The organism is Agrobacterium sp. AGB01 (assembly GCF_014851585.1).
Lineage (GTDB): Bacteria > Pseudomonadota > Alphaproteobacteria > Rhizobiales > Rhizobiaceae > Agrobacterium.
The window spans coordinates 1-115343 of sequence record NZ_JACVAB010000007.1; the positions used below are offsets into that span (position 1 = coordinate 1).

Annotated in this window: 99 protein-coding genes (1 of these 99 running past the window's edge); 48 read left to right on the forward strand and 51 right to left on the reverse strand. The window is 54.5% G+C overall.

Features of this window, described 5'->3' with window-relative positions; translation table 11 throughout:
• The 9 genes from IB237_RS20895 to IB237_RS20935 form a co-directional block, all read right to left on the reverse strand.
• The coding region (locus tag IB237_RS20895) for an iron chelate uptake ABC transporter family permease subunit (protein WP_192490663.1) at window positions 1-967 on the reverse strand (967 nt) is incomplete at its 3' end.
• Window positions 964-1956, reverse strand: coding sequence for an iron ABC transporter permease (locus IB237_RS20900; RefSeq protein WP_192490664.1), 993 nt, complete (start codon window positions 1954-1956; stop codon window positions 964-966). The genes IB237_RS20895 and IB237_RS20900, both read right to left, overlap by 4 nt.
• Window positions 1957-2018: 62 nt before the next feature.
• Complete coding sequence (locus IB237_RS20905; protein WP_192490665.1) at window positions 2019-2852, reverse strand: siderophore-interacting protein; 834 nt, start codon at window positions 2850-2852, stop codon at window positions 2019-2021.
• A gap of 4 nt (window positions 2853-2856) precedes the next feature.
• On the reverse strand, window positions 2857-3783 hold the full coding sequence (locus tag IB237_RS20910) for an iron-siderophore ABC transporter substrate-binding protein (RefSeq protein WP_192490666.1): 927 nt from the start codon (window positions 3781-3783) through the stop codon (window positions 2857-2859).
• Between the two features lie 136 nt (window positions 3784-3919).
• A complete protein-coding gene (locus tag IB237_RS20915) occupies window positions 3920-6406 on the reverse strand; it encodes a TonB-dependent receptor (RefSeq protein WP_192490667.1) in 2487 nt (828 codons plus the stop codon).
• Window positions 6407-6566: 160 nt separating this feature from the next.
• A complete protein-coding gene (locus IB237_RS20920; protein ID WP_192490668.1) occupies window positions 6567-7577 on the reverse strand; it encodes a FecR domain-containing protein in 1011 nt (336 codons plus the stop codon).
• A 137-nt stretch (window positions 7578-7714) separates the two neighbouring features.
• Window positions 7715-8230, reverse strand: coding sequence for an RNA polymerase sigma factor (locus tag IB237_RS20925; protein ID WP_192490669.1), 516 nt, complete (start codon window positions 8228-8230; stop codon window positions 7715-7717).
• A gap of 267 nt (window positions 8231-8497) precedes the next feature.
• On the reverse strand, window positions 8498-8791 hold the full coding sequence (locus IB237_RS20930; protein WP_192490670.1) for a type II toxin-antitoxin system RelE/ParE family toxin: 294 nt from the start codon (window positions 8789-8791) through the stop codon (window positions 8498-8500).
• Complete coding sequence (locus IB237_RS20935; RefSeq protein WP_192490671.1) at window positions 8788-9096, reverse strand: type II toxin-antitoxin system RelB/DinJ family antitoxin; 309 nt, start codon at window positions 9094-9096, stop codon at window positions 8788-8790. Before IB237_RS20935 ends, IB237_RS20930 begins: the two co-directional genes overlap by 4 nt.
• A gap of 666 nt (window positions 9097-9762) precedes the next feature.
• On the opposite strand from IB237_RS20935, the gene IB237_RS20940 reads away from it, so the two are divergent.
• The 8 genes from IB237_RS20940 (at window position 9763) to IB237_RS20970 (ending at window position 21055) form a co-directional block, all read left to right on the forward strand.
• A complete protein-coding gene (locus IB237_RS20940; protein WP_192490672.1) occupies window positions 9763-10593 on the forward strand; it encodes a hypothetical protein in 831 nt (276 codons plus the stop codon).
• A gap of 337 nt (window positions 10594-10930) precedes the next feature.
• The gene (locus tag IB237_RS20945; RefSeq protein WP_145167293.1) at window positions 10931-12118 is read left to right on the forward strand and encodes an SIR2 family protein; all 1188 of its coding nucleotides are present in this window, start codon (window positions 10931-10933) and stop codon (window positions 12116-12118) included.
• Window positions 12119-12242: 124 nt separating this feature from the next.
• On the forward strand, window positions 12243-14768 hold the full coding sequence (locus tag IB237_RS20950; protein ID WP_192490673.1) for a hypothetical protein: 2526 nt from the start codon (window positions 12243-12245) through the stop codon (window positions 14766-14768).
• 323 nt (window positions 14769-15091) lie between these two features.
• Window positions 15092-16483 (forward strand): hypothetical protein, encoded by a 1392-nt coding sequence (locus tag IB237_RS20955; protein WP_192490674.1) that lies wholly within the window; start codon window positions 15092-15094, stop codon window positions 16481-16483.
• Between the two features lie 51 nt (window positions 16484-16534).
• Window positions 16535-17656, forward strand: coding sequence for an ATP-dependent endonuclease (locus tag IB237_RS26220; protein ID WP_210324049.1), 1122 nt, complete (start codon window positions 16535-16537; stop codon window positions 17654-17656).
• A gap of 54 nt (window positions 17657-17710) precedes the next feature.
• A complete protein-coding gene (locus IB237_RS26225; RefSeq protein ID WP_210324050.1) occupies window positions 17711-18265 on the forward strand; it encodes a hypothetical protein in 555 nt (184 codons plus the stop codon).
• On the forward strand, window positions 18258-19670 hold the full coding sequence (locus IB237_RS20965; RefSeq protein WP_192490675.1) for a UvrD-helicase domain-containing protein: 1413 nt from the start codon (window positions 18258-18260) through the stop codon (window positions 19668-19670). The genes IB237_RS26225 and IB237_RS20965 overlap by 8 nt, the downstream gene beginning before the upstream one ends.
• A 71-nt stretch (window positions 19671-19741) precedes the next feature.
• Entirely contained in the window at window positions 19742-21055 is a 1314-nt protein-coding gene (locus IB237_RS20970; protein ID WP_192490676.1) for a hypothetical protein, read from the forward strand.
• An 87-nt stretch (window positions 21056-21142) separates the two neighbouring features.
• Here the strand turns inward: IB237_RS20970 and IB237_RS20975 are convergent, their stop codons facing one another.
• The gene (locus IB237_RS20975; protein WP_192490677.1) at window positions 21143-22273 is read right to left on the reverse strand and encodes an RHE_PE00001 family protein; all 1131 of its coding nucleotides are present in this window, start codon (window positions 22271-22273) and stop codon (window positions 21143-21145) included.
• Window positions 22274-23732: 1459 nt separating this feature from the next.
• Here IB237_RS20975 and IB237_RS20980 point away from each other — a divergent pair.
• Together IB237_RS20980 and IB237_RS20985 are read left to right on the forward strand one after the other, a co-directional pair.
• Complete coding sequence (locus IB237_RS20980; protein ID WP_192490678.1) at window positions 23733-24509, forward strand: D-alanyl-D-alanine carboxypeptidase family protein; 777 nt, start codon at window positions 23733-23735, stop codon at window positions 24507-24509.
• A gap of 450 nt (window positions 24510-24959) precedes the next feature.
• Window positions 24960-26102: a site-specific integrase gene (locus IB237_RS20985; protein ID WP_192490679.1), complete on the forward strand. Its 1143-nt coding sequence runs from the start codon at window positions 24960-24962 to the stop codon at window positions 26100-26102.
• Between the two features lie 19 nt (window positions 26103-26121).
• Here IB237_RS20985 and IB237_RS20990 read toward each other — a convergent pair whose 3' ends face one another.
• Window positions 26122-26541 (reverse strand): hypothetical protein, encoded by a 420-nt coding sequence (locus IB237_RS20990; protein WP_192490680.1) that lies wholly within the window; start codon window positions 26539-26541, stop codon window positions 26122-26124.
• 75 nt (window positions 26542-26616) lie between these two features.
• On the opposite strand from IB237_RS20990, the gene IB237_RS20995 reads away from it, so the two are divergent.
• Window positions 26617-27165, forward strand: coding sequence for an NADPH-dependent FMN reductase (locus IB237_RS20995; RefSeq protein ID WP_192490681.1), 549 nt, complete (start codon window positions 26617-26619; stop codon window positions 27163-27165).
• A 147-nt stretch (window positions 27166-27312) separates the two neighbouring features.
• On the opposite strand, the gene IB237_RS21000 is transcribed toward IB237_RS20995, so the two are convergent.
• The 4 genes from IB237_RS21000 to repA all read right to left on the reverse strand — a co-directional run bounded on the left by IB237_RS21000 (window position 27313) and on the right by repA (window position 35059).
• Window positions 27313-30165 carry a M16 family metallopeptidase gene (locus tag IB237_RS21000; RefSeq protein ID WP_210324051.1) on the reverse strand — a complete coding sequence of 951 codons (2853 nt, stop codon included), beginning with the start codon at window positions 30163-30165 and terminating at the stop codon, window positions 27313-27315.
• 1135 nt (window positions 30166-31300) lie between these two features.
• Entirely contained in the window at window positions 31301-32569 is a 1269-nt protein-coding gene (repC, locus tag IB237_RS21005; RefSeq protein WP_192490682.1) for a plasmid replication protein RepC, read from the reverse strand.
• Between the two features lie 232 nt (window positions 32570-32801).
• Entirely contained in the window at window positions 32802-33848 is a 1047-nt protein-coding gene (gene repB / locus IB237_RS21010; RefSeq protein WP_192490683.1) for a plasmid partitioning protein RepB, read from the reverse strand.
• A complete protein-coding gene (gene repA, locus IB237_RS21015) occupies window positions 33848-35059 on the reverse strand; it encodes a plasmid partitioning protein RepA (protein ID WP_192490684.1) in 1212 nt (403 codons plus the stop codon). The genes repB and repA overlap by 1 nt, the downstream gene beginning before the upstream one ends.
• Before the next feature lie 502 nt (window positions 35060-35561).
• Between repA and IB237_RS21020 the strand changes: the two genes are divergently transcribed.
• Entirely contained in the window at window positions 35562-35813 is a 252-nt protein-coding gene (locus IB237_RS21020) for a WGR domain-containing protein (RefSeq protein ID WP_192490918.1), read from the forward strand.
• Window positions 35814-35961: 148 nt separating this feature from the next.
• On the opposite strand, the gene IB237_RS21025 is transcribed toward IB237_RS21020, so the two are convergent.
• Window positions 35962-36984 (reverse strand): LLM class flavin-dependent oxidoreductase, encoded by a 1023-nt coding sequence (locus IB237_RS21025; protein ID WP_192490685.1) that lies wholly within the window; start codon window positions 36982-36984, stop codon window positions 35962-35964.
• Between the two features lie 285 nt (window positions 36985-37269).
• Here IB237_RS21025 and IB237_RS21030 point away from each other — a divergent pair, with 285 nt between their 5' ends.
• Window positions 37270-38475 (forward strand): DUF3422 domain-containing protein, encoded by a 1206-nt coding sequence (locus IB237_RS21030; RefSeq protein WP_192490686.1) that lies wholly within the window; start codon window positions 37270-37272, stop codon window positions 38473-38475.
• A gap of 58 nt (window positions 38476-38533) precedes the next feature.
• Here the strand turns inward: IB237_RS21030 and IB237_RS21035 are convergent, their stop codons facing one another.
• The gene (locus IB237_RS21035) at window positions 38534-38899 is read right to left on the reverse strand and encodes a hypothetical protein (protein ID WP_192490687.1); all 366 of its coding nucleotides are present in this window, start codon (window positions 38897-38899) and stop codon (window positions 38534-38536) included.
• 366 nt (window positions 38900-39265) lie between these two features.
• On the opposite strand from IB237_RS21035, the gene yghX reads away from it, so the two are divergent.
• Window positions 39266-40165 (forward strand): YghX family hydrolase, encoded by a 900-nt coding sequence (gene yghX, locus IB237_RS21040; protein ID WP_192490688.1) that lies wholly within the window; start codon window positions 39266-39268, stop codon window positions 40163-40165.
• An 81-nt stretch (window positions 40166-40246) separates the two neighbouring features.
• Here the strand turns inward: yghX and IB237_RS21045 are convergent, their stop codons facing one another.
• Complete coding sequence (locus IB237_RS21045) at window positions 40247-40930, reverse strand: helix-turn-helix transcriptional regulator (RefSeq protein WP_192490689.1); 684 nt, start codon at window positions 40928-40930, stop codon at window positions 40247-40249.
• A 590-nt stretch (window positions 40931-41520) separates the two neighbouring features.
• Here IB237_RS21045 and IB237_RS21050 point away from each other — a divergent pair.
• The 6 genes from IB237_RS21050 (at window position 41521) to IB237_RS21075 (ending at window position 47542) form a co-directional block, all read left to right on the forward strand.
• Complete coding sequence (locus tag IB237_RS21050; RefSeq protein WP_192490690.1) at window positions 41521-41910, forward strand: hypothetical protein; 390 nt, start codon at window positions 41521-41523, stop codon at window positions 41908-41910.
• Between the two features lie 44 nt (window positions 41911-41954).
• Window positions 41955-43865, forward strand: a complete 1911-nt coding sequence (locus tag IB237_RS21055; RefSeq protein ID WP_192490691.1) for a hypothetical protein — start codon at window positions 41955-41957, stop codon at window positions 43863-43865.
• Window positions 43866-43944: 79 nt separating this feature from the next.
• Complete coding sequence (locus tag IB237_RS21060) at window positions 43945-44883, forward strand: hypothetical protein (RefSeq protein WP_192490692.1); 939 nt, start codon at window positions 43945-43947, stop codon at window positions 44881-44883.
• 197 nt (window positions 44884-45080) lie between these two features.
• Window positions 45081-45914, forward strand: coding sequence for a DUF4886 domain-containing protein (locus IB237_RS21065; RefSeq protein ID WP_192490693.1), 834 nt, complete (start codon window positions 45081-45083; stop codon window positions 45912-45914).
• A gap of 119 nt (window positions 45915-46033) precedes the next feature.
• Window positions 46034-47191, forward strand: coding sequence for an acyltransferase family protein (locus IB237_RS21070; protein WP_192490694.1), 1158 nt, complete (start codon window positions 46034-46036; stop codon window positions 47189-47191).
• Window positions 47192-47329: 138 nt separating this feature from the next.
• Window positions 47330-47542, forward strand: coding sequence for a DUF2945 domain-containing protein (locus IB237_RS21075; RefSeq protein WP_192490919.1), 213 nt, complete (start codon window positions 47330-47332; stop codon window positions 47540-47542).
• Between the two features lie 51 nt (window positions 47543-47593).
• Here the strand turns inward: IB237_RS21075 and IB237_RS21080 are convergent, their stop codons facing one another.
• Complete coding sequence (locus IB237_RS21080; RefSeq protein ID WP_192490695.1) at window positions 47594-48028, reverse strand: pyridoxamine 5'-phosphate oxidase family protein; 435 nt, start codon at window positions 48026-48028, stop codon at window positions 47594-47596.
• A 32-nt stretch (window positions 48029-48060) separates the two neighbouring features.
• On the opposite strand from IB237_RS21080, the gene IB237_RS21085 reads away from it, so the two are divergent.
• Both IB237_RS21085 and IB237_RS21090 read left to right on the forward strand, forming a co-directional pair.
• Window positions 48061-48741: a ribonuclease H gene (locus IB237_RS21085; protein ID WP_371815375.1), complete on the forward strand. Its 681-nt coding sequence runs from the start codon at window positions 48061-48063 to the stop codon at window positions 48739-48741.
• Window positions 48742-48787: 46 nt separating this feature from the next.
• Window positions 48788-49054: a hypothetical protein gene (locus tag IB237_RS21090; protein WP_192490696.1), complete on the forward strand. Its 267-nt coding sequence runs from the start codon at window positions 48788-48790 to the stop codon at window positions 49052-49054.
• 16 nt (window positions 49055-49070) lie between these two features.
• Here the strand turns inward: IB237_RS21090 and IB237_RS21095 are convergent, their stop codons facing one another.
• Both IB237_RS21095 and IB237_RS21100 read right to left on the reverse strand, forming a co-directional pair.
• Window positions 49071-49688 (reverse strand): ParB-like protein, encoded by a 618-nt coding sequence (locus IB237_RS21095; protein WP_192490921.1) that lies wholly within the window; start codon window positions 49686-49688, stop codon window positions 49071-49073.
• A complete protein-coding gene (locus IB237_RS21100; RefSeq protein WP_192490697.1) occupies window positions 49672-51297 on the reverse strand; it encodes a SulP family inorganic anion transporter in 1626 nt (541 codons plus the stop codon). The genes IB237_RS21095 and IB237_RS21100 overlap by 17 nt, the downstream gene beginning before the upstream one ends.
• A gap of 362 nt (window positions 51298-51659) precedes the next feature.
• Between IB237_RS21100 and IB237_RS21105 the strand changes: the two genes are divergently transcribed.
• From IB237_RS21105 to IB237_RS21130, 6 genes are all read left to right on the forward strand, one after another.
• A complete protein-coding gene (locus tag IB237_RS21105; protein WP_192490698.1) occupies window positions 51660-53090 on the forward strand; it encodes a diguanylate cyclase domain-containing protein in 1431 nt (476 codons plus the stop codon).
• 137 nt (window positions 53091-53227) lie between these two features.
• Window positions 53228-54085: a MurR/RpiR family transcriptional regulator gene (locus IB237_RS21110; RefSeq protein WP_192490699.1), complete on the forward strand. Its 858-nt coding sequence runs from the start codon at window positions 53228-53230 to the stop codon at window positions 54083-54085.
• A 116-nt stretch (window positions 54086-54201) separates the two neighbouring features.
• Complete coding sequence (locus IB237_RS21115) at window positions 54202-55278, forward strand: ABC transporter substrate-binding protein (RefSeq protein ID WP_371815381.1); 1077 nt, start codon at window positions 54202-54204, stop codon at window positions 55276-55278.
• Between the two features lie 171 nt (window positions 55279-55449).
• Window positions 55450-57177 (forward strand): iron ABC transporter permease, encoded by a 1728-nt coding sequence (locus IB237_RS21120; protein WP_192490701.1) that lies wholly within the window; start codon window positions 55450-55452, stop codon window positions 57175-57177.
• Window positions 57178-57186: 9 nt separating this feature from the next.
• Entirely contained in the window at window positions 57187-58227 is a 1041-nt protein-coding gene (locus IB237_RS21125) for an ABC transporter ATP-binding protein (protein WP_192490702.1), read from the forward strand.
• Window positions 58224-58823, forward strand: coding sequence for a histidine phosphatase family protein (locus IB237_RS21130; RefSeq protein WP_192490703.1), 600 nt, complete (start codon window positions 58224-58226; stop codon window positions 58821-58823). The genes IB237_RS21125 and IB237_RS21130 overlap by 4 nt, the downstream gene beginning before the upstream one ends.
• 2 nt (window positions 58824-58825) lie before the next feature.
• Here IB237_RS21130 and IB237_RS21135 read toward each other — a convergent pair whose 3' ends face one another.
• Complete coding sequence (locus IB237_RS21135) at window positions 58826-59107, reverse strand: PepSY domain-containing protein (RefSeq protein WP_192490704.1); 282 nt, start codon at window positions 59105-59107, stop codon at window positions 58826-58828.
• A gap of 133 nt (window positions 59108-59240) precedes the next feature.
• Between IB237_RS21135 and IB237_RS21140 the strand changes: the two genes are divergently transcribed.
• Genes IB237_RS21140 through IB237_RS21150 form a run of 3 tightly spaced genes read left to right on the forward strand, consistent with a single transcriptional unit; the run spans window position 59241 to window position 61584 of the window.
• Window positions 59241-59552 carry a PepSY domain-containing protein gene (locus tag IB237_RS21140; RefSeq protein WP_210324052.1) on the forward strand — a complete coding sequence of 104 codons (312 nt, stop codon included), beginning with the start codon at window positions 59241-59243 and terminating at the stop codon, window positions 59550-59552.
• 5 nt (window positions 59553-59557) lie between these two features.
• Complete coding sequence (locus IB237_RS21145) at window positions 59558-60217, forward strand: response regulator transcription factor (RefSeq protein WP_192490705.1); 660 nt, start codon at window positions 59558-59560, stop codon at window positions 60215-60217.
• Entirely contained in the window at window positions 60214-61584 is a 1371-nt protein-coding gene (locus IB237_RS21150) for a HAMP domain-containing sensor histidine kinase (RefSeq protein ID WP_192490706.1), read from the forward strand. The genes IB237_RS21145 and IB237_RS21150 overlap by 4 nt, the downstream gene beginning before the upstream one ends.
• A 243-nt stretch (window positions 61585-61827) precedes the next feature.
• Here the strand turns inward: IB237_RS21150 and ftsZ are convergent, their stop codons facing one another.
• On the reverse strand, window positions 61828-62781 hold the full coding sequence (ftsZ, locus tag IB237_RS21155) for a cell division protein FtsZ (RefSeq protein ID WP_192490707.1): 954 nt from the start codon (window positions 62779-62781) through the stop codon (window positions 61828-61830).
• A 636-nt stretch (window positions 62782-63417) separates the two neighbouring features.
• Here ftsZ and IB237_RS21160 point away from each other — a divergent pair.
• Window positions 63418-64020, forward strand: a complete 603-nt coding sequence (locus IB237_RS21160) for a TetR/AcrR family transcriptional regulator (protein WP_192490708.1) — start codon at window positions 63418-63420, stop codon at window positions 64018-64020.
• Window positions 64021-64125: 105 nt separating this feature from the next.
• On the opposite strand, the gene IB237_RS21165 is transcribed toward IB237_RS21160, so the two are convergent.
• Entirely contained in the window at window positions 64126-64680 is a 555-nt protein-coding gene (locus IB237_RS21165) for a TetR/AcrR family transcriptional regulator (RefSeq protein ID WP_192490709.1), read from the reverse strand.
• A gap of 920 nt (window positions 64681-65600) precedes the next feature.
• Here IB237_RS21165 and IB237_RS21170 point away from each other — a divergent pair.
• A complete protein-coding gene (locus tag IB237_RS21170; protein WP_192490710.1) occupies window positions 65601-66641 on the forward strand; it encodes a porin in 1041 nt (346 codons plus the stop codon).
• A 208-nt stretch (window positions 66642-66849) separates the two neighbouring features.
• Here the strand turns inward: IB237_RS21170 and IB237_RS21175 are convergent, their stop codons facing one another.
• Entirely contained in the window at window positions 66850-67578 is a 729-nt protein-coding gene (locus IB237_RS21175; RefSeq protein ID WP_192490711.1) for a DeoR/GlpR family DNA-binding transcription regulator, read from the reverse strand.
• Window positions 67579-67919: 341 nt separating this feature from the next.
• Here IB237_RS21175 and IB237_RS21180 point away from each other — a divergent pair, with 341 nt between their 5' ends.
• From IB237_RS21180 to IB237_RS21215, 8 genes are all read left to right on the forward strand, one after another.
• Window positions 67920-68966: an autoinducer 2 ABC transporter substrate-binding protein gene (locus IB237_RS21180; RefSeq protein WP_192490712.1), complete on the forward strand. Its 1047-nt coding sequence runs from the start codon at window positions 67920-67922 to the stop codon at window positions 68964-68966.
• A 73-nt stretch (window positions 68967-69039) separates the two neighbouring features.
• Window positions 69040-70539, forward strand: coding sequence for a sugar ABC transporter ATP-binding protein (locus IB237_RS21185; RefSeq protein WP_192490713.1), 1500 nt, complete (start codon window positions 69040-69042; stop codon window positions 70537-70539).
• 13 nt (window positions 70540-70552) lie between these two features.
• Complete coding sequence (locus IB237_RS21190; RefSeq protein WP_192490714.1) at window positions 70553-71530, forward strand: ABC transporter permease; 978 nt, start codon at window positions 70553-70555, stop codon at window positions 71528-71530.
• Window positions 71531-71544: 14 nt separating this feature from the next.
• A complete protein-coding gene (locus IB237_RS21195; RefSeq protein WP_192490715.1) occupies window positions 71545-72543 on the forward strand; it encodes an ABC transporter permease in 999 nt (332 codons plus the stop codon).
• Window positions 72544-72547: 4 nt separating this feature from the next.
• A complete protein-coding gene (locus IB237_RS21200; protein WP_192490716.1) occupies window positions 72548-73630 on the forward strand; it encodes an aldose 1-epimerase family protein in 1083 nt (360 codons plus the stop codon).
• A 25-nt stretch (window positions 73631-73655) separates the two neighbouring features.
• Window positions 73656-74594, forward strand: a complete 939-nt coding sequence (gene rbsK / locus IB237_RS21205) for a ribokinase (protein WP_192490717.1) — start codon at window positions 73656-73658, stop codon at window positions 74592-74594.
• Between the two features lie 19 nt (window positions 74595-74613).
• A complete protein-coding gene (gene deoC / locus IB237_RS21210; protein WP_192490718.1) occupies window positions 74614-75573 on the forward strand; it encodes a deoxyribose-phosphate aldolase in 960 nt (319 codons plus the stop codon).
• 11 nt (window positions 75574-75584) lie between these two features.
• Window positions 75585-77981 (forward strand): aldehyde dehydrogenase family protein, encoded by a 2397-nt coding sequence (locus IB237_RS21215; protein WP_192490719.1) that lies wholly within the window; start codon window positions 75585-75587, stop codon window positions 77979-77981.
• Window positions 77982-78086: 105 nt separating this feature from the next.
• Here the strand turns inward: IB237_RS21215 and IB237_RS21220 are convergent, their stop codons facing one another.
• Window positions 78087-78662, reverse strand: a complete 576-nt coding sequence (locus IB237_RS21220; protein ID WP_192490720.1) for a DNA polymerase III subunit epsilon — start codon at window positions 78660-78662, stop codon at window positions 78087-78089.
• 269 nt (window positions 78663-78931) lie between these two features.
• Between IB237_RS21220 and IB237_RS21225 the strand changes: the two genes are divergently transcribed.
• Window positions 78932-79624, forward strand: coding sequence for an aspartate/glutamate racemase family protein (locus IB237_RS21225; protein ID WP_192490721.1), 693 nt, complete (start codon window positions 78932-78934; stop codon window positions 79622-79624).
• Window positions 79625-79795: 171 nt separating this feature from the next.
• Here the strand turns inward: IB237_RS21225 and IB237_RS21230 are convergent, their stop codons facing one another.
• On the reverse strand, window positions 79796-80839 hold the full coding sequence (locus IB237_RS21230; RefSeq protein WP_192490722.1) for a class I SAM-dependent methyltransferase: 1044 nt from the start codon (window positions 80837-80839) through the stop codon (window positions 79796-79798).
• 276 nt (window positions 80840-81115) lie between these two features.
• On the opposite strand from IB237_RS21230, the gene IB237_RS21235 reads away from it, so the two are divergent.
• Window positions 81116-83107, forward strand: a complete 1992-nt coding sequence (locus IB237_RS21235) for a putative bifunctional diguanylate cyclase/phosphodiesterase (RefSeq protein WP_371815377.1) — start codon at window positions 81116-81118, stop codon at window positions 83105-83107.
• 82 nt (window positions 83108-83189) lie between these two features.
• On the opposite strand, the gene IB237_RS21240 is transcribed toward IB237_RS21235, so the two are convergent.
• The 11 genes from IB237_RS21240 to IB237_RS21290 all read right to left on the reverse strand — a co-directional run bounded on the left by IB237_RS21240 (window position 83190) and on the right by IB237_RS21290 (window position 95961).
• Window positions 83190-84437 (reverse strand): glucarate dehydratase family protein, encoded by a 1248-nt coding sequence (locus tag IB237_RS21240; protein WP_192490723.1) that lies wholly within the window; start codon window positions 84435-84437, stop codon window positions 83190-83192.
• An 8-nt stretch (window positions 84438-84445) separates the two neighbouring features.
• Window positions 84446-85231, reverse strand: a complete 786-nt coding sequence (locus IB237_RS21245; protein WP_192490724.1) for a sugar phosphate isomerase/epimerase — start codon at window positions 85229-85231, stop codon at window positions 84446-84448.
• Complete coding sequence (locus IB237_RS21250) at window positions 85228-86262, reverse strand: hydroxyacid dehydrogenase (RefSeq protein ID WP_192490725.1); 1035 nt, start codon at window positions 86260-86262, stop codon at window positions 85228-85230. The genes IB237_RS21245 and IB237_RS21250 overlap by 4 nt, the downstream gene beginning before the upstream one ends.
• Entirely contained in the window at window positions 86259-87428 is a 1170-nt protein-coding gene (locus IB237_RS21255; protein WP_192490726.1) for an SGNH/GDSL hydrolase family protein, read from the reverse strand. Before IB237_RS21255 ends, IB237_RS21250 begins: the two co-directional genes overlap by 4 nt.
• 16 nt (window positions 87429-87444) lie before the next feature.
• Complete coding sequence (locus IB237_RS21260) at window positions 87445-88194, reverse strand: SDR family NAD(P)-dependent oxidoreductase (protein ID WP_192490727.1); 750 nt, start codon at window positions 88192-88194, stop codon at window positions 87445-87447.
• Between the two features lie 18 nt (window positions 88195-88212).
• Complete coding sequence (locus IB237_RS21265) at window positions 88213-90543, reverse strand: alginate lyase (RefSeq protein ID WP_192490728.1); 2331 nt, start codon at window positions 90541-90543, stop codon at window positions 88213-88215.
• A 70-nt stretch (window positions 90544-90613) separates the two neighbouring features.
• The gene (locus tag IB237_RS21270; RefSeq protein ID WP_192490924.1) at window positions 90614-92143 is read right to left on the reverse strand and encodes an extracellular solute-binding protein; all 1530 of its coding nucleotides are present in this window, start codon (window positions 92141-92143) and stop codon (window positions 90614-90616) included.
• 60 nt (window positions 92144-92203) lie between these two features.
• Complete coding sequence (locus IB237_RS21275) at window positions 92204-93085, reverse strand: carbohydrate ABC transporter permease (protein ID WP_192490729.1); 882 nt, start codon at window positions 93083-93085, stop codon at window positions 92204-92206.
• A gap of 11 nt (window positions 93086-93096) precedes the next feature.
• Window positions 93097-94026 (reverse strand): sugar ABC transporter permease, encoded by a 930-nt coding sequence (locus tag IB237_RS21280; protein WP_192490730.1) that lies wholly within the window; start codon window positions 94024-94026, stop codon window positions 93097-93099.
• Window positions 94023-95138: an ABC transporter ATP-binding protein gene (locus IB237_RS21285; RefSeq protein ID WP_192490731.1), complete on the reverse strand. Its 1116-nt coding sequence runs from the start codon at window positions 95136-95138 to the stop codon at window positions 94023-94025. The genes IB237_RS21280 and IB237_RS21285 overlap by 4 nt, the downstream gene beginning before the upstream one ends.
• Window positions 95139-95172: 34 nt before the next feature.
• The gene (locus IB237_RS21290; RefSeq protein ID WP_246788169.1) at window positions 95173-95961 is read right to left on the reverse strand and encodes a GntR family transcriptional regulator; all 789 of its coding nucleotides are present in this window, start codon (window positions 95959-95961) and stop codon (window positions 95173-95175) included.
• Between the two features lie 229 nt (window positions 95962-96190).
• Between IB237_RS21290 and IB237_RS21295 the strand changes: the two genes are divergently transcribed.
• A complete protein-coding gene (locus IB237_RS21295) occupies window positions 96191-96901 on the forward strand; it encodes a ribonuclease activity regulator RraA (RefSeq protein WP_192490732.1) in 711 nt (236 codons plus the stop codon).
• Between the two features lie 208 nt (window positions 96902-97109).
• Here IB237_RS21295 and IB237_RS21300 read toward each other — a convergent pair whose 3' ends face one another.
• From IB237_RS21300 to IB237_RS21330, 7 genes are all read right to left on the reverse strand, one after another.
• Complete coding sequence (locus IB237_RS21300; protein WP_192490733.1) at window positions 97110-97346, reverse strand: hypothetical protein; 237 nt, start codon at window positions 97344-97346, stop codon at window positions 97110-97112.
• Between the two features lie 89 nt (window positions 97347-97435).
• Window positions 97436-98143 carry a TfuA-like protein gene (locus tag IB237_RS21305; RefSeq protein WP_192490734.1) on the reverse strand — a complete coding sequence of 236 codons (708 nt, stop codon included), beginning with the start codon at window positions 98141-98143 and terminating at the stop codon, window positions 97436-97438.
• Complete coding sequence (locus tag IB237_RS21310; protein ID WP_192490735.1) at window positions 98140-99345, reverse strand: YcaO-like family protein; 1206 nt, start codon at window positions 99343-99345, stop codon at window positions 98140-98142. The genes IB237_RS21305 and IB237_RS21310 overlap by 4 nt, the downstream gene beginning before the upstream one ends.
• Window positions 99335-99556, reverse strand: a complete 222-nt coding sequence (locus IB237_RS21315) for a hypothetical protein (RefSeq protein WP_192490736.1) — start codon at window positions 99554-99556, stop codon at window positions 99335-99337. The genes IB237_RS21310 and IB237_RS21315 overlap by 11 nt, the downstream gene beginning before the upstream one ends.
• Before the next feature lie 14 nt (window positions 99557-99570).
• Window positions 99571-101400: a hypothetical protein gene (locus IB237_RS21320; protein ID WP_192490737.1), complete on the reverse strand. Its 1830-nt coding sequence runs from the start codon at window positions 101398-101400 to the stop codon at window positions 99571-99573.
• A 6-nt stretch (window positions 101401-101406) separates the two neighbouring features.
• Window positions 101407-101832, reverse strand: a complete 426-nt coding sequence (locus IB237_RS21325; RefSeq protein WP_192490738.1) for a helix-turn-helix domain-containing protein — start codon at window positions 101830-101832, stop codon at window positions 101407-101409.
• Window positions 101833-101959: 127 nt separating this feature from the next.
• Window positions 101960-103210 carry an MFS transporter gene (locus IB237_RS21330; protein WP_192490739.1) on the reverse strand — a complete coding sequence of 417 codons (1251 nt, stop codon included), beginning with the start codon at window positions 103208-103210 and terminating at the stop codon, window positions 101960-101962.
• A gap of 93 nt (window positions 103211-103303) precedes the next feature.
• On the opposite strand from IB237_RS21330, the gene IB237_RS21335 reads away from it, so the two are divergent.
• Window positions 103304-104167, forward strand: a complete 864-nt coding sequence (locus IB237_RS21335) for a LysR family transcriptional regulator (protein ID WP_371815382.1) — start codon at window positions 103304-103306, stop codon at window positions 104165-104167.
• Between the two features lie 147 nt (window positions 104168-104314).
• Window positions 104315-106393: a carboxy terminal-processing peptidase gene (locus IB237_RS21340; RefSeq protein ID WP_192490741.1), complete on the forward strand. Its 2079-nt coding sequence runs from the start codon at window positions 104315-104317 to the stop codon at window positions 106391-106393.
• Between the two features lie 83 nt (window positions 106394-106476).
• Here IB237_RS21340 and IB237_RS21345 read toward each other — a convergent pair whose 3' ends face one another.
• The 6 genes from IB237_RS21345 to IB237_RS21370 all read right to left on the reverse strand — a co-directional run bounded on the left by IB237_RS21345 (window position 106477) and on the right by IB237_RS21370 (window position 112512).
• Window positions 106477-106938: a TspO/MBR family protein gene (locus IB237_RS21345; protein WP_192490742.1), complete on the reverse strand. Its 462-nt coding sequence runs from the start codon at window positions 106936-106938 to the stop codon at window positions 106477-106479.
• 63 nt (window positions 106939-107001) lie between these two features.
• Window positions 107002-108270 (reverse strand): DUF763 domain-containing protein, encoded by a 1269-nt coding sequence (locus tag IB237_RS21350; RefSeq protein WP_192490743.1) that lies wholly within the window; start codon window positions 108268-108270, stop codon window positions 107002-107004.
• A gap of 56 nt (window positions 108271-108326) precedes the next feature.
• Complete coding sequence (locus IB237_RS21355) at window positions 108327-109337, reverse strand: HAMP domain-containing sensor histidine kinase (RefSeq protein ID WP_192490744.1); 1011 nt, start codon at window positions 109335-109337, stop codon at window positions 108327-108329.
• Between the two features lies 1 nt (window position 109338).
• Window positions 109339-110043, reverse strand: coding sequence for a response regulator transcription factor (locus IB237_RS21360; RefSeq protein WP_192490745.1), 705 nt, complete (start codon window positions 110041-110043; stop codon window positions 109339-109341).
• A 42-nt stretch (window positions 110044-110085) separates the two neighbouring features.
• Window positions 110086-111579 carry a DUF4173 domain-containing protein gene (locus IB237_RS21365; protein ID WP_192490746.1) on the reverse strand — a complete coding sequence of 498 codons (1494 nt, stop codon included), beginning with the start codon at window positions 111577-111579 and terminating at the stop codon, window positions 110086-110088.
• 282 nt (window positions 111580-111861) lie between these two features.
• Window positions 111862-112512 (reverse strand): TetR/AcrR family transcriptional regulator, encoded by a 651-nt coding sequence (locus tag IB237_RS21370; protein WP_246788171.1) that lies wholly within the window; start codon window positions 112510-112512, stop codon window positions 111862-111864.
• A 154-nt stretch (window positions 112513-112666) separates the two neighbouring features.
• On the opposite strand from IB237_RS21370, the gene IB237_RS21375 reads away from it, so the two are divergent.
• Together IB237_RS21375 and IB237_RS21380 are read left to right on the forward strand one after the other, a co-directional pair.
• Window positions 112667-112912 carry a YiaA/YiaB family inner membrane protein gene (locus IB237_RS21375; RefSeq protein WP_192490747.1) on the forward strand — a complete coding sequence of 82 codons (246 nt, stop codon included), beginning with the start codon at window positions 112667-112669 and terminating at the stop codon, window positions 112910-112912.
• Between the two features lie 93 nt (window positions 112913-113005).
• A protein-coding gene (locus IB237_RS21380; protein ID WP_192490748.1) for an acyl-[ACP]--phospholipid O-acyltransferase crosses the window boundary here: on the forward strand, window positions 113006-115343 show its 5' portion. Its footprint extends 1058 nt past the window's final position; 2338 of the gene's 3396 nt are visible here — the first part of the coding sequence; the start codon lies at window positions 113006-113008; its stop codon lies off the right edge, out of view.

A 115343-nucleotide genomic window follows, 5' to 3' on the forward strand; every position in this document is an offset into this window, starting at 1 on the left:
GTTGTGCAGCCCAGTCGGCAGCCAGAAGCAGAAGACCACCCATCAAGGCAGACGGTATCAACGCGACACCGGCCCCGCGCGTCAGCCGTCGTGCGATCTGTGGTGCAGCCAGTGCAATGAAGGAGATTGGTCCGGCTGCTGCGGTGACGATGGCCGTCAGTGCCACGCCAAACACCATCAGCAAGGCGCGGGTACGGTTGGCATGAACACCGGAAGCTCGGGCAACATCATCGCCCATCTCAAGCTGGCGCATTGGCCGTGAGAGGAATAGTGTCAGCGGTGAGACGATGGCCAGCACGATGACAACAGGCAGAAGCTGCTCGAAGCCGAGACCGTTGAGCGAGCCTGCCCCCCAGATGGCAGCTGACATCGCCACCTGCAGATCGGCCTCGCGGATCATCCATGTGTTGAAGGCCGAGAGAATGGCCGCCACGCCAATACCGACGATGATCAACCGAAACCCCTGCACGCCACGCCGGTAGGCAAGCAGATAAACGGCCATCGCCGTGATGATGCCACCAATCAACGCACCTGCCGCCGTTAGATAATAACCACCCGACAGAAGCAACATGACAACCAGTGCCCCTGTATAGCAGCCGGCCGAGAAGCCGATGATATCGGGCGAGCCCAGCGGATTGCGGGTGAGTGACTGGAAGATCGCGCCACTCATGCCAAGTGCCCCACCGAGCAGGAAGGCCAGCACCACCCGTGGCAGGCGCCATTCCACCACGATCATCCGCACCATATCATCGCCTTGGCCGGCGAGTGCATTCAGGGCGTCAGACAGGGCAATCGGATATTTGCCGCTCAGCAGTGATGCGACCGTGATGATGGCAGACACAGCAAGAAGCAGCACCGCCACCACACATGCACGGCCATCAAGCCGCAATGATATCAGCCCGGATAGCAGACGAAGCGGAAGGCTGGCCCGGCCAAAGTTAATGGAGGAATGTGGTTTATGCATCATATGCCACTCGCTTGTCTGCGCCGTGCAAGCAGGATCAGCACTGGTGCCCCGATGAAGGCGGTGACGATGCCAGCTTCGAGTTCGCCGGGGAACAAGATCAGTCGTCCAGCAATGTCGGCGAACAGCAACAGCACAGGTGCATAGATCATCGTCAGCGGAATGATCCAGCGTTGATCGGGTCCAACAAACCAGCGCACCACATGCGGCACCATCAGCCCGACAAAACCGATTGGCCCACCGGCGGCTGTTCCGGCCCCTGCCAGCAGTGTCACGGCAATCAGGGTCAAGATACGGGCCTGCAGAATGTTGACACCCAGCGAACGGGCGAGATCATCGCCCATCGACACGGCATTCAAGGGACGGGCTGCGATCAGGGCGATCAGCACGCCAGCCCCGATGAAGGGCGCAACAGCAGCAACAACGGCCATGTCACGCCCGGCAATTGAACCGATCGACCACATGCGGATCGCATCAAAAGCGGATGGATCAAGCAGGGTGATCGCCGAACCGATGCCACCTAGCACCGCAGCAATCGCCACGCCTGACAGAACCAGCCGCACCGGTGTTGCACCATCACGGCCAGCCGCACCCAGCGCATAAACAACCGATGTGACGACCACAGCACCGGCAAGGGCAGCCCAGATATAGGCATCGATCGACTGCCAGCCCAAAATGCCAACCGCCATCGTCACGAAGAACGCCGCACCGGCGTTGACGCCCAGGATGCCGGGATCAGCCAGCGGGTTCCTCGTCGCCGCCTGGATCAGCGCGCCTGAAACGCCAAACGCTGCCCCGCACAACAGACCAAGCAACGTGCGTGGCAGGCGGTAGTCGTGGATGATGATGTGTTCAGCCGAACTCGCATCATAGGACAACAAGGCATCCATCGCTATCACTGGCGGCAATGCACGCGCGCCAACAAGCAGGCTGGCTAAACTGAGGGAAGCCAGCGCAATGAGGCCGATGGCCAGCAGAGACCATCGCACCATTTTTATCGTTGCTGTCGTGCGGGGGTCTTGCTCAACGCGAGTTGCTACAGGGGACGCTGTACTCAAACCCGAGCCTGCCCTTCGATCCAATATCCAATCGCATCAATGCGTTTTTTGTCAAAACCGAGTACATCGCGGAAATGCGCCCTGCAGGCGGATGCTGCCTTGGCCTCACCGGCGATATAGATGTAACCCGGTCCGGTCGGCAGTTGCGTGATCTCACCGGCAATGCGCGCAAGCTCTGTATAGCCCGGCCGCTCGGGTTTCAGGCCATGACAATTGTGCCAGTGAACAGATGTATCTGCCGCTGTTTCGATGTCCTGACGGTCTTCGTCCGAGGGAACCTCAACATGGGCAATCACCCTGAAGCCAGCCGGCAATTCCTCCAACACGCGGCCGACTGCGGGAAGCCCGGTAATGTCAGTCAGCATCAGCAGCCATTCACTACCCTTCGGCATCCAGAACCGACCCTCGGGATTACAGATGCCAACAATATCGCCAACTTTTGCATTCATCGCCCAGGATCCAGCGACACCACCTTCGTGAACGACGATATCAATGGTCATCTCCCGGCTGGCCGCATCCCAACGCCGGATCGTATAGGGTCTGTTTGGACAATGTTTTGATCCGTCTGGCCGGCCCCACTTGCCGTTCTCCATAAGAACAGGAAGTGTCACCGGCGTGTCTGGATCTGGACGCAGTGCAAGCCGCACCCACTCATCGGGATGGCCGCTTGGCAAAAGCCGCTCGCCACCCTCCAGCTTCAGAACAACCCGGATCATTGCCGGTGTGAGACGGACAACTGAAATCGTCTCCGCCAGGAAATTGTCCTCGATATAGTGATCATGATGCGCGTGATCGTTTTGCCCCGAAAGGGCCGCAGCATTGGTGGTCATATCGTTATCTCCCCACTCGTGTGGCTGCTTCCGCAAGGCGTGGAACAAAGCGGGGAAAACCGTAGGGAATGGACAGCACGCTGAGCGCAGATGTCGACCAGACATCGACAGGGTCTTCCAGTGCCACATAGGCACCACTTTTGACCGAGCCAAGCGTATGAAACAGCGGTTGAGCCTCAGCCGCTGCACGAGCGCCCTCACCGTACCACATGATCAGAATATCAGCGTCAACAGACGCTAAATTCTCAAGTGACACAGAAACAGATGTTTCCTTAGGCGCAGTTTTTGCCAAGTCGCTTATGCCCTGCGACGGCACCATGCCCAACTCCATCAACGCCTCAACACGCGGATCTCTGGGCAGATATACGACGACACTATTGTTGCCGGGAAAGTAGGTGCCAAAGGTAAAACTCTTACCTTTCAGTTCGGGGTGAGCGTTGCCAAGGGCACGAAGCATGTCATTCGTCTCGGCGATAAGAGCGCTGGCGTCATCGCTCTTACCCAGCGCCTCTCCGATAACAGTCATCTGTTCACGCCAGTCTGCGCTCCACGGCGCACTGCGATACACCACAGTCGGCGCGATGGAAGAAAGGCGCGCATAGGCCCTGTCGTCAATGCCGGAATAAACCCCAACAATCAGATCGGGCTTTAGAGCCGCGATCTGCTCGTAGTCCAAGTCGCCACTCAACAGCACAGGTGGATTTCCTGAGATTTTCTCTTTGACCCACGGAAACATACCGTCAGCAAATGCACCGTACTTCGTCATCGCGACCGGTGTCTTGCCAAGCGCCAACACAGCATCCTCGCCGCTCCAGCCAAGTGTCACGATGCGTTGGGGATCGTCTGCGATCGTTGTTTCTGCAAGTTTGTGTTCAACAGTTAGCGGGAAGGCAGCAATTTCCTCCGCTAAGGATGATGTTGGCACTGCCATTAAAAATGTTGCACAGATTAACAGGCTGCCGGATGCTCGAAGCTGTTGGAGAAACACGTGACCTCACGATACTGCAATATGGATTTTTTGGCTTGATGAACGGGTGGGGAGACCTACAGTCCCCCCTGTCTCACAGCTAGAAAGTTGCCTTCGCCGTCAGCAAGTAATTTCGAGGTGCTCCAAACGAATTTGAGCCTTCGAATCCACCAATGCTTTCATAGAATTTGTTGTCGAATACATTATTGACGTTCAATTGAAGATCAAAATTGTCATTGACCTTGTAGCCAACGACGAAATCAACGACGGCGAAAGGTTTTTGCACAACCGGCGTGACACCAAGTTGCGGAGATGTATCTTTCAGCGAAACTGAAGTCATTTTGCTCTGCCAGCGTAGAGCACCGCCGACGCGCCATTTCTCCCATTCACCCGGAAGATGATACGTTGTTGACAACTTGAACTGATGCTGAGGAAGAAATGTATTATAAAGGTCCCCGGCTACGCCAGTGTTGGAATCCTTTGTGACTTCGGCGTGTGTATACGTATATCCCGCCATCAAGTTGAGGCGCGGAAGTATCTCTCCCGAAACCTCGACATCGATCCCTTTGCTTTCAACTTCCCCAACAGCACGGTAGCACTCCCAACCAACAGAGCATGATGCACTGGAAAGCGACTCCGGAAGGTTTTCTTGGAGCGTATAGAACAAGGATACGCCCACATTTAAACGTTCATCGAAATACGTACCTTTGCCACCAATCTCATAGTTCGTGCCGGTAACGGGATCCAGTCCGCCACCGGAGGCGCTTACATAAGTGGATTGGGGTTTGAAAATACTCGTGTAGCTTGCATAGACCGAATAGGTATCGTTGAGCTGATAAATCAGACCCGCATAAGGAGTGAAGTGGGCATTTTCTTTGTAGCTTTGAGATGTAATCCAGCCTGCATCATCCGTTTCACCGTTGAAATCGTACCAATCATAGCGGGCTCCAGCGACGAGTTTCAAATCATCCGTCAACGAGAACCGTCCGGTGCCATAAATCGAAGTATTCTTAACTTCTTGAGACCGTGACCACTGCCCCCAATACCCTAAAATATCGGGAACAGGGAAAGAGGAAGGATCCCAATTGTAGGGATCTATCGTAATCAGATCGAAGCCACCTGTAGATGTGTTGTAGGCGGACCCAACGTCAAACCAACTGCTCGTTCTATGACTGGCACCGAAGACAAGCTCATGTTCTCGCCCAAACAATTCCACAGGACCAGTTGCATAAGCATCGACGCTGCGCTGATTTCGTTTGTAGTTATAGACGCCACCGCGCAGCGCATACACGGTGTTGCCGTCCGCGTCATATGTTGGTTCCTGTAGAAACGAACCACGCATGTCCATTGTGGTATTTAATGCACGTGCAGAAAGCTTGGCTGACCAGCCGTTGTCAAATTCATGGTCCAATTCAATAAAGCCGCTCACTCCCTCCTTATCCCAGTAACTCCACGTGGGAGAAAGGCGGGTCGAACGTGATATGTCCAAAAACGAACCATCGGGGTTGGTGCCCAGCCCGTTCCAGTCTGCGCCGGGATTGTCCTCGCGATTGTAGTAGCCGCCGACGCTGAGAGTGGTGCTGTCCCCTACATCGAATTCAAGTGTGCCATAATAAAGCTGGCGCCTGCTTTCATAATCACGAATGAAATTATTCTTATCCTGCAGACCGGTCACAAAACGACCTCTGATTGTGCCGTCTTCATTGAGTGGGCCACCGACATCCAACTCACCTCTGTAATTGGCCCAGCTGCCGATACTGGTTGTTACCGATGTTTGTGCTGTTTCAGTTGGTCGTTTGCGAACAAAATTCATTGTGCCGGATGGATCACCTGTTCCTGTGACCAAGCCAGTTGCTCCGCGCACAACCTCAACATGGTCATACATCGATAAAGTACCATCGGTGAACGTGTCAGGTTCGTAATTTACCGGCAGACCATCCAATATGAAATTGTCAATCATGAACCCGCGGGCATAATATCTTTGGCGCTCACCACCCCATTTACGCAGGTTCATGCCCGTTGAATTTCTGACAACATCTTCAACCGTCGTCATTGCCTGATCATTCATTTTCTGACGTGTGATGACCGTTACGGCTTGGGGTGTCTCGTGGACGGCGAGAGGCAATTTGGTGGCAGCACTCATCGCACCAGTCGTATAGGATCCAGTACTTTCGGTCACGGAATTGCCGGCACCGACCACCGTGATTGCATCCAGCACGGTGGAGTTTTCAGGATTAATTTCGATGTTTGCGGCGTCCGTGGTGGCGGATACCAATGCCGCGCTTGAAGGACCCGTCGAGCGAATGCGGACACCCGTTCCCTCCAGCATCGCCTGAAGTGCATGGGCTGCCGGCATTGATCCGGAGACGGAGCGCGTCTTGATCGATTTTGCCATGTCAGACGTGTAGCCAACCTGCCAGCCGGTGGCGCGGCTAAACGCATCGATCGCTGTTGGCAGCGCCTGTGCTGGAATGGAGAACTGGATAAGGCGTTCTGCTTGTTGGGAAAAGGCCGCAGGTGCCGGTATCGCAAAACTGCCGCCAAGGACCGTCGAACCCAACAAAACAGTAAGGACGCGCGATTTCATGAATGTCCTGATCCGCGTGCCGTCCTGTGTCGTCATACCCCGATACGCCATTCCAAATTCCCTCAAACTGATCTGAAGCACGTCCACACACCGCGTGAAAACTATGCCCTCGATCTCAAGGACGTTTGGATTTGGTGCCGTCACAAAAAAACTTGAGAAATTAACGCAAGATCAAAATATCGCCCGGAAGTCTGGTGACATCAGCACCGACCGACACCGCCAGTGTCCGGATCGCGGCCTCCGCATCAGCAACGCGATAGTTTCCATTGACAAGCACATCGGAAAATCTGCCCGATACAACGATGACTTTGCCGCCGAAGTAACGCTCAAGATCGGACAAGGCGCGACCAAATGACCGGTCACGAAAAATTATGCTGCCCTCCCGCCACGACAATGACTGTGCAACATCGACCAGCGCGACAGGAGAGAGCTCGGATTGTGACGCAACAATCATGTTTCCGGGGGTTAGCATCGCCTTATCCTGTTGTTGCGCACTGCGTGTAATTTCCACACGTCCGCGCTCCAACGTCACCGTATCTTGCTGCACATCAGTAAAAACGGAAAAGGCAGTGCCCTTGACCTCAACCTCGGAGAAATGCGCTGCAACGACAAACGGATGATTCGGATCATGTTTGACATCGAAATATGCTTCACCCTTAAGAAGGGTGACATGGCGCTTGCCATTCTCAAAATCGACCGCGATGGCGGAGGCGGTGTTCAATGTCACACTGGAGCCATCGGCCAGTGTGAACGTTTCTCTTGCCCCGACCGGGGTGATATAATCAGCTGACCATTGGACCATGAAGCCCGGTAGCTGTTGCCACAACACGCTACCTGCGAGAATGACTGCAGCTGCGAACGCACTTGCCCATCGCACGGGAACTCGTCGTCTGCCCATATGCATCTTTGCGACCTGACAGTCTTTTTGTTGTCGCACCCGGTCGGCGACCGTCGCCTTGTGCAGCGATGGCATCGCCTGCATGCGCGCAAGATCATCAATTGCCTTTTGTCCGGCGGGATTGCTTGCAATCCAGCGCGCAAAATCATCCAGCGCTTCAGCGCTGTTGTCCTCTTGCAGCCGCATGAACCATTCAAGCGCCTCATCCGAAACAGGATCCGGATGGCTGTCATGCTTGGGGCTTTTTTGTCCGTCTGCCTGTTTATATGTCATGAGAACATCCGATAGCTGACGAGCAGATTCCTGTATCTACGGGACGTTTGAGACCCGGTGCTGTCACAAATTTTCTCGCTGTTGCAGCTGAGTATTTCAAATTCGAAGATAGGTGCGGGTGCCGATAGATCATAGCCTCAACCTTTCTCGAATTTCGACAAGGCCTCTCGGCAATGCCCCAACACAAGCTTCACATCGTTATAAACCGTGTTGCGAGACACCCCTATATGGTCCGCGATTTCCTGATAGGTCCAGCCGTCAATCTGAGACAATGACCACGCTTGTCGGGAACGAAGGGGCAATTCTGCCAGAGCCACTTCAAAGATGCGTTGGCGCTCCCGCTCCAATATTTTTTCTTCTGCCGAAATCTCGTCGGACGCTACATCGGCAATCCCGCTCTCATCCCGCTCGATATCTTCGAATTGCTCGCGAAATTTCAACTTGCGTTTATGGTCGAGCGCCAGATTGCGCGCGGTCTGGTAAAGATAGCTCTCCAGATTGTCGATTGGCTTCGCTTCCAGCGCCTTGTGAACTTTGAGATAGGTTTCCTGCGCTAAATCTTCTGCAGTGTTGGGATCACGCACGATCCGAAGCACGGTCCACATCAGTGACCGCCTGTGTATCGCGAATATAGCACTGAGAATTGCGGTCAATTTAGCGACCAGTCGGGTTGGATGAAACAGACGCAGGGAGTTATGTCGCGACTTTCGGCTATGTTTTTGGAACGCTTGGTAGGAAAAATGTGAATCCCCATTGGCATGCGATTCCGCAACGATGAACAGAAAAACTAGCATCGCCCCTAACACATCAAATTTGACGATGAAAGTCCACTTTACGTCGTCAGGGCATTTCTACGCTGCAAACGGGTTCGCAGTTGGGTCAGTATCACCTCGTTGATCCCCAAACACGAGAATTCGGGACTAACTGGTTGGCAGAATGCTCGGCCATTCCTGAGCACCGTGAAGAACGCGCAGAATACGAACTGCTGATTCCGTCGCTGCGTACGCTAAGATGTATGGTGTACCGTTGATCACGAGTTCGCGTGTGCCTTCGACCCGGCCAATACGACCACTTGCTGGGAAATCGATCAACCGACGAGCAGCAGCGCTGATCCGTTCGTCGACAAGGATGGCCGCCGACGGATTGTCCGCCTCAATGAAGGTGAATATGGCGCCGCGATCGGTTAGCGCGTACGCAGACCAATTAAGCTTCACGACTTATGCGTCATCGCATTGACGCGCGCAGCTGCCCTGCGCTCTGCAAAATGAGCTTCTGCTTCCTCATCCGAAACATCCGGGCGAGTATCATTTATTGCTTCGAGTACCTTGGCGCGAAACCAGGCATCGTGAGCCTCATTGCCCGTCAGGAGTTCAAGCGGCAGAGCTCCCTCGTTGGCGGTCCGCGTGAGCAATATTCGGACTGCGTCCGACACTGTGAGGCCCATACTCTCAAGTACGGCGGACGCGCGATCCCGAACCTCGGCATCGATACGAGTTTGGACGAGTGCGTTTGCAGCCATAGTCATCTCCTTTTGAAGGCACCGTACTGCAAATGAATGACAAGATCTATAGCGTCTATCGTCCATGAGCTTGCTGCGTACTCTTAAGAGAGGTTTGCTCTTGATGGGTAGTCAAGAGATCCATGCAGCACGCAAAAATCACTCGAACGCAACATCCTGTCGGTCACGGAGGCTTCCACACCGGCTTAATCTCGACAGTTGAGGGAGGGGACGACGGCATCCGTTCGTCGAGCGAGCGCCCAATCGCCAGTTTTTCCTATGTTTACGATTGTGGATCGGAGCGGAGCGATGCATTTAACGTCGAATTGTCGCTATATCGAATAGCATCGTCTGGTAAGACAGATATTCTCTTCGTTTCGCATCGACCGCCTGCAGGCGATGGCACCGGCCAAAACTGTCGTCGTACCCTATCTCGACACGTTGGAACGCCTCTTGTTCGTGCTTTCAGATTTTGAGCTAGGGACCGCATCCAGAAGCTCACTCGACTACTTCGAAAACCCTGCGACATGGTGGCTTTCAAGAGGTGCAGAGAGCGTGATTTTTCTGCAGCAGGGCGGGCCCAACGACGTTCCCCCTCCCCGCGGTGGAGCGCCCGATGGACCAATTGATGGTCCCACGGGCCGCCGTCGGATAGCGCTTGAGGAAGCCCCACGGAAAAAAACTCCTATGAGCCGATTGGCTCCTCACTTGCGCGCGCCGCACGGGATGATCGACGATAGGCTCCTCCCGGCTGATCCGACATCCCGTGACGACGAACGGGGCGCCTTTGTTGCCGCGTCCGGTTCTTATCTGCAGCTCGAATGGAAGAACTCCGCCGAGGATCTTTGGTCCAAGGCGGACTGGATACTCCTTCCCTACGTTCATCCAGTCATTGATTCGACCCGCAAGCGATTTTTGTCGGATGTCAAAAAGGCGCTTGGCTTCCGAGGAAACGACAAAGCGAAACTCGAGAAGCGCATCCTGGAAAAATTAAGGTCTGTCGAACGCGCAAAGATACTGGTAGAAATTTATAATCGGCATTTTCCGGGGGGACACAACGCGATCTCGATGTCGCTTTATTCCGGGCCATTGTCGCGAGCCGAAGAGACAAGACGCATCCCGGGGTTTCCGTTACGGTCGTGGCGCTCTTCCTTGGAAGAGCCCGCTTATGGTCGACTCCATTGGCAAGATACAGCTATCGGCTGGTTAAGCACGGGCGACGCCGCACTCCGCCATGATAAATGGCGGCGGCCTTGGCTGGATTTTTTCGAGGACTTCGGCGACAGAATTTCGGTCATGACATTGCCGCATCACGGATCGGCCAACAACTTTCACGCCGACATACTCAAATTCGGAGCGCTACAGTTCGCGCTCGCGACTACAGTCGAATCCCGTAATCGCGTCGCTCGCCTGAGAGAGACACTTGGCGAGGTGGAGAGGATGGGTATCCGGACCCGCGTCATCGACGACAGACGATTGGCCGCCTTTACAATCATCTGCGAGCGCAGCATGCCCTGAAATCACGCGTTCGCAGCCCTAAGAGCACACCAGGAAACCAGGTGAGGTTTTGGTCTGCGTCATGCACCCCTACGACCGACCTGTGGGCGACGGGAGTCGTCCGGACAACATCGTTTTCCCGCCAAGTATAAGGGCGGCGATCGGATCCACCACAGGGGAAGCCGAGCAGGTTTGCGGGAGCTGGGTGACAAGCTCAGGCTGCACGTCGGCACAAGTACTCGATTTGTTGCGTGCTGGTGACCACCGCGGTCCAGTTGTCGTTGCAAGCTGAGCGTTCAAGTGGTAGCGCGACTGTGTACCTTTCGTCTCAACGTAGGGTGGATTTGAGGGGGCCGGAATGTCTAGTGAAGTCATATTCGGGCCTGGCCTTCCCAGCCTTCCCGAAGACCTTCTTCTTGCAAGGGATCAAGGACGCGTTCTTTTCGTCGTCGGCGCGGGCGCCTCATACCCGAAACCGACCCAGCTCCCCGATTTCGGCGGGCTCGTCGCGAAAATCTACGACATAGTTGACCCTTCAATGTCTTCTGCCATGGCAGCCGTCTCCAAAAAGGGCGGCCCTAAATGGGATGAGGTCACCGATCTGCTCAGCCACGAGCAGAGAACGGAGTTGAAATTCTTCTGCCAGCGCGAATTCGACGTCGTTCTTGGCATGCTCGAGCGTCGGATAGACGGAGATCCGAGCAAAGAAAGTACGATGCGTCGAGCAGCGACAGAAGTGCTGTCGCAGACGATTGAACCGAACCCCGTTCATGATGCGCTGGTGCGCCTTGGGCAGCGCTATGGTCAAACGCTCCTCGTTACTACCAACTTCGACAGGCTCCTAAGCGAGGCTGCTTCGAAGCTCCGTGTCCAGCATGAAGCCTTCGCTCGAGGCGAAATACCTAATCCCAGTAGCAGCCGGGATTTTGGTGGTATCCTTCACATTCATGGAAAACTCAGCTGGCGTAAAGAAAAGGGGTCCGCGCTAATTCTGACCGATCAAGATTTCGGGGACTCATATCTCCGGCGCAATCTCATCACGTCGTTCCTGTATGACGCCGCAAGAATTTTTCACATCGTGCTTGTCGGTTATAGCGCAAGTGATTCGCCGGTCCGCTACCTTCTTAATGCGATCGCTGCTGACGAGCGGCACTTTGTGGATCTTAAGCGGCGTTACGCCTTCGTTGGTTGCGAGCCGGGTGATGAGCGGATGGCCGTCGAGTGGCAGAGCCGGGGGATCACACCAATCGTCTACGACAAGGTCGACGAACATAAGGCGTTGAGTGATATCTTAGTGCGATGGGCGGACATCATCCCCGACAGACGGAATGAGAAGGCGACGAAGTCCTACCTGAAGAAACTGGCTGCCCTCGACCCAGACAGTACCGAAGGTTTGGCTGCCCAATCGTTTCTCAGATATTACGCGCGGAGGTCCACCCCGAGCGAACAGGCCGATCTTGCGCGAATCCTTTCTGGAGCCAACCGATCGCCTCGCTGGCTAACGTTTTTGAATCGGGTTATCCGCGATTCAGGGAGAGGGCGCTGAAATGCCGAGGCTCAAACTTTCCGATACCGAGCGTAGAATTAACCTCATAACCAGAGCTTTCGCTACCGGTCGGCTGGAAGACATATCGGTTCTTGAATGGGCAATCGAGCTCACGTCAGACCAGATGGCCGAACGCGAATCTCTTCGAGATTTGTTTGAGTACCAACCGCAACAGGTTCGCTACCCTTACAATCTGGCTTGGAGATGTGTCTTCGAACATTGGGAGAGGCCTGATGTCGAGACGCACCGCGAAAAATATGAGATCCGGAAGCAGCTAAAGGGAGGTGGTAGCCAGCGAGAGATGATTCGTCTGATTGTTGACGCGGTTCGGCCGTGGCTCCAGATCGACACCTCGAAACGATTAAGGGCCTTGTCGGGTGAAGCACAGCCCGCCAGACCGCGGCATCTCAAGCATCTCATCTACGCGTCGATCTCCAGTGGCAGCCGGTTGATGCCGGCCGACATCCGGCTTGAGGAAAACGAAGATCGCAACTTCCTTTTCGAATTGGCGACTGCCCTGAACGCAGCGCTACTCGCAGGATTGAACCTCGGCCATATGATTGGTTCAATTTCGAAGGATATGGACGTCACAAACTGGCAGGTTCACCGAGCCTATTTTGTACCTCCGGACCAATATCCGGAAGGTGGCGGTGAGCCGGATCGTCATAGTGATGGGTTCGCACCATCGACCAAGCTGATGTTTGCGGTGATGGAGCGTCTCAGTAGCCTTGATCTTCATGCCGCCCGAAGGGTTATCGACAATTGGGACCGGGAAGGCTGGATGCTTTATCGGCGGCTTTGGGCTGCGGCTGCCCGGAACCCGGCGCTCGTCGATAGTGATGAGGTTGCAGCATTCCTTATTGAGCTTGCCGACCGAGAATTCTGGTGGGCGAGCGCATATCCGGAATTCGCTGAGTTGCGAGCTCTTCGATGGGCAACACTATCGCCCGACGACCAAAATCGCATCGAGCAGCGAGTCCTGAAAGGGGAGCCCGCAAAGCTCATTTCCAGCAGGATCGAGAAATCGGATAGGGCAGGTTACAAGGACTACCATATATTCGTGGAGCTTCGACGAATCCAGGCTGTGGGCGGAAACCTTACAGATAAGGGTCAGAAATGGCTCGAGGACTTTGCAACCCGGTCGGGAGACCTGCCGGCCATTGAATTGACGCATGGCTTCAATCAGGGTGTCCGCCTGATCCATCGCGTGAGGACTGTCGAGAAAACATTCGACGCGATCCCGACAACCAAACTTCTGGACGAACTGGCGAAATCGCTCGCGGATACGGGCTGGGACGACAAAAGCCAGAATGCTTCGGAGTTTATCGCAGAAAATGCATCTGTAGTGCTCGGTCTTCTGCCGAAGGCCGAGGGTGCTGTCGCCGCCAAAGTGTGGCAAGCACTAGGATACGCTTACCGGCCCGAGAACCTCAACACCGCGCCGGACACGGCTTCGCAGGAAGATAAGGATAAGATCCAGATCGCGCTTTCCATCTGTGTTTCGCTTGTCGACGAGCGCGCGACTGTTGTGTCGAAGGCCGTTGACGGCCTCGCGTCGTTCATGACGAGTTGGGATCGATTACTCGCGAGGCGAGAGGAATTCCAGAATGCCTGGCTGCGGCTGTGGCCCTTCGCTGTCGAGAAAACGAACTCGAGCAAAGCAGATCGTTCCGAATACAGTCAGGAGGCTTTCAACTCCCCTGCCGGCCAGCTCGCCTTAGCCTTCGTCGAGACCTGCCCGACAGTAAAGAAGGGCGATAGTCCACTGGCAGATGGCTATTGGCCACAAATGCTTCAAGCAATGGGTGAGACCGTCGGAATCGCGCGGCTTCATGCGCAATTCGTTCTTGTCAGGGAACTGGCATACTTCATTGCGGCCGCAGAACAGTGGTCGAAAGATTTTCTTCTTCTGCCTCTCATCAACGCACTTGAAAGCCACGAAACCACCGTCTTGTGGGAAGCGTTTTCGATGGCGCACCTGCCTCAAAAGGAGGTCGTTGCTGAACTGGCCCCGTCACTTGTCGCAGCAGCACTATCTGACCGCTTGTCGAGTGAGGTTCGTGGGGATCTCTCAGAACGCGTCATCTGGTCGGCACTGACGGATCGTGCTGAGAAGGCCGAACCCGCTGTGCCAATCGATCTGATCCAGCAGATGTTGAGGTTGGGGAAAGATGAAGTCCGCACCGAGGCCGTGCGTGCGTTTTCGCAGTATCTTGCACCAGACGATGGCTTAACAGAGGAGGAAAGTTTCGAGATCGTCAAAACCGTATTCTTGGACGTGTGGCCGAAGGAACTCACTCTCAGCTCGAAGACCGTTTCCGAGCGGCTCGCTCGACTGCCGGCTGAGGCTGCACCCTGTTATGTTGAAGCAACCGAAATGGTTCTCCCATATCTAACACCCTTTGACTGCTGGTCACTTTACGACTTTGGCGTCATCGATCTAGACGAGGATCGCAGTGAGTTCAAAATTATCGATGACCCGAAAAAAGCGGCGGCGTTTCTATCGATCTTAGATCGGTCGGTTGCCGGAGATGAAGGGGCGATCATTCCGAGTGGCCTGGAGAGGGCGCTGTTCCACATCAAGAAAATTTCACCAAAGCTTGAAAAGGATGTTCAATATCAGCGTCTTCTGATGTTGAGCAGGCGTTGAAGCTTCCGCAATCGAGCGAAACGTTTCTGGCGGAACACCTCGGCTGGCGTATTGTAACGAAAGGCAAGCTGAGCGGTTGTGTGTCGAGACGGCAAAACAACGTCATACTTCATCGGCCGTCATTGCCTCTGTGAAGCCGGCAAGGTTTAAATTTCAAATTACAAAAGTCCGCGGATTGTTTTCAACTGGCCGAAGTTCGAATCGACGGCCGAAATTTGCAAGGAAAGATCCGAGGGATTGGCAACACACACCTCGTGATTGCATGATCGACGTACCCACGGAAACGTGATGCGACAAGCCTGACGGTGTGAGAGGAGTGACACATGGCGAAACCGGGAGCGTATGTATTAAAGCTCACGCGCGACCGCGAGGCGCTTTTTCATGAGGCACTAGAAGACCGAGAAATGTTTGCTGAGGCGGTACCGTCCTTTCCTCATGCCAGAGGAGCACCGCTTGTTTGTTTCATACTGAATTCTCGCGGGCGGATCTCGCATATTGCCAACGGCCGTCGCGGGGTTAATGCAGGAACATTCCAAAGTCGACTCAATCTTTCGGATATCGAACCCTTTCAAACCAAATTGACCGCGCAAGACATCATTGAAGGAGTTCCAGCCAGAAATCGAAAGGTGGTGGAGGAGCGGTTCAAGCATGGTGGTCTCTTAACGCCAAAGGCATTTGAGGAAGTCGTAGATCTTGTCGCCCGTTTGGCTCCTGAAACGGCACCATCAATAGATCGATTTACGAAGGCTACGCGCCGTCGGCTTGCGACACTTGATCGCAGCGCTCGAGAGGCACTGGGTGCGCAAAAGGAAAGTGTAGCGACAGCCATGCTACTAGCCGGCATCGAGCGATCGCCCTTGCAAGAATGGGTGCTTCGCGATGATGAAGCACCAGGCTCTTTTCTGGACGGCTTGAAACAATCACGACAGCGCGAAGATGAAATGATTATCCGCGATATGGCGGACGTACCCGGATACGACTTTATCCGCCGCGTTCCAAAGGCCTCGGCTGCCCTCTTCGTCGATGAAGAGAGCGGAACGCGCTTGACCGTCGTTCTCGCCAATCGTCTCCCGCTCGAAGAACAGACCGGAACGGATCTCATCTATTACAATGAGACCTTCAAGTCATTTATACTAGTCCAGTACAAAGCAATGGAGAACGACAAAGCGGAAGGCGCCGTATTTCGATTTCCCGAAAAACAGCTTTCAGAAGAGATTGCTCGGATGGACGCTTTTGTCACAGAGATCAATAAGCTTCAGGAGGAAGGCACAATCGATGACTTTCGCTTGAACAACGAGCCATTCTTCCTGAAATTTTGTCCGCGCATCCAATTTGACCCTGATTCAAGCGGTGTCACGAAGGGTATGTATGTGCCGCTATCGTATTGGAAGCGTCTCGCGGACCACGATGGCATGGTTGGCCCTCGCGGCGGCCGCCGTCTAGCATACTCTAACGTGCGACGTTATTTCGATAATTCTTCATTCGCGAGTATGGTCAAAGGCGCTTGGATAGGGACCGTTGTAAGCCAGTCGTCCGTGATCGAGCGGTGGATGAAGGAGGTGATCGAGACCGGCAGAGCCATAGCATTCGCCGTGAAAACGGACGACAAGCCGGACGATGATAATGCGTCGATCACCGTAAGGCCCGACCTTGATACAGGACTATTCATCGAAGCCAGTGACGAGGAGCCACAATTTATTGTTATGAAAAACTAAGCTTGGCCAATATTGTGGCGTCAGCGGAGCGCAGTTTGCGTGAGGGGGGCTATGGCGGTTATTCGCAAACTTGAGATAAGAAACTTCAGGTCCATTAGACAGTTGGACTGGTGGCCAACCGACGGGATGAACTGCCTGATCGGAGCCGGCGATGCCGGCAAGAGCAGCATCCTCGATGCTATCGACTTTTGCCTCGGTGCCAGGCGCTCATTGACGCTCAGCGACTCCGATTTCCACAATCTCGAAGTTGAGAATGAGATTTCCGTCACGCTTGTTCTGGGACGATTGGATGAAAGTTTACGCAACTACGAGGCATATGGCGACTTCCTCTCCGGCTTGCGGTCCGATGGTGTTGTCGAAGAGGAGCCAGGACATGATCTCGAAACGGTTTTGCGGCTCAACCTCACCGTATCCGGTGACCTTGAACCTCGGTGGCGCTTGTTGTCTAAGCGGGCACAGGATCGAGGTATCGATAGAGGGTTGAACTGGGGGGATCGTCTGACACTGTCGCCTACACGGCTGGGGGACTGGGCTGAGAATAACTTGGCTTGGCGGCGGGGATCGGTCCTCAATCGCTTAAGCGAGGAGAAGCCTGATGCCTCCAAAGCGCTCTCAAATGCAGCACGAGAGGCCCGAAAGGCGTTTGGCGCAGAAGCTGAAAAGCAGCTGGGTGGAGCATTGACGATCGTCAACAAGGCAGCACGGGAGCTCGGAGTACCCGTCGGCACTGCCGCAAAGGCTTTGCTTGATACCCACTCGGTATCCGTCAGTGGCGGGACGATTGCGCTGCACAACGACATGGGCGTGCCTCTTCGCGGCCTGGGTATTGGTTCAACACGGCTTCTGATCGCTGGACTGCAGCGCGAGGTCGCAGAGAAGTCTTCAATCCTTCTTGTCGACGAAGTTGAACATGGGCTCGAACCACATCGTATTATGCGTCTGATAGGCTCGCTTGGGGCAAAAACAACACCTGCGCCGCAGCAGGTTTTCGCGACCTCCCATTCTCCTGTGGTTCTCAAAGAATTGGGTCATCATCAGCTTTTCGTAGTTAGGAAAAACGTGCACGGCTCGCATCATCCTTATGCGATTCCAGCAGACACTCAAGGAACGCTACGCGCGTTCCCGGAAGCGTTTCTTGCCCCATCGGTTTTACTATGTGAAGGTCCAACGTAGGTCGGCTTTATTCGCGGATTCGACCAATACTGTACCGCGCAGGGTCAAACATCTATGCAAGCCGCCGGCGTCGCTGTAGTCGACTGTGGCGGTGGTCATGCCGATCGACCGTATCAACGCGCCAAGGCGCTTATCGCACTCGGATATCGCACGGCAATATTTCGCGATGACGACGTAAGACCTTCGCAAGCGCTTCAGACCGAAGTGACCTCTCTCGGCGGGACCACTTTCACATGGTTTGATGGTCAGGATATTGAAAGCGCGATCGTGTTCAATGTAAGCGATCACATCCTTCTGCAGATGCTGGATTATGCGGTTTCTATCCACGGTATCGATCTGATCGCGGCGCATATCTCATCTGCATCTCAGGGGTCAGACAACCTTCAAAATATCCGCAACTTCCTCTTTTCACCGCAACATTCAAGCTCGCCTTTACAGCGAAACATTCTTGCTCGCGCCTGTAGCGGAAAAAATGCCTGGTTTAAGTCGGTCACGCACATGGAGCATGTCGCGCTTCACATCCTCGGTCCGAACCAGGGAGGGATCAACCCGGCGCTAACAAGTAAAATCAACGAGTTGTTAGGCTGGGCACAAACGACCTATGGATGAGGTAAATATCCTCCACTGCAACAGGGGCAGTATCGCAGCGCCAGCGGGATGCGGCAAGACGCATCTCATTGCAACCAGCCTTCTAGCCCAGGGTCCCGTCAAGCCGGTTTTGATACTTACGCACACGAACGCCGGCGTTGCAGCTCTCCGTTCACGCCTGGACGCAGCCGGTGTTCCCCGGGGTCGATATCGCATCACGACGATAGACGGCTGGGCACTGCGGCTTGTTGGAACGTTTCCCGGACGCAGCGGCCTGGACCCACAAATTCTTTCCCTGAAATTCCCGGCAAATGACTATCCTGCTGTCCGGCAAGGTACCCTCAACATCTTGGAGGGAGGTCACCTCAGCGATGTTATACACGCTACCTATTCAAGGGTACTCGTCGACGAATATCAAGATTGCATTACGCAGCAGCATCAGATGGTTTGCCGGCTGGCCGATATCTTGCCCACATGCGTGCTGGGCGACGACATGCAAGCAATCTTCGGGTGGGGGACAAACGTCCTGGTCGGATGGGCCGAGGTTGAAAGGACTTTTCCGCCACTGCCTCCCATGAGCACACCTTGGCGCTGGAACAATGCAGGATGCTCGGCTTTCGGCCAATGGCTCCTTTGGGTTCGAGGGGCACTGACACGGGGAGAGCCAGTCGATCTGCGGCTCGCGCCGAGTGAGGTATCATGGGTGCAAATTACGGGGCCGGATGACGTTCAGGCGCTCACGCGTGCCGCATACACGTCATCGCCAGTCAATGGCGGAGGTGCGTTGATTGTCTGCGATAGCCGTGTCCCTCGGAGGCACAGAGATATCGCGAGCAGGGTGAGAGGAGCGGTCGTCGTCGAAAATGCAGATCTGTCCGATTTCATAAGGTTTGCGGAACATTTTGATTTCGCAGCCCCGGGAGCTGCGAATGCTCTGATCGATTTTGCCGGTGAAACGCTTACCGGTGTTGGACCAGCACAACTCAAGCAGCGTCTCACCACATTGCTCGCAGGTCGATCCCAGAAGGCGCCGACGGACGCCGAGATGGCAGCCGTCTCTTTTTCGAATAATCCGAACCCAAAGTCGGCTGCAGATTTCCTTGTAGAAATCAATCGACAAGCGGGGGTATCGCAGCTTCGACCGGCAATTTTGCGAGCATGTATCCAAGCTCTCAACGCCTCAAGATCAGCCGCGGAATTTCATGATATGGCGGTGCGCGCGCGCGAGCAGTCTAGAGTTCTTGGCAGAAGTGTTCCCAACCGCGCCGTCGGCAGCACTCTTCTATTAAAGGGTCTCGAGGCCGACGTATCCATCGTAATCGACACCGACGCGCTCGATGCTCGAAATCTCTACGTCGCGATGACCCGTGGCTCACGACGTCTTGTGATCTGTTCGACCAACCCTATCCTCACACGTTTTATGTGAGAGAATGATTAGAGCTTATCAATCGCCACCATCCGTTTGGCATCGCACCCACTGCAGTGAATAGGATCACAATGACAGTTCCGGTACAGCTCGCCATCGCAGTTGAAAATCTCTGGCGAATGCCGCCGCCCGGAACAGTTAGCCTTACGAAAACGCCGGCATTCATCAAACTCACGGAGGTGTGCGGAGAAATCTACGGTTTCCCGCATGCCGACTCCGCCCTTTCGAACGCACTACGGTCACTGGGAGCCCCGTACAATCTGCGAAGGGACTGTCGAGACAGAGCGTTGAATCCTGAGTTGGCTGCGCTCAAACTGCATGAAGCAATGACAAACCAGACGGTTCGCCGGCGCCATCTGTGTCCCCTCGATTTGTGCGATGAACTTCCATCAATCCGATTCGGAAACAGCGTGGTTGGAGAATTTAGCGAATTGGAACTGGCGGAGCTATTGGACGTGCCAAGGCTCGCGCGATTCTACCCCACGTATAAACCGCCGGTACGCCAACTCACGCAATTTCGCTGGCTGGTCGTCGAGGAGTATGTCGCAGTTGACCCAAGGCCGGAAGCACGGGCCCTGCCCATTCTATTCGTCGATCTCAGCCAGGACTTCGGCGAGATCGATCCCCATCTCGGGCGCTTTCCGCCTGTAGTCGAGGCTGCGATTTTCTTTCTGCTGCTTGCACCTTGGGAAGATTGGGCCGTCTATCCTGAAGTGAACTGGCGCGCCTTCCGTCTTCCGTGGCTTCATACCGTTGACGACGATCTTTTTGTAAGGCCGATGGCACCCCCGAGCCCCGACACCCTCTCCCTGCAGCCGGACATCGCTTATGACCAATATGGCGATGAGGTGGAAATAGAACGCCCGACCGTCAACAACCTAGAGGACGAGGCAAGGACTAATTTCAAGCGCCTGAACGAGAGCCTCTGGCAAAATGTCCTACACGCTCGCGCTAGCACCTTGTTCGAGACGCCGATCGTACATTTCATTGTCCGAGCTTTTCTGGCCGACGGTATGGACGAAGTCATGGCCCATATGACCGCCATCGAGGCGGGCCTGGGACTGGAGATGGATCACAGGAGAGGCCTACGACCCAAACCTGACGCGCATCGGAATGTTTGCGCATCTGACAGAGCCGCAGCAAGGCTGGCCGCGCTCCTGAACGACGCCAATGCAGCAATTGCTTATCGCGAGCTGTTTGAGTTACGTAGCAGTTATGTCCATGGAAGGGCGGGTTTAGCGAAAATACCTACCCCCATGCGCCTGAGCGCCAGACGTCTCGCGCGAAGAATGACGGAGGCGCTCGTCGCACAAGCGCCTGCCGGGTCAGCCACACGTGTCCAAATTCTCAGCGAGCTGCTAGATCGAGGTGCGCCACTTTTGTGAGTTTCCTGCCGTCGACCCTAGCGAGAGCATCAGTCAAGCGGCGACTGCCATGACTATAAAAAATCATGGCATCCGTCATTAAACCCACTACAGCAATCCCCATGCCCGAAACCTCCCCCTCCCCGTCATCTCGCGCAAGCCCAGCTCGAAAACGATCCGTCGCGCCGCCTGCGGCGTGACCTCGAGCGTCTTCGCCACCATCCCGGCCGACACCAATGGCTTCGACATCACGAGTTCAACGAGTTCCGGTAACTTCGAGGAGGTGCGGCGCCCCTCAAGTTTTCGATCCATCATCGTTTTCGCCAGCATCAGCCGATGACGCTCTTTCATGCCGATCTCGGCGGCCGCCAAAAAACTGTGGGCGATTGCCAGCAACCGAACCTCACAACTGCGATGCCGGCGCCGATCGACCGGAATTGTTTTCAGACCGAGATTGATGGCGGCGAGATGGGCACCGGTGGTGACGCCGGCCTGGCGCAGGATCGATGCGGCCAGCAGCCGGCCGAGCCAGGGCGCATGCTGAAGGACGGACAGCTCGTTCCAGGCATCGAGGGCGATGATCGCCTGCAGCACCGCCGGCAAGTCATTTGCCTGTCGCAACACGCCCCGCCATTCGTCGAGCCGCGCGTCCTCATCCCAGTCGAGATCGTAGATCATCGGATCCTTCTCTCGCGTCACGCCACGGCCGGGCCGTGTTGCGTTCTCGATCGCCGCCTCCGATCGGGCCAGAACCGCATCGATGGCGGCGTAGTCGACACCTGGGAGATTTTCCACGTCTTCTGCGTCGTCCCCCTCCCCATCTGCGTCGCTTGCGACTGCGGGCCTGAGGGCATCGGCGGTCGCCCCCTCGCCCGTGTCGGCCGACGTGATTTCTGCGGTCTTTCGCAGCGTCCGAATGCCGTCGGCCGAAAGTGCCCAGCCGGGGAGTTGCGCGGCGATACGCCGGCGGGTGCGCAGGACGTCGCGAGCGATCGTCAGCTCATGGGTAGGCGTGCGAATATCTTTAGTGGCGTCATGGAGGACGAGGTCTTCGAGATGGACGAGTTCGCCGTCGATCCATAGCGAGGCACACGCATCGGCATACTGCGTGCGTTCGAGGAAACCAGCGCCGACCGGCGAGCGGGCGACGCGCTCGTCTAGACGAGCCAGTTCGATCCCCGCCCGAAAAGCCGGCTCCAAAAGCGCTGTCATTCTGATTTTCGCGAGATCGTAAGCCATTGAAATCGATGTAAATGATTTGCTAAAAGAACTCTATCTGAATATTGCGGTTCCCCACATGGTATGATTGATAGTTGATGCTCTAACCATCGATAAGAGATGCTTATCGATGGTAGATGATCTGGAGCCGCAGATTGCTGATTTCGGTCATCTTCCCGGTCCCGATGGCTCCCGCGTATTGCCAATTTCCGTCTCAAGATGAGAGGCGTGAGAGTTTTGGCAAAAGCTGGCGACGTCGATTATATCGCCGTGAGAACTAATCGGGATTATCTAGAAACTAACTCTGCCAGCCGCCTTGTCGGAAAATCTGTCGCACCACGTGACCGGCTGCATGTAAACAATTTATCCGCCACTCGCCCGTTCGACTTATCGCGCTCCATAATCCACCACAGGTGCCCGAAGTGATCGAAGATCACGGTCAGCGTGTAGTGTTCATCATCTATTTACAGCTCATCACGTTCGGTGGCGCCGGCGGCTTTTGTGGCCGCAACCACGGACGCGGCATTTTTCACATCAAGCCCTGTGACCGAACTTACAATCCCGGCGCGTTCGGAAGAAAGGGCCAGCGCGCCACGGCTGGGCTTCAGGTAGCAGATTTGAACCGACCGCACTTACGTCCCAGACCATGCAAAATGATATCGACCGCAATCAATTCACCCTGATGAGGGCTTTCTCAAAACTTTTGCGCGAAACACAGTTTTGTAAAATAGAGCAGCCTCATGCTGACTGCCGTGGTGCACGAAGATAGTCGAGCTCACTGTCATCTTCTCTTCCAGCAGTGCTCTGCAGGTATTCCAGTTCAGGAAACCTGAGTTGCTGCGACATGATTTCCAGGCAGTTACCACGCGAAGGTCAATGTTGTGCCCGGCCAATGACGAGCCCAACGCCTTCGCCACAGCTTTCGAATTGCGCGCTAGATGCCTCTTTAGGCGCTCTCGATGTCAGTCCTCGCATTGCTGACGACAGCCCCGTCTGGTGAATCCAGTTGGTTGGACATTCTCTATTCCGGTTTGAGCGAGCGGCAGGCTGCAGCAGGCCACATCCACGATAGCAATGCAATCGAGGTGGGGAACCAATATGACCGCAGCAAGCCTCGCGGCCTAGTTATGCCCGGCACAGGTTTAAACTGGCTCATTCTGCCCGCTCAAGCGGCATTACTGCGGAGATTCACATAAACGAAATGACGCACCTAACCCCATGTGGACACCGAAAGCACTCGTCGCTGAGGGCTGGCAATCGACACCAACGACACAATCCAACTCGCAGAACTGACAGTTCCCCCTAAATCACGTTTGATGACATTTATCGTCCTTCGTGTAGGCTCCCCAGCAGGCATTTTGATCGCAGCGCGTGGTTGGAAGAGATGGAAAGTTTCGAACGTCAGGACGTGGTCGACAATGTCAGTCCATCTGCCATCAGCGCAATCTGCATTCGTTTTGCAGGCGGCGTCGAAAGTCCCTTGACCACGCTGTTCGAAAAAAACGCTGACAGACCTGTATCACCAGCGTCGATCACAAAGCTGCTAACGGCAGTGACCGCGCTGACTGTATGTCACGCAAACGGTATATCCCTGGCTAAGGAGCTATCAGTCCTGCCAGAGGATCTTGTCGAGGGATCCGGAAACAATTTACGCGCAGATGATCGGTTAAGCGTTCGACATGCTTTGATTAATCTTCTTCTGGCGTCGTCAAACGTTTCGGCCAATGTCATAGCCCGTTCGCTTGGCTCAATCCTTCTCAGTGGCCAAAAAATCCGGCCTTCCGCACTGAATGCCCAGAGCAGTTTCATTGATGAGATGAATTCAGTCGCAGCACGCCTGCAGATGCAGTCATCGCGCTTTCTGAATGCTCACGGTTTGGCGGTCAAAGGGCAACGTTCCACCGCTCGGGATTTGTCGCTGCTGGTTCTGGAGTGCCTTCGGCACAGCATGATTTGTGGGGTCTGGGGTTTGGAAAAATACGGAATTCAAATAAATGGGCCAAACCCACGGCGGCTTATCGTGCGATCAGTCTTCATAGGCTCGAGCCGCAAAGCACTCCCAGATTTTTCCATCCCTCAGTTCATAGGTGGAAAGTCCGGATCCTTGTGGCCATCGGTGTTCAATCTTGCTGCTGTCTCGACACTCGAAAATGGCAATTCAATCATTTCCGTCACTCTGGGGTCCCCTACCCTTGCCGATCGTCATCAGGACTACCTCCTTATGCTGAAGGTCGGAAATGACGAGCCTTCACACTAGCAGCCCGATTACCACCAGATTTCCAGCCATCGTTAATCATTTCATGGGCTCCTAATTCCAGTTAGTCCATGAAGACCACCTATACGCCCAACAAAGATCATCAGCCGCAGGCAAAAAACGTCAAATTCGGCCGCACAGACGCAGAGACGGCCAGGATGAGGAATTGCTCGTCTAGAACATAAAAACGCGCACAGGGTCATCCTGCGGCCGAAATTGAACGCCTTTAGCATGACCTGAGATCACGATATTCTCCACTGATGGTGAAATGTATGAAAAACACTCTGCCGCACGTGGTTGGTTGAGCCTATTCGAGCTTCGTCTGAATAATGAACCGGTGACAGACTTGGCGTCACATTCCGCGGGTGAGTTGATCTGTTATGACAAATCATCGAAAATAACCGTCATCATGGGTCTCGAAAGTGCGAGCGTAACCCGGAGCAGGAGCCCTAAATGTCACGACCGGAAAAAACCGCTGTCCAGCTTCGAGCAGAAGAACTCGACACGATTGCAGCCGTTCTGCCGATCGAGCGTCGCGACGAACTCGCAGAGCTTCTGACGGATCAGGATGTCGAAACTTTGCGGCATCTCGTCAACCAGGGCATGGGAGACAATACGCTACGGGCGCTTACGTCTGATCTCGCTTATCTCGAAGCCTGGTCATTGGCTTCAACCGGCAGCCCCCTACCCTGGCCTGCGCCAGAGGCATTGCTTCTCAAGTTTGTTGCTCACCATCTATGGGATCCGGAAAAGCGCATGGCCGATCCCGACCATGGCATGCCGGAACGGGTTTCCCAAAGTCTGCGCGACCAAGGGTTTCTGCGCGCAACAGGCCCACACGCACCGGACACTGTACGTCGGAGACTGGCGTCATGGTCGACATTAACAAAATGGCGAGGCAACAGCGGTGCCTTCACCTCCCCTGCGCTTAAGTCGGCCATACGGTTGGCCGTTCGCGCGACACCACGAATGCGTAAACGCAAAAGCGCCAAGGCTGTTACAGCTGATGTGCTGTCAAAACTATTGGAGACGTGTGGAGGTGAAAGTCTGCGGGATCTGCGTGACCGGGCTATCCTCATGCTTGCCTTTGCCTCAGGTGGTCGTCGCCGCAGCGAAGTTGCCACCCTGCGCTGCCAGCAATTGATCGCCGAGCCTCCTGTCACAGAGGAAGATGGCAGCTCCCTACCCTCTCTCGCCATCCATCTTGGCCGCACCAAAACCACCAGCGGCGAAAGCGATGACATCGTCTATCTCACGGGGCTGCCGGTGGAAGCATTAAATGCATGGCTGGCCGCTGCGAAAATTGAAAGTGGAAGTGTGTTCCGGTCGATTGGCAGGTGGGGAACGGTATCACGGCGTGCCCTTGATCCGCAGTCCATCAATGCCATCATCAAACAACGCGCTGTAATGGCCGGACTGGATCCTACAGAAATCTCAGCACATGGTTTGCGTTCCGGCTATCTGACCGAAGCTGCCAATAGAGGTATTCCTTTGCCCGAAGCCATGGAGCAGTCCAAACATCGGTCGGTCCAGCAAGCTTCAAGTTACTACAACAATGCGACACGTCGAAACGGGCGTGCAGCGCGGATCCTGTAACGCATTTATATTTCTCGCGTCACACTCCCAGACCGGGCGCGTACTCAATCTTAAAGGAAAAACTCATCCTCGCAATCAGCGCTTTCTCGGCATCCATTACAGTTATGACAATCTGTTCCGGCGGTGGGAAATGGCTGCATGCGAACTGCGATAAAGCATTCAACGCGGCGTTCAGAGCCTCATGCGCATTGGGGACATCAATCGGCGTTTGAACTTCAAGTCCGTCTGATATTTTCAAGTAAAATGTTGGGATATGATCTCCCTGCTTATCGGGTTGGATCCGTTTTTTCTTGCTTCGTTCGGCGCTGGTTTTCCATCTCAGCCAGCCGCTTGTCAGCTTTTTTTCGTCAAAATTTTCGAAGCAAGATAGTGTCGGGTAATTAGGGCTGGAGTATACCGAACCCCCACCATGCCAAGAGGTTCCAAACTGAAGTGGCAAGCCAATCCCTAGTGCTACCGATCGGACAACTCCGAGCTATCAATTGCAACGGCCACTTCCGCACGCTTTGTGGCCATGAACATAGTCGCAATTTCCGGCCGCACCCGCCAACAGTCCACGAACACGGTTCTGTTAATGGCAATAAAAGCCGCCTCCCCCAATGGCATTGCTATCGCTGTTTTTGACGGTATTGGGAGTTTGACGAAGTTCCGACCTGACCTTGAAGGCCCCAGTCTGCCCGACAGAGTTCAAGTTTTCATACGTTTGATCGCCCACAATGACGGTCTGCTGATCTCCAGCCCGGAATATATCCGAGACATTCCAGGTGGCTTGAAGAACGCGATTGATTGGTTGGTGTGTGGCGGTCAGATCATCGGCAAGCCAATTGCTCTCGCCCACGCGTCACATCGTGGTGACCACATGCTGGTCGCTCTGCGCAAAGTGCTGTCCGCCTTTAGCAGCAATTTCAATGAAGCGCTGTTCTTCCGACTGCCAGTGATGATGGAAACGCCAGAAGCGATCCAGGAAATTTTGAAAGTTGCGGACAACAGGCAAAGAGTGGAAGCGTTTTTGCGGGACTTTATGTCCTTCTGGCAAAATCAGCTGGGCTCGCAACCGCCATAATAGTGCTGTGAACTGCAGTCAGAAGCGTGTTCCGTCCCAAGAAATTTGTACCAAAGATCGGCGCACGTGTTCAGCCAAAACACCATTCCAGATGCTGCAGCCATAAAAAAATGGCGGCCATTTCGACAATGACCGCCATTCTCAAGATCACCTTACGCCGGCAGGCAAAACTTCCCACTTCCACAAGTGTTCCGTTTGGAAATATTTCTGAGCAAACTCACGAACCTGATCCGCCGTTACCTTGCCATAGCCGTCCATGGTGTAGCGGATAAGTTCCAACCGGCGTGGGTCGGTCTGCGCTTGCTGCAGATAAAATGCCCAGAAGTCATTGGTCTGCTGCTGGTGTTTGAGCGTCTCAACTGCGGGCTCCCGCGCCCTTGCCAGTTCATCGTCAGATACGGGATTGGTGCGCAGATCGGCAGCAACCTTGTCCAGCAGCGTGTAAAAACTCCCTACCTTTTCGGGCGTCGTCTCAAGAGAAATATAACCGAAGCCATATCCCGGTAAATCTCGCGACAATTCAGCACTGGCTTGCAAACCGTAAGTCGCACCCTCGGCAATTCTGAACTGGTCAATCAACCGGTTTTGCAGAATTTGGGTTGAGATATCTGCGATGAAGGAACGCGGAACGTCCGAGAAAAGATCACCGATCGGGACGCCAACACTGATCGCGGCCGTGTCATCTCTCCCCGTATGCGTGGAAATCAGCGGCTTATCGTTGGCATCGGGAAACTTCACGACCGTCTGATCGCTCTGCGGTGAGGTTTCTGCCCGCTGCGGAAGCGCACCAAATGTACCGGCTGTCAGGCGAATAGCGTCATCAACCGTCACATCACCGACGATGGTGATTTCAATCGGTCCCTTGGAAACCAGCGGTTTGAACAGCGCCTCGACATCGCCAAGCGTCGCGGACGACAGTTGTTCACGGCTCGGGAATGCCCAGCGCGGATCGTTGGAGTGTACCAAGCCGGCAAAATCCCGGCGCACGACGCTTCCAGCCGTGGCATCATATTGGTCCAGGCTGCTCAGATATGCCTGCTGTACTCGCTTGAAAACTTCGGGGCGGTAGGCTGGACGAGATGTGTAGGCAGCCATCAATTGTAACTGGGTTTCCAGATCTTCCGTACGTGTGCGCCCATCGAACCGTACGGCACTATCGCCAACCGAGAAATCGATGCCAAAAATCTTTCCAGTCAACGCTTTCTGGATGTTTTCAAAATCCAGATCCTCCGTGCCGGACAGTATGACGGCCGGAGAAGCCCACAGGGGCGGGAAGGGGTCACGCGCGATTTGCGATCTGCCACCACCGATATGTTCGCGCACCAGAACTTCATTGGCGCGCAGCTTTGTCGGCTTGACGGTCAGGCGCACCCCGTTGGCAAAACGGACCATGGTCAGCCCGAGATCTTCAACCGCCTCGCGCTTAACAACGGCCGAAGGTTCACCAAATGACGTGTAGGGCCAAACGACATCTTCTGCGCCAGCGAGTGCGGAAACGCTAATGGCGCGGGTTGTGCTATAGGCAGATCGTACGGCTTCTTCGCCACCTTCAGGGGCTTTTGCTGCTTGGAGCAAGACCTGCGGACCATTGCCGACAAATGCAGCGCGCAGCGCAGCGTTGACTTCGTCAACCGTAACGTCACTGGTTATAGTCTCAAAAAGCGAAAGATCGTCCTTCGGTGATGTGAAGACCTGATCGGCATCGACACTGCCAGCCAGCATGGAGGCGAGGGCAGTGGAGTTTCGTGTCTCGGCACCCGCGGCGTCGGCTTGAAGGGCCGAGCGGAACTCGACAATCTCACGCTGTAATTCCGCTTCGGTGACACCAAACTCCTCAATACGGCGTTGCTCCTGATCTATCGCAGACAGCGCCGCCTGCCATTTGTCGGGCTCAGAACTGGCGGAAACCACCGCAAGTCGGGCAGATTTCAGCAGGCCTTGCGTTCCGGAATTCGCGCTGATGAAGGGCGCATCAGCTCTACTCGCCATAACACTCAGACGACGTTGCAAAACCAGAAAGCCAAGATCTTCGATGAGATCATCGCGGCGCTTGGCCACAGAATCTTTCGTCGTGTCAAATGGACGTGTCCAGGCAATCTGAACGCGCGTCATGTTTCCCGGAAGCGCAACGACATTGACCGTTTCACCTTTGCTCTTCAAAGTACCAAGATCAGGTGCTGGTTGTTCTGGCCCGCTGGCTTTCCAGTCACTGAAACGCTCACGGATTTCGGCCTCCAGAGTTGCGGGATCAACATCGCCAACAACGATCAAGGACGCGTTATCAGGACGATAATTGGCAGTATAATATTCCCGCAGCAGATCGACGGGCGCATTACGAATGATCTCGGTTTTGCCAATTGGCGAGCGCATCGTAACGCGCTGGCCTTCGAGCAAGGAATTGAGAACACTCACACCAGTACGGTACTGCGGCGTATCGCGCAGCCTTTCTTCAGAGAGAATAACGCCACGTTCGCGGTCAAAGGCAGCAGCATTTAGCTTCAACTCGCTCGCGGTTTCACGCATCAGTTTCAAACCGGTCGAAATCGTATCGGCGTCGACCTGCGGCAGATCGAGCGAATAGACCGTCTCGCTATAGGACGTGTGAGCATTGGTATCCGGCCCGAATGCCAGACCCTTGCGCTGGAGCATACGCACCATCTCGTCTTCGCCTACATTTGTTGAGCCTTTGAATGCCATGTGCTCGAGAAAGTGAGCGAGGCCCTGCTGATTATCATTCTCGTCAAGGGAGCCGGAACCAATACGAAAGCGGATCGCCGCTTGATTTGGTGGTGTAGTATTGCGCTTGATGGCAAATCGCATACCGTTTGCAAGCACGCCAAACTGGACATCGGGATCTGCTGCCAGATCACTATGAGCCTGCGGCCAGGACGTGGCGACATTCTCGGCCCGAACCGGCATTGCCAAGCCAATGCCTATGGAAATTGTCGCAAGCGCAATAAGCGTCTGGCGGGCGGAATTTGTTATATATTTGAAAAACATCAGTGTTCCGGCAGATTGTAATTGATATGCAAGGGAATATCTCAAAGCGACTAGTTCGCTTCAAGTGCATATTCTCAGATAGCGAAGTGTTGAATATGTGACTTCTGCCATTTTGGTCTCGCCATCCTATTTCGGCTGAGCGCAAACATGCTTGGATTTGGAAAGGAAACTCGGGGCCAAAAACATACCCGAGAGAGATAGCGGGAAATTTCCATACTGATTGCTGGCGCAGGCGAGGGCAGGGGAGTAGGCATTCTCCAGCATCACGCCCTTATCAATACGGCTCGAGTATAAGCAGCCAGGTCGTCTTGCCGTCTACCGAGCCGACAAGGAATATTGCCGCAATTGTTGAAGATCACCACGTGGTCCTCATTCCAGCCAACGGTCTCATTGTCACGTGTCAAAGCATCCGCTGGGCCGCAAGCAATGAGTGACGCTGGTACCAAAATTTCAATGATCAAAAGCGACAAAGGGTTTTATCGAGTATGCTTTTTTCGACGGTCCTTTTAGTACTCTTCAGGTCCGTTCCGATGCTGCGGCATCGACGAGTTGGCTAGCTCATTTACTCATTGAGCATAACAAAGGGAAAGGAGACGCTAAAGCAGGGTAGGGCACTGCAGTCATTCACCATGGTCATACAAGAGTAATGCGCAGCGAGAGCCCAGGCAAAATCTTTCCGTTGTTCTCGTTTCGAGTGGCGGTCCGGCAAGTCCCCCCATCTCAAACATGAGCGTGGTCCGGTCTCTAGTTAGTCGCATCCGTAAGGCACGCATGGAAAAGTAACAGCTGTAACTTCTCCTCCGCTCACTCGTTGCCGGGTGAGGCATCAAGAGGCTGGTGCGAAACTTTGGCAGGGCACCATTTACCCTATGATCACCGCGACAAAGTTTTAAACGACGTCTTCCTTTAGCCCTCTGTAACTCACACACAGTTCAGCCGAGAATTAATTCATTTCTACATTGCTCAACATCCTCCCTTCAAGCATGCAATTGAGTTGAGTTGAACGACCTGTGACTCTTTTGCTGACCATCGATCCGGATGCTGCCCCAGTTCCTCCCGATATCAAGTTCAAACCTGAGCCGGGGAGGAGAGTGCAACATCGGTGTTTTTACACAGCCCTCAAAAGTTACAGCTGTTACTTCTGAGTTTTGCCGTATCGGTTATCGGCCAGACCAAACAGACTGCGTTCCAGATTCAGTTTCCCTTCAAGGGCACGATCGATCATCGCTCGGAAATAACCACCGGGTTTGCTGATTTGTTCGGGATCACGAATGGATTTTTCGAGCACCGTGGCAAGAATTGCAGCGGCAGCATACGAGCCAACCTTCTGTTTGCCGTCCGCCCAACCTGCTTCTGACAGTCCAATCATTCGCCGCAACACCTCACCCGAACGAGAAAGTGTCGCCCAGGAGTCGAATTGAGTACCTATCATCGCCTGCGCTTCGGGGCAGGCGGCTTGGAGCAGCCCCACAGATACGGAGCCAAGAATTTCACCTTGAACGGTATCAACATCTCGCTGGGCCACGCCAAAAGTTTCTTGCTCAACTGCTGGATTTGCAGAAAGCTTTTTTTCAAAAGCTAAGTCGGCCGCGTAGCGGTCGTTATGTAAATTATGGTCGCGCTCGTTAGAGCGTGTCCTTTCATTCTTACTTTCAGATGGAGATTCTAGGGTTGTATTAATAATAGGAGTGACGCTGATGTCACCCTCGGATGCCATATTAAATGGAATATGCTCGGATGGAAGGCTTCCTACTACCCTATCATGCAGCAACTGAGTCTCTTTTGCTCTTGCTACAATATCGATCTTCAGGAGGCCAATGGCCGCAAGCTCGGCACGAACATCAGCTGTCTCGTCGGGAAATGCGACGCACATATCCTCAATGGCCCGCGAAAGCCTGGCGATGTCGCGCTTTGCCGCAAGTTCGATTGCCAGTCGCTGTTGGTAACGGGCGACGACCCGCGTCAGCTCTTCAACTCTTACACGCGCCGGCGTGAAGTCGATGCCAAATCCAGCGACAACCTCGCCTTGATCGTTGCGATAAACAAAACGGCGGCCTGTAGAACTGTCGCGGTAAGCTGCGATGCCTGCTTCGACCAACCGACGAATGCATCTGATAACAGTGCGTTCCGAACGCATGGTGTATTCCGCCAGCTTTGCATTGGATATGGCGACGATCGGCCGACCTGAGCCCTTCCAGTCATCAGCACGCGACAGGCCAAGCAGGATGTCCATCACATGATAGGTTGTTCCATCAATGCCAAGCACCGGCGCTGCCTTTTTCAAAAGCAGGGCGATTTCGGATTTAGTGGTGTCTGGAACGTCGTTTGCCATCGCCAATCGGGCGCTCGCAACGATCCCAGGAGTGACGCGTCTAAAGGACGCTACTGCAGAAGCTTCAGTCATAGCTTACCCGCTGCGATCGCAAGATCACATTCCCAATCGGTCGATTTTCAGGAAGCCATCGGAATTTAGACGCAAAAAAACGGTCTCTGACAGTTACAGAGACTTGATTAACGCGTTCGTCCGTCTTAGAATCAGATCGTTACAGCTAATGTTGACGGTGCTTCGTGTTCCGTTGGCCAATGGTTTAAGGGTCTATCGATTGCAGTCGATGGGCCCTTTTCCGTTCTGGCGACTAGCTCATCCCAGAATCCTTTCGTTGTTGGTCCTGAAATTCCGCAACAAGTTCGGGTAGCCGTTGCAGCAGCCAGTCCGAAAGCCCGGGAAGGCGATTGTCCGGAATTGAAATCCGTGTCGATGTATCTGTACGTTTCGCAGCGATGACGACGCCATTGGCCACCGTCACGTCGACGGCGACCGGTTCGCGCTTCGCTGATTGATCGAGAACATCAAGGATCAATGAAAAACGCTGATCGCTTCCAGTAGTAGCCCAGGATGGAGATGTGGTGAGTTCGGCAACCGCTGCGGCCTGCGCTCCATTCAAACGACGGTCCTTGATGAAAGAGCCCAGCTTTTCCCATTTCGGGCGTCCAATCGACGAGGCTGGCCCGATCAACCGGATAATGTTTTCCGGGATCAACGATGCGGTGTTTGTCAGGATCGAAATATAGGCAAGGTTTCTGCCCTCTTTCCGACCCAGCGCATCAGAGATAACTTCTCTGGAATATTTACGATCGCGAAGAGTAAGGGCAAACAGCGCCTGTTCGATAAAAGACAGGTTCAGACGTTCAGAGTTTTCAATGCCCTGAGAAACGACAAGTTCCTCATCACTCATATCGCGAACGATCGCCTTTACCGGCCGTTTCAGAATCTGGCAGGCGCGAAGCCGCCTATGTCCGTAGGCGGCTTGATAATGGCCTGGACGGTTAGCGAGCGGACGCACAAGAATAGGCAGCTTCTGACCCGCATCCCGGATGCCCTCAACGAAGGCCTGAAACGTTGCATCGCCTTCAATATCAAGGCGATCATTCACAAACGATCCCACAATGTGGTCCGGATCAAGCTCGACAATCGACTCCGCGGACAACAACTGATCGTGCAGCCGCTTATTCTCGTCCTCGATCGAAACGAAAGCACGGTCCATGGATTTGACGGCCGTTGAACCGACGCGTCGCTTTTCATGATCGACAACGGAAACTGGCGTATGCTTTGCAAGCGCCGCCGTGTCGACATTGGCGAACAGGCTCTTCATGCGCTGATTTCGTTCTTTGGGATTTGCCATTATCTGCCCCACACGTCTTTGATGTGAAGGAAAATTTCACGGTTCACGGAATCCACGGACTCGATCGCACGATTGAGCGTGTCGCGCCCGACACTGCCTCGTGACAGTTCGTAGAGGCTCTTTTTTTCCAGACCTGCACTCGCAATGGCCGTGGTTTCCACAACAGCCGGCGCCAACACATCTTCCTTGAAAAGAGAGCGCAGCAAGGTGACGACATTCACCTGCGGCCCATCATTCGGATTGTGACGGGTAATGACATAGCGAATGAAATCGTGACTAAGCGTACCGCCGCGATCTTCTATAACGCCCATCAGATCGCTCATCATCGCCAGAAACTGGTTCATACTCGCGACATCGATCATTGCCGGATGAATAGTGATCAACAGACCGGTTGCCGCGCACAATGCTCCAAGTGTCAGATAACCGAGCTGCGGCGGCGCATCGATCAGCACAACATCGTAATCTGCCTCAACTTCCGAAATGACGGATGACAAGCGACGGAAGAAAATCTCGTCGCCACGACCATAACCTTCCGCAATCGCCTGAGGTGTCTCGTGCTCATATTCCATGAGTTCAAGATTGGCCGGAATGAGGTCGATCCCGTCAAAATAGGTCCTTCGGATCACCTCACGAACGGGTCTGCGCTTCTCATCATAACGAATAGCGGCGTAAACAGTCTCGTTTTCATCGACGTCAAATTCCGGCTGGTAGCCGAACATCGCTGATAAAGACGCCTGCGGATCAAGGTCAATCGCAAGAACGCGCAGGCCCTGGATTGCCAGATAGTGCGCCAAGTGAAGGGTTGTCGTGGTTTTTGCCGAACCGCCCTTGAAGTTCGCAACAGCAATAACCTGCAGCTTTTCTCCCTCACGACGGCGGGGCAGAAACTCCAACGCCTCGTTAGGACGCTTACGTGCCAAGTGTTCACGGATCTCGTTGACCTGGGCTAGCGTATAAATCCGCCGGCCATTGTCCTGCCGGTCCGGGATTGCGCCTTCGCCATCGAGCGACATTTGCCGCAAGGTCGATTCAGCGATGCCCAACAGGCTGGCAACTTCGCGAGAGGTAAATGTCTTGAGGCTCTTTTCAATCTCTGGCTCATACAGTCTTTCGCGGATAGACTGGAGCTGGGCAGACAACAGCTGAGCCTGTCGGCTAATCTTCATTGCCGACGATTCTTTTGGTTGAATTCGCTGTTGGTTCGTTGTCATTTCGCCTCACGACGGTTTTTTCGTGATTGTCAGTAATTTACCGTCGACCGACAGTTAACCGATTCCGCATTTTCGTCAAATCCTACTTGGTTAATGAAATCCTATCATCAACGTCAACTCCGTCAGATGTTTACACCTGTTAAGAGGTTTTCGCGTCTATTTATCAATATCTTAACCAATTGGCCGCCGCCCTGTTGGCATCTTTTGCATGATGTGCGCACCACGAATGAAAGTTGTTTAAAAACGCAACCTTGGGGCCATCAGGCACCTTGATGACGAAGACGCGTCACGAATCAGTTTTGTAGAGCATGAAATCGACCAACTGATTCTCAGCTACAGCCAATATCCGCCCCTGTTGCCCAGTTACCCTCAAAACGGCTCGGAGATCTCGTCCAAACACACCTCACAGCTCCGGAAAGTCATCAAAATCATGAATCAATGATGCCTGATCGATTCAGATTAGTCGTTGGACGATATCCGGGTCGGCAGCGACAATCCGGGCATGGAAAACACCGACAGACATACCATTCATCTTCAACGGATCGACCGGGCGCAGAACATGCGGCGCTTCTACATGTTGAGCATTCAACCGACATTGTTCGGAGAAGTCTCGCTTATCCGAAATTGGGGTCGTATCGGTGCAGCAGGTCAGACGATGGTCGAGACATTTGACCGTCCGCTTGATGCAAAAACAGCGTTTCTGCGCATTGAACGCCAGAAAATACGCCGCGGTTACCGCGATCTGGTGGGCTAGAACCGGCACTCAAAGCGCCCCAGATTGCTTAGATATCTGGCAGTTTCGGTACCGGCCTCGTCATTAAAACAAAAGGCCGGTCGACAAGACCGGCCTTTCAACTCTATGGCTCAATGCGCCTCAGCGGCGTAGCAAAAGTTTGCGACAATCAACGCCAGCCGAGTTCTGGAGCAATCTGCTTCAGGATCGTTTCAATCACATGCGTGTTGTAGGCGACGCCCAGTTGATTTGGCACTGTCAGAAGCAGCGTATCAGCCTCGGAAATAGCCTCGTCAGCCTTCAGTTGTTCGATAAGGGCTTCCGGTTCAGCTGCATAGCTTCTTCCGAAGATTGCGCGTGTCTTATCGTCGATAAAACCGATCGTATCGCCTTCCTTGTTGCCGTAACCGAAATAGGTGCGATCCATATCATTAACGAGAGCAAAGATGCTACGGCTGACCGAAACGCGTGGTTCACGGGCATGACCAGCTTCTTTCCAGGCGGTACGGAACGCACGAATTTGTTCCGCCTGCTGAACATGAAACGGTTTGCCCGTTTCGTCTGTCTTCAGTGTCGAACTTTGCAGATTCATGCCAAGTTTTGCGGCCCATTCCGCCGTCGCATTGGAGCTTGAGCCCCACCAGATGCGCTCACGCAGACCATCCGAATGTGGTTCCAGCCGCAACAGACCGGGAGGGTTGGGGAACATCGGTCTTGGGTTGGGTTGCGCAAATCCGTCACCCTCAAGGAGATTAAGGAAAACTTCGGTGTGCTGGCGCGCCATGTCTTCTTCTGTCTGGCCTTCTGCCGGGCGATAGCCAAAATACCGCCAACCGTCGATAACCTGTTCAGGCGAACCACGGCTGATGCCCAATTGCAGGCGTCCGCCGGAGATCAGATCGGCCGAACCAGCGTCCTCGATCATATAAAACGGGTTTTCGTAGCGCATGTCGATGACGCCAGTACCAATTTCAATCGTCTTGGTTCTGGCACCGACAGCGGCAAGCAGCGGGAACGGCGAGGCAAGCTGCCGCGCAAAGTGATGAACGCGGAAATAGGCGCCATCTGCTCCAAGTTCTTCGGCGGCTACAGCAAGGTCGATCGACTGCAAAAGAGTGTCGGCAGCCGAGCGTGTTTGCGACTGAGGGGAGGGCGTCCAGTGCCCGAACGACAAAAATCCGATCTGTTTCATGATGGCCTTCAAAACGTTGGAGAAATACCGGTCACGCCGGCATCATTGTTGCCAGTCATATAGGCATCATTCCCCCTTATCCAATCCGGCAAACAAAGACAGCGTGTCGTCGAATTGTGAACGATCGCCCTCATTACACGCATTTGGCACTGCAACCGGCACACAACGCCGCATTAAGCGGCCCGCAGCGACATACTGTCACAACAGCAATCACCGTTCGCTATCGTTCTTAACGATTGTTAAAGCAGCATATACGTTTCCACTGGTAGCCCGGAGCAAAAGCGGATGCCCGCCGATTTCAATTCAGAATTACACGCTCGTCCGTCGATCTATTTTGAAGGCCCGGCTTTTGTGGAACATCTCGCATTTATGCCTGAAACGGCGGCAGCGCGGCCCAATGTCGACGACCACGTCTCAAGGATCACGGAGGATAACTCCTTCAAGACCCAGATCGAGCATCATACAGAATTCGTTACCGTCACTCGAGTCCATCCCCTTGATAACATCAGTGAAAACTGGCCAACATCAGGTACCACAACAGGCGAATATGCTGAGGTTGCGGGCCTTAAAGATGCCCGACTTATTTGCCGTGTCTGCATTCTGGTATCGGGCCCAGCGCCAGCTGAACTTGGCCCTGTCTTGAGAAAATTTGGCTTTGGCGACACGGCAGCATCGTCTATCGGCAACGGGGCTGCCCAGGTTTGCTCTGATTTCCGCGTCCATGATGACCAAAGCAGCGGCATCATCCTGTTCAACAATGATTTGAATGCATATCGCCTCGGCCGAATGATCAGACGCATCTACGAAATCGAGACGTATCGCGCCATGGCGCTGCTTGGTCTTCCCGAAGCCAGACGCCTGTCACCACGGCTGGTGGATTTTGATGCCAAGCTGGTGCAACTGACCAGCAGGAATTTGAGCACCTCGACATCGGAGCATAAGGCCCTACTGGATGAAATCTCGCTGCTGTCTGCCGAGATCATTTCCGCCACGGCTGAAACCCGTACGCGCTTCGGGGCAACAGCGGCCTATGCGAAGATCGTTGAAGAGCGGATTTCCGAACTGCGAGAGCAACACGTCGCCGGTTTCCAGCGTTTTGGGGTATTTGTCGCCCGTCGTTTCAATCCGGCCGTCCGCACGTGTCACGCCACAGCTGTGCGGTTAGAGCAGCTTTCACACGCAACAATGCACATGATCGACCTGTTGCAGACACGCATTCAGGTCGAAATCGAGTACCAGAACGCCGTGCAAATCCAGGCAATGGCCGACCGCGCGGCAACACAGGTCAAGATCCAGCGCGCTGTTGAAGGTTTCTCGATCATCGCCATCAGCTACTATCTGCTCAGCCTGCTAAAGACGGTCTTTGAGACAATCGAACATTCAGGTTATCACCTGAGCCCAATGATCATGCTTGTGTCGATACCGGTCGTCATTGTTGCGGTTTGCATCACCATATTGCGTGTAAAACATGCTTTGAAACACGAGGCGTGACAGCACGGTCGAGCAGATGTGGGCGCACTATATGCACGCCAGCACATAGTTGCTCAACTCAATCGGCTCCGACTTCGGCGTCTTGAGCGTAATCGATGTAAATTGCACCGATGAGCTTTCCGGAATTATCGGTTACGGGATGCAATCCATCCTCAAAATCGCCCTTTTCCAGCCGATCAGCCAAGGCGCGTAAGGCGTTGGCGCAGGCTTTATCAATGGCTTTTCCTGTCGGGCCACTCAACTTCAATTCAACGTCACAGTTCAGATGCTGTGAGAAATCCGCCTCATCCCGCACTGTAGGTACCCCTATTTGCATTTTTAAAGACCGATGACCGCGTTGAGAATAACAGAAAGGACCATGTCTGGCATAGCTGGTGACTAAAAAAAGACGTCGCATCAGTTTGATAGCCGCAGGCAGTGACATAATGAGAGGCTGCCAATCACCGGGGAAACGTCAGCACAGCGACAATCGTCAGAGCTTGACGCACCAACTAAGTCTATCGACCATACGGATATCTCTCCCTCTGAGACGTCGACATCAAAAAACAGCAAACTATTGTAATCAGAGTGCGCATCGTGTCCCCCTAGTGCAATCTTAGCGGAACGATATCAGGGCGATTTGCGAAAAGTTGTCATCCCCACTTTGGGTGAGCAGTCGAACTGACGGCGGAAATAATGCCTTGCTGACGGCGTCCTTCTAACTATCAGAGCCCCACTCGCCAAAAGTTGAATTCCCTATCTCTAGCAGGGGAGTATGGTTCGCCACGTAAAACAGCTGGCTGGAGGAACCATGACGCGCCTGACCGCAAAAGATTTCCCGCAAGAACTGCTCGAACTTTACGACTTCTACGCTCACGGGCGGATTACAAAACGAGAATTCCTCGACCGGGCCGGCAAATTCACCGTCGGCGGTATGACAGCCATCGCCCTTCTGGGAGCGCTCAGTCCCAATTATGCTTTGGCCCAACAAATCGCGTTCACTGATCCAGATATTGTGGCAGAGTACATCACCTACACGTCACCAAACGGTAATGGCGAAGTTCGGGGTTATCTTGTGCGCCCGGCCAAGGACGGCGTAGCGGTTACCGACCGCAAGGGCGGGATTGTGGTCGTGCACGAAAATCGGGGCTTGAACCCCTACATTGAAGATGTTGCCCGTCGCGTGGCCAAAGCCGGTTTTGTGGCACTTGCTCCCGATGGACTGACTTCGGTTGGCGGCTATCCGGGCAATGACGAAAAGGGACGTGAGTTGCAGCGGCAGGTCGATCCGACCAAGCTGATGAACGACTTCTTTGCCGCCATTGAATGGATGATGGCCAGCGACCTCACCACCGGTAAGGTCGGCATCACCGGCTTTTGTTATGGTGGTGGCGTATCCAATGCGGCGGCAGTCGCGTATCCTGAACTTGCTGCCTCCGTGCCGTTCTACGGACGTCAGGTTCCGGCGGCTGATGTTGCGAAGATAAAAGCACCGCTGCTGCTGCAATTTGCGCAGCATGACGATAACGTCAATGCAGGCTGGCCGGCCTATGAGGCGGCCTTGAAGGAAAATGGAAAAGTCTATGAGGCTTACATTTATCCGGACACCAATCACGGTTTCCATAATGATTCAACGCCGCGATACAATGAAGAGGCCGCGAAACTCGCCTGGGAGCGCACTATAGACTGGTTCAAAAAATACGTTGCCTGACACGGCGATGACAGTGGCAACTGAGAAGGGCAAGGGCATCTCTGCCCTTGTCAGCTATGCGGGCTCGCAGGCTATTCCGGATCAGCTTGCCGCTGCTTTTGCATCATGACTGTGACGATCAACCTGCGTGGCGACAATCTTTGCCACCAGGTGCGTCAGGTTTCGTGCTTCAAATCGATCCTTCAGTCTGTCGAGACGATGCTCGATCGTTCGAGGCGACAGATTAAGCAGTTCGGCGATTTCCTTGGTAGATTGCCCCTCAATCAGCAGCTGAATAATATTGTCATCGGTGATGTCGGTCTTTGCCTCCAGCATACGCGAAATGAAGAAACGCCCCTCGATTAGGCTCAGACACCAGCCAGGCTTTCCCTCAACTTTCTGCGGCAGGATAAGGCGCTCGTAGCCAATCCGGACACCGAGAAGTTTTGTTCGCACGACATCAATGGCCGGACGTTTAGATTCGAGAGCCCGTGAATAGCTTGCTATGATCGCATCATCAATGAAGCGACGGTCGAGGTCGCGCAAGGCAGCATCGGGAAACTGCTTTTTCATTTCATTCAGCAGACCACTCTTGAAACCAAAATCCTTTACGCGACGGAAGCGCCAGTCGTAGGGATCATCTGCGCTCGTTGTGATGACCGAAAGCGCCATCTTAATAGTCAGCCGGCTGAGGATACCGGCATAGAGGTCATCGACACCGGTGGTTTCGTCAGACTGCAACCACGCATCGATAAGGTCCTGAGAGAGTGAATTGAATGAACCCATGTCTGCATGTGCCGAGTATGAAATTATCGTTTTGTTTCAACGGCAATATGATTGACATTCGTTAGCAAACGATTGTTGCGCAATACGAAAAATATCCAATGATCGAGAGACCTAAATTGCCCGTGACGCGCACGAATGAAGCAAGCACGGCTTTGCCGACACTTCGGTTTTTCCAACTCGATCCATGCTTCTCGATGAAGGCAACACAACGCAAAAAACAATGCTGCCATTAATGCTCTGTTGAGCATGGACAAAAGCGCCACCTTAAAAGCGAACCGACAGGGTAAAATTACCGTCCGTAATTATTCCGCCGTTTAAGAATTGGATGGAATTGTGGCGACCGAGGGCGACCAGAACCGTCGCAGCCTGCCTCTCCCTGGAGGTTGGCAACAAATGGGATCGGCCGGTCGGCCAAGCATTCTTTCGTCTCATGAGAGGCGTCCCCATTTCCCCGCATCCGATTTTAATCAACAAACGCGACGATCGTCATGACGATTGCAACCACAGAAGCGGCAGAGATCAAGGACAACGAGACAGTCATGCCGCAAGCAATCTCATGCTGACCTTTCACAGGTAAAACAGGACAACAAATGCGACTGATGACCACCATCCCTGCGGGAAGAATTGTAATGCTGTGCGGCACCGCCTTGCTGCTCGCCTCATGCTCTGGGGAGCCGTCTGCAAGCGACATCAGCAAGGCGCTGAACGGCGCAATCGAGGCAGAACAGAACCAGATGAAGAACCTGACTGCGGGATTGAGCGCAGGACTTCCCGGCGTCGCCAACCCGGTCAGCGAGATGATGTCGATCCAGATAACAGATCTCGAGAAGATCGGCTGCAAGGAAAGTGGTGAGAAGGCCTATGTCTGCGACGTGCGTTACACCGCCAAAGGGGGCCTGTTCGGTAAAGAAGGCCGCGACATCACAACTCCGATCAGAATGGTCAAAGCCAGTGACGGATGGGCTGCATCTGGCCGCTGATGCCTTTCCTCTTTTATCACCATTGCAATCCTGAAAGATACATCATGCGATACCTCCTAGCGACGGCACTCACCGCCAGCGCGCTGATGGGCACGACCCCGGCCAGCGCCCAACAGGCGCAGAAGATTTATTATTCCGGCGCATTCAATTGCGGCCAGACCGACTACACTACCAACTGGAATATCCGCAAAGACCAGTCCGGCGACATTGCGGTTACCGTCTATTATCAGCAGCGTGGCTCCAGCCACGTGAACTGGCTCGACTTGACCGAGCGCAAGACCTCCAACGGCATGCAGCTTCACGATGCCAACGGCAACCCAAGACTTGATGTGGCAGCCGACGGCGATACGATCCGAGCAATCTGGATGAAGGGCGCTCCACAATCGAATTGCTCGACTTTTGCAGTTAGCCGTTCAGACAGTCCACGGGATCGCTTCGACCAGTTGTTTGCGCTGCTCGATACCAGCAAACCGGATGAAGAGGTCGCAGCCAAGGTTGCGGATGCAACACGTTTCCCGCCGATCGTTTACGCCCTGCCGGAACTCGATCAGACAGCCTATTCACAACGTTATAGCACGTCGATCTCCGAATTCTGGACACGATACAGAACAACACTATCAGACGAACTGACAGCGATGCCGATCTCCGCGGACGCAGAGCGCAAGGCATTGAGCGAAAGGGTTGATGCTGCCCTGTCCAGCACCCTGCGTTCCTCCGCTGACAACAACGGGTTTCGGGACATGGTGACGATGCTGCAAAAGACGGCCGATCGTCTGGCCGACAGCGGTGCCAGCCCGGCCATCGTTCTCGGTAACAGCGACGCGGGCCTGATGTGCCAGCGTTTTACCAACCTCAACTTTGCTTATGACTATTTCGAGTTCGACAAGCTTCAGCTCGCGACCGCCGTTCCTTTCGATTACTGGACGCGCGACATGGCAGAGAAATTCCTTGAAGATGCGCCGGGTTGCAAGGCCATTCACAAGGACTATTCTCAGCGCCTGGCATCGCAGTGGGCTGAGATCCAGAAAAGCCAGCAATTCATCGAGACATTGCGTGCCGAACAGGCCCGTCTGCGTGCCCTTCCTGCAACGGTGGAAACGCTGGTTGACACAAAAAACCTCCAGCCGGATCCGGAAAAAGTACGTCTTGGTTATGGTCAGTCCAATCTGTCGGACCGTTTCTTCGGTACCCCTCTGGACGCCCGACGTCAGGAAATTCTGTCCATTGCCATGAAGGACATTGATGATCAGGTCGCGTCCTTTACGCTAGACAAGCCCGAAGCTGCCAAACAGATAGGCGACCTTTGCGATCAGCTTGGTTACCTTCGTAATCTCGGTGAAGAACAGCGCACGACAGTGCGTGAAAAATGTGAGGCTGTCCGCACAACACTCGACGAAAAGCAGACAACTGCAGCCCTCGAGAAGGTGACCGCTGCGTTCGCTTCCGTGGAACCAGGTACCGAACAGGCCAAAGTGGCACGCGAACTGTGCAGCGATCTGCCTTCCAAGTTGAGCGGTAACGCGTTCTCTGCCGTCCATAGCGCTTGCCAGATCGAGACGACGAAGCTGGCAAAGAAAGAAGATGAATTGCGTTGCACCAACGCGCTGGCCGCTTCGGGTGCATCGGAAGACTTCCTTGAAACAACGGTTGCCGTGGCCGAAACCAGTGGAACATCAAAGGCTCCACTGAAGGACCTCGTCTGCAAGGGTGCTGTACGCGAGATCAATGTCAGCTTCTCCAGCAGCGGCATGCTGATGTGGAAAACGCAGGCCATGACCGTTCGTTTTCCTAATGATGAAGAGCCATGGCAATTTGTCCTGAACGAAGATGAAAACGATGCGAACTGGGTACTCGCCGTCGAAGACAAGTCAACCATCGAGCGGCTGGAAAAGCAGCGCATGCGCATCGAGATCGTCTCGGCCTGCTTCATGGGTTCGCCAGCCTGCCGCCCCTGATCCTGGAAATCCGTTGAGTGTAAAGGGGCGGGCCAATACCTGCCCCTGTTTCTCTGTCCTTTGTTCTGCGAGCACATCCATGACTTTTTCGAGATTATCCGCACTTGGCCTTATGGCAGGTCTTTGCATCGCGTCGACATCACACGCCGCCGAATTCCGTTCGACCTATTCCGAAACCCTTGCCTGCCCGGTGACGGAAGAGGGGGAGGATGCCTTTATTCGGGAATGCACCGGCCCCGGAAATGTTCGGGCTGTGCTGCAATATGTCGAAGGGCTGGTTGGCGTGTTCTACCTGCCTATGGGTGGTAAGACGCCGTTGGAACGTGAAGACATGTTCGAGATCAGCCCCAAGGCACGCCAACCCTATGGTGCGAAGCTTGAATGGCGCCAGCGGGTTGGTGACCCCACGCCTTGCGCAGCCGTGATCCGTGTCTTTACAAACAAGGGTGAGGTGCTGGTGGTCAATGAACTCGCAACTGGCAACCGCATCGGCGTCGTGAAGGCCAACCAGCAGGCACGTGTTCTTGCTGATCGTACCTGTGGTGAAGCAGAGGCAGTGCCTACTATCGCAGAAGCAGAAAGCACGCCGACGGTCAAACCGGTCACGTTGCCTGCAGAAGACGGCAGCGTTTCAGAAGCCGCACGGTTGGGTAGGGAACGCTTCATGCAGCTCTACATAGAGACTGGCATCGTCGGCGCAATCGAGGCAATCGAACACTGCTATAGTGATTTTCAGAAACAGCCGTCTGCAACAAAGCTTGCAGAATGTGGGGCAATTGACCTGACAGGCGCTGAAGCTGACGGTTCCGTATTGAGCGGGCGGCCGGACCTGCAACAGGCTTTCCTTGCAAAGGATAAACCGGCAGCACGGCTCACCGCGGGGATGAAAACACTTGGCCTCGATGACAAGGCGCGCCAGACTTTCACGCAAGAATTCGAAACAGCCACTGGCATGCACGTTGCTGCTCAAGCTCCGGCAAAACCGCAGAGCGGATCGGTCTTCAACTTCTCCGAATGACCGGGGCTGCGATATGCCAATATAAAAGCCATCACGACCGGTGTCGTGATGGTGGCAACGTGCAAACATTATCTGCGATGTGCCATCATGGATGGTCTCCAGCATGTTGGCTAAAGATTTTTGGGTTGGTGACGCAACCTATCCTTTACGCTTTCACCGCAAATTGTCCCGCACTGGAAACTGACAAGGAGTGACGGGTGCCGAAGATCACAAGAAAAAGCGCATTGCTGGCAGTTTTGCTTGTTTGCCTTCTCTTCCTTCCACCGTTCAACGGGTTCTTGCGTCAGGGGATCTTTTTGGTTGAAGACTACTTCGATGACAGACCGGAACAGTCGGCGCTTTTCATCGGAAACAGTCGGACATTTTACCACAATATGCCCGCGATGGTACGCACCATTGCCGACTCCGCTGGCTACACCAAAAAGCTTCATATCGAAATGGCTGCAAATCCCGGCGTCAGTCTGGGTTTTCACCTCAAGAATGAGCACACCCAAAAGTTGCTATCGCAAAAATGGGATCATGTCGTGCTGCAGGTGCTCAGCAGTGATCAATACAGCGCAGAACAGTCCCCTCAGGCATGGCAAGATGCCACAAGCCTGATCAGACAAGTCCAGGACCATGGATCCATTCCGGCCATGTTCGTCACCTGGCGTTACACCGACCGATGTGTAAAGAATGCTGGCATGCCGACGGCAGAGGCAAAGGCGTTTGCGCCATCAGGGTATGCCAATATGCATACCAACATTCAGGAACAGCACGCTCACCTTGCGGCCTCGACTGGGGTAGATCTGGTGAATGTCGGTTTGGTCTGGGAAGCGCTGCAAAGCCAGCCTCTGCGCTTCAGCCTCTATGATGATTGCAACCATCCTTCAATCTACGGCAGCTACATTGCAGCACTGATGTTCTACAGCTACTTCTCCGGCAACGACGTCAAAAACGTAACGTTCAAGCCAGACGAAATTTCATCCGAAGACGCAGAGATGTTGAAGCAAGCAGTCTCTCGCGACGGGCAGACAAACGCTTCAAATTGACGCTTGAAGCAATAAAAAAACTGTTAGAACGATTTGGGCGATCACTCCAATCGAGCCGACGGCATTAACACCCCATAAATCTTGCTATGGTTGTATACCGCTCAGCTGGGGAGCGATCTATGACAAGTGATTTAACGGGCGGACGACGTCACGACATCGATGCGTTGCGCGTCTTCTGCTTCGGCACGATCATCATCTACCACACCAGTCTCATCTACGGGACGAAGGACTGGTGGCTCAACTCCGTCGAGAGCAGCCGACTGGTGGACCTGGTTGAAATTGCCTCACACCCTTGGCGCATGAGCTTGCTGTTTTTCATTTCAGGACTGGTCACAGCATCGCTGCTGCGTAGACGGTCAGTCGCTGAAGTTCGCAGCACCCGCAGCAGACAATTGTTGCCGCCATTCATTTTGGGGGTGCTGCTTGTTGTTCCGCCGCAGATTTTCCTTTCACCGCATAATCCGTTCCCTGATCTGTCGTACTGGGAATTCTGGGTACACTACATCCAATCGGGCGTGACGCTGGAACACATGTGGTTTCTCGCTTATCTCTGGATTTACATGCTTGCCTGGTCGGTACTCCAACCGAAAATACAGCGAAATTGGCCCGACATATCAACATCTCTGGCGAACCGCCTGCAAGGCAAAGGACTGTTCATTTTCCCGATATTGCTTCTGATGTTTCTCAGAGTTTGCCTTTATCCGGTGTTTGGCGTGACACTGGTGATAACCACCGATTTCTACGCCCATGCCGTCTATTTTTCGATGTTCATGGCTGGCTCCCTGCTGGTCAACGAAAAAGGTTTTTGGCAGGAAATTGATCGTCAGCGCTGGATAAGTCTTGCGGTTGCTATCCTGTCGTTATTGGCTCTCACCGGATTTTACACCCTGAATTTCTGGCAAGACACGCAAGAGACTGTGTCGGCAGCGATTAATATCACCTGGCCGATCTTCCAGTGGTGCGCAATGATGACCTTGTTGGCATTTGCCGGCAGAATTGCCAGCCGTCCGAACCGCGTTGTTACCTATCTCAACAAATCGACGATGACCTATTACATCGCGCACCAGACGGTGATCGTCATCGTTGCCTATTATGTTGCGCAAGCAGGCCTGCTCGATATCCGGTCGTTCATTCCGATTGTTGTCGCCACAGCAATCATTTGCGCCATCATTGCCGAGGCAAAAACACTCGTAACCGCCCGCCTTCTGCCATGGATATTCAATCTGGCATCGGTTAGAAAAAGCATGTCAAAACCGGTTTCATCGGATGTGAGCTGACTACCATCTCCATATGTGAATAGGCTTCGGATGACGATGACCGGAATTATTCAGGAACCCACCTGCCACACATGCCGTTTGCAATCCTGGGAGCGGTAGCAACTTCGTTGCCGGCTCATCACGTAAGGAAACGAGATGATGGTGAAGTCTTTGAGTAAGGGTGACAAGGTCGCCTGGAACACAAGTCAGGGTGAAACCAAGGGTAAGGTTGTCCGAAAACAGACCTCAGCAACCAAGATAAAAGATCATCCGGTCAAGGCGACACCCGACGATCCGCAATATATCGTGGAAAGTGAGAAATCAGGAAAGCGGGCCGCCCACAAGCCCGATCAACTCCGCAAGTTGAGTTGACGCGGCTACGGGTCTTGCTTCCGCCTCCCGATCCACACAGGTCACTGCGTATCAGCTACCAACGAGATTGATCTTCCCGTTTTCCTCGCCGTCCCAATACTGGATCACCTCGGCACTGACCTTCAAAAGTGCAAGTCCGGGCGTTTCGATACCGTCAGGAAACCAGTGATCGAGGCCATTTGTCCAATGCTCTGCAAAGTAGCTGCGATCTCTGATAATTTCAGCGACGCCGTCAATGGAGATAAATATTCCCGGTTTGCCAAGCAGACTGGGCGGCTCGCTAAAGGTCAGCGTAACACTGCGGTCCCTGTTGATTTCGGAAATTTTTGACGTGTCGTCGTAGGTAAAAAACCACGAATCCCCGTCATACTCGACGTCACCATTATTGCTCATGGGCCGGGTAGCAATTCGCCCATCCTCACGGCGTGTGCACATCATGCAGAAGTCAATTTTGCGGATATATTTTGATAGATTTTCCATGTTCATCGTTGTCGTCATAATCGCTCCTCCCGCGATGGATGGCAAAGGCCATGCCGACGCGCCATTCATTCAGGATTTTTGAAAAAATCACTCATGACGGCGCAGACAGATGTAACCGTTCCACTCGTCATCCGTTCCATCGCCAAGAGGGCCAGATAATGGTGTTCAGCGGTTGCGGCGGTGGCGCCAAAGTGCAATCACACAAATTGCCTGTTGTTGCAGGCAGAAACTTGCGAAATGTCTTCATGTTCGACCAGCTAATAATATACGCTGATGGCTCTTATGATCCTGCGACCCAGACAGGCGGCTGGGCCTTTGTCGTGTATGAAGCAGGACAACTCATTCATTCGGCTCACGGGAACGACGCTGGCCTGACCAACAATACATTTGAAGTGCTGGCCGTCACGAACGCAATAATGTGGGTGGATGGCCATGCGCAGGGCAGGCAAGTCGTTGTGCGAACCGACTCCGTGCATGTTGTCGAAGGATGCCGGCACTGGCGGGCGATCTGGCGCGGCAATGGCTGGAAACGTATCAACCCAAATCAGCGGGCATGGAAAAGGCAGATACCTGATGCAGAGCTTTGGAAAAAACTGGACGGGTTTCTCCTGCGTCATCCAACCATTGAGATAGAATGGTGTAAGGCACATTCCGGCATCGAGGGCAACGAGATGGTGGACAGAATGGCGCGGGCTGCCGGAAAAACGTCACCACCCTAATCCGCCGAAGTATCGATCGTCGCAAATCCCTGGAAGCTGGATCTCTATGAACATGACCCTGGCAGAACTCATACAAGGGTATCGCCCCCATATCGAAGACGCTTCCGTGGGCGTGCGGCGCAGTTGGGAAGAGACCTTCAAATATACGCTGAAACATTATCCGCCAGAAACTCGTCTAGAGGATTTCGATCTGGAAATATTGGCAGAAAAAATGTCCGTCGAAGGTATTCAACCGCGTTTTGTGGATGGCTACGTCAAACGTTGGCGTGACCTGCTGCAGCAACAAAGGGAAACTGGGCAACCGGATCAATAATTCCAAAACAAGCCGCTCATTGCTCAATGGCACACCACCCCGGAAGATGCCGTGCCTCAGCCGATTTCGCCAGCTTCATCGCTGTCGCCAAGGCCTCATCAAAGGCGCGATTGACATAATCGAGGCCGATACGGCGCCGTAGAAAATCGGCCCAGACAAATTCCGAAAACGGAACTGCGACTTTGGCAAATCCTCCGGCCATCCGTAGATAACCGGCGAGAGATCTAAAAGGGTCGTCTTTGAGATCCTCGACCTTTTTCGGAATGTCGTCAGTGTGCCGTCGCAGGCCAGCAACATCAAATGGATAGATCAGATTTTTATGGTCCATCACCGACCAGAACTCGTCTTTCTCCAGGTGCGCGAGATCGCTGACAACACTGGTCAGGACATGTTCAACGCCTTCCTCCTGCAGCGCACGGACAAGATGATGATGATCAACAAGGAACAATCTGCCTTTGGGGCCAGCAACGACAGGGACGATATGATGGCCAAGAAAGCCATCGCCCCTTGTCTGGGCTGTTTCCCGCCACTCTTTTCTTTTCAGCTCTACCTCGCGAAAGCCGACCGTAATCTGGGTCGGTCGCAATTTTGTAATCTCCGTACGGGTGAGCCGGGGTTCATAAATATGCGTCATGTCTGCTCCCTTTTTTTTCAAGAACAGTAACGGCATCATCGACACTATAATTTGCACGGCGTAATAAATCGTCACCGCCACCACGTGCCAACATGTCACGCACCGCGTCATGCATTCGGGCATAACGAATGGTGATATTGCGCTTGCGCAGGTTGGCATCGAACTCCAGCAACGCATCAAGTGCTGTCGTATCAAGCTCAATTGTTTCTTCCAGACTGACAATGGCAGTCTTTGTATCAGAATTTGCAAGGATCAATCGTGTGGTGTCGGCAAAGATCGGTTCTGCATTGCCAAAAAATAGTGGCTGCGCCGGGCGCAAAACCATAATGCCCGCCGGAGCCTCGGCATCCGGGTGCCGTTTCAAGTCTACGAAATTATGGCTACTGCCTAGCCGACCCAGAACCATGACAAGGGGTGATGATAGTCGACGCAGGAATACGGCAAACGACAGCACGATGGCCGCTAACATGCCATCCAAAACACCAAAAAACAGCACGCCCGCCGTTGCACCAAGAGCAAGGATAAGGTCGTGTTTCAAGCGCCACAACCTGATCAGCGGAGAGGGATCAAGTGCATGGAGCAGGGCGATGATGATGATTGCGGAAAGTGCCGCTTGAGGAATGTAAGCAAACCATGTGGACGCCACCAGACAGAGGATTGCCAGTCCAACGGCGGCAACCGCAGAGGCAAACCGCGTCTGCGGATTGGCGGCTTCACTGGCGGCCCCTGCGGAAAACCCGGCGCCTACCGGCATTCCCTGCAAAGCGGCACTGGCAATGTTTGCAATGCCGAGTGTTTTCAGTTCGCTGTTCGCATCGACATTCTCACCATGCCTGAGCGACAATCCTCGTATTGTACCCCAGGATTCCGCAAACAGGATCAGTACCAAAGGTGGTGCAAAGCGCGCCACGTGGGAAAGTTCATCAAACGAGATCGCCGTGAAGCTGCCCCATATCCCCGACAGATCGATTGATCCAACGATAGCAACGCCTTTTTCCTGCAGATTAAGCAGTATTGAAACGGGGATAATAAGTGCCAGTACGACGAGGCTTGCCGGCAATTGTGGAATCCGCCGCGTGGCCAATAGAAAGGCCAGAACTGCGGCCGCAACCAAAAGGCTATATGTGTTCCACTGACCCGGGTTGGTCATGATGCGCCAGATCGCCTCAAAAGTGCCGGCCCCTGTGGTTGACATCCCTGAAATCACTGGGAACTGTTTCAAGGTAATCAGTATGGCGAGGCCAAAGGTGAACCCGCGCAGCACCGGCCTAGAAATCACACTGGAGAGTGCACCGAGTTTCAACATGCCTGCTGCCAGAAACAACAGCCCGACAAAAAACACCACCACGGCAACCAGCAGCATTTTTTGTCCGGGCTCAGGGACCAGCGCGACCAGCATGGCAGCCAATATCGCTGCGGACGAAGAGGTCGGTGAGATGATCGCAAACCGACTACGCCCGAGGACCGCATAAACCAGACAGCCTGCAACAGCAGCGTAGAGAGCGTGTTGAGGAGGGACCCCGGCAATGCCGGAATAGGCAATAGCCTCGGGAAGCATGAGGCCAGCGACAGAGAGCCCTGCGAGAATATCCCGCCCTTTGTTAGTCACGTAGCACCTTGATCATCGGCGAAGTCCTTACGCGAAGACAGACCATCCCCATGCACTTTAGGGATGAAGACTAACTTGAATTCCCGATGAAAATCCAGACCGCAAAACAGGCTGCATTCCAGCAGTTAAAGCAGGTCGCCACGCAGGATCAAATACTCTGAAAAATCAGAATATGCTTATATAGTTTTCAATTGTGTGAAGCTGACGAGCACAGGCGCACTTAAACTGCCGGTGATTACAAACGTCGGGAGACCCACGGTGAAATGCGTTAACCCAAACAGATAAAAACTGCCTAAAGTAACGGTTCAGAAAGCGCCCCGAGGCGAAGATATCGGCGTTCAAACGCCATCAGGATATCTACAGTGACCACGCGCTTCACCCAATTCAAATTGGTAGGCCCCGCGCTCATACTTATCGCCATTCTTATCATGGGGCTGGCGACCATTCCTTATTATGGAATGGAGCGCCTGGATGCAGACGTCCGGGAGCGTCAGGAAACCTTGGTAAAGAGAAACATCTTTATCTGGATCGAAGACGTTGAGTTCGCCCTGACGGCGTGGACGATCTGGGACGAATCCATCGCCAAAATCGACAACGCATTTGATTTCGAGTGGACGGACCGCAACATTGGTCGCTCACTGATTGGCACGTCGAGAACACGTTTCGCCTCCATCCTAGATGCCGATGGCAAGATGATCTATTCAAGAACAGCAGAGGAAGTGCAGGAACGACCTTTCTTTGCACGCGGTGCAGAGGCAATAGGCAAGGACGCACAAAGCCTTGTTGAAAGCATTCGCGCCCGGGAAAATTCTGTCACGACAGATGGAATTCCGGCACCGATTGCGCTCAGCAAGATCGAAGTCATCGGAACCGACGCGGTTCTGCTGACTGCCAGCCTTTTCCAACCTGATTTCAAGACGGCTATTCCGCGCGGCAAGACCGCCCCCATTCTGGTATCGGCAACGCCGATTGCTGGCAGCTTGCAGGAATTTGTCGGCACACGTTTTTTGCTTGATGATGCGGTGATCGGCCCTATGGATCTGGTCCCGTCAGGGCATGCGCGGGTCGAGATTGCCGTTGGCCTCAACGGTCAATCCGAAGTGCTTTCCTGGCATCCTCCAACGCCTGCGCGTGATCTGATGCGCCAGTCTCTGCCGCTTATATCGGCCGTCATCATCGTTCTGGTCGTCGGTGGTTTCTTTGTTGCAAGGCTCTCACAACGCGCCGCAGTGTCGTTGGTAACTGCAGAACAAAATATGCGCCACGCCGCAACCCACGACTTTCTAACCGGACTGCCCAATCGCGCGATGCTGGAAAGCGAATTCAAAAGGCTCGCTGTTCCGGGTGATCTGGTCGTGGCGTGCGTTGATCTCGACGGCTTCAAGTGCGTCAATGATCGTCATGGCCATGCTGCCGGTGACGAACTGTTGAAACAGGTAGCTGAGCGCCTGCAGGCAAATGGCCGTGAAAACGACGTTGCCTTCCGCTTGGGCGGCGATGAGTTTGTCGTATTCATGCCTGCATCATCTCTGGAGGGCGCCGAATGGCGTTGCCGCAAATTATCCTCCCATTTGTCCGAGCCATACATCATTCATGGTGCTGAGGTGGTTGTTGATGCATCTTTTGGCCTCAGCGACATTCACATCAACCTGGCCAATACGTGTGATCAGGCCCTTAAGCAGGCAGACACCGCCCTTTACGCTGCCAAAGCCAGAGGTCGTGGTACGGTCGTCACCTACTCATCGCTGACGCAGAGTGAGACACCGCGCAACTTGCTTGCCGCTTACGCCTAAGGCATCACCTCGCGGAGATCGCCGTGATCCAAATCGATCTTTCGGCCACGGCTTAACGCATGTCACTTTGTCAGACAGTTGCTTTGGCCGCGCCGTTACGATAGCCCGAATGCAAGTGCATATCGTTTGGGACACCCATGCCGAAGATTGACGCGACATTAGCGCTGGTGGAGCGCGTTCAGGCCGTTGCTGGCACCCTGACAGCCACCGAACAGAAATTGATCTCAGAACTTTTGAAAGCCCCACGCGAGGTCGCTATCGGCACGTCGAGCGAATTTGCAGCGCGGCTGGGTGTGCATGAAGCAACAACATCCCGTCTGGCTCGTAAACTCGGGTTTGCCTCCTACGCCGAGTTTCGCGACGAATTGCGCCGCGAATTCCTCAAGGTTGCCGATCCCGCTGAACGCATTTCCGCGACACTGACCGACGCGCGCGCGCAAGGTTTTCTGCCGCTCCTTGTTGCAAGCGAAATTGCAGCCTTGTCCGGAATTGCTGATCATCTGAGCGACAGCCATGTTCTCGAAGCTGCCGAAAAACTCGATCGCCACCGCGTCTTCATCTACGGGCAGGGCAATGCCGAAGTATTGTCCGTGCTGATGGAGCGCCGTCTACGGCGACTTGGCATCGACAGTCACCCGCTGGCAGGCAGCCGGCGTGATCTTGCAGAACAGATGCTGACGCTGTCTCAGCATGACACTCTGCTGATCTTTGCCTTCCGCCGCCAACCACCGGATTACGAGCAACTGATGCAGGTTGCTGCCGACACCGGTGCTTCGACAGTCGTCATTTCCGGCACCATCGGCCCGTCCCTGACACCAAGCCCTGATGTGCTGCTTTCTGCACCGCGTGCTGGCATGCCCAACAGCTTCCAAACGTTAACGGTGCCAATGGCGGTCTGTAACGCTATCATACTGGCATTGGCGGAACGGCGAGGGCCCGACGCACTTGCGGCTCTCGACCGCCTTGGCAGCCTAATTGCACAGTTTGAAGGATAGATTTGCAAGACAACTTGCACGTCATAAAATTGTAGCAAGAAAACACTACAAACGGCGCAGACCCATCAAAGGAGTTTTTCATGCGCCGCTTCATTGCCACTGCCGTTTCATGCCTCATGGCAACCGCTACCTTCGCCGAAGACCTCAACGCCAAGACTGCTGCCGACCTGCTGCCGCAGGCCAAGCAGGAAGGAAAGGTTATAGTTTACGCCTTCACAAGCCGCATTGGTCGGGTTGAAAAAGCCTTCGAGGCTGCCTATCCCGGAATTGACATGGTGACGTTCGACATGTCCTCGACCGAGCAGATCGCCCGGATCAAGAGTGAAGCGCAGGCAGGTCTCCCGGGCGCCGATGTCATCTACATCTCCGATGCCCCTGTCGTTTTGACAGAATTGTTGGCCAACAATCTGGTGGTTTCCTATGTGCCGCCACGCGTCGCAGGCACTGTTGCCGATCAATACAAATCACCACTGCTGGCGCAGCGCCTTTCCACCAAAGTGCTGATGTATAATGAAGAAGCCCATCCGGATGGTTCGCCCATCAAAAACCTTTGGGACTTGACAAAACCGGAATGGAAAGGTCGCGTCATTATGGTCGATCCGTTGCAACGCGGGGACTACCTCGACCTGATGACCGAAATCGTCCTGAAGTCGGACGAGATGGCAAAATCCTACGAAGCCGCATTCGGTAAAGCAATTGCGCTCACCGATGGTAACGAAAATGCAGGTGAGCAGTTCATCAGCGCTCTCTTTGCCAATGATCTCGTTCTTGTCGGCTCCACCGATGACGTCAACAAGGCCATCGGCGCAAAGGGGCAGGAAAAGCCACCAATCGGCTTCACCAGCTATTCTGACCGCCGCGACAATGATGATGAAGGTTGGGCGTTGCAAGTCGCTAACGACGTCACACCGTCTAACGGCATTGTTTTTCCTGCATTTCTGGCGTTGAACTCCAAGCAGGCCAACCCGGCTGCAGCCCGACTCGCTGTCGACTTCCTTATGGGTGACGACAGCAAAAACGGCGGCGAGGGTTTCAAGCCCTTCTATGTAGCCGGTGACTGGGCGACACGTTCCGATATCACGCCACACAAGGATGCCATCCCACTCGCAGATTTCAAGGGCTGGCAAATTGCACCGGCAGAAACCGCCAAAATCCGTGCCAATGTGGCGGACTTCATTCTCGCATTGCAGTGAGAACTGTAAGGTGACGACAGGGATTGCACCTCACGAGACAAAGGCCCTCTCCCAGTCAACGGGGAGAGGGTTGTTTGCCAGGAGCTGCCACGGTCTATCGCCGTTTGGTGATGCAGGCTGGCTCGTTGAACAAGGACTATCGGGCACACAGGAATGCCCTTGGAGTACCACATGAAATCCCTGAGCGGACCGATTGGTTCAGCACTCAACAAACGTGGCCTGACGCTTGTCATGGCACTTGTACTTGTCGGTCTGGTCGCAGCCCCACTGGTGACCATTCTGGCGCAAACCATTTACCCCTCGGCGTCCGCATGGGGCGATGTCCTGGCAAGCCGACTGTCGCAGAACCTGTTTTGGCGCCCGACATTCAACACCATGGTCATTGGCCTGGGTGTGGCTGGTGGCTGTGTTGTGCTGGGTGGTTTTCTGGCCTGGCTGGTTGTGATGACTGACGTTCCCGGGCGGCCGGTCATCGCATTTATGGCGTCACTGCCCTTCATGATCCCTAGTTTCGCAACAGCGCTCGCCTGGGGCACCGTGTTTCGCAACGGCCGTGTTGGCGGTGGCGGCGGCTTGCTGGAAGGATGGGGTTTTTCTGTCCCTGACTGGTTGTCATGGGGTATGACACCAACGATCATCGTATTGATTGCACATTACTATGCACTGGCGTTTACCGTCATTGCAGCAGCGCTTGCCGCCATTAATGGTGATCTTGTTGAAGCCGCACAAATGACCGGTGCATCACGCAAACGTATCCTGTTCGGCATTGTACTGCCGGTGGTAACACCCGCCATTATTGCTGGCGGTTCTCTTGCCTTTGCCGGAGCGGTTTCCAATTTCGCAGCACCAGCACTGCTTGGATTGCCCGTTCGTATGCAAACACTATCGACGCGGCTGTTCGGCATGATCGAAATCGGCCAGACGGAGCGCGGTTACGTGCTCGCCATATTGCTGATCGGCATTTCTGCGATCTTCCTTGGACTTGGCAACCGCATGCTGTCGGGTCGCCGCAACTTCGTGACGATTGGCGGTAAGGGCGCGGTGCCCCGCCGCACAACACTCGGCAGTGCACGCATACCGCTGACGCTGATTACTTGGATCATCTGTGTCCTCACCACCATTTTACCGATCCTGCTTCTGGTGGCAGCAAGCCTTGCGCCCTCATCGCTGGCACTGTTTTCGGACTGGACGATGCATTATTGGATTGGTGACGCCAACCCTGCATTTGCCCGTGGCCAACCGGGTATCGTTCATAATCCGCAGCTTATCTCGGCACTGACCACAACGCTGATCCTGGGAGCATCGGTAGCACTTGCTGCCAACATTATCGGAACACTGATCGCCGTCGCCCTGACGCAACAGAAAGTGCCGGTTCTCAGCAATGTTGTTTCCCAACTCAGCTTCCTGCCGATGCTGCTGCCTGGTATTGCTTTTGCGGCTGCCTACATAGCACTTTACGGCGCGCCGATTGGTCCCTTGCCGGCACTTTACGGCACAAAACTACTCTTGGGCTTGGCCTTGACCGCCGCCATGTTGCCCTTTGCCGTGCAGACCGGGCGGGCAACTGTGGCGCAGATTTCCGGCGACATTGACGAGGCCGCCCGCATGACCGGCGCCGGTTTCTTCCGCCGACTGGGTGCCATCACTCTACCGCTAGCGGCACGTGGTCTTGTGGCTGGCCTACTGATCACCTTCGTCAACGTCATTGGCGATCTTGCAATCACCATTCTGCTTTACACACCGACATCACCACTGTTGGCCGTCCTGTCCTACTCCTATGCGTCGGATGGCTTCCACCAGTTCGCCAATGCTGTGACGCTGGTCATCCTGATCATTTCCATGCTGGCCACCGGCGCTGCAACCCTGCTGCGCGGCCGCCGCCGCCAATCCTTCAGCTGAGGCAAAATTTTGATTTCGCTCGACAATATCTCAAAATCCTTTGGCACATCCAATGCCGTGTCCAACGTCAGTTTCTCTGTGCCAGACGGTGCATTTCTTGTGCTTCTCGGCCCATCAGGGTGCGGCAAAAGCACGATGTTGCGGATGCTTGCCGGTCTCGATCAACCAACATCAGGCAAAATGCTATTTGGTGATACGCTTGTCGCAGATGGCGACACTGGCAACTCGTTACCGCCAGCAGAGCGCAATGCCGGTCTGGTGTTCCAATCCTACGCCCTCTGGCCGCATATGACCGTTGCTGGCAACATCGAATGGCCGCTCAAGATTGCCAAACTGGCTGGTGAGCAACGGCGCACCCGTGTGCTGGAAGCCATGGAAATGCTTGGAATTGAAAAACTCGCTAACCGGTATCCCGGCGAAATTTCCGGTGGGCAGCAACAGCGTGTCGCCCTTGCACGCATGATCGCTCCCCGGCCAAAAATCATGTTATTCGACGAGCCTCTCTCCAATCTCGACGCCACATTGCGGGTGGAGATGCGCTTCGAGCTTCTCAAAGTTCACGCGGCAACAGGCGCCACGGCCGTCTACGTCACGCATGATCAGGTTGAAGCAATGACAATGGCAACCCATGTGGCTGTGATGAACCACGGTCGTATCGAGCAGTTCGATGCGCCAGAGCGGTTGCTTGCAGAACCGGCCTCCGCCTTCGTTGCCGGTTTCGTCGGCACGCCGCCTGCCAATCTCATTCCCATTGACGATGGAAAGTGGTTCGGCACCCTGCCGGACCCTTTGCTGCGCAGCTACAGTGGCCACGCCATGGTGCGGGCAGAACAGATAGAGCTTGCTGACGAGTTGGGCCCACGAACATTTGAAGCGGTGTTGGCAGAGGTCGTCCCGATGGCTGGACGATTTCTGATTACCGGTATCGTCAACAGCCACCGCATCACCGCCATCTCCGACCGCCTATCGCGGCAATCCGGTAAATTATACTTCCGCCTTCCAACCGCTCCAGCGGCAATTTTCGACACACAAGGAACACGCATTTCATGAAACGCATACTTCTGGTCCGCCACGGCGAAAGTGAATGGAACGCCGCTCGTCGCCTGCAAGGGCAGGCGGATATCGAGCTTTCCGCGCGCGGTGAACAACAGGCGCGTGCCTTGGCTCCCATGGTTGCCAGCTTCAACCCCGACATGGTGCTTACCTCTGACCTGAAACGCGCTGCAGATACCGCCGCCCTGCTCGGCCATGCCGACGCAATCAGGGAGCCATTGCTGCGGGAACAGAATGTCGGTGCATGGACGGGTGTGGACATTGCCCAACTGATGTCGGAAACGCCAGACGCCTATGCCGCTTGGCGCGCAGGTACCTTCGCACCTGAGAATGGTGAGATCTGGGCCCAATTTCGCATCCGCATTGGCCATGTGATTGAGCAGACCCTAAACACAGATGCCGAGACGGTTTTGATGGTTTGCCATGGAGGCGTAATCCGCGCTGCACTCGACAGCGCTTTGGATCTTGCCCCTAAGAGTATTATCCCGGTTGGACCAGCAAGTCTGACAATTCTTGCCTTTCCAAAGGGCGAGGCAAGGCTGGAGGTTTTCAACGCCACAACCTTTGCCCCCATCCTTGACGCACCGGACTGAGATCAATCTCCGTCGACGGAGACCTGCTCACCAGTCTCAGGATGAAAACGCACTTCGATACGGCGGCCGTCCTTGTTACGGCCTTCAATTTCGTAGCAGCCGTCATCGATGTCGACTTCACGCACCTCAATACCAAGAGCGGTGGCACGTTCGCGGATCTGTGCTTCACTCATCCACTTGTCGATCTGGACATTGCCGCAGTGGCGATCGTGCCGATCATCGGCGTAGGCGGTAGAGACCAATGCAGTGGTGGCAAGCGCTGCGGCGATAACGAGAGTCTTCATGGTCGGTCATCCTTTCAGGGTTGGTGGGCAACCTCTGCCCGTTTGATGCCACAACCCTATGCGGCGTGCCCTGAGCGATAACTGACAGACTTTGTCAGCGAATTGTCAGTTTGAGAATGCTAATGTCGGCAGCATGTTGAACCGTATTTTCCATTTCTTGCCCGTAGCATGCATGCTGGTGCTGATCCTGGCACCCGTCAATGCCACGGCAAAGGATCTTGATCGTTTGCGTGATGCGGTAAAACGCGGTGATGTGCTACCACTCTCCGTATTGCAGGAAAAGCTGCGCATATCCTATCCGGGCGACATCATAAAGGTGGAACTTGACGAAGATGATGGCCGCTTCATTTACGAGTTCAAAGTGTTGCAGGCCAATGGCCGGCTTTACGAGATTGAGATGGACGCTAAGGATGGCACTATTCTCGATGTTGATGACGACGATTGAGGCCAATGCGGGTTTTGCTTGTTGAAGATGATTTGCGAATTGCCCGCGACGTAACCCTGCACCTTTCACGGGCGGGCTATCTCGTCGAGCATGAAAGCGATGGCGAGAGTGGCTGGTATCGTGGCGACAGCGAGGAATTTGCCGCTGTCGTGCTCGATCTTGGTCTGCCGAGCCTCGATGGCCTTTCCATCCTGAAACGCTGGCGAAGGGATGAGCGCGCTTTACCCGTTCTCATTCTGACCGCACGCAGTAATTGGGAAGAGCGGGTCGAGGGAATTGACGCCGGTGCCGACGACTACCTCGTCAAACCCTTTCATATGGCAGAACTGTTGGCCCGCCTGCGGGCCATCATGCGTCGATCCCAACATACGGCAAGCCCAATCCTGACGGCGGGTCGGATCAGGGTCGATCCCCGTAGCCGCACTGTTTCGCTCGATACCGAACCTGTCGATGTCACACCCCTTGAATATCGCTGCCTTCACTACCTGATGGCCAATGCGGAGCGACACGTCTCGCAACTGGAGTTGACCGAACAGCTATACGCGCAGGATTTTGAGCGTGACAGCAATTCCGTGGAAGTTCTGATCGGCCGACTGCGCAAGAAGTTTGGCAAGCAGGTCATCACCACCCGCCGTGGTTATGGCTACAGGATTGACAAGGCATGAAGCGACCGCTTTCCATCCGTGCTCGATTCTTACTGGTATCGCTGATTGTCGTGCCCCTGGCACTGGCTTTGGCAGCCTTGTTCATGACATCGATATTCTCAAGCAATCTTGAAGGCCGGCTGGAAGACGAACTGAAAGGGCATATCAACACCATTGCCGGCTCGATACGCGTGAGCGCCGACGGTGGACTAGAACATCCACTTGGCTTGATGGATCGACGTTTCTCGCAGGCATATAGCGGGCTTTACTGGCAGATCGGTGACCCTCCCCAGCCTGCGCTTTATCGCTCGGAATCCCTTTGGGACACCAGTCTTCCACGACCGGCGGATCTGCCGGATGACGGTGCCGTACATCGTTACGTTGCCAATGGGCCAGAGAATACCAGACTGATTGTGCTGGAACGTCAGATCATGGTCAGTGCGCCAAGCGGTCTGAAGCCAGTTCAAATTTCGGTGGCTATAGACACGAAGGCACTGGATGATGCAAGCCGTGGATTTACGCTTGAAATCCTTCCTTACCTTGCCGGACTTGCGGCTTTCCTGATTGGCGCTTCGCTGGTGCAGGTAGTCTACGGTCTGAAGCCACTGGCCGACCTAACCAAAGGACTGGACCGCATCAGGGAACGCCATAGCGGGCGTCTCATTGGTGCTTTGCCAGCTGAATTTGTACCAGTGGAACAAGCAGTCAATCGCCTGCTGGAAACACAGGCGCAATCACTTAGCAAGGCGCGTGCCCGTGCCGGTGATCTTGCACATGGACTCAAGACGCCGCTCACCGTACTTTCCAATGACGCTTTGACCTTACATGAGCGCGGTCATCAGGACCTCGCCGAGGAAATTGAACAGTTGGTGCAATTGATGCGCGGCCATGTCGAACATGAACTTGCACGCAGCCGCATCGTAACCAATGCCGACATGCGCCAAACCGATGCCAATGTCGAAACAATCATCGGGCAAATCGTCAAAACCTTGCAGCGAACACCAAAAGCCGAGGCACTTGAATGGCAAGTCGACATTAACGCGCCGCCGGATGTGCCCGTTGACGCGCAAGACCTGCGTGAACTCATTGGGAATTTGACGGAAAACGCGGTTAAATGGGCAGTGGGTCAGGTTTCCATTACCTGGAAAGACGGCCGCTTAATCGTCGCCGATGATGGCCCGGGGGTTGACCCGGAAAAAATCCGTAGCATGACCGAGCGCGGTGTACGATTGGACAGTCAGACACCGGGGAGCGGTTTTGGGCTATCGATCGTACAGGAAATCTGTGAGGTTTATGGCTTGGTTCTGTCCATCGAAAACCGACAGGGCAGCGGCCTGATGACGACAGTGCTCTTTAAAGAGATCGCGACAAACTATCCCGGTAATTAGATGCAAACACAGTCACAGCCGCCACTATGGATCAGAAAGGGTGCCTGTTTCGCGCAGGCGCCCATCCGTCACGTTTGCGTACTTCCAATTTGCTCGGATATTGCAAGACCTAAAGCACAAAGGCGGGCATCGTGCTTAGAAAAATGACAGCCGATGGTCGGCATTGTCCATGCCGACCTGATCGAGATTTTTGCTGGCTTGGCTGCGTCTAACAGACCGGTGCCTCGCAAAACCATCGCAATGTCAGTCTTCTAGACCTGTTGCGACAACCGAAATTTTAAAGGCTCCTTCAAGCGTAGGGTCAAAAGAAGCGCCCATAACCACGTCCGTTTCTTCGCTCACGGCTTCACGAACCAATGTCATGGCTTCATCGATCTCATAAAGAGTCAGGTCTCTACCGCCGGATATTGACACAAGCGCGCCGCGTGCGTGCTTCAGTGACGGCAAGCCCAACAGTGGATTGGAGATTGCTTCGGCCGCTGCGAGCGACGCACGGTTTTCCCCACGCGCTTCGGCGGTTCCGATCAGCGCACGGCCGCCGCCCTTCATGACGTAGACCACGTCTGCAAAGTCGAGATTGACCAAGCCGTCACGGAGAATGAGATCCGTTATCGACTTCACGCCCAAGGCCAAAACCTTGTCGGCAATTTTCAACGCACTGTCGAATGTCGTGCCGGGATTGGCGATTCTCAGCAGGTTCTGGTTCGGAATAACGATCACGATATCTGCTGCAGCGAGCAGACCATCGACACCCTGCTGTGCCGCCTTGAGGCGTTTGGTGCCTTCAAAGCTAAACGGCAGCGTGACGACGCCCACTGTCAGGATGCCTTTTTCTTTGCATGCCTGAGCAATGACCGGCGCTCCACCGGTACCGGTTCCACCGCCCATGCCAGCAGTGATAAAACACATATCGTAACCGGCAAGATGATCCATGATTTCGTCCATGGTATCGATCGTCGCCTGCCGTCCGATTGCAGGATCAGCGCCAGCACCAAGCCCACCCGTCAGTTCAGGACCAAGTTGAATAAAACGTTTGGCAGCGGTGTTTTTAAGCGCCTGCGCATCCGTGTTTGCTGCCATAAAATCAACACCATAGTCAGCCTCCGCAATCATGTTGTTGATTGCGTTGCCGCCGCCACCGCCAACACCGATGACGGCAATTTTGGGAGCGGTAGGGGAGGTGTTCATATGCTGCATTTTATTCCTCGTTAACTAACTTTTGCGGACATCACCTATCAGATTTGCATCTGATGCACTATGTCATTTGAACTGCATTTGTTTTCGGAGCCGTTGTCCTACGCCTCTCGTCCCAAGCACGATCATTGATTTACCATGAGGCGCACAGTGACCGTGAGGCTGAACCCCTTGCAATAGACGGGGAATTTCTAGTTTCTCAGCCACAGGCCTTTTACTATTCTGGTTTACGGAAAGCTTGAATATGGGGTTTTGAAACCCTGACCATCTGATCAAATCGCATCAGATTTACGCCGGCATCATATGTTCAATGTCGCTTCGTATCGCTGATCGGCCGCCCGAATTTCTTTTTGCAGCGTTTGATTCGCTTGCGAACTTATTTGTCGAGCAGGGTGGAAAACCTGTTTATCGATTCATATATCAGCAGCGTATTTGCCGGCATGTTGCGTATTTCTCATTTTTTGTAGCAGGTTAAATTGGTCGGCGAAAATTCCAACGACATGAAATTTTGATTATTGCGCCGTCAATTTTTTTTGCTATTAGTGAATACGAACGTTCGTTCTTTTTAGCCAAATCCCTGACGTATGGGGCACCACGTGCCATCCCAAGAGCAGGTGACATCTGAAAACGAGAATCTTGATGACGGAACTTAAAAGTGAAGTTCGATCCCGGCGAAAAGGGGCAATAACCCGCCAGATCATTCTCTTTGAAGCAGAGCGATCATTCGCAAAAATGGGTTATCAGCAAACTTCGATCACGAGTATTGCTGAAACACTGAAAATGTCTGCGGCCAATATTCACAAGCATTTTCGCTCCAAGCTCGATCTTGCATACGCCGTTGTCGAACAGAGATTGCGCCCGGTGCAGGTTATTGCTGGTGTTACGCCAAAAGAAAGGCTGCGCGCTTTACCCCTGAACATTCTTGGCGATCTCTCGCATATGTCGCAGGACGAACCAGAACTGTTCTATATTTTGACAAATATTCTCTCGACCGAAAATGTATCTGACATCATGAGGAGCCGCATTCTCGACGCATGCCCGCAGGTGATAGAAGATATGGAACTGTCCGACGCTGAGAGATTTTCGGAAGCATTGGCGGATATCTTTTTGGCCGTATGCCACCCGGCCATTGTGGCGACGACGGAATATCGCGTGCTTGTCTCCAGGGTCGACAATATTCTCAACCTGATGAAACAGGTCATGGACATAGGCGCTTCTGCCCCCTTGGCAAAAGCGTGCTGAAATAAATCCAACGGGTTCCCGATGTTATTTATCTTCGGTAACCAGGCTTATTCCCATCTGAATGACATTACGACATCGCGCGTGGCCATCTTTTACCGACAGAGCCTACTCGTCGGGAAATGTCTCATAAATCTTTCTGATATCACTGAGTAGCGCCTCGCGGTCTTCGTCTGACCATTTGTGAAAACCGAACAACTCCATGCAGGAAAATCCCGAAAGCGCCATGTAGGCAACAAGAGCAGCGCGTGGCTTAGGTCCAGCTTTAATCGCGTTAAGATCATTTTGCTGCCATTGTCGCATAAGTTCTTGCAAACGGTCATCGCTTGAAAGCGAGGCGCTGACGGCCATGCAGACAGCACGTTCGGCCTCTTCCCAGCCTGTTGCAGCTGCTTTTATCCGACCAAAAAGTTCAGGGTGCTGTGTCTTAGAGCAAGACGCGACAGACTCTTTGACAAAATCGCCATCTCTTTGAAGTTGCCGATCCACCAAGGCTTCGAGAAGACCACTTTTTGTTTTATGATCGTAGACGACCTGAGATTTGCTAATGCCTGCTTCTTTAGCGACGGCATCGATCGAAAGCCCAGACGAGCCGGATTTTAGAACCACCCGTTCTGCTGCATCTAGGACATCATTGGGGCAAATGCGTCTGTTTCTACTCATTGATTTTTATTTGTTTCCCTGTCACCCTCATCCTGTTTCTTATCAAAAATTTGTGACCGGGTCATCCGCTTCATAAAGTCAGAATGTGTGTTTGTGACGTTAAACGCATAAAATCTGCTGGTTGCAGGGAGCACAATCATACAGCTTGGCAGGATGTGCCTGATTTGGTGCAGACGCAGATCGGTCAGCGCGGCTTTTTTCACCTGTTTGACACATCGAAGAATGGATTCGTTTCCGTGGAAACAAATCAACAGCAACCGAATCGGTCTGCTGCCGGTTTCTTATCGCCCGAGCATTCTCGCAAGCAGGTTTCATTTCTGAGTTGGTTTTCGTGACGCATGACTTCGGTCAATCGAATGATATCGCTGCGCCAATGAACCGGAGATCGTCGGCGCTCTGATTCTATTTTGATTTTTCAACGCTAAGTGACAGATGCTGTTAGTCAGTGAAATTTTTTTCTATTTCATCCACAATTTTTTCGAATCCCTAGAGACAGCAAAATGAAACTAATATACAACTCATGCTGGTTACTGCGTGGAGCTTTTCCAATCCACTGGCAACGCCCCCTCGAAAAGCGCATTGGCCTTTAGTCAAGGCTCCCCGATACTCCATCGGGGAGCAACATTAAGTGACTATTCAAATAATTCCTCACCAAATTTGCTTTATTATCAATTTCATATGCGATTAAGTGACGATTCACACCAAGTCGTGACTTTTGTTTCTCTTTCGCCACACACCTCCATGAACCGGGTGAGGCAAAGGCCATTCCCGGAGGAACACAATTGCAACTATAGGTCATTTCAGTATTTTCAGACTCAGGAAGAGGGGCAACTCACTTCTCACATTTGCGGGTTTGGGTTCGGGAATATTTTTTCACAAATCGGGTCAAAACTCACCTTTTTCTTTGACTGGAGGTCAATATGAACATCAAGAGCCTTCTCATCGGCTCCGCTGCAGCTCTCGCAGCAGTTTCTGGCGCACAGGCCGCTGACGCTATCGTCGCTGCTGAGCCAGAGCCCCTGGAATATGTTCGCGTTTGCGACGCTTTCGGCGCTGGCTACTTCTACATCCCAGGCACTGAAACCTGCCTGCGCATCGGTGGTGAAGTTCGTTTCACCGTTGGTTTCGGTGAAGACGTTGGCAACAACAGCACTAGCGACTGGTACTCTGCTACTCGTGGCCGTATCTTCTTCGACACGAAGACCGACTCTGAACTCGGCACCATCGGCACATACATCCGCCTGCAGGGCAACTACAGCTCCGAAGGTTCTGCTCCTTCTTCCAGCGCATCGCTTGAGCAGGGTTACATCACCATCGGTGGTTTGAAGGCTGGTAAGGCTCTCACATGGTGGGACGACATCGGCATCAACGGCGAGCTGGACGACTGGGATAACGCAACCAACTTCAACACCATCAGCTACCTGTACGACGCTGGCTCGTTCCGCATCGGTCTCGGCATCGACGATATCTCCAACGTCCACAACTATGCTGCAGCCGCTGGTAACGAATTCGGTATCCAGGCTTACGGCCAGGTTGACTTCGGTGCAGCAAACCTTGCTGTACGCGGCGCATATGACGCTGAAAACGAAGAAGGCACTGTATACGTAACTCTCGTTGCTCCAGTTGGCCCAGGCGAACTGAACATCGGCGCTGCTTGGTCTTCCGGTGCTAACGCTTACGTTAGCGGCATCAGCGATGATCCATACCTCAAGGGCGACCAGGGTGCATACGAGTGGACTGTTTCCGGTTCGTACGCTCTGAAGGCTACTGAAAAGCTGACAGTCACTCCATCTGCTGCTTACTGGAGCACACAGGGCGGCGAAGACATCTGGGGCGTTGGCCTTCTGGCTGAATACCAGCTCGCAACTGGCCTCAAGGTTGGCGCAACGGTTGATTATACCGACGCCGACATCGAAGGTGACAACACTTCCGGTTGGGTTCGTCTGACCCGTTCGTTCTAATCTGACCTCAAGTCGATTAGTGAAAGCCCGGCAGCAATGCCGGGCTTTTATGTTTTTTGTAATTCAGAAGTGGGACGGACACTCGATGGTTGGACATCAGTCCCTGACTGATAACCTGATGCGTGCTTGCGAAGTTTGAGCATCCCGTCGCCGGTTATGCAACCAACCACTCTGTCTTGGCGGCATACATCTTATAGCCCGGGCGTTTTCAGGACCAAGGGGCAGACTGGTCGGCGATCACCGAATTGAAATCACTGATCGAGGCGTAACGCGCCGCCCTGACCTTGCCGAACTTGCTGCTATCGACCACGAGGTGCTTTTGGACTGAGCGCTGCATGACCATCTGCTTGATCGGCACTTCATGGAAATGCGAGCAGGTCACCCCGTGTTGCTCATCGAGACCACCAGCAGACAAAAATGCCTTGTTGATATTGATGCGCCGCAGCACGTCGATGCCTTCGTCGCCTGAGAACGAAGCCGCTTCCGCGTGGTAAACCCCACCGAGCATAATCAGGCGTACATCATTGCGCCGTGCCAGTTCCTCGGCAACGTTGAGCGAGTAACAGATAACCGTTAGATGCGCATTGGCTGGAATCTGCCGCGCCAGATGTGGGGTTGTCGTACCGCAATCGATAAACACCGTATCGTAGGGTTCAATCAGCGCCGCTGCTGCGGTACAGGCTCGCGCTTTGGCGACAGCGTGGCTATCCTTTTCCTGATCGAGCACATAATCGCTGCCGACGGCACCATCTTGGAAAGGAAGGATATAACCACCGAGGCAACTGAGCTGGTCGCCATCGGTGGCAATGTCACGGCGGATGGTTATTTCGGACACGCCAAGCCGTGACGCTGCGTCCCGAAGCCGTAACACACCCGTTTCCTGAACAAGAAGAGCCAGCGCATCCAGCCTGGCATTGCGTGCACTTACTCTGCTCACCGTATCTCCGTTGTGGTTTGTCCCAACTGCGCTTCATATTGTGATGTTACTTTCTTAGCAATTGCCCTTCCCTGAGCTTGACAAGAGAACATCAAACATGAAACGATCGAAACATAATGATCGGATTGTAACATTATAATTCGCATTATGGGAGAGGAAAACAATAGGTTTCTGGGTCAAACATTGATCCATCGGTATTTGGGGCATGGGAAGCCTCTCCGGGAGAGTGAGGAGGCGTCAGGCGCGCGACAAGCGATTGCCGACGTTAGAGATCGAACATTATCGGGTGATACTGCCGTAAAAGGCGTGACCCATTGTGGTTTCATAGGGAGGAGTTGTCAGTGAAAAAAATCTTCGCAACCATCGCGCTTGCTGCGTCGCTTTCAGCGTCGGCTGTTTTCGCGCAGAGCGCCGTTGATACATCGAAGGTCAACAAGGAGTTGATCACTTCGGCAAGCGGCAAGAAATACACCATCGCAACCGTCGTCAAAGTGGACGGTATCGCTTGGTTCGACCGCATGCGCGAAGGAGTCGAGCAGTTCAAGGGCGACACTGAAAATGACGTCTGGATGGTTGGTCCAAGCCAGGCCGACGCCGCTGCACAGGTTCAAATCATCGAAAACCTGATCGCACAGGGCGTTGACGCCATCGCTGTCGTGCCATTCTCGGTGGAAGCCGTTGAGCCAGTGCTGAAAAAGGCGCGTGATCGTGGCATTGTTGTCATCAGCCACGAAGCATCCAACATCAAGAATGTCGATTTCGATATCGAGGCTTTTGACAACAAGGCTTACGGCGCAAACCTGATGAAGGAACTCGGCAAGTCGATGGGCGGCAAGGGCAAATATGTTGCCACCGTCGGCGGTCTGACGTCAAAGTCGCAGATGGAATGGGTTGATGGTGCCATCGAGTACCAGAAGGCCAACTTCCCTGAGATGTCGCTGGTGACTGAGCGTCTGGAAACCTACGACGACGCCAACACCGACTACAACAAACTCAAGGAAGCAATGACCACCTATCCGGATATCACCGGTATTCTCGGCGCGCCAATGCCAACCTCCGCAGGTGCTGGCCGTCTGATCGCCGAAGGTGGTCTGTCGGGCAAGGTGTTCTTTGCAGGTACGGGTCTGGTTTCCGTTGCTGGCGAATATCTCAAGAACGACAACATTCAGTACATCCAGTTCTGGGATCCGGCCGTTGCTGGTTATGCCATGAACATGCTGGCTGTCGCGGTTCTTGAAAAGAAGAACGACCAGATCAAGGCCGGTCTCAATCTCGGTCTGCCAGGTTACGAAAGCCTGCTGGTTCCTGATGCCGCCAATCCACACCTGCTTTATGGCGCAGGCTGGGTCGGCGTGACCAAGGACAACATGGATCAGTACGACTTCTGATCTTAATCAAGGAGGGAGGGGTAACCCTCTCTCCTTATACATCCGCGTTCCCTTAGCCTTTTACGAGGCCCTTATGACTGAAAATCTGATCGAACTGCGCCATATCGGCAAGCGGTTTGGCGGCGTGAAAGCGCTTGACGACGTGTCGCTAAGCATCCGCCCGGGCGAAATACATTGCCTTGCCGGCGAAAACGGCTCCGGTAAATCCACCGTCATCAAAATCATGTCGGGGGTTTACACACCCGAGGACGGAGAAATCCTGATCGATGGAAAGCCGGTCGGCAAACTTGATCCGGTCAAGTCCGTTCATCACGGCATCCAGGTGATCTACCAGGATTTCTCGCTGTTCGGAAACCTGACAGTCGCCGAGAACCTGTCGATCAACACCTTCCTGATGGAGGGACGTAAAACGGTTGACTGGCGGCGTGTGCGCGAAATGGCACAACAAGCTCTCGACCGCCTTGGCGTGACGATTGATCTTGATGCTGACGTGGAAAGCCTGCCGACATCCGGCAAACAGATCGTGGCAATTGCCCGCGCGCTTATGGCCGATGCCCGTTTGATCATCATGGACGAACCGACAACAGCGCTGACACGCCATGAAGTCGATGCCTTGTTCAAGATCGTCCGCGATATCCAGGCGCAGGGCATTGCCGTCCTGTTCGTCAGCCACAAGATGCGCGAAATGCTTGAAATCAGCGAACGTCTGACCGTTTTCCGTAACGGCAAGAAGGTGGCTGAAGGCCCAATCACCGAGTTCGACGAGCCGGCCATTACCCGTGCGATGACCGGGCAGGACATTGCCGCCCACAGTTACCAATTTGTACCGGTCGAGGGCGCTGATGCGCCAGCACTTGAAGTGCGAAATCTGACCGTTCCGGGATCAGTTGAAAATGCCGATCTGACACTGCGGCGCGGTGAAATCGTCGGCATCTCCGGCCTGATCGGCTCAGGTCGTACAGAACTTGCACTGGCGCTGTTTGGCATGCGCCCTGACTTTACCGGGTCCATGCGTGTGGAGGGCCGCGATGTTCATCCAAAGACCGTGCAGGACGGCATTGCCTGTGGCATCGCCTATGTGCCGGAAGACCGCCTGACCGAAGGCCTGTTCCTCACACAGTCGATCGAGCGCAACATCATTGTGACGTCGATCGAGAAATTTGTTCGCGGGTTTTTCATCAACCGCAAGAAGGCCGACGACACGACCCGTGAAATGTTCTCGGCTATGCAAATCGTTGCACCTGGGCCCCATACGCCGGTCAACCATCTGTCCGGCGGTAACGCACAACGTGTGGTTCTCGCCCGTTGGCTGCTGACAGGTGCCAAGGTTCTGATCCTCAACGGGCCGACAGTCGGTGTCGATGTAGGCTCCAAGGCGCAGATCCATAACATCATCCGTAAGCTCGCCGAAAAGGAAGGTCTGGCCGTGCTGATGATTTCCGACGACGTGCCGGAACTGGTTCAGAACTGCAACCGCGTGCTGGTTATGCACCGGGGTCGTTTCGTCGGCGAATTGTCGGGAGACACCATGACCGAGGATGCCGTGAATGACCGGCTCAAGACGTTGAATTGAGGGGCCGAAGAACATGAAATTCGTCAAAAGCACAGAATTCATTATCGCCTGCGTCCTGCTTGCAGCGATGATCATCATCGGCCTTATCAACCCGGCTTTCTGGTCGCTCGATAACATCTTCGGCCTGTTACGGTCCAATGTCGTCATCGGCATCATGGCGCTTGGCGTACTGCTGGTGATGATTTCCGGCGGCATCGACGTCTCGTTTACCGCCTTTGCCATTGCCGCAATGTATTTGACCGTGCGTGCCATGGTTTACCTCGGTTACGACGGCGTTCTCATTCCCTTTATCGCTGCGACATTGATCGGTCTGGCGCTCGGTGCATTCAACGGTTTCATCATTCACCGCTTCAAGATGATCCCGCTGATCGTAACATTGGGCACCGGTTCGATTGTGCGTGGTCTGGTTCTCGGTCTCGTTGGCACCAGTATCGTCAACATCAACAAGATGCCGAAGGAACTGATCGGATTTGGCAAGACCGACGTGATCTCACTGACCTCGGCCACTGGCTCGACCTTTGGCCTGACGGCGATGTTTCTTGTCTATCTTGGGCTGGCATTGGTCATTCACCTGATCCTCAACTACACCATGATGGGGCGCAGCGTTTATGCCTATGGCGGTTCGCCGGAAGCGGCCAAGCGGGTTGGTTTCAATACAGGCGCCACGATTTTCTTTGTCTATTGCGTTGCAGGTGCGCTCGCCGGTTTTTCCGGATTGCTGCATTCCTCAATGATCTGGCTTGCCAACCCGCGTGATTTCGTCGGTCTCGAGCTCGATGTGATTGCGGCCGTGGTTCTTGGTGGCGCATCGATCTTCGGTGGGCGCGGCACTGTGCTCGGTACCTTGATGGGCGTCTTCATGCTGGTGATGGTCAAGAACTCACTGATCATCATGAAGGTGGACACCACCTGGCAGAAGGTCGTCGTCGGCCTGATCATCATCGTCGCCACCGCCATCACCGCATGGCGTGATCGTAAAAGCATAGCTTGAGGGGAGAGCGCATCATGAAAAATTCGTTCGACATGCGACGGCTTCTCGGCAACGACAACAACATCCTGCAGCTGCTTGTCATCACGGTCATCGTTTTTGCGCTGATGACCTGGATGAATCCCAGCAAGTTCCTGAACTACTACAACTTTGAATCCATCAGCTACATCATGCCGGAACTGGGGATCCTCTCCATCGCCATGATGATTGCCATGCTGACGGGCGGCATTGACCTGTCCGTGGTTGGCATTGCCAATCTCGCAGGCATCATTGCCGGTGTCTATTTCCACTCCACCATGGTTCAGGCGGGGCAATCTTCCACCTCGGGCATGATATTCTACACCGGCCTTGGCATTCTGATTGCCATGGCGGTTGGTCTGATGGCCGGTCTGGTCAATGGCCTGCTGGTTGCCAAACTGCGTATCACCCCGATCCTGGCCACACTGGGCACCGGCCAGGTGTTGATGGGACTGGCATTGGTCATGACTGGCGGCCCGGCCATTGTCGGTTTTCCCGACGCATGGAACTGGATCGGCAATGGCAAGATCCTTGGTATCGCCACGCCCTTCATCCTGTTCATTGCGGTCTGCCTGATTGTCGCTGTGCTGCTGACGCGCTCGACGCTTGGTATCAATCTCATGCTGATCGGCACCAATCCGCGTGCGGCCGTATTTGCCGGCATCCGCAAAGACCGGATGATGCTCTATTCCTACATGCTAACAGGTGTGCTGGCATCGTTGGCGGGTATCATTCTGTCTGGGCGCACCAATGCTGCCAAATCTGATTACGGTGCATCCTATCTCCTACAGGCCGTGTTGATCGCCGTTCTTGGCGGCACCAATCCGGCTGGCGGCAAAGGCCGTGTTCTCGGCATCGCCATTGCGCTCGTTGCCCTCATGTTGCTCTCCTCAGGCTTCCAGATGATGCGGTTCTCCAACCACCTCATCGATTTCATCTGGGGCGGTTTCCTTATTCTCGTCATCGCCATCAATGCATGGCGCAACCCCGGCAGGTGATCCCATGCAGGAGACAGAATTTAATCTTCGCAGACAGGACTTCACCGAGGTTCGCCATGTTCTGGCCAAAGCCGAGGGGCTCAACGTCACGACATTCCGGCACGCCACCGGCATCGAGGCGTTACAGATCGAAAATCGTCGCGGCCGCATCGTCATACTGCCCTTCATGGGACAGATGATCTGGAGTGTCGAATTTGATGGCGTCGATCTGACCATGGGAAGCCGTTTTGCCATGCCGCGGCCAGCTGGTTCGATCGTTGAGACCTATGGTTGCTTTGCATTTCACAGCGGCATGTTGCGCAACGGCTGCCCATCACCAGAGGACAATCACGCTCTGCACGGAGAAATGGCCTGCGCATCCATGGACAAGGCCGGTTTCGTCATCGGTCACGATGAACGCGGCGCGTTCATCCGTGTCACCGGTGAGATCGAATATGTCATGGGCTTCGGGGCCAATTATCTGGCGCGGCCAAGTGTAAAACTGCATGCAGAGGATACGCTGTTCGATATCGTCATGGATATCGAAAACCTGTCATCGGCACCCATGGATCTGATGTATATGTGCCATGTGAACTTTGCGTACGCCAAGGGCGCTCGCATCGTTCAGCCGGTGGCTTATACGCCGGACCAGGTGAGGGTGCGCACAGCCGTGCCCGGCCATGTCACACCCAACCCCGATTATCTGTCACTTCTGGACACGTTGGCAAAAAAACCATCCGCCATGGAAGTGCTGGATGAACCACAGCGCTATGATCCCGAACAGGTGTTCTACATCAATGGCCTGCCGCAAGATGGTGATGGAAAGACGCATCTGATGATGCAGCGAAACGAGGGCGATGGCTTCGGCATCTCCTATCCACTGGCCGCCTTCCCCAAAACAGTGCGCTGGATATTGGTGAACGGAGATTCGCAAGTCGCCGCTTTTGCCTTGCCCTCGACCTGCGAACCCGAGGGTTATCTGGCGGAAAAAGCCAAAAACAACGTGCAGATCCTTTCGCCGGGCGAACGCAAGATCTTCCCGGTGCGGCTCGGTTATCTCGACCGTGCCGCCGCCAAGCAGTTCGGCGCCAGGATCGGCACTCTTTGAAACAGCATATTCAGGGAAGTTCATCATGAGCAAGAAAATCGGGGTCGTTGGCTCCAACATGGTCGACCTCATCACTTATGTGGACCGCATGCCGGGACCGGGTGAAACGTTAGAAGCACCAACATTCGAAATGGGTTGCGGCGGCAAAGGTGCCAACCAGGCCGTTGCAGCGGCTCGCCTCGGTGCCGATGTGATGATGGTGACCCGTGTCGGCGACGATGTGTTTGCCGACAACACCATTCGCAATCTGAAAAGTTTTGGCGTTGATACCCGCCATGTGGAAAAGATTGCTGGCCGCTCCAGCGGCGTTGCACCGATTTTTGTCGAGCAATCGGGAGAGAACTCGATCCTTATCGTCAAGGGTGCCAATGCGGATCTTCTGCCTGCGGAAGTCGACAAGGCAGCGGCCGATCTGAAACAATGCGGCCTCATTCTGATGCAGATGGAAGTGCCTGTTGAGACGGTCTATCACACGATCGAGCTCGCAGCCAAAAACGGTATTGAGACTATTCTCAACCCGGCACCGGCGGCGGCCGACCTCGATCCGGAACGCATCCGTCAGGTTACCTTCCTTGTCCCGAACGAAAGTGAACTGGCGCTGCTGTCGGGACTGCCAACCGGTACCGATGATGACATTGTCACGGCTGCCCGTTCACTGATCGTACGCGGCATTCGTACTGTCATCGTGACGCTGGGTGGACGTGGCGCACGCATGATTACCGCAACCGAAATCGTCAATATTGAACCGGTTAAAGTCACGCCAAAAGATACCACGGGAGCAGGCGATGCCTTTATCGGTTCTTTTGCCCGGTTTTACGCAGAAACTGGCGACGTCGTTTCTTCCTTAAAAAAGGCGTCGCTTTACGCGGCCCATTCCATCACCCGTCCCGGAACACAGAAGGCCTACGCCAGCGTCGAAGAGTTCGAAGCATTTTGCCGCGAACATGCTGCCGTTAGCACCTGATCTTAAGAATGGACAGAAAATGAGCGAAAACTTCCCACGAAACAATGGCACACCCCTCAAACCGGAATGGTTTGAGGATGTGACTGTCAATCGCAGTGCCTCCGAGCGGCGGGCATCGACAATCACCGCGCGGCGCTCGATCAAAAAGGAATATCAGGTCGCATGGCAGATCAAGGCCATCACCTGCATCGACCTGACAACTTTGTCGGGCGATGACACTGCCGGGCGCGTCCGCCGCCTTTGCGCCAAGGCGCGCCGCCCGGTCCGCGACGACATTCTGGAGGCACTTGGCCTCGCCGATGCCGGCATCACCACCGGCGCGGTATGCGTCTACCCGACAATGGTCGCGCACGCCGTTAAGGCCCTGGAAGGAACGAAAATTCCGGTTGCGTCTGTCGCAACAGGTTTTCCATCTGGTTTGACGCCACTTCCCCAGAGACTGGCGGAAATTCGTTATGCCGTCGACCAGGGCGCGAAAGAGATCGATATCGTTATTACTCGTGAATTCGTTCTGACGCAGAACTGGACTGGACTTTATGACGAGATCGCCGCGATGCGCGAAGCCTGCGGGGATGCCCATATGAAGGCCATTCTGGCAACGGGTGACCTCAACACGCTGACCAATGTTTATCGTGCCTCGATGGTAGCGATGCAGGCGGGTTCCGACTTCATCAAAACTTCGACCGGCAAAGAGGAAGTGAATGCTACGCTGCCGGTTAGCCTGACCATGGTGCGTGCACTGCGCGACTACGGCGAACTGACAGGCCAGATGGTTGGCTTCAAACCGGCCGGCGGCTTGAAAACTGCAAAGGACGCGCTGTCCTGGCTCACCTTGATGAAAGAAGAATTGGGCAATCGCTGGCTGGAACCTGATCTGTTCCGCATCGGTGCCAGCTCGATGCTTGGCGACATCGAGCGGCAGCTCGAACATTTCGTAACCGGCCGCTACTCCAGCGCTCATCACCACGCTGCCGCATAAGGACTGAAAAAATGGTATCCATTAAGGACATTTTGCAAACCATGGAATATGGACCTTCCCCCGAGGCGAATGGCGATGTGAAGCAGTGGCTCGATAAACACGGACGCTCATTCGGTCACTACATCAACGGCCGTTTCGTAACTCCGGAAGGCCGCAAAACCATTGCCGTATCAAACCCCGCGAACGGCGAAAGCCTGGCGCAAATCGTTTGCGGCAATGAGGATGACGTCGATCTGGCGGTCAAGGCAGCCCGTGCCGCCTTCGGAAAATGGTCGAAACTATCCGGCCATGAACGTGCCCGTTATCTCTATGCCATTGCGCGTCACGTCCAGAAGCGTGAGCGTTTCCTGTCGGTTCTCGAAACCATGGACAACGGCAAGCCGGTTCGCGAAACCCGCGATATCGATATTCCTCTCGTTGCCCGTCATTTCTACCACCATGCCGGTTGGGCTGAGATGGTGGAAGACGAGTTCCGTGGCTTCTCGCCCGTTGGCGTTTGCGGTCAAGTCATTCCGTGGAATTTCCCGCTGTTGATGCTGGCATGGAAGATCGCACCAGCACTGGCCGCCGGTAATACCGTGGTGTTGAAGCCCGCTGATCTCACTCCGCTGACAGCCATTGCTTTTGCAGAAATCTGCCATGAGGTTGGTCTGCCGGCAGGTGTCGTCAACATCATCCAGGGTGATGGCTCGACCGGTGCAGCCGTCTGCGGCCATGACGGCATCGACAAGGTTGCGTTTACCGGTTCAACGCAGGTTGGTCGGGTCATCAGGGAGCAGATTGCCGGCTCGGGCAAGAAACTCTCGCTGGAACTGGGTGGTAAATCACCGTTCATCGTCTTCGAAGATGCTGATCTGGATGCTGCCGTTGAAGGTGTGGTTGATGCCATCTGGTTCAACCAGGGTGAGGTGTGCTGCGCGGGTTCCCGCCTGCTGGTGCAGGAAGGTATTGCCGAGACGTTTTACGCTCGCCTGAAAAAGCGGTTGGAAACACTGCGCGTTGGTGATCCGCTCGACAAGTCGACCGATGTCGGCGCGATTGTTTCCGCTACGCAGGTAAAGCGCATCACCGATCTGGTTCGCAAAGGCGTGGATGAAGGTGGCGAACTCTGGCAAAGCAAGAACCCGCTGCCAGCAAAGGGCAATTATATTGCCCCCGGCTTCTTCACCGAAGTTGATCAGGCCTCTACCGTCTGCCAGGTGGAAATCTTTGGTCCGATTGCTGCTGCCTTCACGTTCCGCACGCCGGATGAAGCCGCAGCACTGGCCAACAACACCCGCTACGGCCTGGCCGCGTCGATCTGGTCGGAAAATATCAATGTAGCGCTTGATCTGGCGGCACGCGTCAAGGCTGGTGTGGTGTGGATCAACTGCACCAACATGCTTGATGCCGGTGCCGGTTTCGGCGGTTACCGTGAAAGCGGTTTTGGCCGCGAAGGTGCGCGCGAAGGCCTTTATGAATATCTGGCTGCCGACTGGGAAAAGAGCCTTCCGGTCGCCAAGGCCCTTGAAACCTTCACCCCGTCGGCCTTGCCGTCAGGAGACAGCAAGATGGCGGTCGATGGTCTCGACCGGACAATGAAAAACTATATCGGCGGTAAACAGGCGCGTCCCGACGGTGGCTACAGCTACTCTGTGACAGGCAAGGGCAACGCAGTAATCGGCATGGCCGGCATTGGCAACCGCAAGGATATCCGCAATGCCGTGGAAGCAGCGTCCAAGGCAACAAGCTGGAGCTCCGCAACAGCCCATAACCGTGCACAGGTGCTTTATTATCTCGCCGAAAACCTCGATGCACGGCGCGACGAATTCGTCGCGCGTATCATCGAAAGCACCGGCGTGAGCGAGAAGAAGGCAACGGAGGAGTTCGATGCATCGCTGCGTCGTATCTCCTATTACGCAGCACAGGCCGACAAGTTTGATGGCGCGGTGCATTCGACCAAAACTCGCCATGTCACGCTTGCCATGAATGAATCATGGGGCATTGTCGGCGTCATTTGCCCGGATGAAGCACCGCTTCTGTCTTTGGTGTCGCTGGTCCTGCCGGCGATAGCCATGGGCAACCGCGTTGTTGTCATCCCGTCATCACGACATCCACTGATTGCCGGTGACTTTTATCAGGTGCTGGACACATCCGATGTGCCGGGTGGCGTTATCAACATCGTGACCGGTGAGCGTGATGTGCTCGCCAAGACATTGGCTGAACATGATGAAGTGGCTGCTGTCTGGTACTTCGGTTCGGACAAGGGAAGCGCGATGGTTGAAAAGGCATCTGCCGGAAACCTGAAAGCAACCTGGGTCAATAACGGCCGCCAGCCCGACTGGCTGAACCGTTCCGAGGCGCAGGGGCGCGATTATCTGCGCAGGGCCATTCAGGTGAAAAACATCTGGGTGCCTTACGGCGCGTGATGTAAATCAGCCGCCAAAACAGCGGCGATGAGATCAGTCACGGGGTTTACCGAACCCCGTGACATCTTTGACCAAAGCAACCTCGCCAGACACGGCAGGATCGTATCAACGGTCTCTGATCAAGAAGCGCAACAGATTGGCGTAACCATGTGCGTCATCTATTGCACGATGGGTATGCTCGACCGACCCGAGCCATTCAGCCGGATATTTTTTGACATCGCAGTTCCAGTGCTCACGTCCGGTTTTTCCGGTAACCATCGACATGATGCAAAGTGGTGCATAGCGAAATAACCGGTCCTCCACCCAAGGCCCTTCCAACAATGGCCTGCCGGTAAACCGTTTCAGATAATAGTCAAACCACGGCCCATCGAGAGAAACCGGATGCGCTGCAAAGATCGGACGGTGTCCAAGCGACCTGATCCAATTGACGAAGCCTTTAATGACGACATCCGGTGGCTGCGCATTTTCTGTGGCCGCCGCATATGCCTCAGGAAACCGCTTCCAGAAATCCATTACAGCCGGGTCACTTCCGGCGCCATCAAGGCGTTGCAGAACACCTTCAAATTCGCCAAGAATCTCACCAGTTTCGGAAACCCCGACAGACCCGAAAGAAAGCATCGAATTCATTCCCGGTATGGGACCGTCAAATTCGCAATCCGTCACGATGTAAATGTAAGCCACAGCAAGCTCCTTGTGCCGTAACGACGACGTCGCCTAAGCGATCTAAGCATGTGAAAATTCAACTGTCATGATGGATTCTCGGCGCCGAGAGCCGATGATTTTGCACAAAGAAGAACACTCTAACGTCTCGCATATTGCGCAGGACATGCAAAATCCCTGACATAGCCATCTACCACACGGTTCATCTAATGTTAAAACAACTCAGGTCTCGACAAACTACCCAGTGGCGGGCTGGCCAGATTACAAGTCTCTGAACGGATAATCGCACAATGAAACTTATCGGTATTTTGGGCGGCATGTCAGCCGCATCCACGCAAACCTACTACCGCAAACTCTGCGAAATCACGAGGCAGCGCCTTGGCGGTCTTCATTCTCCTGAACTTTTGATCCGCTCGCTTGATTTCGCAAAAATCGAAACATTGCAAAGCGCTGGCAAGTGGGAAGCAGCCGGGGAGATTTTGAATGCCGAGGCCAAGGCACTGCAACGTGGCGGCGCAGATTTCATCATTCTCGCGACAAACACCATGCATAAACTTGCCGATCAGATGATGAGCGGCGTCGGAATTCCCTTGCTGCATATTGCAGATGCCACCGCCCGCCGCATTGCCGAAGCAGGTCTCCATAGACCCGGCCTCATGGCAACGGCATTCACCATGGAGCAAAGCTTCTATACGGGGCGGTTGATCGAAGCCGGGCTCGATCCAGTTCTACCTGATGCTAATGACCGCGCAGTTGTTCATCACATCATCTATGATGAACTGTGCAAGGACATCACCACGGATGAAAGCCGTGCCACATACGAGCAGATCGCCCAGCGTGTTGTCGAAACTGGGGCCGACTGCGTGATACTAGGCTGCACCGAAATCGGCATGTTGCTTAATCAGGATAATGTCTCCGTGCCGGTTTTCGACACCACATTGATCCATTGCGAAGCGGCAATTGATTTGGCCCTGGCAGAATAGGTATTCCTGTAATCATTGGCCGGACGACATTTAGTAAGAGCCCGCACGCCAGCGTAGCGCAAATGGCAAGGCTTGCGAACTTCCAAGCTTCATCTCTGTCACGACGCAATTTAGTTTTGCGTCGTTGCTATTTCGGGAGTTACAGGCCGAATGGCCGTAGCCCAATGATCCTCAGGACCGTTTTTTGATTGTGCTGTAGATGATGTTTCGGTTGGCGCCGAACCACACTTTGCTGTCTACGGTGTTTGGGTCGGCACTGGCATTGGTAACGCGCCACATATCAGCTTCCGAACGCTGGAGAAGCTCCCAGTTCATATAGGATTCCATGTAACCGTCATCGGCCATTTCATCGGAGAAATTGGCGTAGAGGAACATGCCGCCCGGCTTCAGCATGTCCATGCAAACCTGGGTGAGGCGGATCGCAACCTTGTCGGTCAGGTAATCGTACAAGCCTGCGGCATAGATGAAATCAAACGTGCCGATCTTGTGTTTTTTGGCAAGCAGGCCACGGACAGAGCCATCGATTGGTTCAATGCACGTGCCATGGAACTGGCTTGAAATCGATGCGATGCTGAGCGGGTCCTGATCAAGGGCAACCCAACGCTTCATGCCACCGTTCTTAAGCGCCTGAGAATTTTCTGCTTCACGAAGATGGCCTGCTGCAACGGTCAGAATTTCCGTCTCCGGTCCCTTCTCGGCTGCAACCATATCAACATATTCGGTCAGAATGTCGCGGCGCTCGCGAACGGCAACCGGTCCCGGCGCATTGCGGGTATATTCAAAGATGTTAAGGCCGAGAGGCGTGGATTTTGCCACCTCATGTGCCACTGCCTCATGACCATAGATGAAATCGATAAGGCTGGCATCGCCAGAGTATCCGCGTGGTTTTTCAAAAGACCAACGGGTGAATGGGCACTGCTGCATGATTTTTGCGGAAGGGTGCGCTTGAATGATCGGAATAAGTCCCTGCCATACGGCCGGACCATATTTCCACCGCAAATCATGCATCTGGGCAATCAGCCATTCTGTCGCTTCGGCGAGGTCGTTACCGGCGCTGAAGCGCTGGTTTGCGAGGCTCATGATCAGCACGAACTCCGCCTCTGCCGTTGCCAGAAGATCGGCCTCGGCGGTTTTGTCAGACGGGTGGCGATGGTTAGTGACCGACTGGGGAGTGATAAGACTTTCACCGTCAAGGGAGAACAAAGGCTGAGCCACGCGAACCTCACTGCTGAATAAAGGGTTAAAGAAAAAGATAAAATCTTCAGCATTTTCCGTGCACGTCAAGTTCGCGGAGGTCATGTTTTTCAACAACCCCCACCTTTCCCGTTTGTGAGAAGTTTAGAAAAAGTTAATAACCTCAGGATATATGAGAGTTGGTGCACTCTCGGTTGAGAGTGGCATGGGAGCTTGCGCAGGGTGAATCATCGTTGACTTCCGGCTCTGGCCGGATGGCGGCTAGAATCAATGCGCTGGATGTTGGGTGAATAGGGCATGATGCACTTGTTAGCCGAGACCACCGTGCCCGCGATGCGGCCGGCGCTTTCCCCTGAGCAGATGCGTAGCCTCTATCAGCAGGAAAGTGAACTCAACAGAAAAGACGTGACGCGTCACGGTCTTTGGATCGCTGTTGCCGCATATATCGCTTACTCTGCGACCGATTACCTGTTCCTGCGCGATGTCGCGCTCTACACCATTGCGGGCCGCGTTGCCGTGGGCATCGTTGCATTGTGCGTTCTCGAATTTCTGCTGCACTTCAAGGCACGTGCCGATATCATCGATCTTGTTGCCGCAGTCTCCGTGCTTTCAGGTTATGTTGTGTGGCTCGCTACGGCACAAATGACCAGCCATGCGAATGCCTTTTCCTATTACATGGTGTTTGGCGCCATCTTCATGATGAGCTTCAACCTGTTTTTCAGCTTCCGGTTTCCACTGGCATTCGCGGCTTCGGCGACGAACCTGACAATCTTCGTCGGTTTTCTCTACGCCTTTGAGCCGATGGGATTGCTTTACAAGCTGATCCTCGGTGCATTCTGTATTTCCTGCTTCATTTTTACATCCTACGTGAACCTGCAGCTCAACAGAGAGCGTTACAAGGTTTTCCTCAACGCCTATGAGGCGCGGCTGCAGCAATCAGCAGCCGACGAACGGGGCAAGGCTTTGCTGCACTTGTCCATCACCGATTCGCTGACCGGCCTTGAAAATCGCCGCGCGATCGACCAGCGACTGCGTGACTACTGGAACAATTGGCGAGAGCACGGCAAGAGTTTTGCTGTCCTGCTCATCGATGTCGACTTCTTCAAACGTTACAATGACTGCTACGGTCACCAGGAAGGTGACCGTTGCCTGATTGCGGTGTCGCAGCGACTGAAAACCGTTGCATCACTGCATGGCGCCATCATTGGCCGATATGGCGGTGAGGAGTTCATTGTCATTGCACCGACCGACACACCCAAACGCGCCGCCGATCTGGCGGAAGCGATTTGTATCGCCGTCCGTGTCATGGCGTATCCGCATGAAGCAAGACGCGACGGAACACCCTTCGTCACCGTCAGCGTGGGTGTGTCGCACACACGCGGTAATGCAATCCAAGTAGACAGGGTCATTCACGAGGCCGACCGTGCGCTCTATGCCGCAAAGGCAAGTGGCCGCAACTGCGTCAAACTATTCGACACCAAGGACCCATGGGCGAGCGATGACAGTGAAAACATTGCAGCGATCCTTAAAATCGCCGTTCAACAGCGCCTCGTCACTCTGGTTTATCAACCGATCCGCGACGTCAAGACAGGCGAATTGAGTGGGGCTGAAGCCTTGATGAGATTAAGGATGCTGGACGGAACACCCGTTCTGCCAAGCACCTTCATTCCGATAGCCGAGCGAACAGGGGCGATTGTCGATCTCGGTCGCTGGGCGATCCGAACGGTTTGCAGCGATCTGTTGGCGACCAATCTTGTGCCCGTTGCCAGTGTTAACGTCTCGCCAATCGAATTAAAAATGCCCGGTTTTGCGACCTATGTCGCAGCCACACTGTCAGAGTTTGGCCTGATGGGTGCGCGGCTTGCCTTCGAAATCACCGAAGGCGTTGAGCTGGAAATGGATCAGGAGGTGGTTCGCTGCATCAGTGATCTGAGAAAACTTGGCGCTCAAATCTGGCTTGATGATTTCGGCACCGGTTTTGCCGGTTTGTCCTGGCTTCGCCTGATCGAATTCGACACGGTGAAGATCGACCGCTCCTTCCTGCATGATTGCGACACCGAGCGCGGTCGCATGATGCTGCGTGATATCATCAGCCTGCTGCGCAACCGTGGCCTGCGAATTCTTGTCGAGGGTGCAGAAACCGAAGCCCATGAGCAGTTGATGCGGCAATACGGAATAGACCAGATCCAGGGTTTCCACGTTGGACGCCCCGTGCCCGTCACCCAATTCGAGACCTATGAGGTCGTGCGTCGGTCAACGCCTGCGGGAAACTCCCTGATTCAGGGATAAGAGCACTCAACTCTCGCGCGCCATAGATTTCCCAATCGGCGTCATGAACCGGACGCCCAACATCCTGTCAAAGGCGTTTTAGTTACCAGCGCGGCACGCGTCTTTCGTAACAGGGATCGAACAACTGCATATAGGCAGTGTCGTTGCGTTCCTTCATCTCAGTCTGTTCGTAGAGCGCAGCAAGCTCGGCGAGTTTCTGGTGGTCAAGTGACACACCAAGACCCGGGCCTTGTGGCACATTCAGCTTGCCATCACGGAACGTGAAGGGTGAACCTTCAATCACATCGACGCCAGTCCATGGAAAATGTGTATCGCAGTCATAACTGAGATTGGGTGTCGCTGCGGCAACATGTGTCATTGCAGCAAGCGTGATACCGAGATGCGAGTTCGAGTGCATGGATACACCGAGCCCCAATGTCTCACAGATCTTGCCAAGATGTGTCGAGGAACGCAGACCGCCCCAATAGTGATGGTCGGACAAGACGATCTGGACAGCATTTTTGCGGAAGGCTTCGGCGATCTGGTCAAACTCAAGAACGATCATGTTGGTGGCCAGCGGAAGTGACGTTGCCGCTGCGACCTCCGCCATCTGGTCCATACCGATGACAGGATCTTCAAGATACTCCAGAACACCTTCCAGTTTGCGGGCGATATAGATGGCTGTGTCGACGGTCCAGCCGCCATTGGGATCAATCCGCAAGGGATGATTTGGAAAGGCTTCGCGAAGCTTCAGCATCGTCTCGATTTCGAGATCGGGGTGTAACACGCCCCCTTTGAGCTTCAGGGACTGAAAGCCGTATTTATCCACCATCCGGCGGGCTTCCCCGACCATCTGGTCTGGCGTCAGCACTTCCCCCCATTCGTCCGGTTCTTGACCGATATGGGCGGCAAACTTGAAAAACAGATAGGCGCTGAAGGGAACGGTGTCACGAACCGCCCCTCCAAGCAGGTCACAAACCGGCCGTCCAAGCAGCTTGCCCTGAATATCAAGACATGGAACTTCAAATGCCGAGGCAACAACGTCCGTCAGCTTGTGATCGGCAACTGCCGTTTTTGCGTTGATGCCTCCACCACCGGGCAAAGCAGCAATCACTTTTGCCTTCAACTCGTGGAGGTGAAACGGATCAAGGCCGATCAATGACGGAGCCGCCCGTCTTAAACCGTCCAGGGCTTTGATACTGCCATAGCTTTCTCCCAAACCAACCGTGCCGTCATCACAGAGGACTTCGATGATGGTTCTCAACGCATGGGGCTGGTGAACACCCTTGCAGTTCAGCAATGGTTTGTCGGGGATGGCAACCGGCGTTAATTTGATGTCAGCGATACGCATAAGAACTCCTATCGCCACCAGGTGCGCGCTGCCGTCAACGCGTCATCCAGAGGTGGCAGTTCGGGATGCCAGTGGCGCTCCCATTCGAGACTGAGAGGGACGTGTCGATTACTCGACCTGACAAGCGACATGAGATCCGCCATGGGGAAATCACCGTGGCCGGGAAGCACGTAATGGCGAAGGCCATCGCTTCCCATCTTGCTGTCCTTGACATGCAAATGGACGACATTGTCGGCGATATCAGGCCACAGGCTGTTGAGAGCAGAACCCTTGGCCCAGGTGTGATGGGTGTCCCATAATATCAAGGCGTTTGGCACGTGTTTGACGAAGGTCTTCAGTTGCGCAGCATCTGCCAGAGCATCATGGGTTTCGATCATCAGATCGACATTCAGCCCGCGCGATTGCCGGTCGGCTTGCCATTGATCAAGCAGTGCAGTTGCGCGCCTCAGTTCGTCGACAGCTAACTGTTTGCCGCCGTCAAAGATCCTCAGATGTGCCACGCCTGCCGCTTCCGCCCATGCAATAAAGGGTTCGACGGCCGACAGGTCACGACTTTCAAGCAGTCGGATCGACGTGTTGAGGGCAACGACCTTGAGGTCGCCCTGTTGAAGAAAGGCCGCAAACTGCGACGGTCTGCCAAACTCCGAATTCAATGCAGCAATCACGTCAACCGCGCCGGAAAGCGCACGTAATTCCACGGAAGATATACCATGCCGTCTCGCCAGGTCAGCGGTTTCATGCAGGCTGAGTTCAGAACATCCAAGCGTCGAAAAACAGTAATCAACAGCGCTCATGCCATACGCTCCATGTCCTGTTTGCGGACGGGGTAAAGCGGTGGAAGGCCGGCAACAAATCGCTCGATTTCAGTAATTGCGACATCAGAAAGGGCGCGCAGTTCATTGCCAAGCGCACCGGCGATGTGTGGTGTCAGCACGACATTCGGCAAGTCGTAGAATGGGCTGTCCACCGGTAAGGGTTCCGGTTCCGGCGTGTCGATCAGAACACGCAAGCGGCCGGATTGTGCCTCCGATAACAATGCCGCGTGATCGACCAGCCAACCCCGTGCGGTATTGATGAACACCGCATGGTCGGCCATCAGCGCGAACTCTCGAGCGCCAATCATATGGTGGGTCTGCGGCAGGATCGGCGCATGTAGCGAAACAATGTCGGACCATGCGAGAAGCGCGTGCAACTCCATTTTTGTCGCACCAAGTGCAACTGCCTCATCCTCAGACAAGAATGGATCATAGACGGCAATTTCAAAACTGCCTCGTGTCAGCATGTCGATGACCTGCCGCCCGATGCGAGACGCGCCAACAATGCCGACTTTGCGGGAATAGCTGCCAAGCCAGGGCAGGTTCATGCCACGCCGGCTGCCAAAACCACCAGTCCCGCGCTCAGCCCGGTGTTCATCCCGCAGGCGAAACACATCCTTGCCGCACATGATAATAGCCGCGTAGGTAAACTCGGCCACCGGTGTGGCCATCACGGATGCGGCTGTTGTCACCAGAATATCTGAGTTGTCCCAAAACTCGGCAGGCGCGACCACGCGCACCGATGATGCCGCATAAGCCAGCATCTTGAGGTGCGGTGCCCTGGCAAGGCGTTCTTTTGTCAACGACGGTGTACCCCAGGCCGCCAGCAGAATGTCGGCATCAGCCAGAGCTTCGCGACCCTTACCCGTGTCAAAGTCCGTATAGGGAAATCCATCAATGATATCTGTCACCGCATTCAGTCGCGCCCATTCGTGCGTGCTGAAAAATCCTTCGGGAAGCTCGCTGCGCATGGCTATCAACAGCTTCGGCTTCTTATCATGTCTGGTCATGCGCGCACCGGACTTGAAACAGGCCGCACGTCAATGCGCGCAATATCGATGTTGATCGACTTTGAACCACCCTGCATCAGAACATCGAGATAAAGCTCGGGCGGTGCGTTACCCGGCCGGAGTTTTAATGGCGGCGTCCGCAATGCACCTTTCCAATGGGTATCGGGGAAAGGGAAAACTGTACCGTCTTCTGCGCGAAAGGGTTTTAACGCACTGGCCTGTTGCCCGTCTTCGGCAACATCCTTCAAGCGTAGTGTTACTCCGAGAATGCCGGGATGAGCTGGCACCTCGATATCGCAGATCGCCTCGATCCAGTTACCGGTTCCCGGATGTTCAATCGGCCCGGCAAGACGGTGGCTTTGGTCACCTTTATCAGTGAGTATCTTCGCGGATAGTTCGGTTACCAGATTGCCAGTTGGATTGTCGACAGCATCGAAGCGATCATCTTTCGGCAGAAGGCGGTCCGGCGCACGCGGCAACATGGCTTCGAGATACCCTGCCAGCAGCTTACCCACGGCAAAGGCACCCCGGACTGAAAAATGCGTTCCATCGTCAGAATAACCGGAATAGGGCTCTCCGAGTTCATTATCCGGATCAACCCAAGCCGCGTTCCAGTCAAACACATGGCAATTGGCGTGGTTGGCGGCGAATTCAGCACTCTGGCGATTCATCCAGTGCGCCTTGGCCCTTTCGGAACCATGGGCTGGCCACTTGCCCACACCACGCGCCAGAATGGGCAGCAGAATGACCGTCTTGCCCGCCGCAAGCAGAGCAGAGGCAATACGTGCCCTGGTGTCCGCAATCGTCTGGCGTGTTTCCACCATCATGTCGTTGGTGCCGGCATCGACAAGGATCAGGTCGAAATCCGATCGCAGCAATAACGACAGCCGCCGTTCGATCTCGATCGCCTTCTGCCCTGACACCCCGAAATTGAGCCCGCTAAAAAATCGGCTGATGCCAGGTCGATTGCTCGGTTCCCAACCGGGCGGCACCGATGGATCGTGATGGACAGGACAACGAAGCCTGCCGTGAGACAAAACCTCCGCCCAACTCATCCAGCCGCGTGCCGATGTCGCGAGCATCCCGGCATCGCCAATGTGGTTTTGCTGGACGAGCGACGTGCCAAGAATGGCAACGCGGCTCGCCCTTGGTAACGATACAGACATTGGTTTTACCAGGATATCAGGAGAACAGGACGCCGCCATTGATGTCGTAGCAAGCGCCGGTGATGTAGGCAGCATCGTCAGACGCAAGGAAGGCTACCAGACCGGCAACATCCTCACTCGAGCCTTCGCGCTTCAACGACGTGGCACCGGCCACCCGCTCACGCACTTCCGGTTTGGTGAAGGTGTCATGGAAGGTGGTCGAAATCATGCCCGGGCAAACTGCATTGACGCGAATATTGGGGCCAACTTCCTTGGCAAGGCCACGCGTGAAGGTCATCACGGCACCCTTGGATGTCGCGTAGGCCAGCGCGCCGGGACCGCCGCCATCACGGCCGGCTTGCGACGAGAAGGTAACGATGGCGCCGCCTTTTGCCATCTTCGGCACCGCGGCCTTGGCAATGAGGAAAAGCGACGTCAGATTAACGTCAAGAACCTGATGCCAGAAGGCCTCGTCCATATCGGCCAGAGACTTCCGGGCAATCAGGCCGCCTGCCACGTGTACCAGACCATGGATCTCCCCAAACTTGTCGGCTGCGGCAGAGATTGCAGCTTCGACATCTGCGGCCTTGGTAAGATCGGCCTTGACGGCCAGCGCCTTGCCGCCGAGCTTTTCGATCTCGGAAACGGCTGATGCTGCGCCTTCCGCCGCGCCGTTATAGGTCAGCACCACATTGGCACCTTCCTGAGCAAACCGGATAGCGCATGCGCGACCAATATCGCGACCTGCACCGGCGACGACGACAGTTTTGTTTTTGAAACGTTGCATTTGAAAACCTCGTATTGATTAGAACTGCTTGGGAAGAGAGAGTTTGAAGCGCTCGTCATCGACATCGCTGAAGTAGATGTCCGTCGAGAAACCCTGATCATCGATGAAATTGAAAATGCGCTTCGGTTCGCTCAGGCTGTAAGGCACCAGAAGAGTGACCAGACGGTGCCGTGTTGCGGCCGGTACGGTCGCGCTGACGTGGTGATGGATTTCGAGCCCTTCGAATTCCCTCGGATCGATACCCGGAAACCCTTCAACAGCGGAAATCTGCGGCATGCCAGCCGATGAATAGACAAACTGGCCGTAAAAACCGGCTTTCTTGCCGGTGTAACGGAAACTGGAACGACCGGTCTGCGGCGCGCCGATCGTGTGGCAAAGCCATTGCAACTCCTGCGGCTCGGCGCACTCCACCTCATCGACAAACACGAAATAGCTGTCGTTGACGAAGTGGATTTCACGCTCTGCCTTGCGAACCAGCGGATTTGCCACCTGATAGGCCGCCGTTGCGTCACCGACGATCTTGATATGGCCAGGTTGCTCATCGACGGACACGATACGCCCGGCGGCACGCCGTGCCAGTGCCTTGTCCTTTTCGGCATATTGGCCTTTGCCGCCAATAAGCACCGCATTTTTCGAGCGGGTCTGGCGGCGCCAGTTCACATGCATTTGTGAATTAAAGGCGACGTAATAACCGGACTGGATCGCCAGATCTTCGCCATAGGCATAGAGCACAAAAGCGTTCTGATCGCCGTGGCTGTGGCTCAGCGAACCGTACGGGCTGGATTTGAACACGAATTGCAGATGCCGGTCCGGATCTTCCATATGTTTCTGGATGGTGACCCAGCCAATGTCATTGAACACGGACAGTGCTGGCAGATCACTTGGCGCAACAGCCTCCACCTGCTGGTAGTCGTGACGGTAAACAAGATCGTCAAAATTCAGATCCCACCAGCCGTAATTATAAAAGGCCATTTCAGTACCAGCCGCATCCTGTTTGATGCGATCGAAATACCATTGGTAATGGCCATTGCCGGTCACACCGGCAAACTGGCGCACATTGTAACCGACCTTCAGACCCGGCAGATCCCCCATGGTGGAATCGTCACCAAAATTGGCGCGGCGCGTTCCCGGTGCCTTGGTGTAGAGCGGAAACCGTCCGGTGTTCTGGAAGAATGGGCGCTGATAGAGGTCGTAACCAATGTAAGAGCGGATCAGGTTGGCGGCTTCGATCAGATACGCCATGCCGGTCATCCAGTAGTGCGGACCTTCGGCCCAGCCACCATCGGTGCCCGCCCACGGGGAATAGAGGGTCGACAGGAACTCGACCGTATAGTCGAGCCATTCACCACCTTCTTCGCTTTCACCCAGCAACGAAATGCAGGCAGGCGTCAGAACGGCAGACAAAGAGCGTACTGCGTGACTGTCATAGGGGAAGACGTGGATGCGAGCATGGGAGATCACATGGTCAGCAACCTCTCGCGTACGGCGCAGCAGAACGGTTTTGACTGTCTCGCGCTCTTCCTCGCTCAAATGGTCGTAAAGCCAGTCATATCCCCAGGCTAATGCAACGACGACACGAAAGCCGGCTTCGTCATTGTAGGCGCGGGAGGTTGCGCCAGTCGTATCCCAGGCGGCAACAGCCATCAACCAGTCCCGCGACCTGTCGAGCAGGTCTTCCCGCCCCAGAACACGTCCCGCAATCGCCAGGTGGCGAATGGCGTAAATTACTTCCTGGCAATCAATATACATCTGCCGCCACAAGGTCGCGACGCGGACATTGTTGGGATAGGGTTTCGGTTCCGGCATGATCGGCCGGTCCAACCAGGGTTTGACCGACTTTTCAAAAAAGTCGGACCATCCGCAATGATCGGCATCCTTTGCCACAGCGGCTGAGAAGGATTTTAGCTGATCGCCATTCAGCCAAAGCCGTGGATGGCTGGTGTGGGCGGCGGCATGACGGGCTGCCCGGCCTGGTAACGGTGTTTTTGGCAGGGCAGCGGTGATTTCGAATTCGCGCACCTTGCTCCAGTTGGAAAGAGGTTGTCCTGCATTCTGATCCCAGAGCGCGTAGCTCCAGTGATAATGGCCATCCACAAACACCTTGTCCGGGGTAAAGAAATTCCAGGCAAGATCTTCATAGACAGTTGTTTTCGCATCGGAAAATTCGGGATCAGTCGAGATGCGCAGCACATAGCGCGCACCGTCATCAATATCGGGAAGCCAGGAAAAACGCGGTGGATTTTCTGTAGGCGGTAATTGCTCACTCGGCATGTAGCCAATGGTCAGGGAACCCGGGCGCGGTTCATCGAGATGAGCTTGTCTGGCGATCGCCGAGGCAGAGGGACGCATTGCGCTCTAACTCCTGTAAAAACAAAAAAAGGGGATGGCGGCGACAGGGCCGCCATCGCGATAGACTGATTTATTGGGCCGATTTGTACTGACGGTCGTAGGCCGACTGCATCATCTTGATGACCTCATCGTAACCCAGTGCGGTCAGCCGTTTCTTGTAGGCATCCCAACCGGCATCGACGTCCTGTGCACCCAGGATCCAGGTTTGCTGCATCTCGGTCATGTAGGTAAGAAGGCTCGGCCAGTAGCGGTCGAAGATTGCCTTTTCCTCCGCGTTCAGAGACACGCCCATGAACTCGTCCTTGAGGCAATTGCACTTGTCGTACATATCGATGCCTTCAAGCGCGATCTTGTTGGTCCACTGGCGTTCATATTCATAGTCCATCCAATAACCGCGCGGCACCTGTGCACCGACGGCCCACAGCTGGGCATTGACCGGATCCTTGTTTTCAAGAACTTCCCTTTTGAACTGCGGCTTGCCATCGACCATCTCATAGGTCAGGCCTTCGACACCGAAGTTCGACAGGATGCGGCCCTGCTGGGAGAACCAGAAATCGAAGTACTTGATCGTTTCGACTGGATGTTCATTGGTGGCGGAAATTGCCCATCCAACCGGCTGAACACGCAGTCTGCGGGCATCTTCGAAACGTTCTCCAGACGCTGACTTTGGTGGCAGCATCGGTTTCAGCGCAAAACCTTCGATTTTTGGCGCCAAAGCATCATTGTAGGTCGAAGTGCTCGCAAACCAATCGTGGGTCATGCCGCCAAGATCGTTACCCAGCAGGTATTCTCGCGAGCGAGCACCACGGGTGAAAACTTCCTTGTCGATCAGCCCTTCCTTGTACCACTTGGCAACGTTTGAAATGCCAGTTTTATAGTTCTCTTCAGCCCACGGATGGCGCAGTTCGCCGTCATAGACTGCAAAGTCTCCATAACGCTCAGAACCTGACACGCGTGCATCCCAGAGATTGATGAGACGGATCGCATCAATCGGTTCACGGGCAAAGTAAGGCACCTCATCCTTCTTGCCGTTGCCATTCGGATCCTTGTCGCGGAATGCCTTGAGCACCTCATAGACTTCCTCCGGCGTCTCCGGCTGTTTCAGCCCCAGCTTGTCCAGCCAATCCTGGCGGATGAACCAGCCACGGGAATATTTTCCATCCGGCACGTATGGAATGAAATAGAGCTTGCCGTCAGGGCCGGAAATCGCGTTGCGAATATCCTTGTGGCTATCAAAGAATGCCTTGAGATTGGGGGCATGTTCTTCGATCAGGTCATCAAGCGGAACGAATGCGCCTTCCAGCCCGTAGCGGATAAAGTCTTCCTTCAGGCCGCCGGAGGCATCGCCGCCGATGATATCTGGCAGATCACCCGATGCGATCAGCAGGTTAAAGGCATCTCGACTGCTGGTCGTTGCCAGTGACGCAACATTACGCACGTGGATGTTGGTGATCTCAGCGGCTTTCTGCTCCACCGGCCACTTTTCTGAGTAGACGTATTTATCGCGGAAGTGAAAATGGATCGTCAGTTCCAACGGGTCTTCTGATATCTTGCCAGTGTCTTGCGCGGCAACCGGCATTGCCATTGTCACGGCTGTCATTAACGCCAGAAGGGGCGTGCCTTTTCGTAGTTGTCTCACAGGTTCTCCTCCCTTGTGCTGCTACTCTTTGACTCCGCCCAGCAGAATTCCCTTTGTGAAATACTTCTGTGCGTAGGGGTAAATGATCAGGACGGGGATGATCGACGCGATCATGATCGCGGAGGTCACCGTTTCGAATGAATATTGGGCTGTCAGCAGGCTTGAAGCGAATTCATCATTCGAATTGAGATCGACGACGACGCGTTTCAGGTAGACCTGCAGCGGGATTTTTTCTTCACCGCGCAACAGGACCATGGCCCAGAAATACCCGTTCCAGCGCGACACGATGCAAAACAACGCAACGGTGACGATTGCGGGTTTGGACAGCGGGATAAAAACCTTCCACAACAGTTGCAACTCGCTCGCACCGTCCATCTTGGCGGCTTCTTCAAAGGATTTCGGCACGGCTTCGAAGAAATTACGCAGCAGGATGACGTTGAAGGCGCTCGCCGCGAAGCCAATGATGATACCGAAACGACTGTCGAGCAGACCGAGGTCACGCATGTTGAGGAAGAACGGGATCATGCCTGCGTGGAACCACAGCGTGAAGGCAATCGCGATGTTGAAGAAGGTGCGACCACGCAACCTTTTACGCGACAAGGCGTAGGCGCCGGGGATCATGATCAGCAGGCTCATGAACGTGCCGCCGAAGGTGTAGATGAAGGTGTTGCCGTAGGCGATCCAGAACATTCTGTCGGACAGGACATGTTCATAGGCGGCCAGCGTCACATCAACCGGCCACAAAGTCACGCGCCCGGCGGTCACCGCTGCACCCGACGATATCGAGACCGCCGCGACATAGATAAAAGGATAAAGGGTAGACAGAACAAACAGCCCCAACAGGATGGCGTTGGCCCAGCCAAAAATCCTGTCCCCACGGGAATACAAATTGAAACTTGCCATTTTTCAGCTCCTCACCACAGCGATGTCGACGAGACTCTTCGGCTGATACGGTTCGCCGAATAGACAAGAACGAAAGCAATAACCGCGTTGAACAGACCGGCAGCCGTGGCCAGATCATACTGCGTGCCTTGCAGACCGGTGCGATAGATGAAGGTCGACACAACGTCGGCCGTTTCATAGGTGGATGGACGGTAAAGAAGGATGATGTATTCGAAACCGACCTCGACCAAATTGCCGATGCGGATAATCAGCATGATGATGATCGTCGGCAGAATGCAGGGCAGGGTGATCCGCCACATCATTTGCCAGCGCGACGCACCGTCAACACGTGCGGACTCGTAAAGTGTCGGACTGACACCGGCGATCGCGGCAAGATAGACGATCGATTCAAAGCCGGATTCTTTCCATACTGACGAACCAATGAACACCGGACGGAACCATTCGGGCTGCGTCAGGAAGTATATTGGCTCAAGGCCAATGCCTTTCAGGAAAAGGTTGACGATGCCGATGGAAGGCGACAGGAAGTTGATGACGATACCGGCAACAATTACCACGGAAATGAAGTGCGGCAGGTAGACGACAGTCTGCGCCCAGCGTTTGCCGATTTCGCTCTGGACCTCATTGAACATCAAGGCCAGGATGATCGGCACTGGAAATGCAAAAATCAGTCCGAGGCCGCTGATCGTGATGGTGTTCCAGAAGGCACGTACGAACATGTCATTCTGGAAAAGCTCGATGAAATTCGCAAATCCGACAAAGGGGCTTTTTTCGATGCCGCGGAAGATAGAAAAGTCCTGGAAGGCGATGATCAGGCCGTACATCGGCTTGTAAAGAAACAGCGCAAACCAGATGGCCATCGGTGCCAGCAGCAAATACAGCTGCCAATCGCGGCGCACATCGTGCCACACATCATAGAGTGATTGTTGGAAATGCTGTTTCATGACCGCGTCTCGCTTGCGGTCTTGAGGGATCGACCTGTTTCGGAATCGAAAACATGGATGCGGGTCTTATCGATACCGAGTTCAGTCACACCATTGAGCGCGTGGTCCGCGTAAAGCGTTTCAGCCTTGGCGATAAAGGGCTGACCGTCGGCCTTACCATGCAACAGAGCCTCCGCTCCTAGCGGCTCGACAAGTTCGATGTTGCAGTGAAGAACCTCACGCCCTTCTTCCGTTTTTACCGACATGATTTCAGGCCGGATACCGAGCTTAACCGACTGCCCCTGCGTTGCATTTTTTGCAAATGCATCGGGGATGGTCAGGCTCTGGCCAGAGCTGCCGGCAATCACGGCTTTGACGCGGCCGTCCTGTTTGTCGATTGTCGCGTCCAGCAGGTTCATCGGCGGTGACCCGATAAAACTTGCAACGAATGTATTTGCCGGCTCGAGAAACACTTCCATTGGTGACCCGACCTGCTCGATATTGCCGCGGTTCATGATGACGATGCGGTCGGCGAGCGTCATCGCCTCGACCTGGTCATGGGTCACGTAAACGCTGGTTGCCTGCATGCGCTTGTGAAGCTGCTTGATTTCAGCCCGCATATGGGTGCGCAGTTTGGCATCGAGATTGGAGAGCGGCTCGTCGAAAAGGAAAATCTTCGGGCGGCGCACGATAGCGCGACCCATGGCGACGCGCTGACGCTGGCCGCCCGAGAGGTCAGCTGGCTTGCGTGCCAGATATTCCGTCAGCCCCAGGATTTGTGCGGCTTCGGCAACGGCCTTGTCGACCACATCGCGTTTTTCGCCCCGTACACGCAGGCCAAAAGCAATGTTCTCAGCTACGTTCAGATGCGGATAAAGCGCGTAGTTCTGAAACACCATCGCAACATCGCGGTCTTTCGGAGCGATCTTGTTGACGACGCGCCCGTCAATCGAGACGGTGCCGTCGGAGATATCTTCCAGGCCTGCGAGCATGCGCAGTGTGGTGGATTTTCCGCAGCCCGATGGCCCGACGAGCACAACGAATTCTTGCGGTTGAATGGAAAGGTTGATGCCATGTACGACTTCGAGAGCACCGTAGCGCTTGACGACATCGTTGATTTGAACTGCAGACATGAAAGGCCCCTCCTCAAAAGCCTTGAATGTTCAGTCAGGCAGGGGCCTTGGCTCCTCTTGACACACGCTTTCTCGTGACGCGCGTATTGACCTGCTCGATGAAGGTCCAGATTTTGGGGTTCTTGGAGAGTTCTGCGATCTTGGATTCCAGCGATCCCAGATGACACTGGACGGCGTCACGCGCCGCTTCAACGTTGCCAGACTCGATCGCATTCACGATCGCCTCGTGCTCTTCGATGACCTTTTCCGTGCGACGCACCGCAAATACCCTTTTCAGGTGGCGCATGCGGTCCATTTCACCCTTGGCCTGGTTTACAACACTCCAGGCACCGGGCAGACGAGCCGCCGCAAAAATCGTGCGGTGGAATTCCTCGTCCAACAGGAAAAAGTCGGTAAATTCTTCATCGGCCGCCGCCGTACGCTGCTGCGAAAGACAGGTCTTCAGGCGGGCAATATCTTCAAGTGAGTGCCGCTTGGCCGCCTCTATGACAGCACCTTCTTCGAGTTTGAAGCGGATGAAACACGCCTCCATATAACGCTGCACATCAATCGGCGAGATGTAGGTTCCGCCCTGCGGCACAACCGTCACGAAACCTTCCTCGGCCAGACGGATGATGGCCTCGCGCACCGGCGTCTTGCTGACATGCAACAACGCCGCAATTTCCTTCTCAGATAGCGCCCGTCCCGGAAGCAACTTCACCTCAACAATCAATTTGCGAAGCAAGGCGTGGATCCGGTTGGTCATGTTTCCATCGACCGGCAAGTCCTGTGGAGTGACAAGATCGGACAGAGGCAACGATGGAAATTCAACGGCTTTAGACATATCAATAACCAAACTGAGATATCAGAATATAACTTGACATATCTGTTGTTTTTTAGAGAGTCAAGCTCGTGATGACGATGGAGACGTCGCCCCGGCCAAAATTCATTCGGATTTTCTCGGAACTCGTCTTCATCCACAGGGTCAAATACCCTGATTACAAAGCCCTTTCAGCCGAATAGGCACAACAGACGGAAATGAAAATGAACCGTTCGAACAGCGAGAAATGACCATGAACCCCGATACCCGTGAGAAACTGATGGGCGTATCCGTTGCAACGCTTTGCTCGGCGCTCTACAAGCGCGGCTTAAAAAACCAAACTATCCAGGATGTGCGGCCGGTACGGCCAAAGGGCCGCAACATGGTCGGCCCGGCATTTACGCTTCGCTATATGCCGGCGCGTGAAGATCGTAATCCGATGTCCGTGTTTCGCGACCCGAAACATCCACAACGCCATGCCATCGAGACCTGCCCGGAAGGTTCGGTACTGGTCATGGATAGCCGCAAAGACCCGCGGGCGGCTTCGGCTGGTGATATTCTGATCACAAGGTTGATGGTACGTGGCGGGGCAGGTGTCGTCACAGATGGCGGCTTTCGCGACGCAATGACGATTGGGGAACTGGACATTCCAGCCTATCATAACCGTCCATCCAGCCCGACCAATCTGACGCTGCATGAGGCAATTGATATCAACGTGCCGATCGGCTGCGGTGATGTGGCCGTTTTTCCAGGGGATATCATGGTGGGTGATGACGACAGCGTTATCGTCATACCCAAGGAGATCGCCGATGAAATTGCTGATGAGGCCGTCGAGATGACGGCCTATGAGGATTTCGTCACGGAACGGGTCAAGGCAGGCCAGACGATTATCGGTCTTTATCCGGCAACGGATGAAAGCAACCTGGCCCTGTTTGCTGAATGGCGAAACCAGAACGGGCGGTAACCCGATCCGGGCGCGATTTTGATCGCGCCTACTTCAGCATTAGACGGAGTGGGCAATGCGCCCTTACCGGTCATTTTGTCAGCTGAAAACGCTACCCCAAAGGAAGCAGCTTTCGTGCGTGACTGATATGCCGGACCCGACACCATGAGATAGGAGGTCATGATGGCCTCGAGCCCGGGGGAGAGGCTGGCATTACCTGCCAGGCCGCTCAGCAGTGGCCGGCTCTAACGCCTGCCAATTGTGTAATTTCGTGTGTCGACAGGTCGGCTGTCAGCTCACTTTTCAATTCGCCCATCAAAGTCTTGCGGGCTGCGTCCAATTGAAAGGCTGCCGATTTCGAGGAAAGGCTTTCAGCGATCCCAACGGTATATTCGAGCATATTGATTAGCGCGAGGTATTCCTCATGGCGCTCGCTGAGCTGAATGCTGGCATTGATGTTCGTCATGCTATCCTCGATATGTTGCCGAGGTCATTGTTAAGCACGGAATTCGTTTGCGTGCGCGTTGCAAAAGCGTTGCACACGCGAAACGGGATTTATCGTACTTGTTCCCCGTCTTCTGCGCGAAACAAACTACGCCACACGGAAATCTCGTTAAAAGTCCAAGTCTTGGCCGATGGGGCAGCAACTGGTCGCCGGATCAGCTCAAGCAGTGCAACGGCATCCAAGCGCTTTTGATCAACCCATGCTTGTTTTATTATATTGCGAAGCACAATCGCATCAAAGCCTGCAACTTCCGCGATCCGTGTCCAACTCCTTTCCTTGAAGAAGATGTCACGCGCTGCACGCGAAATATCAAGGCAATCGGCGGCCGTCAGCACACCGAGGTTTTCAGCACGCGCCAAAGTAGCATCAACATTGACTATCGGTATCGTCAGCGGCATGTAGGCCAACTCGGCTGGCCCATGCAGCAAGGCGACATCACCATCGTCATCGCGTCGACCGCCGGCATAATCGTCAAAGATCTTGCCAACACCGATCATGCCAAATGCTGCACATTCTGCGGCACGCAGCGCGCCCATGCTGGCAGCTCCGAATACCCCGATATTCTGGGAGAGAGCAAACAGAAGTTCCTTATGCCAGACGGGCGCCACAAATTCGAACTGACCATCGATAAGGCCAATCGCCGTTGCACCGTCCCGCATGGCGCGCATGACATCACCCTGGCAGGCAGGAGGCCTGATCTCGACATCCGACAGTTTGCCAATGTCTGGGAAGCTCGGACCGACGAAGACGACCTTCATTGCAAGGCTCGCGAAATCGCCCGGCCACCAAATCTCTGGCGACGCTCACCGTCGGGGTTTTCAAGCTGCGGCACAACAACCTTTACCACCGCGGCGGGCAACCAGTCGGGAGAGATATCAACCGCGTAGATGTCCGTGATACCTTTGGTTTGCAGGCGCTCCACAACCCTTTGCAAAGCCTGCTCAGCGCAGCTGGCATTAATGCGGGGCAAATCTTCGAGTTGCATGGCAACCGGCGCATCGAACGCGGCGAGGATGGTCGGGTCGGCCGGTTGGCTAAAGGTCTTCGGCATGACGTCATCTCTTGCTCCGGCAATGAAGGTCATGCGTGACTGTACGGCTTCGGTAATCGCCCGCATGACAGCGATCTCAGGAGAGATGGAACATCCTGCCCCAAGTGTGATGTCAACATGGCGAAAGCCCTCACCAGCTTGCAGTTGATGTCGCGGCGTCAGAAGCGCAACCACACAGGGGACCGCGAGGTCGCTGGTGATGTCGAAAACAGCGATTTCCATGTCTGCAGCCGAAATTCTGCCGAGCAAACCCTGCAAGTCGGGGTTTGCGATCTGGCTGGTGTCAATTCTTGGCTGATAGCGCCTCGCTGACGTTGTTACCTGCCACAGTGTCATGGCGTCGCGTTCAACACGCTCCAGCAACCCATGCGATGTCGCTTCGATCAAACTATTGCCGGATGCAAGTCCATCCGACGATTGCCAGAAACGCGGCGCGATCAGAGTGCGGTCGAGTTGAATGGCTTCCACAGGCAGCCAGACTTTTTTTCCTGTCAGCAAATTGGTCGCACTTGCCCATGAAATCGTTTCGTCATCACGGATCGGCATTGCCTTTACAGCAAGCAGGCTATCCAGCGTGTTTACGACCTCGCCAGCCGAGCGTAGAGATGAAGGCGTATCAGATACTATCTGACAGGCCGGGCTGGCGGCAACGGCACGTTCAACGGCTTCCATGACAGCTGACGTTCGAGCCGAATCGTCGTCGATGCCCTTGCCTTGCGCAATAACAATCGCTTTGGCGTTTGGCGTATAGGCGCACCAGACCGGTACACCGATACGATCAAGGCTGGTTTGTTTGGCGACCCTGGTAATACCGAGCCGAGACAGAATAGGAGAGACCCGTTGAAAGGTCTCTCCCGCAGAACATGAACGGAAATCGACAGTATCGATTTCTAACTGATCAGGATTCATGGTGTCCGGATGCGGCGACCTCAGCAGACGAAAATGCGACAGCAAAGTTTACACCCTTGACGATTGTCGAGCCCTGCTGGCGAAGCGTCTGAGCGTTGGCGAGGTCACTACCAGCGGGCGGCGCACTCAGTGGAGAAACGGTGCCTGATGTGAAATCTACGAGCCAGAGCTGTTCATCTCCGGGAAGTCCAATAACTGCAACCTTAGACACGATGTTCTCCTTTGTTAAAAACCGGCCTTGATCAGGCCTTCCCGGTAAAGCTCTGTCTGCCAGGGCTCCTTGTGGGGCACCATCTTCAGCCAACGCTCGAGATCGAAATCAGGATTACTTTTCAGAACGCGCAACCTGCAGGCACGTGCCTTTGCCATGTCGCCAAGCATACCCCAGCATGCCGCAGCAAGACGTGATGCCGGCGCGCTATCGCGCATCTGTCCGATGTAATCCAGAGCCTGACGAAACTCGCCAAGGAAGTAACTGGCGCCAGCCGCAGTCCACAGGTAGGTGTCCGGAGACAACGGGTTGAGCGCAATGGCCGAACTGATCTTTTCAAGTGCAGCTTTGGGATCACTGGCGTGAACAAGGCTGTCTGCGTGACTGTAGAGCACGTCGGCATAAGTCGGGTTGAATGTTTCGGCCTGGCCAAGCGCCGCCAGACTGTCGTCAATTTTTCCGCCATAGAGTTGGCTGACGCCGAGTTCCTTGTACGCTCCGGCAAATTCGGCATTCTCGGCTACGGCTATCTTGGCCTGCTCTTCTGCATGCTGGAGAAGCTCGCTGTCGCCTCTCGCCGTCAACAGCCATTCCATGGTCAGTGTTCTGGAAATTCCAGCCCGCGCTGCAGAGAAGCTCTTGTCACCATCAAGAGCCTGCCTGAAATACCGTCGCGCTTTTCTGATCGATGGCAGATCCAGTTTGGAAAGGCTCTGCAGGCCACGCAGATAGGCGTAATAGGCGTCCGGACGGCTGTGATAATCGGCCACATTGGACGTGCGACCACCGACCTTGTCGAAAATCGACTTTTGAATGACCTCGGCGATTTCGAGCTTCTGGATTGCAACCTCGTCGGGTTTCAACTGAAAACGGGTTGCCCACAACACCTCGTCACTCGGCATGAAGATCAATTGCACAAACAACTGATCATCAGACCGCTTCGTGTCGAGTGCATACATGACCGAATGTTTTTCGAGAATCCCGGCCTTGTCTTTCGAGGCGCGAATACGTTCGGCGGTGTAGGGGGCAACCACCGAGACCGAGCGGCTGGTGCAGAGGCCAATTGTCAAATCTTCAATCAGCGCGTTGGCCACGGAGCCATATTGCTGGGCACTGTGAAGTGTCTCAGGGGGCAGCAGCGCAATTCGCGGCGGAACGGTAATGTCAAAGGCCGTTTTCACGTCCGATGATTGAAGATTGGCAGGCTGTGGCGGTAAAAAGCTGACGAGAGGACGGGCAACTGCAGCAGTTTGCTGTTCACCCAATTCCACAGGCGACGAAATCGTTCTTCTGACCTCCTCGTCGTCAGGATCGCATTCAAGCAGCAACACTGCAGCACGTCGAAGATCGGACCGGCTCTGGTCGGAGGCCGGTAGCGTTTGAAACTGCATGAATTCGGTACGCAACTGGCCGACCAAACGCGTGCGGACGTCACGAACCCAGGCATCCAGCGCACTTGATCCGTCGCCATGCAAGGGAAGAAACTTCAAAGCCACGGCATCTGTGGCTGCTTTGAGGCGTTCTGTGGGATCTGTCAGCGCAGACATCGCTAGATCACAACGTATGGCCTGCGGGGCAAGGGACAAGGTCGTGCCGTCTGCTACAACTAGCGGGCCTGAGGGATCGGTTGCCATTGCCAGGCGCCGAAGCATGGAGCGCATATTGGTGGCTGCGGCCTCTCCACGGTCAGGCCATAAAAAGCTGGCCACTTGCCGCCGGGCGACCGGCCTATCCATGTCATGAAGATAGGCCAGAAACACCAGTGACAGGCCGGGCACAGATAAATTCTGCCCAGCGCCGTCGCGTAGACTGCTGTCACCAAGTGTCGTTAAAACAAAGCCCATATGGTATCAGATGGAGGCGTTATTATGATCTTCCTCACCCGCACTGGACGGGTCGGTTCTCAGCGTCCGGACGAGATTGAGAACGCTCTGACGCAAGCGTGGGCTCTTGATCGAGTTGAACGCGGTCACCAAGGCAATCGTCTCCTTGGAGCTCATCAATTCATTAAACTCGCCCATAGGGGAGCCGGCACTGTTGACCAGTGCGTTTGGGCCGTTTTCAAAGAAAAAGCTGATCGGGACCTCAAGTACTTCGGAAATGTGCTGTAGTCGGCTGGCGCTGACCCGGTTGATACCCTTTTCGTATTTCTGAACTTGCTGGAAGGTTAGGCCAAGTCCATCGGCGAGCTGTTCTTGCGACAGACCAGCAATCGATCGACGAAGGCGAATACGAGAACCAACATGAACGTCAATAGGGTTGGGAAGTCTATTCATTGCAGTGATCCCTAAAACGTTTCGTTGCAGGAATCTATGCGTGAAAATTCCGGGTTGCGCAATCTACTTTTGCCAAAGATTTTCTACTCTCACGCGACCATTCGGCACCAACGCGCAGTTGATTGTATCAGCTCTGATGGCTCGATAGCGCACTGCGAGATCCGGCGATCAACGGCAGTGACGTTATAATGACCGGCAACAACAATACTGCCCAGGCGACGCCATAACCAAAATAGTCGGCCAGCAGTCCGAACAGGTAGGGTCCAGCCGCCATCACGGCCAGGCAGATCGTCGAGGCAAAGGCGATTGTAGAGGCAATCGAACTTTTCGGCGCACTCTCGGCAATTTGCAGCAGGTAAAGCGGAAACCAGCCAATCCCAAAAAACCCAAGGACGAGCAAAATGGCTGCAATCGTTATCGTTGACGATCCGACCGGCAGGACAGCAAGAAGGACAGCCGACGCCGCAGCAATGAGTGAAACGGCACCAAAAGATCTGGCGCGCAGGCCCGGCCAAAACCGATCACTCAGCCACGGCAACAGGATACGTCCGGGTATGCCTGCAAGTTGGGTTGCCGCAAACAATGATGATGCTGCGATCAAACCGAGTTTCAACCCGTCTGCAATGAAGCCGATCATGTGGGCCGTGAACGTGAATTGAAATGCCGACATTGCGATGCCAAGGCGCAGTACTGGCCAGAATTGCGGATCCTGACCGACAATCCGTGCCAGCGACAACAGGCGCAGAGGTGCGCTCTTTGAAGACGTAAACTCGCTGCCCTCGCGGTAAAGCCCGAAAAACAAAATCGCACCCAGCATAGAAATCGCAGCACCCAGCCAGGTTGCAGCCTGCCACCCGTAATGGATAGCCAAAAGCGGCAACAAAGCTGCGGCAATCATCGTGCCGAACGGAACGGCAGCCTGCCGAAAGCCGGTGGCAATTCCACGGTGCGATGGTGGGAACCACCGCATGATCGCTCTGGTCCCACCGGGCTGCACCGCGGCATAGGTTCCACCGAGACATGCCATGCAGATCAAAAGGGCGACAAAACTGTTGGCGATCGTGGCGGCACACGCCATGGCAATTGCCATGCCGATCATAGCCAGGCCAACGATCCTCCGCTCGCCATAAAGATCGATTGCGCGACCGAGTGTAAACATCGTGGCGATCTGCACCCCATTCATGACGGTGACGGCAAGCGACGCCGACGCTAGGGAAATACCAAATGCCTCCCGCCAGAACGGCACAAGGATATAGACGCCCTGGGAGACAAAGGAACCTGCGGTCTGAGTGCCGACTGCGATCGCCAAGATGGCCCAGATATTGGGATCTGCACCGGCGGCAGATGGTGATGGTTCGGCGGGTAGGCGACGCAGCATAAGAGGGCTCCAGACAGGCAGATCACACCTGCATAGCCATCCGCACCCATATTTGAAATTAGGGCTTGCGCATTACAGCGATAACGGTTTGTTATAGATGGCATGCGCTCCCTTGACCCTGAAGCCGTCGAAGCCTTCCTCCTTGTTGCTGAACTGCAGTCCTTCACGCGCGCCGCAGGTGTCATGAACACCACCCAGGCCGCGATATCCCTGCGTCTGCGCCGGCTGGAAGAACTGTTGGGCGTACGCCTTGTCGAGCGCACACCACGGCGCATTCGGCTGACCAGCGCGGGCGAGCGTTTTTTGGAACCGGCCCGAGACTATGTCAGCGCCGGTCGACGTGCCCTTGATGTGTTCGGCGCAGAGCCCATGCGCCTATCGGTTGGCGTATCACATCATCTGATCGGCGCCGATCTTCCCCATTTGTTGCGACTGATCAGCGAACGGGAAACCGGCATTACCTTGCACTTAAGGACCGCTGGCACGAGAAACCTGCTGGAACTTTATGACGCAGGCGAATTGGATGCGATCGTGGTGTTGCGCCACGACGATATCAGACGCGACGGCGAAGTGCTGTCGCAGGAAAATTTCGGATGGTTCTGCTCCCCGGGTTTCCAACTGCAACAGGATGCGCCCTTGCCACTTGCCCTGCAGCCGGAGCCATGCAACCTGCGTGCAATGGCATTGCGCACTCTGGACGCGGCAAAACTGCCCTGGCGGGAAGTGTTTGTTGGCACCGGCGCAACGGCAGTCGGTGCAGCCGCAGAAGCAGGTATTGGCGTCGCCCTTATGGCGCGCAGCGCGGCACCGTCAGGTGTGATCGAAGTGACTGACCGCACACTTCCGCAACTACCTCCACTGGACGTTTTGTTGGTCTCAAATGTCACCGGAGATCTTGCTCCGGCCGCATTGCGACGGATTGCCAAGGCGTTCCGTTCATCCGCCTCAGGGTCGTAATTTTCATGGAGCAATGGCAGAACTTGCCTCACAATGGTCCATTTCATTCACACTCACGCGATATTGCTCGATAATCGATTGTCAAAAAGACATCTTTGTCCCACATCGCATTATAAAAATTGTCATCACAACCAGGATCACAGCTGAATGCACATTAGATATGGTCTCATCGCCCTAATTCTCGCAATCGCTCCACCTGCTTATTCGCTTGAAGGTGCGGCACCGGTTCTGGCACCAAAAGAGCAGCAGGCACAGGCCGCGCACCTGAGTTCGCTGTTTCTCGCCCGCAATGCCTACAAACCGGTCGCCCTGGACGACGCGCTGTCAGCCAAGGTCATGGACCAGTATGTCGACTCTCTCGACCCGGACCGGAATTTCTTCCTGCAGGCTGACATCGACAGCTTCATGGCCAACAGGACAAAGCTCGACGACGCTATAAACACCGAAAATCTCGACATCCCGTTTTCGATCTTCAACGTCTATTCGCAGCGCATGATCGACCGCATGAGCTATGCGCGGGAACTGTTGAAAAAGAACTTCGATTTCAGCGTACAGGAAAACTACTCTCTGTCAGAAGACAAAGGTCCCTGGCCACAGACACAGTCCGAGATCGACGACATCTGGCGCAAGCGCGTCAAGGCCGACTGGCTGCGTCTGAAACTTGCGGGCCAGTCCGACGCGGCGATCCGTGATACGCTGGATAAACGTTACAAAAACATTCTTGAGCGCGTTTACACCTACAAGAGCGAAGACGTTTTCCAGTCATTCATGGCTGCATATACCGCATCGGTTGACCCGCATACCGACTATTTCGGCGCAGCTGCATCCTCTGCCTTCGACATTTCCATGAAGCTTTCGCTGGTCGGCATTGGTGCCGTTCTGCAGGAGCGTGACGGTTACACCACGGTGCGCGAACTCGTACCGGGTGGCCCAGCGCAATTGTCGGGACAGCTGGCTGTCGGCGACCGCATCGTCGGTGTCGGGCAGGGCGAAGAAGGTTCGATTGAGGAAGTCGTTGGAACGCGCCTTGATGCCGTCGTGCAGTTGATCCGCGGCGAGAAGGATTCTGTTGTCCGTCTGGACATCCTGCCTGCAGCCGCTGGCGACGCAGCCACACACCGGGTAATCCATCTGGTGCGTGACAAGGTCAACCTGGAAAAGCAGGCCGCTCAGAAGGCCGTTCTTCCAATCACCAGCGAAGGTGTAACACGCAAGATTGGCGTGATTACCCTGCCGACATTCTATGAAGACTTTGACGCTCGTCAGAATGGCGACAAGGACTATAGAAGCGCTAGCCGTGATGTCGCCAAACTTCTTGCCGAGCTAAAGCAGGAAAAGGTCGATGGTGTGCTGGTCGACCTGCGCGACAATGGCGGTGGCTCATTGTCCGAAGCAATCGAACTCACAGCATTGTTCACCGGTAAAGGCCCTGTGGTCCAGCAGCGTAACGCCGGTGGCAAAATCAAGATACAGGGTGACGATGTCTCCAAAGCGGCCTGGACAGGACCGGTTGGTGTGCTGATCAACCGTGCATCAGCGTCAGCGTCAGAAATTTTTGCCGCCGCAATACAGGATTATGGCCGTGGTGTGATTATCGGTGAACAGAGCTTCGGCAAGGGTACCGTGCAGACAGTTGTCGACCTTGATCAGGTGGCGCGTAACAACGAACCAAGATTTGGCCAGCTGAAATTTACCGTCGCCCAGTTCTTCCGTGTCGATGGCGGAACAACGCAGTTGCGCGGCGTGACACCAGACATCATCCTGCCTGGCCTCTACGATCCGAAGAAACTCGGCGAAGCAAGCTATGACAACGCCTTGCCATGGGCGCAAATGAAGCCTGCGAAATACAAGGCTGACGCCAAAATTGCCAATGTGCTGCCGCAGCTGCAAAGTCGTCATGACACCAGAGTAAAAACAGATGCCGATTTCCAGCGCTTTGTGGAAGATGTCACCGAGCTGAAGGAACAGCGCGAAAAACGTACGGTTTCCCTCAACGAGAACGAGCGCCGCAAGGAACTGGCTGCTGCCGAAAAGCTCCGTAAGGCGCGTCAGGAAGAAGATGGCGGCCTGTTCAGCCGACAGGATGACGGCCTGCAGGCCGACGAGCGTGGCCTTCAGGCCGACATCGCACTGGAGAATGCCCGCAAAAACGCCAAGGATGTGCTGCGTAACGAAGCAGCTTCCATCGTTGCCGATCAGTCGGAACTGCTCGATACGATCCGGTAAGCTCGGCTGAAACCAAACAAAAACTGTTGGCAGGCATTTTACCAATGCCTGCCAATTTCATATCAGAGACTGCCTTACCGGCCTCAGTTGAGGATAAAGATCGCAGCGTTCAGAGATGTCGCGTAACACAACCACAGCGCATAAGGGCCAAAACACCAGCGGGCCGTCTGATCCCTGACCTTTCGCATAAAGGCGATGACGCTGATCAACAGGCAAAGGATGATAACAAGTCCAAGGCCGACTTTGTGAAACCCGAAGAACACCGGCGTCCACGCCCAGTTCAATAGCATTTGCGTCATCCAAAGACGAAAGGCTGCAGAGTTAAACCCTTCGGATATTGCCACCCGCCAACCTGCAACCGCAATCAGAATGTAGACCAATGTCCATGCGGGTCCAAACAGCCAGTTCGGTGGGGTAAACCACGGCTTGTCCAAGGCCTCATACCATTCACCCGGCTGGATCGTCAGGCCTATGGTAAAGCCAACACCCAATACAACAACAAGGAAGGCTATTAGAGAGGTGTAGTTGGTGCGTGATGCTGTCAATGAACTGCCCTCTTACATGACACCGAGTATGGACGCCGACCGGAGCCGTCAGTCAGCGATCAGCTATCCATTCTGCTTGTTGCTCGAAACGGTCAAATCCGGTTCCGGTTCCCAACCGAACACGCTGCGACCGCCCCATTCGTGAGAATGGGCATATTCACCGGCAACGATCTCCTTGAGGTCGGGTCCGGTGACATAACGCTCCATCTCGCGGGCTTGGGCATCAAGCCGCTGCAGCGCCTGCAATTCTTCATCACGCCCCAGTCGCGCCTTGCTGACCGCGGACTTCATGACCCGGATGGTTTCGTCATAGACCTTCAAGGGTACCGGGAACGGATGACGATCCTTGCCGCCATGCGCCAGCGAAAAACGGGCTGGATCAGAAAAACGACAGGGCGTGCCATGCACGACCTCTGATACCATTGCCAAGGCGCGCACGGTTCTCGCTCCGACCCCCGGTGTTAGGATGAGGTCTTCAAAATCCTTGGGACCACGATCGGCTGCTGCCGCCAGCGCACCGTGTAGCCGTCGCATGTTGACGTCTTTTTCCCGGACATCATGGTGGTCAGGCATGATCAGATGCGGCAGCATCGGTTGTGCGACCGGTTCTTTTGCTTTCGCCGAAGGTTCCAGTACAGACAATTCCTGCAGGATACGATCGGGTCCGAGCGCCGACAGTAGATCGACCTGACCGATACGCGACGGTGCCGCTCTGCTATCAGCGAGATTAACGATGTTGCCCTGCTGTCTGCCTTCGATTGCCGAATGCGGAGAATCGACAAAACTGCTCATCCCCTCTGATAGCCAGTGGTAACGGCGCGCCTGACGTCGTTCGCCATTCATGCCTTGTTGAACAACCACCCATTTGCCGTCGTCCGTGACGATGAAACCATGCAGATAAAGATCAAATCCGTCCTGCACAGCGGCGCTATCGACCTTGGCGACCAGACGGCTGGTATTGGCCAATTCGTCGCCATTCAGACCGTTTCGGCTGGCGATGGCAATCAATTCATTGGGTGTTTTCCGCGAATGCTGGCCACGTCCTCCGCAGACATGAATGCCCAATTCGCCTGACATCGGCGTTAGTCCACGTTTCAGCGCACCGATCACGCTGGTGGTAATGCCTGAAGAGTGCCAGTCCATGCCCATGACACTGCCAAACGACTGGAACCAGAATGGATGGGCGAGGCGCCGCAAAAGTTCATCCCGACCGTAATGGATCACGATTGCTTCGGAAATGATGACGCCAAGGCGTGTCATCCGGTCGCCAAGCCAACGCGGGACGTGTCCGCTATGAAGGGGAAGATCAGCACTGCCAGCTCGTTTGACCATGGTCTTCTTATAGATCTCCGGCAGTCACGCTCACAAGTAAAATCATGTCACAGAAGTCAGGGTCGCGGCGCGGTGACCAAAAACACAGTCCCCTGATCACCAGTATCTTGCAGTGTAATATCTCCGCCATGTGAGGCCAGCATGGTGCGGGCGATCTCAAGTCCCATGCCGGTGCCGCCATCTTGCCGCCGGGTGGAGAAAAACGGCTGGAATATGCGTTCGCGATTGGCCTGCAAAATACCATTGCCATTGTCGGCGACCAAAATCCGCACGATCTGCACATCGGCTTGCGCCTCAATATCCACACGCGTCGCACCATTCTGGAATGCATTTTCGGCGAGATTGCCGAACACCACGGCCGCAGCTTCGATCGGCAGTGCAAACCGAATGCCCGGTTGGCCGGACACGCCAATTACATGGTGTGGAAACCGATCGCGCAGCATGTTGCAGACATCATCTGCCGTGCTTTGATCGGCGGGTATAGGTATTTCGGCATAGGCCAGTTCTCTTAATCTGGCCAGCAAAAGGTCCAGCCGTTTGGAATCGGCAATGATGTTGTCAAGAAAACGCTGGCGTTCCTCCTTGGTCATTGGCTGTTCGTCGTCGTCATCACGCATCAGTTCGGCAGCACCGCGGATTGACGTCAGCGGCGATTTAAGCTCGTGCGATACATGCGCCGCAAACGAACGGACATATTCGTTGCGATCGACCAGCTTGCTGGCAAGATCGAGAAAACTTTGCGACAGGGTCGCAATCTCGTTTGTGCCGTAACTGTCAAGCGGCTGGATTGCCGCGCGTCCCCCGCGCGCGATTTCATCGGAACGCGAAATCAGCGCGTTGATCGGCCCGGTAATGTTGCGGCTAAGCACATAGGCAACACCGAGCGTGACCAGAAGCACGCCCAACAACGCACCCGCCTCCGTTGTGGTCGTCAGGGACGCCGTGCTGTCGATGGTGCGAAACCAGATGATGCTGATAATCGGCAGTGCCATGATCGACAGCAGCACCGAGTAAACGATCAGGGCCAGTCGTGGTCGCCATTTTGACTTTACCTGCGGTGCCGGCATGTCAGTGACCCCGCTCAGTATCGACGCGCAGCTTGAAACCGACACCGTGTACTGTCGTGATCACGTTATCATTCCCGACAGCTGCAAGTTTCGCCCTGATATTACGGATGTGGCTGTCTATGGTGCGGTCGGCGACATAAATTCCCGGGCCGTATGCCGCCACCATCAATTGCTCACGGCTGAACACCATGCCCGGGCGCGCCATCAGTGTTTCGAGAATGGCAAATTCCAGCGTGGTTGGGAGAACGGCATTGCCCGCAAAGGTCACAGTCCTGCCAGCACTTTCCAGCCGCAGTTCCCCAACGGTTAAATCCTGTTCGTTTCGACCTGCTGTGCTTGTCGTGCCAGTTCGTTTGAGAATGGTTTTGACCCGCGCGACCAGTTCGCGTGGGCTAAACGGTTTGGTGACATAGTCATCACCACCAATCTCGAGACCCAGGATCCGGTCGATTTCCTCGTCCCGCGCCGAAAGAAACAAGATGGGAACAGAGGATGTTTTGCGGATTTGCCGGCAGACTTCCAGGCCGTCCATGTCAGTCATACCGATATCAAGAACGATAAGATCGATTTTGCTCGCACGAAACGTTGCCATCGCCTGTGTGCCGGTTCCGGCCGTAGCAGTCGCCATGCCAGCGCGTTCAAGTGCAAAACAGATCACCTCACGGATGTTCGGCTCGTCATCGACGACAAGAATGCGCGGCACCATAAGGTCTCCTGATAATTCCGATGTGTCGGTGATATCGCTGTTTCATTGTTCGATCAAAGCGGTAGACCGAATATAGTTTGCAATTCTGTGATCCCGGTAGTTCCAGCTTCGCCAATCCAATGAGCGCATCGCAAACCTGGTAGCAAGACGATCCCTCATGCGCTTCGCCATCTCGTGCCTCCAGTCATGTCCTGGCACTTTTGCAACATAGATATCGATAGCCGGGATTGCCGATGGTCCAAGTGAGTTGAGGTAATACAAGTCGAGTGGTGTGCCCAACTGACTGACTTCCGCACTGTTGTCCGCATTAAAGCGGGCAATAAAGCCCGAGAAATCGAAGAATGCACAGAGGTAAAGCACTGTCAGAAGCGTCGCGACATTCATGGAAATCAGCCATTCATTGGACCGGCGCAATGCAATGCGTAGCAAGATGAAGACCAGACCGACTGCCACCAGGCCTATCCAGATGCCGGCTGCCATGCGCAGACCTGTAAGCGAATAGGTCTGCACGTAAAGATCGAGTCTGAGAATGGACGACAGGCAGAGCAGGACATTCTGCAAAATCCAGGCAATCACCAGCACCCGGATCAGACGGCTGCTGTCTCCCGGCCCGCCACGGCGCATGGCAATCAGCACGAAGGCTGCCGCAAGCAGGGCGGTTGCCACCAGCGGATAGGCACCACGATGGGCATATTCTGCGTGGCTCATACCGGCGGGCAGTTCCGCACCTCCCCACAGATACAGCACGTCCAGCGTCGTCTGCATGGCAAACAGCAGATTGAAGACCCACAGACACCGGAGGAGGGCGGTGTGATCGAGAAAGCCTGTCGATTGACGGCTGACCTGCGGGGTTTCCGTAATGTGATGTCTTATTTTGCGTATCAGGCGCGGACGCAGTATCGCCGAGATACCGATTGCTGCAAGTAACCAGAATCCGATGCGCGTGATATCAAAGAGGTCTATCAGAAGGCTAAGATCGATATTGTGCAGCCCCATCGCGATCAATGGATTGGCCACCGTGAACAACAGCAGGAACACCAGTCCCATGCCGAGCGGCAACAGCCAGCCGGCAAACGACGTCAACGTCGTTCCAAAAATTGGTTTTCCCGAATGCGAGACGACATAGCGGCGGCAAAGGTGCGGCAAACGCAACGGCACCAGCGGAATGAACCGCAGCAGCGTCAGGGGTACGGCCATTGGTGTTTTCGGCAATAGATTTGTACAAAAAAGCGCGATGGAAACAACAGCCGTCATCGCAAAGATAACACCTGTTACGCTTGGCGTTTCCAATAAGGGTGCTGCGGCTAACGCAGAAATACCCAGGCAGGTGGCTGCCTTGATGCCGCTCGGTGGTCGGCGTGCTGTCATGAGAATGGCTGATGTCAGCGATAGAGAAAACAGGAAAAGGTTAAGGCCCGGCGCCTGCTGAAAAATCAGATAATCGGCGACTGCAATCGTCGCAATGAACACCAGCAGCAGTTTTTTGTCGGCAAGGGTATGGAATGGGGCAACCGTTTGCGTGTGTGTCAGTTGCATGTCGACACCTCACGCTTTCGCGACTGAAGGTGTCGAACCCTGCCTTGGCTTATAGGCGATGGCGGAATGCGGTTTTCAATGTTGGGATTGTCTTCCAACCACCAGTTCTCCTGAAGGAGACGGTAAGGTAGGCGGGGAAGGGTAGCTTGATCAGGGATGAGGTGCTTTTTCATATGAACAGGCTAGACCCGGCGTTTGCAGATTTTGTGCAGACGATGAGCAGCTATTCAGGAATTTATACGGCGTGCGCCTTTGATGCCTCCGAAATAAACGCGTCGGGTGTCAGGCATTGCGCTTTGCGGCGGCACCTGCGGCAATCATCGTGATGATCTCATCAAGCTCATGTCCGAGCCGTTCCGGCGGCAAGCCGACAAACCGCGCTTCCAGCGTGATGCTGATGATGCCGTGGACGGCACCAAACAGCGTGCGGGCACGCACAGCGCGATCCTCCGCACTCATATCCGGCTGCAATTCCGCCAGAGGCTCGGCAATGATGCTGAGCAGAAATAGATGCTCATCGAGATGCCACTGGGGGGCGGGTGACTCTTCAGGCGGATAATGTTCGAACAGCGCTTTCCAGAGATTGCGATTGGCCATCGCAAACTTCAGATAACCTTGCCCGAGATTGCGCAACTTGTCGGTTGGTGACTTGTCCTTGACCTCAGCCAGCGCCAATGACTGCTCGAGTGCCTTTAATGTCGTCGAATTCACGTGGATGATCAGGTCATTGAGGTCAGTGTAGGCACTATAGAGACCACCCAGCGCACAGCCGGCATCCTGCGTGACATCACGTGCCCGCAAATTTGCCAAGCCGTCACGCTCTATGCGGTCACGCGCCGCGTCCAGCAATCGGGCCTTGAGATCTTCCCGTTTTTCTTCCCGTCGACCCATGCCAGCCACCTCGTAAAATTTCTGAACAACGTTCAAATACATATTGAACACCGTTCATTTTTATGCGAAACACAAATTCATGAACAACGTTCATAAACGGGAGAGGCCCAATGTTCAACCGGATCACAACAGTTTTACGTGGCCGCCTCGCCACCGCAGCCTGAACCTCATTTCAACACATCAAGGGATTAAAACCGTGAACGACAGGTTTCAGAAACATTCCTCCACCTGGGTCAGCTTTTCCTACATCTCCTTCGGTGCTGCCGCTTTCATGCTGGTGCTTGGCATCTGGATGATGCCACTTGATCTCTGGGGCAAGGGATATCTCGCCATGGGCATTCTCATGCTCGTTCAGACCACGGTCAACATGACCAAGACCCTGCGTGACAATGTTGAATCGGAAAAACTGATCGTAAAGTTCAATCGCGATAGCGACAACTAAACACTATTAACCACACCCTGGAGTTGTTTTAGCTGTCAATAATTACCTAACGACTCCATGGTTTTCCTGTCGCGATCGAAAAGGAAAGCGCCAATGCAAGACAGTCTGATTAAAACGAGGAAATTCGCGCCGCTGTTCTGGACGCAATTTCTGTCCGCGTTCAACGATAACTTCCTCAAACAGACATTGATCTTCCTCATTCTGGCGAAGATGGCTGCCGAAGGTGCCGCCCTCGTGACCCTGGCAGGCGGCATCTTCATTGTGCCTTTCCTGGCTTTGTCAGCACTTGGCGGTGAACTTGCCGACAAACATGACAAGGCACAGATGGCGGAAAGGCTGAAGTTCGCCGAAATCGGCATCGCTGCCATCTCGGTTATTGGCATCGCCTTTTCATCGATCACTGTGCTGATGGTTGCGCTGTTCGGTTTCGGTGTCATCTCGGCACTGTTCGGACCGATCAAATACGGCATCCTGCCGGACCTTCTCGAAACAAAAGAACTGCCAAAAGCCAATGCCTGGATTGAGGGCGGCACCTTTATCGCCATCCTTACCGGTACGATCGTTGCCGCCTATGCCTTCGCCGAAGGTGACAGCGTCTGGATCTTTGGCCCGATGATGATGGCGCTGTCGCTTCTATGCTGGTTGTCGGCCCGCATGATCCCGCGTACCGGCGCACGAGCACCGTCGCTGGTCATCGACAAAAACGTGCTGCGCTCCAGCATGACACTGGTGAAGGAACTGCGTGAGGATAGTCGCGTCTGGCGTTCAGCACTGATGAATTGCTGGTTCTGGTTTGTCGGCGCCTTTGTCATGTCGATGTTGCCGATCATGGTCACCGAAATCCTTGGTGGCTCCGAACTGATCGTTCCCGCCTATCTCGCAACCTTCGCAATCTCGATTGCCGTTGGCTCTGCGATCGCCGGCTGGATGTCGGCCGGTCGTGTCGTTCTTCTGCCCGCACCTGTCGGCATCGCCATCGTTGCCCTGTTCGGTATCGATCTTGCGTGGAATCTATGGGGTCTGCAGTCGTCAGCACATGCCGATACCATGGCAGCCTTCTTTGCCGGTCAGAACACCATTCGTGTGGCGTTCGATCTCGCTGGCATGGCCATCGGTGGTGCATTCCTCGCCGTCCCGACCTTTGCTGCCATGCAGACTTGGGCCGATGAGACCCGCCGTGCCCGCGTTATTGGCGGCGCCAATGTTCTTTCAGCCCTGTTCATCACCAGTGGCCTAGCATTGGTTGCCATTCTACAGGCGATTGGCGTGTCGGTGCCAATGATCATTCTTGGCCTGTCTCTCATCAATCTCGCTGTAGCTTGGCTGATGCTGAAGTTTCTGCCAACCAACCCGTTCCGCGATTTCATCTCGATCCTGTTCCGCGCATTCATGCGACTGGAAGTTGAGGGTCTGGAGAACATTCGCAAGGCAGGTCGCGCACCGATTATCGCTCTCAACCACGTCAGTTTCCTCGATGGCGCGCTGGCGTTGGCCATAACCGAAGAAGAGCCGGTCTTTGCCGTTGACTACAAGATCGCGCAGGCCTGGTGGGTGCGCCCATTCCTGAAGATGTGCAAATTCCTGCCGCTCGACCCGACCAAGCCAATGGCGACCCGTTCGCTGATCAAAGTGGTGCAGGACGGCAATGCCATCGGCATTTTCCCCGAGGGTCGTCTAACGGTGACCGGCACTCTGATGAAGGTTTACGACGGCGCTGCCATGGTGGCCGACAAGACCGGCTCGATGGTTGTGCCTGTCCGTATCGACGGTTTGGAAAAGAGCTATTTTTCACGCCTTTCCGGCGGCCAGGTTCGTCGTCGCCTGTTCCCCAAGGTCAAAGTCACAATACTAGAGCCGGTTCGTCTTGATGTTCCAGACGAACTGAAAGGACGCAAGCGTCGCATTGCAGCCGGTGCGGCACTCTACAAGATCATGTCAATGTTGCTGTTCAGGACGACAGATACCAACCTCACGGTTCTCGAACGCATCATCAAGACAGCGAAGGAGAAGGGTGGCAGCAAACTTGCCGTCGAAGATCCAATCAGCGGTCCGCTATCCTATGGCAAGTTGCTGACCGGTGCTGCCGTACTCGGCGCAAAATTCAAGACCCTGTTCCCGCATGAAAAGAACCTCGGTGTCATGTTGCCGAACGCCAATGGCACAGCCGCCACCGTTCTTGGTGTCATGTCAGCAGGCAAGGTTCCGGCTATGTTGAACTTCACGGCTGGTGCCGCCAATATCCTGTCAGCCTGCAAGGCGGCGCAGGTGAAACATGTGTTGTGCTCGCGTGCCTTCGTCACACAGGGCAAGCTTGCTCCGATCATATCAGAACTGGAAAAGGACGTGACCTTTGTCTGGCTGGATGATCTGCGTGAGACCATCACCACTTTTGACAAGATCAAGGGCCTGATCCGTCGTTACAAACCGCTGG

Excerpts from the sequence above, each read along its gene's own strand:
- IB237_RS20900 (WP_192490664.1), bottom strand. The coding sequence starts at position 1,956 with ATGGTGCGATGGTCTCTGCTGGCCATCGGCCTCATTGCGCTGGCTTCC.
- IB237_RS20905 (WP_192490665.1), bottom strand. The coding sequence starts at position 2,852 with ATGACCACCAATGCTGCGGCCCTTTCGGGGCAAAACGATCACGCGCAT.
- IB237_RS20910 (WP_192490666.1), bottom strand. The coding sequence starts at position 3,783 with ATGGCAGTGCCAACATCATCCTTAGCGGAGGAAATTGCTGCCTTCCCG.
- IB237_RS20915 (WP_192490667.1), bottom strand. The coding sequence starts at position 6,406 with ATGAAATCGCGCGTCCTTACTGTTTTGTTGGGTTCGACGGTCCTTGGC.
- IB237_RS20920 (WP_192490668.1), bottom strand. The coding sequence starts at position 7,577 with ATGACATATAAACAGGCAGACGGACAAAAAAGCCCCAAGCATGACAGC.
- IB237_RS20935 (WP_192490671.1), bottom strand. The coding sequence starts at position 9,096 with ATGGCTGCAAACGCACTCGTCCAAACTCGTATCGATGCCGAGGTTCGG.
- IB237_RS20940 (WP_192490672.1), top strand. The coding sequence starts at position 9,763 with ATGAGCCGATTGGCTCCTCACTTGCGCGCGCCGCACGGGATGATCGAC.
- IB237_RS20945 (WP_145167293.1), top strand. The coding sequence starts at position 10,931 with ATGTCTAGTGAAGTCATATTCGGGCCTGGCCTTCCCAGCCTTCCCGAA.
- IB237_RS20950 (WP_192490673.1), top strand. The coding sequence starts at position 12,243 with ATGGCCGAACGCGAATCTCTTCGAGATTTGTTTGAGTACCAACCGCAA.
- IB237_RS20955 (WP_192490674.1), top strand. The coding sequence starts at position 15,092 with ATGGCGAAACCGGGAGCGTATGTATTAAAGCTCACGCGCGACCGCGAG.
- IB237_RS26220 (WP_210324049.1), top strand. The coding sequence starts at position 16,535 with ATGGCGGTTATTCGCAAACTTGAGATAAGAAACTTCAGGTCCATTAGA.
- IB237_RS26225 (WP_210324050.1), top strand. The coding sequence starts at position 17,711 with ATGCAAGCCGCCGGCGTCGCTGTAGTCGACTGTGGCGGTGGTCATGCC.
- IB237_RS20965 (WP_192490675.1), top strand. The coding sequence starts at position 18,258 with ATGGATGAGGTAAATATCCTCCACTGCAACAGGGGCAGTATCGCAGCG.
- IB237_RS20970 (WP_192490676.1), top strand. The coding sequence starts at position 19,742 with ATGACAGTTCCGGTACAGCTCGCCATCGCAGTTGAAAATCTCTGGCGA.
- IB237_RS20975 (WP_192490677.1), bottom strand. The coding sequence starts at position 22,273 with ATGGCTTACGATCTCGCGAAAATCAGAATGACAGCGCTTTTGGAGCCG.
- IB237_RS20985 (WP_192490679.1), top strand. The coding sequence starts at position 24,960 with ATGTCACGACCGGAAAAAACCGCTGTCCAGCTTCGAGCAGAAGAACTC.
- IB237_RS20995 (WP_192490681.1), top strand. The coding sequence starts at position 26,617 with ATGAACATAGTCGCAATTTCCGGCCGCACCCGCCAACAGTCCACGAAC.
- IB237_RS21000 (WP_210324051.1), bottom strand. The coding sequence starts at position 30,165 with ATGTTTTTCAAATATATAACAAATTCCGCCCGCCAGACGCTTATTGCG.
- repC (WP_192490682.1), bottom strand. The coding sequence starts at position 32,569 with ATGACTGAAGCTTCTGCAGTAGCGTCCTTTAGACGCGTCACTCCTGGG.
- repB (WP_192490683.1), bottom strand. The coding sequence starts at position 33,848 with ATGGCAAATCCCAAAGAACGAAATCAGCGCATGAAGAGCCTGTTCGCC.
- repA (WP_192490684.1), bottom strand. The coding sequence starts at position 35,059 with ATGACAACGAACCAACAGCGAATTCAACCAAAAGAATCGTCGGCAATG.
- IB237_RS21020 (WP_192490918.1), top strand. The coding sequence starts at position 35,562 with ATGGAAAACACCGACAGACATACCATTCATCTTCAACGGATCGACCGG.
- IB237_RS21025 (WP_192490685.1), bottom strand. The coding sequence starts at position 36,984 with ATGAAACAGATCGGATTTTTGTCGTTCGGGCACTGGACGCCCTCCCCT.
- IB237_RS21030 (WP_192490686.1), top strand. The coding sequence starts at position 37,270 with ATGCCCGCCGATTTCAATTCAGAATTACACGCTCGTCCGTCGATCTAT.
- IB237_RS21035 (WP_192490687.1), bottom strand. The coding sequence starts at position 38,899 with ATGTCACTGCCTGCGGCTATCAAACTGATGCGACGTCTTTTTTTAGTC.
- yghX (WP_192490688.1), top strand. The coding sequence starts at position 39,266 with ATGACGCGCCTGACCGCAAAAGATTTCCCGCAAGAACTGCTCGAACTT.
- IB237_RS21045 (WP_192490689.1), bottom strand. The coding sequence starts at position 40,930 with ATGGGTTCATTCAATTCACTCTCTCAGGACCTTATCGATGCGTGGTTG.
- IB237_RS21050 (WP_192490690.1), top strand. The coding sequence starts at position 41,521 with ATGCGACTGATGACCACCATCCCTGCGGGAAGAATTGTAATGCTGTGC.
- IB237_RS21055 (WP_192490691.1), top strand. The coding sequence starts at position 41,955 with ATGCGATACCTCCTAGCGACGGCACTCACCGCCAGCGCGCTGATGGGC.
- IB237_RS21060 (WP_192490692.1), top strand. The coding sequence starts at position 43,945 with ATGACTTTTTCGAGATTATCCGCACTTGGCCTTATGGCAGGTCTTTGC.
- IB237_RS21070 (WP_192490694.1), top strand. The coding sequence starts at position 46,034 with ATGACAAGTGATTTAACGGGCGGACGACGTCACGACATCGATGCGTTG.
- IB237_RS21075 (WP_192490919.1), top strand. The coding sequence starts at position 47,330 with ATGGTGAAGTCTTTGAGTAAGGGTGACAAGGTCGCCTGGAACACAAGT.
- IB237_RS21080 (WP_192490695.1), bottom strand. The coding sequence starts at position 48,028 with ATGAACATGGAAAATCTATCAAAATATATCCGCAAAATTGACTTCTGC.
- IB237_RS21085 (WP_371815375.1), top strand. The coding sequence starts at position 48,061 with ATGGCAAAGGCCATGCCGACGCGCCATTCATTCAGGATTTTTGAAAAA.
- IB237_RS21090 (WP_192490696.1), top strand. The coding sequence starts at position 48,788 with ATGAACATGACCCTGGCAGAACTCATACAAGGGTATCGCCCCCATATC.
- IB237_RS21095 (WP_192490921.1), bottom strand. The coding sequence starts at position 49,688 with ATGACGCATATTTATGAACCCCGGCTCACCCGTACGGAGATTACAAAA.
- IB237_RS21110 (WP_192490699.1), top strand. The coding sequence starts at position 53,228 with ATGCCGAAGATTGACGCGACATTAGCGCTGGTGGAGCGCGTTCAGGCC.
- IB237_RS21115 (WP_371815381.1), top strand. The coding sequence starts at position 54,202 with ATGGCAACCGCTACCTTCGCCGAAGACCTCAACGCCAAGACTGCTGCC.
- IB237_RS21120 (WP_192490701.1), top strand. The coding sequence starts at position 55,450 with ATGAAATCCCTGAGCGGACCGATTGGTTCAGCACTCAACAAACGTGGC.
- IB237_RS21130 (WP_192490703.1), top strand. The coding sequence starts at position 58,224 with ATGAAACGCATACTTCTGGTCCGCCACGGCGAAAGTGAATGGAACGCC.
- IB237_RS21135 (WP_192490704.1), bottom strand. The coding sequence starts at position 59,107 with ATGAAGACTCTCGTTATCGCCGCAGCGCTTGCCACCACTGCATTGGTC.
- IB237_RS21140 (WP_210324052.1), top strand. The coding sequence starts at position 59,241 with ATGTTGAACCGTATTTTCCATTTCTTGCCCGTAGCATGCATGCTGGTG.
- IB237_RS21145 (WP_192490705.1), top strand. The coding sequence starts at position 59,558 with ATGCGGGTTTTGCTTGTTGAAGATGATTTGCGAATTGCCCGCGACGTA.
- IB237_RS21150 (WP_192490706.1), top strand. The coding sequence starts at position 60,214 with ATGAAGCGACCGCTTTCCATCCGTGCTCGATTCTTACTGGTATCGCTG.
- ftsZ (WP_192490707.1), bottom strand. The coding sequence starts at position 62,781 with ATGCAGCATATGAACACCTCCCCTACCGCTCCCAAAATTGCCGTCATC.
- IB237_RS21160 (WP_192490708.1), top strand. The coding sequence starts at position 63,418 with ATGACGGAACTTAAAAGTGAAGTTCGATCCCGGCGAAAAGGGGCAATA.
- IB237_RS21165 (WP_192490709.1), bottom strand. The coding sequence starts at position 64,680 with ATGAGTAGAAACAGACGCATTTGCCCCAATGATGTCCTAGATGCAGCA.
- IB237_RS21170 (WP_192490710.1), top strand. The coding sequence starts at position 65,601 with ATGAACATCAAGAGCCTTCTCATCGGCTCCGCTGCAGCTCTCGCAGCA.
- IB237_RS21185 (WP_192490713.1), top strand. The coding sequence starts at position 69,040 with ATGACTGAAAATCTGATCGAACTGCGCCATATCGGCAAGCGGTTTGGC.
- IB237_RS21190 (WP_192490714.1), top strand. The coding sequence starts at position 70,553 with ATGAAATTCGTCAAAAGCACAGAATTCATTATCGCCTGCGTCCTGCTT.
- IB237_RS21195 (WP_192490715.1), top strand. The coding sequence starts at position 71,545 with ATGAAAAATTCGTTCGACATGCGACGGCTTCTCGGCAACGACAACAAC.
- IB237_RS21200 (WP_192490716.1), top strand. The coding sequence starts at position 72,548 with ATGCAGGAGACAGAATTTAATCTTCGCAGACAGGACTTCACCGAGGTT.
- rbsK (WP_192490717.1), top strand. The coding sequence starts at position 73,656 with ATGAGCAAGAAAATCGGGGTCGTTGGCTCCAACATGGTCGACCTCATC.
- deoC (WP_192490718.1), top strand. The coding sequence starts at position 74,614 with ATGAGCGAAAACTTCCCACGAAACAATGGCACACCCCTCAAACCGGAA.
- IB237_RS21215 (WP_192490719.1), top strand. The coding sequence starts at position 75,585 with ATGGTATCCATTAAGGACATTTTGCAAACCATGGAATATGGACCTTCC.
- IB237_RS21225 (WP_192490721.1), top strand. The coding sequence starts at position 78,932 with ATGAAACTTATCGGTATTTTGGGCGGCATGTCAGCCGCATCCACGCAA.
- IB237_RS21235 (WP_371815377.1), top strand. The coding sequence starts at position 81,116 with ATGATGCACTTGTTAGCCGAGACCACCGTGCCCGCGATGCGGCCGGCG.
- IB237_RS21240 (WP_192490723.1), bottom strand. The coding sequence starts at position 84,437 with ATGCGTATCGCTGACATCAAATTAACGCCGGTTGCCATCCCCGACAAA.
- IB237_RS21245 (WP_192490724.1), bottom strand. The coding sequence starts at position 85,231 with ATGAGCGCTGTTGATTACTGTTTTTCGACGCTTGGATGTTCTGAACTC.
- IB237_RS21250 (WP_192490725.1), bottom strand. The coding sequence starts at position 86,262 with ATGACCAGACATGATAAGAAGCCGAAGCTGTTGATAGCCATGCGCAGC.
- IB237_RS21255 (WP_192490726.1), bottom strand. The coding sequence starts at position 87,428 with ATGTCTGTATCGTTACCAAGGGCGAGCCGCGTTGCCATTCTTGGCACG.
- IB237_RS21260 (WP_192490727.1), bottom strand. The coding sequence starts at position 88,194 with ATGCAACGTTTCAAAAACAAAACTGTCGTCGTCGCCGGTGCAGGTCGC.
- IB237_RS21265 (WP_192490728.1), bottom strand. The coding sequence starts at position 90,543 with ATGCGTCCCTCTGCCTCGGCGATCGCCAGACAAGCTCATCTCGATGAA.
- IB237_RS21270 (WP_192490924.1), bottom strand. The coding sequence starts at position 92,143 with ATGACAGCCGTGACAATGGCAATGCCGGTTGCCGCGCAAGACACTGGC.
- IB237_RS21275 (WP_192490729.1), bottom strand. The coding sequence starts at position 93,085 with ATGGCAAGTTTCAATTTGTATTCCCGTGGGGACAGGATTTTTGGCTGG.
- IB237_RS21280 (WP_192490730.1), bottom strand. The coding sequence starts at position 94,026 with ATGAAACAGCATTTCCAACAATCACTCTATGATGTGTGGCACGATGTG.
- IB237_RS21285 (WP_192490731.1), bottom strand. The coding sequence starts at position 95,138 with ATGTCTGCAGTTCAAATCAACGATGTCGTCAAGCGCTACGGTGCTCTC.
- IB237_RS21290 (WP_246788169.1), bottom strand. The coding sequence starts at position 95,961 with ATGTCTAAAGCCGTTGAATTTCCATCGTTGCCTCTGTCCGATCTTGTC.
- IB237_RS21295 (WP_192490732.1), top strand. The coding sequence starts at position 96,191 with ATGAACCCCGATACCCGTGAGAAACTGATGGGCGTATCCGTTGCAACG.
- IB237_RS21300 (WP_192490733.1), bottom strand. The coding sequence starts at position 97,346 with ATGACGAACATCAATGCCAGCATTCAGCTCAGCGAGCGCCATGAGGAA.
- IB237_RS21305 (WP_192490734.1), bottom strand. The coding sequence starts at position 98,143 with ATGAAGGTCGTCTTCGTCGGTCCGAGCTTCCCAGACATTGGCAAACTG.
- IB237_RS21310 (WP_192490735.1), bottom strand. The coding sequence starts at position 99,345 with ATGAATCCTGATCAGTTAGAAATCGATACTGTCGATTTCCGTTCATGT.
- IB237_RS21320 (WP_192490737.1), bottom strand. The coding sequence starts at position 101,400 with ATGGGCTTTGTTTTAACGACACTTGGTGACAGCAGTCTACGCGACGGC.
- IB237_RS21325 (WP_192490738.1), bottom strand. The coding sequence starts at position 101,832 with ATGAATAGACTTCCCAACCCTATTGACGTTCATGTTGGTTCTCGTATT.
- IB237_RS21330 (WP_192490739.1), bottom strand. The coding sequence starts at position 103,210 with ATGCTGCGTCGCCTACCCGCCGAACCATCACCATCTGCCGCCGGTGCA.
- IB237_RS21340 (WP_192490741.1), top strand. The coding sequence starts at position 104,315 with ATGCACATTAGATATGGTCTCATCGCCCTAATTCTCGCAATCGCTCCA.
- IB237_RS21350 (WP_192490743.1), bottom strand. The coding sequence starts at position 108,270 with ATGGTCAAACGAGCTGGCAGTGCTGATCTTCCCCTTCATAGCGGACAC.
- IB237_RS21355 (WP_192490744.1), bottom strand. The coding sequence starts at position 109,337 with ATGCCGGCACCGCAGGTAAAGTCAAAATGGCGACCACGACTGGCCCTG.
- IB237_RS21360 (WP_192490745.1), bottom strand. The coding sequence starts at position 110,043 with ATGGTGCCGCGCATTCTTGTCGTCGATGACGAGCCGAACATCCGTGAG.
- IB237_RS21365 (WP_192490746.1), bottom strand. The coding sequence starts at position 111,579 with ATGCAACTGACACACACGCAAACGGTTGCCCCATTCCATACCCTTGCC.
- IB237_RS21370 (WP_246788171.1), bottom strand. The coding sequence starts at position 112,512 with ATGTATTTGAACGTTGTTCAGAAATTTTACGAGGTGGCTGGCATGGGT.